Here is a 115,343-nt window from a genome sequence, read left to right on the forward strand (position 1 = left end):
CACCAAGTAGTTAATTCGTTCTACTTCTGGGTCAATCACCTTAAGTAATTGCAGCTTATGTTTATACTCTTGCAAGCAAGCACTTCCGGGACGAACACTGGCAAGGTCTAGGTGAATTAGACTGTCCATAAGCAGGTGTAAGCCATCAATTTCATAGACGACATTAAGCTGACCAATCTTGTGTTCAAGCAGTTTCCGTAAGCTATGGCGCTGACGTGGTAGCACTAATGGAATATCGCCAATTTGCTGCGACTGAATAATGCCGCTTTTAATGCACTCGCTCAGACCGTATTTTTCGAGCACTTCTTTGCGTGCCATTAAATACATTTGCTCACGTACCAAAGGCTGTATAGACCACTGCTTATCAATCTCATTCGTAAAAATAATGGCGATATCAAGCTGACGCGAGTTAATGTACTGAATCAGGTTACCTGACAGGGTTTCCACAATCTCTAAGCGAATGTCTGGATAACGTTCAGACATTAGTTTCATTAAAGGGATACCAATCAAAGCGGTAATGGTCGGCGGAAAACCAAGACTGACATGACCTGAAAGCCGTGCTGAATGCGCAGCATCTATAGCAAAGTTCACCTGACGCAAAATAAGCTGAGAGTGCTTTAAAAAGGCAAGGCCAGCAGGTGTTGGGGTCACGCCAAAAGCATTACGCTGTAATAAGCGAATGCTTAACTCTTGTTCGAGCTTGCTAATTTGCTGACTAATCGCTGAAGCGCCAACATCAAGTTTTTGGGCAGCTTTACCAATACTGCCTGATTCAACCACCGTCAAAAAATACTTTATTTGCTTGATTTCCATAATAAATGTATTCGCTCATCATCCTTGATTTATAGAGATATGAAGGATTGGAAAATCTATCATGCATTTTCATATTAACAGCAATGCATAAAAAAGTTTCTGAAAATTAAAAAGCTCTACTGAAAATTAGTAAAAAGCAGAATCACCCCCAACACACATAAAATAGAACCAATTACCTTATTAATCTGCGTTTGTTTGGCTAACATTTTCTGTCTTAAGAGCATAGATGAAAACAGCACGGCCACCAGTGAAAACCATACAAAATGGGCAAATGACATAAAAAAGCCATAAGCTAAAAGAACGCTTTCAGGCGTGGTTAAACTCACAATTTGCGTATAGGTACTAATCACAAATAGCGTGGTTTTAGGGTTAAGGGCATTGGTAAAAAAGCCGTATTTTATGGCTTGAAAACTACCTATAGCATTTAAAGCAACAGCGTTTAAAACAGGTTTTTGAGTAAAAGTTTTATAGCCAATATAGATCAGGTAAAGCGCGCCAATATACTTAACAATAGTCAAAATTTGCGGCGTATAAGCCATCACAAACGCAACCGCTATTAGTGTATAAGTCACATGTACCAACACACCTAGTGATATTCCGAGTGAAGTGAACACACCTATTTTTCTGCCATACAGATAACTATTTTTAGTCACAATCGCGAAGTCAGCTCCGGGGCTTACCACTGCCAAAATCGTAATAAGAATAACCGCAATAAACTCTGCCATTATCTTGTACTCTCACTAAAAACAAGGGAGCTAATCTGTAGTTTTTGGAATGTATATAAGAAGGCGCAAGAACTACCTATAGTTGCTATTCTTTTTGCGAGAAATGTCGGGGCTTTAGGTTTGTGAAAATAGATATAGATATTCAATATGTTTTTCATCATCTAAAATGGTGTTTAATAAAGATGATTTTTATTTTTGAACAGAAACCTAAAAATAAAAATCGATAAAAACGACTGCACATCTATGAGTTTTTGGAATGATCGAAAGAATATCGCTGAATTCATTAAAATTTTTCTACTTTGTGGCGAAGTATGGCAGCGTCACTTTAGCTGCAAAGAAATTATTTGTGACGCAAAGTGCGGTTAGTAAACAGATTTATAATTTAGAAGAAGCTTTAAATACGGCTTTATTCGAGCGAAAAAATAAAACCCTTGTGATGACTGAGCAGGGCGAAATTTTATTGAGTTGTTGCCATCAGGTGTTTGGTCAACTTGATGAATGTTTAATAGAACTCAGCCACCCTAAAAACGAAAAAAAGCAACTGGTTTTGTCGTGTGAACCGACTCTTTCCATGAAATGGCTTATTCCACGATTATCAAAATTTAAAAAGCTCGGTCATGATTTTGAGGTTGTGTTACTTACCGCAGGCGGCGTGGTCGACTTTGAAAAAGATAATATTGATATCGCAATTCGTAGAAATGACTTTGATTGGGGAGAGCATATTTATAGCGAAAAGATTGCCGATGAATATATCGTTCTAGTTCAACCAACCAAGCTATCGGAAACAAACGACGTACTCATCTCGACCTCTAGACCGAATTTTTTCAAAAATATCACTCGCATTGCTGAGTTAAAGCAGAGCTTAAAAGGCTACACCAAAGTTGAGCTTGAACATTTTTATCTATGTTTAGAAGGCTGCTTGGCGGGACTCGGAGCTACAGTCATCTCAATTTATATGATTGAAAAAGAGCTTGAGTGGAACTTGCTGAAAAAAAATTCACCAATCGTTCAAGATGGCTCAGCCTATTTTTTACTTTCTCATAGTGCTTTTGAGGAAGATTCACGCAAAACTATATTTTTAGAATGGCTAAAAGCAGAGCTGAGCGAGATTCAACATAAATTACTTTAGTTCTAGCGGTAATATTTAGATAAAAATGATTTAATGAATTGAAAATAATAATAAATTTTTAATATTTTAAGGGCGATTGGCAAGCGCCGTATATTGAATTTTTGCCATCTAAAAATTTCTAAGATGAAAAATATTTAACTTCATACTTATTTATTAAACTCTAAACATGAATTTCACTCAGTTTTGAATGAGACTAAATCATTTTTATTCATGTTGTGATTACGGTATAAATCTATTCATGCTCTGAAGCGCTCCAGTAATTCACTTTTGATAAGACCATGAGGCACAAAACTGACAAGGCTGGAAATGTTTAAAAAGAGCTCAAAAATTTTTTAGGTTTATCTCAGAAATTAGGGTACTGATCAAAATGAGTAAAGAATTTACATTTACGATTAAGAGTATTTGTTTCGATGAGAACTATCGTCCAGCAGACAATACGCGTATTACCACCAACTTTGCTAACTTGGCGAGAGGGATGAGCCGCGAAGAAAATTTGCGCAACACCTTAAGGATGATCGACAATCGTTTCAATGCCTTAGCTCATTGGGACAACCCTAAGGGCGACCGCTATGGCGTTGAACTTGAAATCATTTCAGTTGAAATGAATATTGATGCTCAAAATCGTGCAAGCGGGCTGCCTTTAATCGAAATATTGAAAACCAATATTGTTGATAAAAAGACTAATGAACGCATCGAAGGTATTGTAGGTAATAACTTCTCGTCTTATGTACGTGACTATGACTTTAGTGTGCTGTTGTTAGATCACAACAAAAACCAGTCGACTTTTAGCACGCCAGAAAAGTTTGGTGAATTGCACGGCAACTTGTTTAAGAGCTTCATTAACTCTGAAACTTACAGAGCCAACTTTAAAAAAGCGCCTGTGATTTGCTTAAGCGTTTCAACGACGAAAGAGTACCACCGTACTGAAAACGAACATCCAGTTTTGGGCGTGGAATACAAGCAAGAAGACTATTCACTAACCGATGAATATTTCCAAAAAATGGGCTTAAAAGTTCGCTACTTCATGCCGCCAAATAGCGTTGCGCCGTTAGCGTTCTATTTTACTGGTGATTTGCTGAGTGATTACACCAACCTTGAGTTGATCAGTACCATTAGTACGATGGAAACCTTCCAAAAGATTTACCGTCCTGAAATTTACAATGCAAATTCAGTGGCTGGAAAATCTTATCAACCGAGTTTGAAAAACGAAGATTATTCACTTACTCGAATTGTGTATGACCGTGAAGAACGTAGCCGTCTGGCTATAGAGCAGGGGAAGTTTGTTGAAGAGCAATTTATCAAACCATACCAAGCGATTCTTGAGCAGTGGTCTGCGAATTACGCTCCTAATTAATCAACATACGGGTCATTGATCATGAAAAAATTATTACCGACTTCAACTGCTGGCAGCTTACCAAAACCGTCTTGGCTTGCAGAACCTGAAAAGCTTTGGTCGCCTTGGAAACTCGAAAACGAAGGCTTAATCGAAGGTAAAAAAGACGCGTTACGTTTGGCATTGCACGAACAACAACTTGCTGGCATCGACATTGTGAGCGATGGTGAACAAACCCGCCAACACTTTGTGACCACGTTTATTGAACACTTAAATGGCGTAGATTTTGAAAAGCGCGAAACAGTTCGTATTCGTGACCGTTACGATGCAAGCGTACCGTCTGTGGTAGGTGCGGTGTCTCGTCAAAAGCCTGTGTTTGTTGAAGATGCGAAGTTCTTACGTCAGCAAACCAATCAACCAATTAAATGGGCATTACCTGGCCCAATGACCATGATTGATACACTTTATGATGGTCACTACAAGAGCCGTGAAAAACTGGCTTGGGAATTTGCCAAAATCTTGAACCAAGAAGCGCGTGAGTTAGAAGCTGCTGGTGTAGACATCATTCAGTTTGACGAACCTGCATTTAACGTCTTCTTTGACGAAGTAAATGACTGGGGTATTGCGACTTTAGAGCGTGCAATTGAAGGTCTAAAATGCGAAACTGCGGTACACATTTGCTATGGTTACGGCATTAAAGCCAACACTGACTGGAAAAAGACACTCGGTTCAGAATGGCGCCAGTACGAAGAAGCTTTCCCGAAACTTCAAACTTCTAACATTGATATCATCTCGTTAGAATGCCACAACTCACATGTGCCTATCGATTTGCTCGAACTTATTCGTGGTAAAAAAGTGATGGTCGGTGCAATTGATGTCGCATCTAACCAGATTGAAACACCAGAAGAAGTGGCGAACACACTACGTAAAGCGCTTCAGTTTGTAGATGCCGACAAGCTTTACCCTTGCACAAACTGCGGTATGGCACCTCTTTCACGTGAAGTGGCACGTGGCAAGTTAAATGCTTTAAGTGCAGGTGCAGAAATTGTTCGCCGAGAACTGACTGGTTTGGAACTTACTGCTTAATATTTACCAATACAATGGTATAAAGGGTTACTTTTTTGATGGCTATTGATAATCAAAGCAGTAACCCTCATTTCACTTATTACATGTAGTTCTAAACAGGACTCATGTCGATACAGTGCCTTTCTGATGGAGTTGGGCGGTATAGCAAAACACACAGGACAAGGTACGGTTCAATTTAGGAATAATGTCATGGTTCAAGCAACAGACTTTAGAAATGCAATGTCTTTACTCACAAGTGCGGTTAGCGTTGTGACCACGGCAGGCATGTCTGGCCGTTTTGGATTTACTGCCTCTGCTGTTTGTAGTGTGACTGACACACCGCCGACATTATTGGTCTGTATGAACCAAGCTGCGAGTTCACATGCACATTTCCTAGATAATAAAATCTTAACGGTGAATGTGTTAGGCGCGCACCACGAACATATTTCAAAAGCATTTTCATCTAAACTCACACCAGAAGAACGCTTTAAACATGGCGAATGGATTGAGTTAGAAACGGGTTCACCTGTGTTGGATGATGCTTTGGTGAGTTTTGATTGCGAGATTGAACAAATTCAACAAGTCGGCACACATACGATTTTTATATGTCCGATTGTGGCGATTAAACAAAGCCAGCATGACCAAAGTTTGGTTTACTTTAACCGCTCTTATCACCAAGTGGGGCAGACAGAGATTGTCTAAACCCACTTTTATGCGAAATTTTTTATTCTTTGATATGAGTACAAAAATTAAAAGACTGTAATTAAGAGAAATTTGAATGTTAAACTACTGATAAAATTAATTTATATTTTAATAAATAGTTAAATTACACGGGAAATTTAAATATATGATTTTTATTTGGCAAGGACTGGGGTTTTTAGCTATTGTTGTACCATTCCTAGTAGTACTACTAGTGAATATTGTGGTAGATCAAATATATGGTACTGGGTATTATTCATCACATCACATATTTGCAACTGGTGGTTTGATTGTTTCAGCCGTAGTTATTTGGTTTTTAGGCATGAGGTTGAATAATAAAAAACATGATCGAATATTGCTTGATCAAGTAACTGGTGAAACAGTTATCCTTAAAAAGAAACATACTTTTTTTTGGATACCGTTACAATATTTCTCGATAGTTCTTATAGCATTTGCAGTGTTTTTTTTAATAGATAAGTCTTAAATATCCTAGCTTTTATTTTAAAGTTAAAGTTCTGCGCCTGTGAATTATTACTTTCACTAATTAATGTTAGATTACCCAGCTTATGTAAAAGTTTTGATGACTTTCGACATCGCACCTATCTCTAATAAGAACGAGCTGCTTTTCGTGGTAATCTACATCCTATCGTAGATAGTTTTATCTTGGCTGCAATTACGCAAACAAAGATTGTTTGATCTAAAATCATTGTCATGATTATTATCTCAGTAAGTCTATTAAAAATATAATTAAATATAATATCTAAAGTAATAATTAAGTTAATCTAATGAAAAACAATAAGATATTTAATCACTTCTCATAAATGCAACATTGACACATCTAAACTCTCAGATTATGCTTTGCGTGCTGGCCACATTGCCAGCCGGCTTTGACAGGTCGATCTTCAAGTACATTGAAAAAACTTGTTTTTTTTTGATGTAGACCCACTCGTCCCTCTTTTGTAGCGGTAGGACGGAAGGGGGACACCTTCGGGTGTGCTGGGTTCTTGAAGCCGGTCTGTCAACCCCCTTTCGTTCTGCCACCATAAGTCCGAAAAAATGCTCTGGCAGAACTCCAAATAAAAAGGAGTTGGCTATGCACATCCATCATTTCTTGGCACGCCGTGCCAAAAGCTACAACAACACAGCTTAAAAAATTACAGCAGCTTGAACGCCATAAGGTTTTCAGGCTTTACGTCATTTTTACTTAAAACTTAGCAACAAAAAACTTGAGATGTGCCAAGCACCGTCTTGCGGCTTTGCTGTGCCTTTTTTTCTCTCAAAAAGGGCACAGGCTTTTTATCTCATTTAGACACAACAAGAACTTATAACGGTAAAACTATGCCAAATTTAGAAACCTCTTCCAAAAAATTACAGGCTGTTCAAACCACCATACAACTTATTACGACACATGGATTCCACAAAGTAGGCGTAGACCTGATTGCTAAAGAAACCAAAATCGCCAAAGATACGATTTACAACTATTTTCACTCCAAAGAACACCTGATCGAAATGTGCATCGTTTTTCAAAAAAGCCTGCTCAGAGAACAAGTGCTTTCCATCATCTACTCAAGCCGTTACTACACTTCAAAAGATAAACTCAAAGCAATTATTGTTTTACATACCAATCTAAACAGCCATTACAACCTTTTACTTAAAGCCATTTTTGAAATAAAACTCATTCACCCGAAGGCCTACGGTATGGCGGTTGAATACCGAAAGTGGTTGCGCCATGAAATTTTTGACCTGATTTTTAGCGGTGAAACCCGCGAGCCAAAGTTCGATGCCAACATGGTGGTCAACCTGATCGATGGTTTGCTGCTACAGGCTCTAAGCTCTAATAGTTTGGATGAACGGGATGAGGTGTTGGAGAGGTTTTGGGGGAGGGGTATAAATAATAAAATAGTATACGGTGACTATACTTAAGGTTATTCAATAAAATTTTATTTTCATGCTAATATTTAGCCGCTAAGGGTATATGAAATATATTTATATATTAATTTGAGAATCTTTATTTTGGTTGGGATATATTAATAATGAAATTATTTATAAAAATTATTTTATCCTTATTGGCTGTTTTTCTTATTTTGTTGGTTGTAACTTCATCTTTTAATCTGCAATTGAAAATTTTTAAATTACTTCATCCTGATTGGGTTGAATTAAAAGATTATAAAATTTTAGATTACAAGATTTACTGTTCAAGTAAACCTTGGCGACGAGGAATGGATAGGAATGCTCGTGGAGATATAAAGTATCAATATACGTATCGAAATGCCACTTATACATCAGAAAAAGAAGATTTTTTGGTTGTATATAGATTATTTATTTCTGAAAACTGTGATGAGATGAAAGGCCAAAATTTATCTATATTTAATGAGATAAAGAAAAATAATGAAATAAAAGTTTTTATTTCACCAGATACAAAAAAATCAAAAATATTAATAACAAAAAAAGGCTTATCATTTAGAAACTCTTGGATGATAAACCTTGTTTTAGAAATTCAGTTAATATTTTTGGTCTTAATTGGATTAATTATATATTTGATTGTGACTTCTAAAAAATAATAGAGGACTAATTTGTATGTTAATAGTATATAATTATCTAACATTTGCTAAGAATTAATATATTATAGTTTTGAGTTTTGAGTTTTGAGTTTTGAGTTTTGAGTTTTGAGTTTTGAGTTTTGAGTTTTGAGTTTTGAGTTTTGAGTTTTGAGTTATGAGTTATGAGTTATGAATAAATTTTTCTATATTAGTCTCTATCTTGTATTGTTTTTACTTGTTTTAATTTTTTTATGCACAAGCATTCCTACTGCTAAGTTAAAAATTTTTAATTTAACTCATCCAAATTGGATACAGTTAGAAAAATTTCAGATCTTAAATTATGAGATTAAGTGCTCAAGTCCTTGGGGACGAGGCGGGGATAAAATGGCAAATCTAGTAGTTTCATATCAATATAATTATGGAAATAAAAGCTATTTTCAACAAGACCAAGTTTTTTATAGAATATATAAAACATATATTTTTGAACGTTGTGATTCTTTTAAAGAAAAGAATAAACAGCTTTTTAATAAGGCTGTAAAAGATCAAACAATAAAATTATTTATAAATAAGAATTCCCCCAGTACATCTAAGTTATTTCTTTCGAATAAAGAATTTAATTATAGATTATCTTGGTTAAGTATTTTCTTCTCAGAAATACAAGGAATTCTATTGACTTTACTTGCGATTGTTTCTCTTTATAGTATTTATATGTTATTTAACCGTAGATAACCTTTCTAATGCTTGATCAGCCTCAGGGATATGGTTTTTTGAAGCTTCCATATACCAAAATTTAGCCTTTTCCAAATCAGGGAAAATATTTTCATACATATAAGCTAAATTATATTGTGCTTGAGGAAAGCCTTGCTGAGCTGCTTTAGTAAAATACTCTAAAGCTTTCTTATTATCTTGGGTAACCCCTTCACCGTCTGCATACATATTACCTAAATTATAGGATGCTTGAGGAAGATTTTGCTGTGCTGCTTTTGAGAAAAGTTCTAAAGCTTTCGTATTATTTTGTGGGACACCATCTCCATTTGCATAAGCATTACCTAAATTATATTGAGCCTTAGCGTAACCTTGTTCAGTTGATAACTCATAAAGTTCTAGAGCTTTTTTTCTATCTTTTTGAATATAAAAACCTTTATCATACATGAGCCCAAGGTTATATTGCGCTGCTGCTAATTTTTGGTTAGCTGCCTTATCAAAATATTTAAAAGCTTTTTGATAATCTTGAGGTGTGCCTAGACCTTCGAAATACATTCCTCCTAGATCATTTTGCGCTTCAGCTAATCCTTGATCAGAGGCTTTTTGAAATAGCTCTAAAGCTTTTTGATAATTTTGCTTAACATCTTTACCTAAAAAATATTTCTGTCCTTCTTCATATAATCTCAGAGCTTCTGAAGGTTTTTCTTGTACAAGATTTTGTGACGAAGGTTGCTTGGCACATCCAGATAGTAAAAAACTATTAGATAAAATTAAACACCCGGCAATAATCAATAATTTCGATTTCATCTTTAGTCCAGATTAATTGTTAATCAGCTCCGATAATGTGCCATTCTAACATAGGATCTTTTTCAAGCTGTTTTTGTCTTTCCGCTTCTGCATTTGCCTTTTCTTGCGCTTCCAATATATCTGCTGCGTCTGCTAAACCATTAACAACACTCACTACAGCTTGCGAATCTCCAAGCCTTTGTCCTACTTTCGATTCTCCAGCTCCTTTTCCAATTGCATCTCCAGTTTTATTTCCTAAATAAAACAGTGCTCCAAAACATGATGCACCAACAAGTGCAGCTTTTTGTGGTGTACCTTTTGCTAGTTTAGGACATATTTTTCCTGCTAATGCTAATCCGCCTGCTTCTCCATAAGTTGAACCTGTCATTGTTGCCGCTTTTACAACTAAACCTTTGGAATCACGTTCTCTGGTCAATATTCCAATTTCTACAATATCTCCTGCTTTTCCTAATTTACCTCCTATTTTGTCAAACTTTTTTGCTACTTCACCTACATTAGATACACTTGTGTTAGGGTTTCCTCGAAATACCTTATTTCCTACATTATCAGGTTTATGAAAATACATACGTGCATTGGTAGATTTTTTAATACGTTCTAAGCTGAACGGAGGAGTATTTTTTGAATGTAGAAGTCCCCAAGCAAAGTTATTTTTCTCGATCAGTTTAGTTGAGTTAGTTAATACACCAATATATGTTGAAGTATCTTGGGCCGTACTAGCTGCTTCTTTTTGACTTGGCGAGAATAAATAAACAGGCCTGCCATTTTGATTTACTTTTTGATTTCCATCACTCATGATTCAATTTTCCTATATAGCTTATTCTGAATAATTACTTCTCAAATAATCGCCTTTTTCTTCTGTTTCAGGCAATAATTCTATTTCTTTTAGGATTTTGGGGCTAATTAAAATAATTTCTCGAACAAAATTATTTTCAATACGCATCATAGGTTTATATGTTTGGTCTATAAAATTTTTAATAGATAAAAGAGGAAAGTCATCATTAGGGCTACTAAATTTTGCTTCTCCATTTTGGTCAGTTCTACAAGATGCTATTAATTTATTGTTATCATTAGTGATTTGGAATTCTAAATTACTTATTGGATTCCCTAAGAAATCTAAGAATTTTATATATGTTTCATCATTCTTAGTTCCACCTAGTTTGTCGATATAATAATGCCAGTCATCGCCACCAATTAGAACCTTAACTTTTTCTTTTTCATTAGATTTGATGCGGCCAGTCCGACCATATTGATCAAGAAAACCAGTTTTTACTTGCCCATTTGGGTGTAAAACAGAATATTCAATATTGGATGTATTTGGAAATAAATTATAAACATCTAATTTATTACTGAAAGGAAGCTGCACATTAGGAATTTCAGGTAAAGAGTAATTAGCTTTTTCACCGCTTTTAAAAAGATGTTGTCCAGCTTTGGGCTCAAATTTTCCTGGTGTAATCAGGGTAATACCATCTTTATTAATAATAATTTGAGAACCACCAGCCATTAATAACCTCAATTTTTATAAAAATATTCAGAATTTTGCATTGATATAGCCTAAAATAAATGCATATCAAATGTCTCGTTATTTTACGTAAAATATGACTTTCATCCTAGCTATTCAATTAAACGATAGCATTATTGTTGCAGCTGACAATAAACGAGTAACTTTAAATAAAGATTCAGATATAGAATTTTCTACTACGAATTATTCTAAATTGTATGCTTGGGAACAAGGTATTATTACTGGTACTGGGGAATCATATGTTATTAAGCAAGCATTTGATATATTTAAAAATGTAGCTAATTCAAAATTAGTAAGTTTACCTGAGTGTTTGGATATATCGAAGAGATTGCGGCTCTTGGAGATAGGTCAAAATGTTGATCAAGTTCAGAATGGTAAACTGCTTTGTTCTAGTTACACTCAAAGAAGAGCACAGTTATATAAAATTGAATGCTTCGATAAAAAATCTCAGCATACGATGACTAAAATTTCTCCTATGGAAATTATTATTTGGTTATTTCATCCTAATGTAGATGCGATTGCTGATAATTTGAAGAGACTATATTCTGAACTGAAAGATTATTCATACTTCTCAAATCAAGTTGATTGGGTAAATTATTATATCAATCGAATTGCACCTATTTATCAAAAACAGAGCGAATTAGATCTATTTATGAGTCAAAGTTTTGATATTTTTTTTCAAACAAAAGATGAACATTTATTTGGACATATACCTAATACACAGAATATTCCTTTAACTTTCCAGCAGGTTTTAAAAAAGGATGTGTATATTAAATAGATCTTGAAAATTTGATGTAAAGCTGGATTCTTCATAGCTGCTAGTTGAAGCTTAATTATAAAATCAATGACTTAACATATTATTTGTATGATAAAGAGTTCACACATTTTATAAAGAACCTTCATACTCCACATATCCATCTTCAATTGCAGGAATAATCTCTACAAATTCGAAGTAAGGCACTGTACAAAACTCAGAGTCTCGAATCGCATCAATCACAAAATAATAATCTTGCAGAGATGTCGTCTCAAACACAGCAATATCACTCGCTTTAGTGCTAAATGCTTCAACGTCATACCACCGAACTTTTACAGTTGGGTACTTCTCAAAAATAGGCTCAAGTTTCTGTGCACTAAACTCAGCCCGCTTTTCACGAGCTAAAGTCAACCAAGCAGGCAATGCTCTTAAATGAATAAAAAAAGTATAGGTTCTAGACATAACCACTCCATGACTGGGCTGAGTTGTAGTTCAACTGAAAGGCAGCATTTGCTTGTCATATCAACATGACTCAGTCAGTATATGAGTGATTACTCACATTAAATACTCGCATTTCAGCCCATGCCAGAAACTCTCCCAGACCCACGTAAACGCCCGCGTCAAGCACGTTCAGTGGCTACCTTTGAAGCTATTTTAGAAGCGGCTGCTCGCATTTTAGAGTCGTTAGGCTTTGCTGGATTTAACACAAATGCTGTGGCTGACCTTGCTGGTGTAAGCATTGGTAGCCTATATCAGTACTTTCCATCTAAAGATGCTTTAATCGTCGAGTTAATTCGACGTGAGCGCGCCAAGCTTTCAAATCATATTGTTGAAGCCATACAGCAAAATGCTGGCACAGATTTAAAAGAAAAATTAAAACTCATCATACAGGCCGCTGTACAACATCAATTCAACCGTCCACAGTTGGCACGAACTCTTGAATTTGCTTCTGAAATCCTTGGAAAAGACACTGAGGAAAATGAGCTTCAACTCGAGCTTGAAACCATAATTTCTGATCTGTTTACTTGTTCTGGCATTTTACATGCACAAACAGCCGCACAAGATGTAATTGCCTTAAGTAAAGGAATGATTAATGCGGCAGGCATAGCAGGGGAAAGTGATTTAAATTATTTACAACAGCGAGTTGAAAAGGCTGTATTTGGGTATTTGGATTTGAGCTAAAAAACTTTTTTATTTCCTTCCAGAAGCTTGATTGAAAATAAAATAAATTTTACAACATTATTTAGATTTTCTAATTAATTGCATGTGCGATATTCATTTAACTAAAATAAATAATGATTATTTAGCACAAGTAATACAATTGTAGTATTTCGTATTGCCATACCCATTACTATGATTAAGAAATATAACTTTAATTAATATAGATAACATTTAAAAATGCTAGACAAAATTAAATGCGACGCCTTTTCGGCCGTTGTTGAAACAGGAAGTTTCGAAAAAGCTGGTAAAAAATTATGTGTATCTCAGTCAGCGATTTCTCAAAGAGTTAGATTACTAGAGGAGAGATTAGGAAATGTATTATTGGTGAGAGAAAGACCATGTAAACCAACACCATTTGGAGCTGAGTTATTTGCTTATCTTCAGCGAGTGTCTTTATTAGAGAATGTTTTTTTAAAATCGGTCATCGATAATAATAAATTTAAGCCGTTACCGATTGCTGCGAGTATTGGTACATTTGAGTCATTGCTTTTCCCAATATTAGCTAAGTACTGTCTGTCGGAGGCTATTACAATAGACGTAAAGATTGATACGCTTTGTAATACCATCGAACTCTTAAAAAGAGGAGAGGTTCAGGCTTGCATTACTTCAGAATCTGAGATAATCAGAGGGTGTACAAGTGTATATTTAGGCAATATGATTTATTGCCTAGTTGCCTCAGAGAATTTTATTAATAAATGGTTTAAAAATGGAATTAATAGAGAGAATCTGCGTTTAGCTCCTTTAGTTTTATTTAATGAAAATGAAAGAATATATTTCGATTTTTTAGAATCTAACTTCGGACTCAAAAAATCAATGATTCCTTTTCATATTATTCCTTCAACTGACTCTTATATTTCTGGGCTTGCTTGTGATATGGGTTACGGAATAATGCCTATATGCAAGATAAATCAGGATTTATCGAATCAGGGCATAAAGGAAATTTCAAAGGAATATAGGATTAAGATTCCATTATACTGGCATCAGCTTTCTTATCTTTCTCCAGCAGTTTCAATAATGAATGATATTATTATTAAGCATTCAACAACAATCTTGGCTACCGTAGGGAATGAAGATGCTTAAGCATGAGGGTCAAAGTCCACTCGAGATATACAACTCTATGATTGATAATGGCGTTGTTCTTGCAGATCCGTCTCAGCGACAAGCTATTGAAACATTAAATGAGATTTGGAATAAAATTGAAAACCAGTCTAGTCATTTCTTCAGTCCCCAGATTAAAGGTCTGTACATGTGGGGAAGTGTAGGAACAGGCAAGACATGGATTATGGATTTATTCTATAACTCTCTTAATTTTAAAAAGAAAATGAGAGTGCATTTTCATCATTTCCTAAAAGATGTTCACAAGCAACTTATTGCCTATCGGGGAAATAAAGATCCTTTAAAGCTGATTGCTAATGACATAGCAAGCAACTATAAGCTCATTTGCTTTGATGAGTTTTTTGTATCAAATGTTGCCGACGCAATGATACTTTCAAATCTATTTAATCTGCTATTTTCAAAGAAAGTGATATTGGTTGCTACCTCGAATATTGATCCGGAAGATCTTTATAAAGATGGTTTAAATCGCGATAGATTTTTAGAGACCATAGATCATATCAATAAGAATTGCACGGTCTTGAAAATCGGTAATCAACTCGATTACAGAACCATCAAAGAAAGCAACGCCAATGACCATTTCTATAGATTTCCATTAAATGAAGAATCCGAACAATGGCTTCATTCGGTTTACCAGCAGCTTACACATAATCAGAAAGAACTCAAGACGAGCATCATGATCAACCATAGATCAGTCGAGGTTAAATCTTGCTATAAGAATGTAATTTGGTTCGACTTTGAAAACCTTTGCCGAGAAGCCAGAAGCCCAGCTGATTATATAGAGATAGCAACGCAATATGACTATGTGCTCATCAGTGGAATTGGTGATTTAACAGATAGAATTTATGATACCGTGAGACGTTTTATTTATTTGATTGATGAACTTTATGATCAAAAAATCAAACTATACTTTGCTGCTTCACAACCATTAAATCAATTATATAAAGGCGAGAGGCTTAAATTTGAATTTCAAAGAACGTATTCACGATTACAGGAAATGCAAAGCATAAGTTATAACAAGGAACTTCAGGAGCCTGCTTGAATATATGACTATGCTTTGCATGACTAACACGCAGTTGGATTAAGCAAAAAAGTACGATTTCTCTGGAAATTTTGACTTATATCCATTCTGCAAAAATACTTCTAATGCTTGAATAATGTCGGCTTGTTCCTCGGGACTAATTTCCTTTTTTCTATTGTTTTTAAAGTCTTCAATAATATATTGAATGTCAGCGTTATAGTCCTTAATAAAAATATCTGAACTCAGTCGAGTTTTAGGTTCAATATTGGCAAGTAGTGGTTCTATTTCTTCAATATTTTTAAAAAATTCAATACTAAACTCTCCAATTTGAAGAATGATATAACGGCTTTCAATCTTAATATCTTTATTTGCAAATCTGTGTCTAACATTGGGAGGAATTTGAAAAAACTCCCCCCGATTAACAATATATTTCTGCTGCAAATCTGGTAACTCAACCTGAATAGCACCTTTTGAGCAGTACACAAGATCGGGGATATGAGTATGCTTATGAAACGGAAACAGGCTATCTTTTAAGTTGCACAGCACTATCCTAATATCGTGGTCATAACAAAACTGATGCATTTCCATTGATCATTTTCCTTGTCCGATTAACTAATTTTATAAAGTTGTTCTGGAGTAAATATGGGTTCACTAAGATGCTTTTGAAACAATTCAACCCAATCAGTCGAGACAGAATCAGCCGCATCAACAATCGCTTTGGAAAAGTTACGTTCATTCTGCCAGTATCGGGTAAGCACACCGAAAGAGTAAAAATACTCCGAGGGCTTTATAAACCCTCTACGGTTTTCCATCAGTTTGTAGGTCTCGAAACCATCTAGCATCAATCCTCCAGTGTTATATTCATCCTCCATATTCGGGACAATATTCTTTTGCTCTAACAATGATTTAACCAATGCTGAGGGATGTTTATAGATATCAAAGTCTTGACTGATCGTATTAACCACAAGATCAAAATCAAATGAATGCCCTAGATCATCAGTGAGCTGTACATGGCTATCCATTATTTTTAGAGGTTTACTGTTATAGCCAAGTTTGAGTGATTGAAGTAAACCAGCTTCAAATAGGCATTTCAGCTTTTGTGCATTTTCCAGTGGGATTGGTACGGCAAGGCGAATGAATAAGTGATCAAATTCTTGGTCGTAGCGTTCTTTATCATGACTGCTTAAATAACGGTAAAACTTCATTCTTCGTACTTTAAGAATGATCATATTAATTAAGTCATTAAGCTCTTGGTGCTCCAGATCATATTTCAACTTTTCATAAGCATTTGCGAATTTCAAGTTGCACAAATCATTGAATGACACTTCACCGTTAGTTGCATTTTTAAGCTCAAGATCAAGCAGATAAAGAATATCATTTAGTGATAAAACCTGATTTAAGTGCTGCTGCAACTCATGGAAAGATTCATGAGTGAAATACTTAAAGTCATAGTTAGGTTTATTGCCTCGTACCGCTGGGAAGTATCCCGAACGACTAACGATATAGATTTTGAAGTTTTCATCTGTCACGGCCTTCTGATAGCTTGAGAAGGCTCCATTTTCAGTTGCAAACGATCCTTCACTAAAAAGAGTGATGACCGTATCAACACCACTAGGGCCCATACCACGTACAAGAACATTTGGCTTATGATCTTGTCTTATAATGTCATTAAGTCTCATTAAGACTTTTTGAAAAGGGTATGGCTTCACGAATAAACTGTGCTTGGAGTCTAAACTACTTGCAGTCCAGTGCCCGATAGTGAGTAAAAGCTTAGAAAATCCTTTTAATTCAATTTTTTGATTTGAATTTTGATTCTTGATAACTAAATTATAACCGCCTTTAGTTTCATAGCCATCGATAGCTTCATAGCCATTGTAAACTTCAACTTTAATGTGATTTGATTTGGCTAATTCTAAGTATTTTTTAAACCTATCATTGAGATAGATACCAAACAAAGCTCTAGGGTAAAAAGCGTTAGGATCTGGGAAGGCTTGCGATTCACCAGCTAAAGATTTCTTATAAACTAGGTGGGGGTAATGAGTCATCAGGTGATTTTTATTTTCTGCCATCCAATCCACAAAGTCGTTATCCCAAAGCGACATTGAATGGGCAGGGTTATTACACAAATGGCCAGCCAATAATTCGTCTTTGTCGTATGGATTCCCATGTCCCATAGATTCACGCATTTCAACAAGAGTAATCGAGTATGACTTATGATCAATCTCTTGATTCAGTAATTTTTTTACAAAGCTGATGAAGGTACACGTACCTGAGAATCCCATTCCAATGATACAGAACTTTTTCAAAGTAATATCGTCCATAAAAATATAAATTCAGGAAGTTAAAACTTAACTTCCTGAATAATATGAGTTAGTTCAATTTCTGAAGGGCTTCTTTAATACGTGCTGCAGCTGCCTTTAGAGTTACTGGATCACGTCCACAATTCATGCGAATGTAATGTCGGAGGCTATCGATGTTTTCACCAAAATGCATGCCTCCAATAGAAGCAACTTTTGCTGTTTCCAAAAGATATTGATCGGCTGAATCAAATCCTAACTCTTGGATTTTGTCGCCATACTTTGACAAGTCCAAGAATAGGAAAAATCCACCTTCAGGCTCAGTTACTTCTAAACCAGTGCAGTTTTTCAAGTCTTCAATGAATGTTTGCATGTTCTGTCTTGCAACTACCGCACGTTTCTTTGCAACGTCATCCATGTATTCTTGCATTGCTTCATGTGTCGCAATTTGGGCATAAGTCGAAGCAAACGAGTTTAAGTTCACCTGTACCTTTTCCATAACTTTAATCAGTTTGTCCGAAGCACAAATATATCCAGATCGGTCACCATGCATTCCATAGGTTTTACCGGGACCAGTGATATAAATGGTGTAGTCCCACATAGAGTGTGTTTGGTCTTTAAACTGCTGCGTAATATTTGAAATGTTTGCAGGCTTATTATTCAAAATATGTGATTCATACGGACAATCAAAAAGCACATAGATTGGGCTTAAACCTTTTGATAAACGTTCGGCATTGGCAGTCAAAATCACTTTCGAAATCGACTCTAATTCATCACGAGTGTAAATTTTGCCAGAAGGGTTTAGGCAGTCACCAAGAATGATAATTTTGGTCTTATCTGTAATGGTTTTTTCTAATTCAACTACATCAATCGCTTGGTTATAAAAGTCTTTGACATAGATTGGTTTAGCTTTACCTAAGTGCAATTCAATCATGTCTGCGTAATGAGGCCAGTTTGGTACTGGATAAATCACTTCATCGTCTGGATTTAGAAGTGTATGGAATACCACAGTGATAGCACCTTTAATACCGCCAGGAGTGACCATGATTTCAGTATCTGGATTGAAACTGATATCACGTAAACGCTTTACACGCTCAGCAATAGACTTCCGTAAGAAAGGGAAGCCTTTAACTGGTGCAAACTCATGGATAATTGCAGCATTATTTGAAATATAACTCTTAACTGCATCATCAATGCCGCTATTGGTCTTTTCATCTAAAGTACCAATACTTAAATCAATGACTTGATCATCTGCGCCAGACTTTTTATTTAATTCTAAAATTTTTGCCTTAGTTCCGTGTGTAATTGATTCACGTAAATTCAAGGCTGCTTGTGAAATACCTAAGTTTTGCATTGTGAAATCTCAAAATCCGTTTTAGTTAAAGTGATACAGCTTGATCAAACATTGCATTCCACATCTTAAGCTGGGCTTTCAATGTTTCATTTGCACCAAACTTAATCTCATCAAGGTCTTCTTGGTTATTACAGTTGTTATGGACACACTGTTTAGCATCTTGAGCGTGACGATCTTCGACGCCATTTTCGATATGGGCGTTAAAATAGACCTCAACTTTCTTAATGAATTCACTTGGATCAAGGTTTTTGTTATTGAATCTGAACGCTTCACGGAATACGGTAAGCATCTTATCAGCATGATTTTCTAGGGCCATGACTGCTCCCAACATGCGAGGATAACTACCCGTAATCAAACCTTGGATAGTATCTCGATACTGCAATGTCTCTGCGATGATTCGATCACTATTCTTAGCCTGTTGAACCTTCATCTCTGGAAGATTGTATTCTGCGGCACCAAATATATTGAGCGCATTCTCCATAAAGATTTCATGGCACTTGGCTTTTTCACCCATACCAGTTTCTTCACTTAAAATGTGGGTGAATAGGACTAGAGTGTCCATATCGTTTTCAAAAGCAGATCGCGAACATACATGAGCAATCCCTTTTACAGTTAGCTCGGTACGATAGAAGAAATTGTCACGAAATAAGATATATGATTCTGGCGTCCATGAAGTAGAAGTCAAATGCTTGAAATAATTGTTTTGGAAAATTTCATGATCATCCATTTTAGTAATGAATTCATCTAACTCAGCACTAATCGTTTCTTTACAATCAACATTTCCATTGATGATTACTTTAGAGTTCATTCTTGAATTATCCTTTTATAATGAAATTTATTTTTTACAGCGAAATTTTTATAACAAAGAAATAATCAAAAAAAATGAGTATTAAATATTTTAATGTTTGATAAAATTATCTAATATTTATGTGATAATTTATATTTTAGTGTAGTTTGGCTTGGTTAAAAATCAAAAATGGAATTTTAAATGTATCTTTTAGAAGACTTTTCAGTACTGCAACTTTCAATAATGTTAATAACAATAGTGTGCTCTTATATTATTTTTGGAATGGTGGGTTTTGGAACTGCATTAATCGCGAGTCCTGTATTACTTAACTTTTTACCTCTCTCACAAATTATTCCATTATTAGCCTTACTAGATATGTTCGCTGCCATTTCAAATGTCATTAAAGATGGTAAGAAGGCAGACTTTTCTGAATTAAAATTTCTAATACCACTTATGTTTGTCGGTAGTTTTCTTGGCTTTATACTGCTGATGAGAGTTAATGCAAGTTACGCACTTCTAGCATTTGGTATATTTACTCTTTTATATGCGGCTTACTCATTAAGTGGCTTTAAGCCACAGAAAAAACTAGAGAAAAAATTTGTTTTTCCTTTTGGATTATCTGGTGGCTTCTTAGGTGCCATGTTTGGTAGCGGTGGGTTTTTATATGCGATTTACCTCAATGGACGAATCGAAACCCCAGAAAAAATCCGTGTCACTCAAACTACATTAATTGGATGCAGCACGGTTTTTCGAGTCATTCTATTTACTACAGCAGGCGTGTATTTTTCGGATAACTTATTGTCACTTGCACTTCTGTTTATCCCATCGATGTTGATAGGTGCGTTCATTGGCAAGCGAATTACACTCAAATTGTCTAAGCAGCAATTCTTGAAAATTATTAATTTTATTGTACTGCTATCTGGAATATCGATTATTGTTAAATACGCTTTAACAGTATAGGTCCATTATTTTGGGTGCCTAAACTAATTAATTTGGATGTTAATAATTTTACTATTAAATTTATTTTATTTTTTAATAATGAAGGATGAGATATATATACTGCTTTATAGGAAATATTAATCAATACATTGATGCCTGTAGTGAAATAAAATCAATTAATTAATATCTATTTATAAATTTTAATAAATACAAGCCAAGAAAAAACCGCTAATAGATAGCGGTTTTTTCTTAATTAACTAAGTCGAAACTTACCAGCTTAATGCACCACCAGTTTGGTAGTCAGTTAACTGGTTTGCTGAAGTATTGCCATTATTGGTGGAAGTGTTGTCATTAACTATATATGTAGTAGTTTTTTGATCACATCATCACTTATTTAGAACTTAGGTTAATAATCTATTTTGTTTCATAAAAACAGGTAGACACATACCAACTAAAATCAAAAAACCACCAACTATCATATTAAAATGTAATTGTTCTTGAAGTAACCACATTGCAAAAATTGCTGCAAACACTGGTTCTAGGTTATAGATTAATACGGCTCTATTAGGAGTAGTATAAGATTGATAATTGGTTTGAACCCAAAAAGCAATTATGGTTGAGAAAATCGCTGTAATAAATAAAGCAGTAATTAAATTAAAATTCCATGTGGTGGGAATAATATTATGACCTGTAAAATTAATAACACAAGACATCACAACTGCGGTTGTAATAAGCTGCAAAATTGTCAATACCATACTGTTTTGCTGCTGGGATTGAATTTTATCAATGGCAATAATATGTATAGCTGAAAAAATAGAACCTAAAATAACTAGAAGTTCTCCCTTTTGTAATACCCAGTCTTGCATATCGGACATCACATATATCCCGATAAGACCAAGTAGTGTGGCTATAACAATGTCTAATGAGGGGAGTTTATAAGCGATAATGCTTGTTAAAATTAATACCCAAATTACACTTAACCCCGCCAGAAAACCAGTACTTGATGCAGTCGTGAGTTCTAGACCAAATATTAAAAAAATAAAAGAAAGACTTAAAAGAAAACCCAAAAATATACCTGAAAAAAGCGTTTTAGTTTCTATTTTTGAAAGGTCTTTCATTGCAAAAGGAAATAGTAAAATTGCAGCTAAAATAAACCGTAATGCCAAAACTGTAGCAACAGGATATTCATTGATGGCTAATTTCATGACAGGAAAACCAATTCCCCATCCAGCAGCAACAGTTAATAATAAGAGTTCAGCAACAATTTTTTTATTTTTAATCACTTAATACTCTTTTAATCTTTCATATGTGGTGTAAATTAAATCTAAAGCTGTATCTAGATCTTCTAAAGTTGTCCTATTTCCAAAACTTAAACGAATTGCGCTTTGACTAATTTCATCATCAAGCCCCATAGCAGTAAGTACATGACTAGGCTTTTGTTCGGATGAAAGACAGGCAGATGCACTACTTAAAGCAACTTTCATTTTGAGTTTTTTGAGTAATGTACTTGATTTAACCGCTGGCAAAGAAAAATTAATCGTATTAGGAAGGCTCTGTTTTTCACAGCCATTCACAATGGCATGAGGGAAAAACTGTCTCAATTTTTTAAGAAGATATGTTTTGAGCTGTTTTTGTTGTGCAATATTGTCTTCATGCAATGCAATAAAGAGTTCGGCCGCTTTTGCCATACCTGCTATTCCAGGTAAATTGGCTGTTCCACTTCGCATACCCGATTCTTGTCCGCCACCATGAACAAGTGGAGAATTCAAAATGATATCCTGCTGATTACAGTACAACACGCCCACTCCTTTAGGGCCATAAAACTTATGTGCTGAAATACTTACGAAATTAGGTTTAATATCTTTAACAGAAAAGGGGAGTTTTCCAATCCATTGAGCCGCATCGGTATGAAATAAAATATGATGGTCATGTGCAATTTGGCTAATTTCTTGAAGCGGCTGAAGCGTTCCTGTTTCGTTATTTGCAGCCATGATAGAAATGAGGCGTGTATTAGGTTGTAAAGCTGTTTTCAATGATTGAATACAAACTTTTCCAGATTTATCAACAGGTAAATAAGTAACTTCTACATCTTCACGTTGCTTGAGGTGTTCGCAAATATTAATCAGACATTTATGTTCTATGCTACTAGTAATAATATGCACAGTCCCTTGAGGTTTATAATAATCCACAACAGCGCGAATAACAGTATTGTTTGCCTCAGATGCACCTGAGTTAAATATAATGTGATTTGGGTCAGCATCAATCATTTGAGCAACAGTGGCTCTACATTTTTCTAAATGATGATATGCTTTAATTCCCTCGTGATGACTGACAGAAGCAGAGTTTGCAAAGTAGTCATGAAAGCAAGCTGTCATTGTTGACAGAACGTCAGGATCAATCGGCGTTGTTGCATTATAGTCAAGATAAATCATTGTTATACTCAAGCTTTATATATTTTGATTTAGGTATTTTTAGATGAGATGAATTTCGTGATTTACTTCTGCAATTTCCCCCGTATCATCACCAAAAAATATATTAATAATTGAATGATTGATATCTTGATTGGAATCTTTGATTGCAGAAAGTGCAAAGCGTCCTTGGGTCACCTTGGTTTTGTCTGAAAGATCAGACCAATCAATAATGATAATATTGGTCACATCAGCAAATCGTTGTTTAACTTTAGTCAGAACATCTTTGTAGTGTTGAGACATAATGGCAGGACATTTGGCTGTAAATGTATGCCCTTGGCGACGTGCCATAACAAACGAATGATTTTGATCTGTTAATTTAATTTCAGTATGGGTTTCTTCTTCATTGAAAATAAAAGGACTCTTATCTTTTTTAATTATTTTTTTGATACTATCAATTGCTCTATTTTTACTGGTTCGTTCAGAAAAAATAAGTACTTTATCTCGTTTGATCAGTTTGCTATTCGATAAAATAGATTCCAGTTCGCTAGGTAATTCTGATCTTATTGAATCTTGCTTCGTTTCTGTTGATAAGATTGTACAACTCTCTTCTGAACAAGCTAAACCCAGATCATCAATTAAAATGCCATAAGTGAGCTTAATGTCTCTTTGATATTTTTTTATAATCATTGAGCCAAGTGCTATGGCATCATTTAATGTATTAATTGCAAAATCATCTGCACCAAAATTATGACTAAAATGTCCACCTTCAAGATAAATTACAGTTTTATCATTAATTTGTTGATAAATACTATCAACAACAGTCATAACATTACTTAAATAATCTTTATCATATAAATTCATTCTTATTCCTATTCGTTATATGTATATATATATTGTTAGATTAGCATTTTGACCGAAAACCTTTGAGGCAAAAAATGACATTTTTACCGTAATATTTGAATTAGGCTGTGAAATAAAAAAACTAGGTTTTTTCAAATTTAAGAAAAAGATTTTTCCAAAAATACCTGACAGAAACTGAACAAACTTTTCTATGGATATTGTAAGGGGAGCGAAGATAAAACTATAAAGGTGGTGCTGAAGTGTATAAATATTTTGAAACTAACCAACATATGCATAAACGAGTTTATATTTGCAGGAGTGATCAAATAGTTAAAGTAATTAACAAAACTCAATTAAAGAAAAACCGCCAACTTGTGGCGGTTTTTTTATCAATGACAGTTTATGTGTCACTTGATGGTAACTCTTAAACTTACCAGCTTAACGCACCACCAGTTTGGTAGTCAGTTACGCGAGTTTCGAAGAAGTTCTTCTCTTTACGTAAGTCCATCATCTCAGACATCCACGCAAATGGATTCGTTACACCAGCAAATTGCTCTGGTAAACCTAACTGAGATAAACGACGGTTACAGATGAATTTCAAGTATTCTTCCATCATGCTTGCGTTCATACCCAATACACCGCGTGGCATCGTGTCACGTGCATATTCGATTTCAAGCATTGTGCCTTCAAGAATCATTTGAATGACTTCTTGTTGGAACTCGGCAGTCCAAAGGTGAGGGTTCTCAATCTTGATTTGGTTAATCATGTCGATACCAAAGTTCAAGTGCATAGACTCATCACGCAAGATGTATTGGAACTGCTCAGCAACACCGTTCATCTTGTTACGACGACCCATACTTAAAATTTGAGTAAAGCCACAGTAGAAGAAGATCCCTTCGAGTACACAGTAGAATGCGATCAAGTTACGAAGTAAACGTTGGTCGTTTTCAGGAGTACCTGTGTGGAAAGTAGGGTCACTTAAAGATTGAGTGTACTTGAGGCCCCAAGATGCTTTACGCGCAACAGATGGAATCTCGCGGTACATGTTGAAGACTTCGCCTTCATCCATACCTAAAGATTCGATACAGTATTGGTAAGCGTGAGTGTGAATTGCTTCTTCAAACGCTTGACGCAAGATGTACTGACGGCATTCAGGGTTAGTAATGTGACGGTAAATCGCCAATACCAAGTTATTTGCAACCAAAGAGTCCGCAGTAGAGAAGAAACCTAAAGAACGCATAACAATAGTACGCTCATCTTCAGTTAAGCCATTTTCAGACTTCCAAAGTGCGATGTCATGGTTCATGTTAACTTCTTGCGGCATCCAGTGGTTTGCACACCCGTCAAGATATTTCTGCCAAGCCCATTCGTATTTAAACGGTACAAGTTGGTTCAAGTCCGCACGACAGTTAATCATCGCTTTGTCGTCAACTTGAACGCGTTGTGCGCCCATTTCTAGCTCTTCAAGGCCAGGAGCAACGTCTAAGTGTTCTAGGGCTGCAGAGGCTCTAGCCATCGTATCGGAGGCAACTGTTGGTCGCACGGAATGGGTTCCAGCGGATTGTGGAGCTGCCATGCTCGGCGATGATGGCTGCGCAGTAGATACATTCTGCGAATCAGACGTTTTTTCCGGTTGGATGGGCGCAGACTTGTGTTCAGGTGCAGCCGGTTTTTGCGAATCATCTTCAAAATCGTCCCAACTAAGGATAGACATTTTTGTTCTCTCTTCGTTGTATATATCTAAGTTCGACATCTCTAAACGAAGATGTCCCTACTATACGCTTTTAATGTGTAAACAAAATTAAGTTTTATTGATGTATGACCAAATTTTGGGCCTTTGGTCTCTACTCCCTACAACTTATTTTGCTTACGCTGCTGCTTACGTATTGTGATAAATGCGTAAACCATCGGCATATAAAAGAAAATAAAGGCAAAGATTAATACTCCAACACCAAGCATATAGTTATGGCTGAGATGAGAAAGCATAATCTTTACCTCTTTTAAAATTGCTCTTTAGTGAAAAAGAGCAATTTTATTGAATGTTATTGGCAAGCTTCACAATCAGGGTTGTCTATTGAGCAAGCCATTGGTACAGGAGCTGCTTGGGTAAAGCCTTCTTCTTCAACTGCTGCTTCTGGTTTCTTCGCTTCTACAACAGGGGCAGCAACTGGAGCCGCTTCAACGGTCGCAGGTTTAACTGCGTTTAACGCACCTGTGTTGATTGTAGATTTTTCAGCAGAAGTTGCACCTAAAGCTCGGAGGTAATAAGTCGTCTTAAGACCACGTAACCATGCCATCTTATAAGTGATGTCAAGTTTCTTACCATTTGCACCAGCGATGTAAAGGTTAAGTGACTGAGCTTGATCAATCCATTTTTGACGGCGTGATGCAGCATCAACGATCCAACGTGTATCTACTTCAAATGCAGTAGCAAAGATTGCTTTTAATTCTTCAGGAATACGTGCAATTTTTTGTACTGAACCTTCAAAGTGTTTAAGGTCGTTAACCATCACTGTATCCCAAAGACCGCGATCTTTTAATGCGCGAACAAGGTATGGGTTAATTACAGTGAACTCACCAGACAAGTTAGATTTCACATATAAGTTTTGGAATGTTGGCTCAATAGACTGAGAAACACCACAAATGTTCGAGATGGTTGCAGTTGGAGCAATCGCCATCACGTTTGAGTTACGCATACCGTCTTTTTGAACTTTGGCACGTAAAGTGTCCCAGTCTAAACGTTGAGTACGGTCAACTTCGAACATGCGCTCTGGACGAGATTTCGCAACAATTTCTAAAGAATCGATTGGAAGGATACCTTGATCCCACAATGAACCTTTAAATGTTGAGTAAGCACCACGTTCAACAGCCAAGTTGCTTGAAGTTTCAATCGCGTAGTAGCTAATCACTTCCATTGATTCATCTGCAAAATCAACAGCAGCGTCTGAACCGTAAGCAATACCCATTTCGTATAGTGCATCTTGGAAGCCCATGATACCCATACCGACAGGGCGGTGTTTCAAGTTCGAGTTTTTCGCTTGTGGTACAGCGTAGTAGTTAATGTCGATAACGTTATCGAGCATACGTACTGCTGTTTTAATAGTGCGAGCTAATTTCTCACGGTCTAACACACCACCTTGAACGTGTTGTACAAGGTTGATCGAACCCAAGTTACATACTGCAATTTCATCTTGATTTGTGTTCAAGGTAATTTCAGTACATAAGTTAGATGAGTGAACTACGCCAACGTGTTGTTGTGGTGAACGTAAGTTACATACATCTTTGAACGTGATCCAAGGGTGACCAGTTTCAAACAACATAGAAAGCATTTTGCGCCATAAATCTTTAGCACGTACTTTCTTGTGTAGCATGTTAGTTTCTTTCGCTACAGACTCATAGTAAGCATAACGCTCAGCAAATTCAGCACCTGTTAAATCGTGCAAGTCTGGAGTTTCAGAAGGAGTAAACAGTGTCCATTCACCATCTTCAAATACACGTTGCATAAACAAGTCTGGAACCCAGTTCGCAGTGTTCATGTCATGTGTACGGCGGCGGTCATCACCTGTGTTTTTACGAAGTTCTAAAAACTCTTCGATGTCTAAGTGCCAAGTTTCTAAGTACGCACATACCGCACCTTTACGCTTACCACCTTGGTTTACCGCAACTGCTGTATCGTTCGCTACTTTAAGGAACGGAACAACACCCTGAGATTTACCGTTTGTACCTTTAATATAAGAGTTCAAGGCACGTACTGGTGTCCAGTCATTACCTAAACCACCAGCCCATTTAGAGAGCATCGCGTTGTCACGCATTGCACCATAAATGTCATAAAGGTCATCGCCGATTGTTGTTAAATAACAACTTGAAAGCTGTGGACGTAATGTACCTGAGTTAAACAGGGTAGGCGTAGACGCCATGTAGTCGAAGCTAGACAATAAGTTATAGAACTCGATTGCACGTTCTTCTTTATCTTGCTCATTAAGTGCAAGACCCATTGACACACGCATGAAGAATAATTGTGGTAATTCGAAGCGTACGCCGTTTGAGTGAATGAAGTAACGGTCAAATAGAGTCTGTAAACCTAAATAGGTGAACTGATTAGAACGTTCTGGCTGAATTGCTGCTGCTAATTTTTCTAAGTCGAAGTCAAGCAAGTCAGGTGAAAGCAAATCAAGCTCAACACCTTTTTTCAAGAATGCTTCAAGTGCATTGTTTTCAGGTGTGTCTGTTGCTAAACCTAAGAACTCTAAACCTGTGCCCACTAACTCATTACAAAGCAAACGTGCAGTTACGTAAGTGTAGTTTGGTTCTTGTTCAATACGGGTACGTGTTGCCATCATCATGGTTGTGGCAATATCACTTTCTTTTACGCCGTTATATAAGTTCTTAACGGTTTCATCCACAATGGCTTGAACGTCAATACCTTCCAAACCTTCAGCTGCTTTAGAAACAGTTGCTTGCAATGCACTTAAATCAAGTGGCTGAAGCTGACCGTTTTTATCGGTAACTTGTAAAGTAGGGTGGTGGTTTGAGTTTGTTTGCTGACGAGCATTAGCACGTTGTTCACGGTAAATTACATAAGCGCGGGCAACTTTTTGTTCCCCAGTACGCATTAAAGCAAGTTCTACTTGATCTTGAATCTCTTCAATATGGATCGTACCACCCGATGGTAAACGGCGAGTGAAAGTATTTAATACCATTTCCGTCAACTGGGTAATACGGTCGTGAATACGGCTTGAATCCGAACTCTGTTGACCTTCCACAGCAAGAAAAGCTTTACCAATCGCAACTGAAATTTTCTCTGCATCAAATGCAGCAACATCTCCAGTGCGTTTAATCACCTGAATTTGACCGGGAGTCGAAGTAATTACGCTCATGCCAGCATAGCTCCATTGTCACTTTTGTTATGTTTATAGACCGTTTGAACCGAGCAAAAAACATGCCACGATATTTGAGGGATAAACACAAGACTTAGTAGTTAAAGTTTATTTTCAACACAAGATACGGGATTTTTTAAGCTAGATCAATCTTGACTTTTTAGTAATTTTTTATCTGTATGATTTGTCGGGAGATAGCATACCAAAGCTAACAAAAAACACTTATAGATAACTTTGTGGATAACTCAAAAAACAAGCACTTGAATGAATTTAAAATCAAAGAAGAAATAATTTGTTTAATATTCATACATAGGAAATATGAATAGATTATGACTTTTAATAACAATAAACAGATCTTAAAAATACTTGGAAATTCAAAGGCTAATAAAATGCAACAAAACACAGTTGTCATGTATCAGTTTGGTGAACGCCTACTTGTTTACAATGTAAACGTGTGTATATTGCAAATGATAAACGAATGTATCTGCAAGATTTTTAAGATGCATGTAATGAGATTTATAGGGGCAATGATATGAGCCAAGAAGAAAAGTTACCAAAGATTCTGATCGTTGAAGATGATGAGCGCTTAGCGCGATTAACTCAAGAATATCTAATCCGCAACGGTTTGGAAGTTGGTGTAGAAACTGATGGTAACCGTGCAATTCGTCGTATTATTAGTGAACAACCAGATCTAGTGGTCTTGGATGTCATGTTGCCGGGTGCCGATGGCTTAACAGTTTGCCGTGAAGTTCGTCCACACTACCATCAACCGATTCTGATGTTGACTGCACGTACAGAAGACATGGATCAGGTACTTGGTCTAGAAATGGGTGCAGACGATTATGTTGCTAAACCAGTTCAACCACGTGTGCTATTAGCGCGTATTCGTGCACTATTACGTCGCACAGATAAAACTGTTGAAGATGAAGTTGCACAGCGTATTGAATTTGATGACCTTGTGATTGACAATGGCGGCCGTTCAGTGACTTTAAACGGTGAGTTAGTTGACTTTACAAGTGCTGAATATGACTTGTTATGGTTGCTTGCTTCAAATGCTGGTCGTATCTTATCGCGTGAAGATATCTTCGAGCGTTTACGTGGTATCGAATACGATGGTCAAGACCGTTCAATCGATGTACGTATTTCACGTATTCGTCCAAAAATTGGCGATGATCCTGAAAATCCAAAGCGTATTAAAACTGTACGTAGTAAAGGTTACTTGTTTGTTAAAGAAACCAATGGATTGTAAAATCTGATTAAACTTCCTATAAGGTTGGTCGAGTGTTTAAACACAGTATATTCCTGCGAATATATGCGGGATTGGTAATTCTTGTTGTTTTGGTAGCGGTTTTTGGCTATTTACTGGTACAAATTATCAACTATCAACGCGCACAAGAATACCGCGAGTCTTTAACTGATGGTATTTCGTACGTCATTAGTGAAGGAGTTGCTCGACAACCTGGGAAGCAGCAGAAGATAGATTGGATTTCAGATGCATCTGATTTGCTTGAACTTCCAATTTATTACACCGATGCAAATAAGGTTGAATTGTCTCGAACCGAGAAAAAGCGGATCGAAGCACAAAAATCTGTAGTTCGTTACGATGCCAGTAATAGCATTGCGTATGTGATTATTGGCTTACGTGACGACCCTCAACATTATTTATCAATTAAAGTCGACAAAATTAGTGAAAGGCAAATGAAAGCCCTCCCTATTTTTGTGCTCGATTATTTGATGTTTTATCCTGGGCAAGAGCAAGAATATCTTGCCAAGATTCAAAAGCATTTCTCATATCCAATTAATATTCAAAATGTTCAAGATGTAAATCTGGACTCGGAACAGATTGGACGTTTACGCCAAGATCAAAGCGTTATGTTGTACAAAGATAGTGCAACAGTACGTGGCACTACTATTTCGATTGTGTCTCCAATCCCGAATCACCCTGCACAAGTTTTGGTGTTGGGCCCAGTTCCAATGTTTAACTGGATGCCATTACAGCTTTCGGCAGGGATTACCTTATTTAGCCTATTCTTATTAAGTTTGGGTGTTTATGGTTTGATTCTGCCGTTAGAGCGCAAGATCCGACAAGTGCGTTATGCATTAAACCGTATGAAATCGGGTGATTTGTCATTGCGTGTTCCTATTGAAGGAAGTGATGAGATGGCAAATTTGGCTTCAAGTTATAATAATATGTCCGATCATATTCAGCGTTTGATTGAAGCTCAGCGTGAGTTAATGCGTGCTGTGTCTCATGAACTTAGAACTCCTGTTGCGCGTATTCGCTTTGGTACAGAAATGTTAGCCGAAGAAGATGATTACAATCATCGTATGCATCAGGTCGACATGATTGATAAAGATATTGAAGCACTCAATACCTTAATTGACGAAATTATGACCTATGCAAAACTAGAGCAGGGTACACCCTCATTAGATTTTGCGGAAATTGTACTTTTTGAAGTGTTGGATCAGGTTGCTGTTGAAACTGAAGCTTTAAAAACCCAAAAAGAAATTGAACTCATTCCACCTCCTTTATATGTAAAAGTAGATGCAGAGCGCCGTTATCTACACCGTGTTGTACAAAACTTGGTAGGTAATGCTGTTCGCTATTGTGATAACAAAGTACGTATTACAGGTGGTATTCATAGCGATGGCATGGCTTTTGTCTGTGTTGAAGATGATGGGCCGGGTATTCCTGAACAAGACCGCAAGCGTGTATTTGAAGCCTTTGCACGTTTAGATGACAGCCGTACGCGTGCGTCAGGTGGTTATGGTTTGGGTCTTTCAATTGTAAGTCGTATTGCTTACTGGTTTGGCGGCGAAATCAAAGTTGATGAAAGCCCAAGCTTAGGTGGTGCGCGTTTTATCATGACGTGGCCTGCACATCGATTCAAACAACCGCCACTCAAGGCAAATAAAAAAGCACCTGCATAAGGTGCTTTTTTATTGGTTTATTTATAATTGGCTCGCATCGGGTTCTAAAATAGGTTTGCCACTTCTTAAGCTATTGAGCGCATCTGGATTAAAGTCAATTAAGAGCGAATTGTTTTTAGCATCGATTTGATATTTTTGAATAAGAGGTTGGTCTCCATTCAAAGTTTCAACTTTATATGAATCTGCAATATGTAAAATGCCTTCTAGATTTGTTGTGGTTGACGCGAAATCTTGTCTAAAAATCTCATAGACATCTCGCAAGTCAAAAATGGCATTATCTGCATCTGGGTGTTTTTGAATATAGCTTTCTATATGTCGCACGAGTAATTGTGCAAACAAGTAATAGTCTGGTTTATGCGTATATTCTAGATTCATACATTTTTCTCCTTATTATCTGTTCCTAGCATACATGGCAAAAACAGAAGTTATTGTATAAAATTCATTACACTAGATGATGACTTAGGAATATTACAAAGAAATAAAAACTCGATTACGTCCCTCGCGCTTTGCTTGATAGAGTGCGTCGTCTGCTTCTTTAAAAAGACTTTCAATAGAACGATGAGAGCTTGGTGAATATAAGCTAATACCAATACTTACCTGTACAAAAATAGGCAATTTCCCATAAACATAAATAGGCTGCTGGCTAATTTTAATGCGTATTCTTTCGGCAAGTTCAAACGCTGCTTCTTTGGTGGTGTCCGGAATAAAAATTGCAAATTCCTCGCCGCCAAAACGCCCTAACAAATCATGAGGGTGTAAAATATTTTGGATAGTTGTTACGCAGGTTTGTAAGGCTCTATCACCAATTAAATGCCCATAATTGTCATTCACATTTTTAAAATGGTCGACATCCAGCATAAAAAAAGCAGAGGTTTTATTTTCCTTCTGTACTTTTTCTTGGAGCAGTCGAACTGATTGTAAAAATTGACGTCTGGTTAAACTTGAAGTGAGTTCATCGTGTGCAATGGCATGTTGTAGCTTTTGAATTAATTCGGAGTGAAGCGCACTAATACTAGAAACTGTGAGCGGCGCAATGGTCATCATAATTAAACCAATCCGAAATGAAATGGTGTTATTTAAATATTCATTTGGATATAGCAATAAATAATGACTAGACACATGATAAATAATATAAGCGCTAGCAAACGATGTAATCAGGGCAACAATAATCGGTTTATAGCGAATAGCGCACCAGATTAAAGCTGCAATAGGATAAAGCAGGGAACCTGGTCCTGAATCGTAACAACTTACGCCAATTGAAAGTAAAACCGCCAAAAAAGGTAATAAGTCCGCAGTGTTAATGGCGTTACGATTTCTACTTAAATAGTGTTTTATTTTAGGGTAGGGAGGAATATTTAAAATAATCGGTAATAACAGCAACGCATTTTGTAGTTCTGATGTCACCCAATAACCAAACTCAGCCCAAAAATCTCCTATCATAAATTTTGTATTAAACATGGGCACGAAGGTTGCTGTAAAAAAAGCACCGGTTACGCTGCCAATACCGCATAATGCAAATAAGACTAAATAAGAGTAACCCCGATAAGCTGCTTTTATATGGCGACTAAACAACATGGCGAGTGCTAATGTAGTCACCACATATAGGTAATTGGAGATGGTTAAAATAATAGTTAAAAAAAGCGGGGTGCCGTTAATCAAATCGGCAATCATATAACCCGTAAAAGCCCCTATAAAGCTTCCTAGTTGGCGCGTTTGTGGGAAACGGATCAGTAGGCCAAGAAATATGGAGTTGGCGGGCCAGAAAAATGCAAGAAAACTAAGGGGGCGAGATGCAATTCCAATAAAACAGCATATCGAAATAATAATGGTAAATAGGAAGAAAAATTTCAGGGAGGAATAAAATGAAAATTCACGAAGTGAGTATGGCATCAGCTGCCCTTAATGATAAACACTCTTATCCAAGAGTAAAAAATATTAATGCATGATTAAACATTCATCATAATTCAGAGGGGAAGATGAATACAATAAAAAACGGCCTAATATTATAAAAAAGTAAGGTGTTTAAATTGACCGATTGAGCAATTGTGCAAATAATATTAAAAATCAAAAAATGAAAAAAATCATTACAAGTGCTAAAACTATCAAATAAACCGATTATAAGCGGTGAAACCCCCTCTACAAGACATAGATCAATACTTTTGATTGGAAAATCATCCAAAAGACTAAGACGCTTCAACTAGCATGGGAAATTAGAAATCAGGTACAATTGGCGGGATTAATTTTGTGTTTGGTGTATTCAAAGGCCAATACATACATTCTTTGTTAAATAATAGGCCTGCCAGGAGTTATCCCCGCATGAGTGCCATTACTCCATACGACTGGGCGATTATCGCCTTCGTGATCGGCGTTACATTTCTTTGCGTCTTTATGCTCACAGTTCCCTTACTCCTCGGGGGAAAATCGTGGGGACGTGCTAAGCAAGAGCAGTTTGAATCAGGTGTCGTGAGTGCTGGTGGCGCTCGCATTCGCCTGTCTGCAAAGTTCTATCTAGTTGCAATTTTCTTTGTTGTTTTCGACTTAGAGGCACTTTACCTCTATGCATGGTCTACTTCGGTGCGTGAAGTAGGGTGGTTGGGATATACCACTGTCGTGATCTTTGTCGTTGACCTGTTAATTGCGCTTGTTTATGCCTTCTCTGTAGGTGCCTTAAGTTGGTCACCGGCAGATCGTCGTAAATCAGCTGGTGAAAAGATTAAAGTCGGTTCACCATCAATGAACATTGCTGAAATCACACGCTTTAACTCTATTGAAGAGCTCGTAACTGACCCTACAGGCCAGATTCCAGCCCAATCATCAGGTCGTGTTAAGTCAAAAACTACACCTGCATTGTCATCTGAAAAGGAGTAAGTCGGGATGAAATATACTCTGACCCGCGCGAATCCGGATGCTGATCAATACCCATTGCAAGAACGTCAAATCGTGACGGATCCGCTTGAAGAGGAAGTGAATAAAAACGTATTCATGACTCGTTTAGAGGATGTCTTGCATACAGCAGTAAACTGGGGACGTAAAAACTCTTTGTGGCCATTTAACTTTGGTACCTCATGTTGTTACGTTGAATATGCTACGACTTTAACAGGCGTACATGACTTGTCCCGTTTCGGTGCAGAGGTTATTCGTGCTTCACCTCGTCAGGCTGACTTGATGATTGTTGCAGGTACATGCTTTGTAAAAATGGCTCCGGTTATTCAACGTTTGTATGAACAAATGTTAGAGCCTAAATGGGTTATTTCAATGGGTGCTTGTGCAAACTCTGGAGGTATGTACGACATCTATTCAGTAGTTCAAGGTGTAGACAAAATCATTCCTGTTGACGTGTACGTCCCAGGTTGTCCGCCTCGTCCTGAAGCATTAATCCAAGCATTAATGCTTTTACAAGACCAGATTCAATTAGAGCGACGCCCGCTTTCTGCCGTGATCGGTGATGATCTTCAGCCAGTGTATAAGCCAAAGATGATGCCAGAACGTGATCGTAAGAATGCACAGCGTATTGCCGTTAAAAACTTACGCTCTATGGATGAGATTAAATAATTTTTTGACGGTGCTTTGACATATCTAACCGATATGTTCATCGAGAAAATTGACAGAATTTGTATTAAATAGGAAGCCAAGCCAATGGCTGAAACTGACATTGCTATGCCAGAGTCAACACCAGTTGATTCACGCCCAGCATTTGCAATCGTAGAAGAACTCAAAACCAAATTTGGTGAGAACTTCTATGTGCAGGCGACTTTTGAAGAGTTTCCAACAGTCTGGGTTGAGCGCGCACGCGTGCAAGAAGTCCTTATGTTCCTGCGTAAAGTGGAACGTCCTTATGTAATGCTGTTTGACTTATCAGCGATGGATGAGCGTTTACGTCAACATCGTGATGGTTTACCAGCATCTGACTTCACTGTGTTCTATCATTTATTATCGCTTGAGCGTAATAGTGACATTCGTATCAAGGTTGCCTTGAACGAAAATGATCTTAACCTCCCGACAGCGACAAATATCTGGCCAAATGCCAACTGGTATGAACGTGAAGCTTACGATATGTTCGGTATCAATTTCGAAGGGCATCCAATGCTCCGTCGTATCTTGTTGCCAACTTATTGGGAAGGTCATCCGCTTCGTAAAGAATATTCAGCACGTGCGACAGAATATACGCCGTACATGCAAGACAAGGCGAAACAAGATTTCGAACAGGAACACTTACGCTTTGTACCTGAAGATTGGGGGCTTAAGCGTGGTAATGCTGACGAAGACTTCATGTTCTTGAACTTGGGTCCTAACCATCCATCTGCACATGGTGCGTTCCGTGTTGTATTGCAGTTAGATGGCGAAGAAGTGAAGGACTGTGTACCTGATATTGGTTATCACCACCGTGGTGTGGAAAAGATGGCTGAACGTCAAACATGGCATTCTTTCATTCCTTATACTGACCGTGTCGACTACTTAGGTGGTTGTGCTCAGAACATGCCTTATGTCATGGCTGTAGAGCAAATGGCAGGTATTAAAGTTCCTGAACGTGCACAAGTAATTCGTGTCATGTTGAACGAATTGTTCCGTATTAATAACCACTTGTTATTCTGTGGTACGGCAATTCAGGATGCCGGTGGTATGACACCAGTATTCTATATGTTCGCAGACCGTCAAAAAGTTTACGACATTGTTGAAGCAATCACGGGTTACCGTATGCACCCAGCATGGTTCCGTATTGGTGGTACAGCACATGACCTTCCAAACAACTGGCAAAAACTTGTTAAAGATTTGCTAGAGTGGATGCCAAAACGTCTGAACGAATACTACACAGCTGCACTTAAAAACTCTGTGTTTATTGGTCGTACACGTAATGTTGCTCAATACGATGCGAAATCTGCGCTTGCGTGGGGTGTGACTGGTACTGGTTTACGTGCAACAGGTATTGATTTCGACGTACGTAAATACCGTCCATACAGTGGCTATGAAAACTTCGATTTTGATGTGCCAGTTGAGTATGAAGGCGATGCATACGCTCGTGTTCTTGTTCACTTCCGTGAAATTACTGAGTCACTCAAAATTATCAAACAGTGTTTGGATAACATGCCTTCTGGTCCATATAAAGCGGATCATCCATTGGCTGTTCCACCACCTAAAGATAAGACATTACAAGATATTGAAACCTTGATTACGCACTTCTTGAGCGTTTCGTGGGGTCCTGTCATGCCTGCTGGTGAATCATCATTCATGACTGAAGTTGTGAAAGGTGCAAGTACTTATTACTTGACTTCGGATAAGGCAACGATGAGTTATCGTACGCGTATTCGTACACCGACGTTTACTCACTTACAGCAAATGCCTTCAGTGATTAACGGCAGTTTAGTATCTGACTTAATCATTTATCTGGCGACCATTGACGTGGTTATGGCTGACGTGGATCGCTAAGAGGTAACACAATAATGATGATTTTGACTGATAAAAAACCACGTGTGAATGTTGAAGGAATTTTGACTGCGGAAGAAATTCACGACATCGAACATCACATTGGTCACTATCCGTACCCACGTGCAGCTTCTTTGGATGCATTGAAGTGTGTACAGCGCCGTAATGGCTGGGTAGATGATGCTCAAATGAATGCCATCGCACAGTTGTTGTCGATGAGTGTTGCAGATTTAGAGGGTGTTGCAACATTTTACAACCGTATCTATCGTCATCCGGTAGGTCGTCACGTAATTTTGCTTTGTGACTCAATTGCTTGCTTCTTGATGGGTGCAGAAACACTTGCTGAAGCGTTCCAGCGCGAATTAGGAATTCAGTATGGTCAGACGACACCAGATGGTCGTTTTACACTGCTTCCAATTTGCTGCCTAGGCAACTGTGACAAAGGCCCAACGTTAATGATTGATGAAGATACTCACGGTTTAGTGGAAGTGACATCAATCAAACAGTTATTGGAGAAGTATGTATGAATACCGAACCAAAACCAATTTATGGCGACGGTAATCCGGAAACTCATCCACTGACTTGGCGTTTAAGCAAACAAGAAGCAGTACGTAGCGCTGACGATTACGAAGCACTTGAAGGTTATGCAGGCTTTAAAAAAGCATTAGGTATGAAACCTGCTGAAGTGTTAGACGTCATTAAAGCTGCAACTGTAAAAGGTCGTGGTGGTGCAGGCTTCCCAGCAGGGATCAAATGGTCTCTAATGGCGCCAAATGATGGTGGTCCACGTTACTTAATCTGTAACGCCGATGAGATGGAACCGGGTACCTTTAAAGACCGTTTGTTGATGGAAAAACTTCCTCACCAATTGATCGAAGGCATGTTGATTGCAGGTTATACCCTAGAAGCAACTCAAGGTTATATCTTCATTCGTGGCGAATACATCGAAGCTGCACAATACCTAAATGAAGCGCTTGAGCAAATTCGCGCTAAAGGTTACTTAGGTGACAACATTTTAGGTTCTGGCTGGAACTTCGACTTACACGTGCACACAGGCGCAGGTCGTTATATCTGCGGTGAAGAAACTGCACTGATTAACTCACTTGAAGGTCGACGTGCTAACCCGCGTACGAAACCACCATTCCCGCAAGTTGCTGGTGCATGGGGTCGTCCGACGATTGTGAACAACGTTGAGACTTATAACAACTTGCCAGCAATCATGCTTCGTGGTCCAGAATGGTATATCGGTTTATCAGCTGGTAAATCAAAAGATCCAGGCACTAAGATTTATGGTGCGTCAGGTAAAGTTAAATTCCCTGGTCTTTGGGAACTTCCATTTGGTACGACTGCTCGTGAAGTAATTGAAGATCATGCTGGTGGTATGCGTGAAGGCTTGAAGCTTAAAGCATGGTTACCAGGCGGTGCTTCAACTGACTTTTTACCGGCAGATACCATTGATTTACCAATGGATGCGGACACTATTATGAAAGCAGGTTCTCGTTTGGGAACATGTTTGTTGATGGTGGTAGACGAAACTCAATGCATGGTATCGCTCACTCGTAACTTAGAAGAGTTCTTTGCGCGTGAATCATGTGGTTTCTGTACACCATGCCGTGATGGTTTGCCATGGGCTGTGAAAGCGCTTAAAGCACTTGAGACAGGTGAAGGTAAGAAAGAAGATATCGATCATTTACAAGAGTTAACTCGTAAATTGTGGATTGGTAAAACTTTCTGTGCCCACGCACCAGGTGCGATGGAGCCGCTTATGGGCGCACTCAAACATTTCCGTGGTGAGTTTGAAGCGAAAGTGACGAATCGTCCTGTCGTGCAAACCAGCCACGTAGAACAAGCTTAAGGAATTCGACTATGGCTACAATTCATGTCGATGGAAAATCGTATGAAGTCAACGGCTCGGAAAACTTGCTACAAGCATGTTTGAGTCTGGGCATCGACATCCCATATTTTTGTTGGCATCCATCCTTAGGTTCGGTTGGTTCTTGCCGTCAATGTGCCGTAACTCAGTATGCAAATCCTGAAGATACGCGCGGACGTCTTGTAATGTCATGCATGACGCCAGCATCTGACAATACCTATATCTCGATTGAAGACAAAGAAGCAACGGATTTCCGTGCGTCTATTGTTGAATTCTTAATGACGAATCACCCACACGACTGTCCAGTATGTGAAGAGGGTGGTCACTGTCATTTACAAGATATGACTGTAATGACAGGTCATGACCGTCGTCGTTATCGTTTTACAAAACGTACGCACTATAACCAAGAGCTCGGCTCATTCATCGCGCATGAAATGAACCGTTGTATTGCTTGTTATCGTTGTGTTCGTTACTACAAAGACTATGCTGGTGGTACGGACTTTGGTGTATATGCCAATGCATCACGTGTTTACTTTGGTCGTCCAGAATCAGGTACTTTAGAGTCTGAATTCTCTGGTAACTTGACTGAAGTATGTCCAACAGGTGTATTTACCGACAAGACTCATTCAGAGCGCTATAACCGTAAATGGGATATGCAATATGCACCAAGCGTGTGTCATGGCTGTTCTTCAGGTTGTAACATCTCTCCGGGTGAGCGTTATGGCGAAATCCGTCGTGTAGAAAACCGTTTCAATGGTTCGGTTAACCAATACTTCCTTTGTGACAAAGGCCGTTTTGGCACAGGTTATGTAAACCGTGCAGACCGTCCACGTCAGCCACAATTCCGCAATGGTGAAACAGTAGCAACTGTTTCTGTTGATCAAGCATTAGATCAAGCAATTGCGAAACTTGAAGGCAAAAAGGTTTTAGGTATCGGTTCACCACGTGCAAGTTTAGAATCAAACTATGCATTGCGTGAGCTTGTAGGCCAAGCAAACTACTCAACAGGTATTGCACAAAAAGAGCAAAATCTTGTTGAGCTTGCAGCTTCAATTATGCAAACAGAGGGTATTTACAACCCGAACATGCGTGAAATTGAAAGCTACGATGCAGTATTAATTTTGGGTGAAGATTTAACTCAAACTGCACCTCGTATGGCATTGTCAGTTCGTCAAGCTGCGAAAAACAAAGCTCGCGAAATGGCTGCAAAAACACGTACACCAGATTGGTTAGCTGAGCCTGTACAACGTATTGGTCAGGAAGCAAAATCTCCGATCTATATTTTGGCTGCAACTCAAACTCGTCTTGCTGATGTTGCAACTGGTGAAGTTGTTGCATCTCCAAACGACATCGCGCGTTTAGGTTTTGCGGTGGCTGCGGCAGTTAAAGGTGAAGTTGTAAGTGGTTTAGATGACGATGCAAAAGCATTTGCTCAAACTATTGCAGACACTTTAAAAGCAGCAAACAAACCGTTAATTATTGCGGGTACAAGCTTGCAAGATGCTTCAATTATGGAAGCAGCAGCAGAGTTAACGCAAAACCTTGGTTCAAAAGCTGGTTTAAGCCTTGTTGTTCCTGAAGTGAACTCTATGGGCTTGGCATTGTTTGGCGGTTTAAGCCTTGAACAAGCATTTGCTCAAGACTACGACACACTTGTTATTGTTGAAAATGACTTGTTCCGTCGCTTACCAGCTGCTCAAGTTAAAGCAGCACTTGATAAAGCTGAAACAGTTATCGTACTTGATCACAGCGAAACAGAAACTGTGAAACAGGCTGATATCGTTCTTTCAGCAGCAAGCTTTGCTGAAGGTGATGGTACTGTTGTAAGCCAAGAAGGTCGTGCGCAGCGTTTCTACCAAGTTTACGATCCAAGCTATTACAAACCTGAATATGCGATTAAAGAATCTTGGCGTTGGTTGCATGCCATTGAAACTGGTCTTAAAGGTAAGCCAGTTGATTGGACATTGCTTGATGACGTTATCGAAACTATCGTTAAAAATGTTCCGGTACTTGAAGCAATTCAAGATGTTGCACCAGATGCAGGCTATCGTGTACATGGTTTGAAAATTGCGCGTGAACCACGTCGTTATTCTGGTCGTACAGCAATTCGTGCACCTTTATCGGTTCATGAACCTAAACAACCAACAGATCCAGACTCAGCATTAACATTCTCTATGGAAGGTTATGTTGGTCCACAAAAAGCATCTTCACTTGTACCGTTTGCGTGGGCTCCGGGTTGGAACTCTCCACAGTCTTGGAACAAATACCAAGATGAAGTGGGTGGTCACTTAAAAGGTGGTGATTCAGGCGTTCGTTTATTCGATCGTTTAGCAAAACGTCCAGCACGTAGCTATGTTGCTCCAACTGCGGTGGTTGCAAACCCTGAAAGTTTCCGTCTTGTACCAATGCATCATATCTTTGGTTCTGGTGAATTCACGATTAAAACACCTGCAATGGAAACTCGTATTCCTGAGGCTGTATTTGCTGTGGGCGAACAAGATGCAACTCGTTTGAACCTACAAGAAGGCCAACGTATTACAGTGAAAGCAGGCGAAACGACAGTGAGCTTACCTGTACAAGTAATTGAATATTTACCTACAGGTTATATCGGTTACCCAGTTGGTTTAGCGCCGACAGTATCGTTAGCTGAGCCTGTTTCAGTGGCATTAGGAGTGTAATTCATGAATCAAGAAATTATACGTCAAACGCCACTTTGGGCTGAGAACTGGCCAATTGCCTATGCTGTAGTGCAAGCAGTGGTTATTTTGCTTGTAGTTGTTCTTGTTGCTGCGTTGATGTCTTTTATTGAACGCCGTTTACTTGCTTGGTGGCAAGACCGTTATGGTCCAAACCGTGTTGGTCCTGGCGGTATGTTCCAGATCGTTGCCGACATGCTTAAGATCATGTTCAAAGAAGACTGGACTCCAAAATTTGCTGATAAATTAACATTCCGTTTAGCTCCGGCAGTTGCGATGGCAACTGCGGTGCTTTCGTTCATGGTTATTCCAGTAAGCCCTGCATTGGGTGTTGCTGACATGAGCATCGGTCTATTGTTCTTTATGGCAATGGCAGGTATTGCAGTCTATGCCGTGTTATTTGGTGGCTGGGCTTCAAATAACAAATATTCATTACTCGGTGGTTTACGTTCAGCTGCTCAAACAATTTCTTATGAAGTGTTCTTGGGTATCTCATTAATGGGCGTGGTTGCAATCGCTGGTTCATTTAACCTTCGTGAAATTGTTGAAGCACAACGTGATGTTTGGTTCATCGTTCCACAGTTCTTAGGTTTCTTGATTTTTGTGGTTGCTGGTGTTGCGGTAACTCACCGTCACCCATTTGACCAACCTGAAGCAGAACAAGAATTGGCTGAAGGTTACCATGTCGAATATGGCGGTATGAAATGGGGTATGTTCTTCGTTGCTGAATATGTCAACGTTGTACTTATCTCTGCATTGATCGTGACTTTATTCTTTGGTGGCTGGTTAGCGCCATTCAATTTAGAAATTCCATTTATTCCACCAGTATTCTGGTTTGTGATTAAAACAGCATTCTTCGTCATGATGTTTGTATTGGCACGTGGTTCTTTAATGCGTCCACGTTATGACCAAGTCATGAACTTTGGTTGGAAAATTTGTTTGCCATTGGCGTTGGTCAACTTGTTAGTGACTGGTGCTGTGATTCTGATGAATCAGGCCTAGGACAGCAGGGAGTACAAAATGTATAAATTTCTAGCTGGATTCGGATCGATTGTACGTACGTTACTCATGGTATTTAGCCATGCAACACGTAAACGTGACACGATTTTATATCCAGAAGTACCGGCTGAACAGATTGTGCCGCCACGCTTTCGTGGTCGTATCGTATTAACGCGTGACCCAGACGGGGAAGAGCGTTGTGTGGCATGTAACCTTTGTGCGGTTGCGTGTCCGGTTGGCTGTATTTCATTACAAAAAGCTGAAAAAGAAGATGGACGTTGGTATCCGGAGTTTTTCCGTATCAACTTCTCTCGTTGTATTTTCTGCGGTATGTGTGAAGAAGCATGTCCAACAACAGCGATTCAAATGACTCCAGATTTCGAGTTAGGCGAATACGTACGTCAAGACCTTGTATATGAGAAAGAAAACTTACTCATTTCAGGTCCAGGTAAATATCCAGACTACAACTTCTACCGCGTAACCGGTATGGCAATTAACGGTAAAGAGAAAGGTCAAGCACAAAAAGAAAGTGCACCAATCGATGTACGGAGTCTATTACCATGATGTGGCCGTTTTATTTGATGGCGCTCGTGGCCATCGTTTCTACGGTTCGTGTAGTTACTAACACGAACCCTGTACATGCATTGCTGAGTCTGATTGTTTCATTACTTGCTGTTGCTGGTATTTTCATGATCGTAGGTGCGCCGTTTGCCGGCGCCCTCGAAATCATTGTTTATGCTGGTGCAATTATGGTCTTGTTCGTATTCGTTGTGATGATGCTTAACTTAGGGCAACACACGGTTGAACAAGAGCGTAAATGGCTTTCTTCAGATGCTTGGGCATATCCAGCACTTATGAGCTTTTTACTTGGCTTGCTTTTAGTTTGGATGCTTGGTGGTGAATATACAACCATCTCTGCACCACTTGGCGCACAAGTAATTGGACCAAAAGTTGTTGGTCAAGCGCTCTTTACACACTATTTATTATTGGTTGAAGTTGCCGCGATGTTGTTGCTAGCAGCCCTTGTTGCAGCATACCACTTAGGTAAACGTGAACCAGGTGCAGAAGAGGAAAAAGAATAATGGGCCAGATCCCTTTAGAACATGGTTTGATTGTTGCGACCATTCTTTTTGCACTCGGTTTTTACGGTGTAATGGTGCGACGCAACCTACTATTTATGTTAATGAGCCTTGAGATCATGATGAATGCTGCTGCGTTGGCATTCGTTCTTGCGGGTAGCGTATGGGCACAACCAGATGGACAAGTAATGTTCATTCTGATTTTAACCCTTGCTGCGGCAGAGGCGTGTATCGGTCTTGCGATTGTCCTTCAGTTCTATCATCGCTTCCATCATTTGGATGTGGATGCTGCTAGTGAGATGCGCGGATGAGTTATTTATATCTAACAGTATTATTTCCGCTAATCGGTTTTATTTTATTGGCGGCAGGGCGTGATAAGCTCTCTGAAAATGTTGCAGCAATTATTGGTGTAGGTTCTGTAGGTTTATCTGCATTATTTGCATTAATTGCTGGTATGGCATTTACCAACAGCGGCCAGCAGGTTTTTGTTCAAAACCTTTGGACATGGTTCAATGTTGGCGGTTTCGCTCCTGGCATTAGCTTACATTTAGATGGCTTATCTTTACTCATGATGGGCATGATCACTGGTGTTGGTTTCCTAATCCACATCTTTGCATCATGGTACATGCGTGGTGAAGAAGGGTATGCGCGCTTCTTCTCTTACTTCAACCTGTTCGTTGCAAGCATGCTTGTGCTTGTATTAGGTGACAACTTAGCGTTGTTATTCTTAGGTTGGGAAGGCGTAGGTCTTTGCTCTTATTTGCTCATCGGTTTCTATTATGCAAACCCTGCAAATGGTTGGGCAGCGATCAAAGCATTTACAGTTACCCGCGTAGGTGACGTATTCTTACTTATCGCTTTATTCTTGCTTTACCAACAATTTGGTACGCTAAATACTCAGTACATCGTTGAACATGCAGCAGAAGTAATGACGAAGAGTTCGTCACTTACAATCTGGACGGCATTAATGTTGTTCTTGGGTGCGGCTGGTAAATCTGCTCAAATTCCATTGCAAACATGGTTGGCAGATGCGATGGCAGGTCCAACACCTGTTTCTGCATTAATCCACGCAGCAACGATGGTAACGGCTGGTGTGTACTTGTGCTGTCGTCTATTCAGCGTATTTGAGCTTGCGCCTCAGGTGATGCAGTTCATTTCGGTAACAGGTGCTGTAACTTTATTAGTTGCAGGCTTTGCAGCTCTTGTACAAACAGACATCAAACGTATCTTGGCTTACTCAACAATGAGTCAGTTAGGTTATATGTTCATGGCTGTAGGTGCTGAAGCGTATCAAGCTGGCTTGTTCCACATGTTGGCTCACGCATTCTTCAAAGCATTATTATTCTTGTCTTCTGGTGCAGTTATTCTTGCTTACCATCACGAACAAAATATTTTCAAAATGGGCGGTTTGTTCTACAAGAACAAATTCCTGTTTGCATGTTTCGCGATTGGTGGTGGTGCATTAGCAGCTATTCCATTCTTAACAATCGGCTTCTTCTCTAAAGATGCGATTCTTGGTGAAGTTTGGGTACAAGGTCAATCAATTGCTCTATACCACAGCTTATATTGGGCTGGTGTAGCAGGTGCGTTCCTGACTTCAATCTATACGTTCCGTTTAATCTGGGTTGTATTCTTCGGTAAAGAAAATACGCATTACCATGAGATTAAGGGTGCAACGTATTGGGCGCCATTAGGTATCCTGGCTGTATTGTCTACTTTCGTGGGTGCTGTATTAAAAGCTCCAGTAGCAGGCATTTTAAATACTGCAAAAATTCCTGAATTTCATGTAGCTGAACAATTTGTAGAAGGCATGCATAGTGCAGAACACTTAGCAGTTGGTATTGCACTTGTTGGTTTAGCAGTTGGTATTGGTTTGTTTGCATTTGCTTACGGTGCAGTAAAATCGTTTGCAAAAACAAGTCTTGGTGCTGGCTTAGCTCATATTTGTCGTACTGCATTTGGTTTTGACGCGTTGTATGACATCGTTTTTGTTAAACCTTATTTATTCTTCGCCAAACTATTTGGTCGTGATCCAATTGATGGCTTGTGGCTTGTGCTTCCTGCGCTTGTTAAAGGCGGAAACAGTTTTACAAGCTCACGTCAAACAGGTTCATTGCGTGAATACGCATCAAGCATGTCACTCGGTGTAGTGGTGTTATTGATGATCTTGATCGTTATTCAGGTAGTGGGGAAATAAAATGGAAAACAATTTAATTTTACCCGCGCTGATCCTTGTTCCGTTCATTGCAGGTTTTACTTGTTGGTTAGTCGATAAACTCGACAAAACTTTGCCACGCTGGATTGCCTTAATTGGTATGCTCATTACTTTGGGCCTCGGTCTTGCACTTTGGCAAAGTGGAACTTACAGCTACGAGATGGGTTCAAAAGTCCCAACTTGGACTGCTGAGTTCTATTTACCTTGGATTCAATCTCTTGGTATTGGCATTCACTTAGCTGTGGATGGTTTATCTTTACTCATGGTGTTATTAACAGCTTTACTGGGTGTACTTGCTGTTGGTTGTTCATGGGGTGAGATTCAAAAGAATGTCGGTTTCTTCCACTTAAACTTATTATGGAGTTTAGGTGGCGTGATTGGCGTGTTCTTGGCAATCGATTTGTTCCTATTCTTCTTCTTCTGGGAGATGATGCTTGTACCAATCTACTTCTTGATTGCGTTATGGGGTCACAAAGGTTCAAACGGCCGTTCACGTGTTTACGCTGCAACTAAGTTCTTCTTATATACTCAAATCGCTGGTTTAGTAATGTTAATCGGTATCCTTGGCCTTGTGGTCTATGGTTACATGATGACTGGTATGATCGGTTTTGATTACAACTATTTATTAGCTGTAGCGAATCGTTTACCTGCTGGCTTTGCGTATGGTTTCATGATCTGCTTCTTTATTGGTTTTGCAGTGAAGTTACCAGTATTCCCATTACATGGCTGGTTACCAGATGCGCATGCTCAAGCTCCTACAGCAGGTTCTGTAGACTTAGCGGGTATCTTGATTAAAACAGCAGCGTACGGTTTGCTTCGTTTTGTAATTCCATTCTTCCCGGCAGCTTCTGCACAGTTCGCAGATATTGCGATTATTTTCGGTTTGATTGGTATTTTCTACGGCGCTTGGTGTGCTTACCAGCAAACTGATATGAAACGTTTACTTGCGTATACGTCGATTTCACACATGGGTTTCATTTTACTTGCAATCTATGCAGGTAATATTTTGACCTTCCAAGGTCTAATGATCATGATGTTGGCACATGGTTTGTCATCAGCTGCATTGTTCATTATGTCTGGTCAAATCTATGAACGTTTACATACACGTGATTTACGTTTAATGGGTGGTCTTCGTGGCCAGCTTCAGTACTTACCATTTTTCTTAATGTTCTTCGTGGCTGCTCTTGTGGGTGTGCCAGGTTTAGGTAACTTTATTGGTGAATTCCTGATTTTGATGGGTTCATTTAATAAATATCCTGTCTTCACGATTCTTGCTTCTATCAGCCTTGTATTTGCAGGTTTGTATGGCTTGATCTTGATTCACCGTGCTTTATTTGGTGAACCGAACCCTGAACAAAAGCAACACTACGCTAGTCCATTGAAAGACTTATCTGCTCGTGAAGTTGGTATTTTGATGATTTGTGCGATTGGTCTCGTTTGGCTTGGTATCTATCCACAAACATTCTTGGATGTATCTCATTCAAGTATGCAGTGGTTCGTCAATAGTTATGTACCAGTACAAGAAGTCGTTGAAACTGTTCAGCAAACAGCTACTCAACTTGACCATGTGGAGATCCAATAATCATGAACTTCACAGTATCATTCGCTACGCTTATGCCTTTAGCACCAGTGATGATTGTTGCTTTAACAACAGTCGTCGTTATGTTGTTAATCTCAATTAAGCGTAACCATAATTTAATCGCAACAACGTCTGTTGTTGGTTTAAACCTTGCTGCACTTTATATCTTGTTAGAACTATTTGGCGGTAAATTTGTACCGGCAAATGTGATGGGCATGTTTATGGTTGATCCATTTACCATGTTCTATCAGTTCATGATTTTAGTTGCATCTTTGGCGTGTTGTACTTTGTCTCATGCTTACATTGAGACTTATAAAGACAACCGTGAAGAATTATATCTTTTGTTACTTGCTTCTGTAGCAGGTGCAATGTTGATGGTTGCAAGTTCTCACTATGCATCATTCTTCATTAGCCTTGAGTTAATGTCGATTCCTATATATGGCTTACTTGCTTATACATATCAACGTAGTCAGTCGCTCGAAGCTGGTATTAAATACCTTGTACTTTCGGCAACTGCTTCTGCAATGTTGTTGATGGGTATGGCATACATCTATGCTTATACAGGTTCACTTTCATTCTATGATTCTGTTCAAGCTTTATTTGGAGCAATCAGACAGCCAATGGTGTTATTAGGTTTAGCACTCATTATTTTTGCTGTTGCATTCAAATTGTCGCTTGCACCGTTCCATAAGTGGACACCAGATGTATATGCAGGTGCTCCAGCTCCAATGGCAACTTTCTTAGCGACTGCTGCTAAAGTTGCGACGGTTGGTTTGTTTGTTCGTTATTTGCTTGCTTCTGGCGCAATTATGGTGAACTCGTTAGTGACTGTTTTGACAATCATTGCTGTATTGTCAATTTTAGTCGGTAACTTGCTTGCTGTTCGTCAAGTGAACTTAAAACGTATTTTGGGTTATTCATCTATTGCTCACTTTGGTTATTTGTTAATTGCTTTAATTAGCATGACATATGCAAGCTTGGGCAGCGTAACTGTGTATGTGGTGACTTATGTATTAACGACAATCGGTGCCTTTGGTGCGGTAGCGTTAATGTCTAGTCCATATAACAATGTAGATGAAGCTCAAAGTCTTGCAGACTACCGTGGTTTGTTCTGGCGTCGTCCAGTACTTACAGCAACATTAACAGTCATGATGTTATCTTTGGCTGGTATTCCATTAACAGCAGGCTTCATTGGTAAGTTCCTTGTTGTTATGGCTGCTGTAACGACTCAACACTGGTTCTTGGCTGCAGTAATTATTGTAGGTAGTGGTATCGGTTTGTACTATTACTTACGTGTGATGGTTGTGATGTACATGACTCCACCTGAAACTCCTCGTATCGATGCTGATGCTCATTGGGGACAAAAAGTGGGTGGTTTAATGGTATTAGCTGCTGCTGCATTAGTAATCATTTTGGGTGTATATCCTGATCCAATGATTAACTTGGCATTAAAAGCAGAAATTTTATCTCCATTACATTTCATGCTTTCACAGCAACAATAATTCTTGTGTACAAAAAAGCCTCCAAATATGGAGGCTTTTTTTTATTGATAGTTAAAAAAAGATTATAATAAATACGTTTTTATATTTTTAGGTAACATCTGTGGCCATTCAAGAAATTCGTCACCCACTTATTCGTCATAAATTAGGTTTATTACGTCGTGCTGACATTAGTACTAAGAATTTCCGTGAGCTTGCTCAAGAAGTGACTATGTTATTGACATATGAAGCGACCAAAGACCTACCAGTTGTGGATTGTGAGATTGATGGTTGGGCTGGTAATGTTACTACGCAGCGTATTGCTGGTAAAAAAATAACGATTGTGCCGATTTTACGTGCTGGTATCGGTATGCTTGATGGTGTGCTTAACCTGATTCCAAGTGCAAAAGTAAGTGTGTTGGGCCTTGAGCGTGATGAAGCAACCCTAGAAGTTCGTACTTACTATAAAAAGTTAGTACCAGATGTCGCTAATCGTATTGCAATGATCATCGACCCAATGTTAGCAACCGGTAACTCTTTGGTTGCTGCAATCAATGTGCTAAAAGCAAGTGGATGTAAAGATATTCGTGTTATGGTACTAGTTGCGGCTCCTGAAGGAATTGCAAAAGTAGAAGCAGCACATCCAGATATTCAGCTTTATACAGCGTCTATCGATGATGGCTTAAATGAGCAAGGTTATATTGTTCCTGGTTTAGGCGATGCTGGCGACAAGATTTTTGGTAGTGTTCAAAAAGATTAATTTTTGAAATAGTAATAAAAAGAGACTTCATTAAACCGTATAATTTTAAAGACGGAATTGTGAGTCTCTTTTTTATTTACCGCAACGATTGCATTGGAAGAATAGGGGAAAGATCATGAAGCAAGAGTTTTATATTGGACGAGTAAAACAATACAACGCCGATAAAGGGTTTGGTTTTATTTCGACGACTGAAGGAGATATTTTCTTTCATATTTCTGATTTCCCTGCTGAAGAGGGTGAACCGAAAAAAAATGAAAAAGTAAGATTTCTGGCTGCAGATAATCAGGGTAAATTTAAAGCGATCAAAATTGAGCGTGTTGATCCAAACCCAGCAAAAACCAAAAAGAATAAAATTGCGGATCACAATAAAGCGATCACAAGTGAGTTATTGTCGAATTTCCGACGTTAAGTTAATGATGAAGATCAGGCTCTAAGCCTGATCTTCATCACAGAATTTTAAAAATGCTTTAAGCCCTGGACCTTGATATTTTTGGCGATGCACTAGCATATAAAGGGGACGAGTCAGTTGCCAAAATGGCGTATCTAAAATAACAAGCTGACCTTTTTCACTTAAAGGTTCAATTGCTAATTTCGAAATACAAGACATTCCTAAACCGCCAGCCACTATTTTTAAGATTGCTTCATTGTGACCAAGCGTTAAGCGAATGTTGGCATCAGGTAGATCTTGTAATATTGCATTATCGAAGACTTCACGAGTACCTGAACCTTCTTCGCGTAAGATCCATTCCACATCATGAAAATCTTGAGGAGTGAGTGGGCGATTTAAACGTGTTAAAGGATGATCAGGAGAGCAGCATACAGCTAACTCATCATCGCGCCAATGAATACATTGGAGTTGAGGTAAGTGACAAGACCCTTCGATTAAAGCTAAATCTAGTTGGAACTGATTTACGGCTTCAATCATTTGGCGTGTGTTACCCACTTGAAGTTGTAAATGTGCTTTTGGATGACGCTGTAAAAAGTTTGCCATTAAATCAGGCATTAAATAGTCACTGATGGTTAAAGTGGCCCCAATACGTAAATCAATACTCTGTAGCTCACCTTTGGCAGCTTGCTCAAAAGCTTCACAGCGACCTAAAATTTCTAATGCTTGAGGCAGTAAAAAACGTCCAAGATCATTAAGCTGTAGACGCTTACCTAAACGATCAAATAAAGGCGCCCCTAAGCCGTCTTCTAAATCGGCTAAAGCCATACTTGCTGCACTTTGCGTCAGTCTGACTGCATCACTGGCTTTAGTAACGGTTCCTTCTTGGGCGACTGCTACAAAAACAGCCAACTGGCGTAATGTCATCCGCATGTTTAAAAAGCCTTAACGTTTAAAAGTATTCATTATTTCGACTGTCATGCTAACATGAGCGCACTATTTCATGCCACGTTGAAAGTATGTCAATTGAAAAATTTAGCGTAGAAAAAGTTTTATCAGTTCATCGTTGGACCCCAACACTTTTCAGCTTTACCATGACTCGTCCTCCACACTTTAAATTTACCGCAGGTCAGTTTGCGCGTATTGGTTTAAAAGTGGGTGATGAACTGGTTGTCCGTGCTTATTCGGTTGTATCTTCTCCGTTTGATGAAACGCTAGAATTTTTCTCAATTGTTGTGCCCGACGGCGCTTTTACTTCGAATTTACAGCATTTGAAAATTGGTGATGAGCTTTATCTGGAAAAAATTCCATATGGATATCTCACCTTGGCACGTTATCAGCAACCTTTACCGCATGATTTATGGCTCTTGGCAACAGGTACAGGTTTAGCACCATTTTTGTCGATGCTACAAGACTTTGAGACTTGGTCTAATTATCAAAAGATTAATTTGGTCTACAGTGTTCGTACAGCAGATGAATTAGCTTATGTCGATCGTATTCAAGAGATCGCTGAAACTTTTGGGGAAGGGCATACGGGATTTAAATTTATTCCAGTGATTACCCGAGACTCATCTGCGCCATTGCATGAACGTTTACCTGTTTTAATTGCAAATGGTGAACTAGAAAAAGCAGCAGGTTTAGAACTTAAGCCAACAACCAGTCACGTCATGTTATGTGGAAACCCACAAATGGTTGATGATACCAAAGAGGCTTTAAAACGCCGTGGGTTGACAATGAATCGTCGTGGTGAAGGAAATATTGCGGTAGAAAATTATTGGTAATAACTCAAAAATAAAATTTTTATGGATATGTTTATTAATGGACAAACATATCCATAAATTCACGAATCTCTGAAATTGCACTGTCTACATCAGTTGAAAGCCAAGTGGGCTCAAAAAGACCTGCATAATGTTCAAGACGATCTTGTGGAACGACTAAGCGAACAGGGCAATCTTCTTCAAGTAAACGCCACGGTAAAATCGGAACTTCATTGTCCAAGAAAATATTGATATTACGAATATCAACAATCATGGCATTAATGCAGTCAGGAAATGGCATCACTGAAAATTCTTCAGTACGACGACGAAAATACTCGAGATCACCCCATTTAAGTTCATAGCTCGGTTTATTAAATTCAATAATACCAATGAGATGCTCGTCTCTCGTCTGATGTAAGTAACATTGATGCGTGACGTCAGTGTCGAGATCAAGTGTTACGTTTTGCTGACGATACATCATAAAATTGATTAGCTTTAAAACAAGGGGGCTTATTATAGCCTATTTTATAAAAAGTAAGCGCTAAAACATATTGTATTACAAATCGAACTTCGATGAATATTTTGAATAAGCAGATATTATTTTTTTAATAGTCAAAATTAATTTGGCTAAATTTTATACTAATTTAATTATTTTAAAAGTAGAGTTTTGCAAACATAGTCACCTACGCATAATGCTTTTTCACACAATGCAACAAATCAAATTGTTATGATGAATATAAAGTTAATGATAATAGAAGAGGGGAAGAAGATGCATGATTTTTCAAAACCACCTCATGTGACGAGTCCTGAAGAGACTGCAAAAAAAAGAAGATTGCCAGTTTATATTTTAATTATTGTAGGGCTTTTTCTTCTTGCGCTTATTGTTTATATGGTTTCTGAACATAACCAATCACCAAAACAAGAAGCAGCTTTTCAACATGAGACTGCACCACATGTAATAATGGGTACTTCTGATTTGAAAACTTACAAAGGATAGTAAGCCGAACAGTATATCTCGATAGAAAGCCTTTAGGATGTGACCTGAAGGCTTTTTTTGCAATCTTTTGCAATATTTTGTTGTATTTATGCAGAAGAATGTTGATTGAAAAATATTCAAAACATAAGGTGATACAGACCACATTTATTATCATTTTTTACAACGAACAGGTGTTTTTCATTTATTGATAACACTGAAAAGAACATAACAATTGAGGACATAACAATATGAATGAATTTTTAAATGGCCCTCACGGCGCTCAGTTTGATGCGATGTATTACTGGGATCAGTTCCATCCTATTTTAGCTGCTATTGTCATCTTACTGGTTGGCTGGATAATCGCTTTATTGGTTGCGGCAGGTGTAAAAAAACTTCTGCAAAAAGTAAATACAAATGCCAGATTATCTTCAGCTACAGGACGTGCTCCAAATATAGAAGGCCTTATCTCTAAGGTCGTATTTTGGTTTATTTTGATTCTTGCGGTTGTTGCTGCATTAAATGTGCTCAACATCAGTGGAGTCAGTGGTCCGTTCAGTAATATGGTAAATCAGGTACTCGTTTATATACCGAATATTATTGCTGCCGTGGTCGTGGGTTTTATTGGTTGGATTGTTGCTCGACTGGTGCGGGCAGGAGTTACCAATGTTTTATCCAGAACTCAACTTGATGACAAATTAAGTAATGAAGTGGGCGTAGGGGGAATTAGTCAGAATATAGGTGAAATTCTTTACTGGCTTGTACTATTACTTTTCCTTCCAATTGTTTTATCGATATTAGGATTAACAGGCTTACTCATTCCAGTTCAAAATATGGTGAATGAGGCAATTGCTTTCTTACCTAATATTTTCATTGCTGGCGTTATCGTTTTTGTTGGTTATATCTTGGCAAAAATTGTACGCGGTATTGTTGAAGGTCTAATTAATAGCTTGGGTGTTCAAGCGCAAGCGGAAAAAATAGGTCTTTTCAAAAATTCTAATGTAGGCAAATTCTTAGGTTCATTTGTTTTTGCCATTATTATCATTACTACATTGATCGTAGCATTTGAAGCATTAGGTATTCAGACTATTTCTCAGCCAGCAACAGCGATGCTGAATGAAATTTTACAGGCAATTCCAAACATTATTGCTGCTGGTTTAATTTTACTGGTTGCTTATATTGTTTCTCGTTTTGTTGGTCGCCTAGTTGCAGAGCTAATTGCAGGCACAGGTGTTGATGAAATCCCTGCAAAATTAGATGTACAACGCTTTTTAGGTCAAACGAAAGTTTCTAATGCGGTTGGTTGTTTAATCGTATTCTTTACAATGTTGTTTGCCGTTTCTGAAGCTGCTGACCGTCTTGGTTTCGAACAAATCAGTGGTCTGATTGCAATGTTTATCCATTTCGGTGCAAACATTCTGTTAGGCGCTGTAATTTTGGTGATTGGTTTCTGGCTTGCCAATGTTGTGGCAAACGTAGTTCAACGTGGTGAATATAATAGTTCGCGTTGGTTAGGTAGTTTGGTTCGTGTCTTAATTATTGGTTTAGTACTTGCGCTTGGTTTAAGAGCGATGGGTATTGCCGATTCGATTGTGAACCTTGCATTTGGCTTAACTTTAGGTGCAGTTGCTGTCGCTTTTGCTCTTGCATTTGGTTTGGGTGGTCGTCAACCAGCGGAAAGACTTTTATCTGATTTACTAGATAAAGCGAAAAAAGAAGCAAATCAACCAAATCCTTTATATCAGCCACCTTCTAGTACGACTGGTAGTACGACTGGTAGTACAGTTTCATCTACTACTGCGTCAACAACGACCACATCTTCACCAACAACGACAACTTCACCAGTTCCATCTGATTCAAAACCAGCAGATTCTTCACAGGTAAACCCAGCACAACCACCGGTAAATAAACCATTTGGTTCTACGGGCGAAAATGACGAAATTTAGTAGGTGAAACTAATTTTCAGATAAAGCGTACAAAAAATCTTTGATTTTTGTGATAAGTTCGACCACTCTATATGAGTGGTCGTTCTGTCTTTGACAGCTATAAAAACAAATAAGTGAGGAAAATACGATGAAGAAACCTGGTCGTTTTTTAGCACCTGTTGTAATTGCTGGGATTACCGTAGGTTTTTTAGCTAGTGCTTATAAATTTGTATTTAACAAATCTAATTCATCAAAACAGGCAACATCGCATCAGCGTGATTCTGAAAAATCGTCAAATGATGCAAAAGCTAAGAACTAGCTCATCATTTAAACATATTGCGCTGCTGCATAAGCGGAAGACCAAGCCCATTGGAAGTTATAACCTCCTAAATGGCCAGTCACATCAAGTACTTCTCCAATAAAGTATAGTCCTTTCTGCTTTTTGCTCTCGAGTGTTTTAGATGAAACTTCGGTTGTATCAATTCCACCTAAAGTAACTTCGGCAGTACGATAACCTTCTGTACCTGATGGTTTTACTGCAAAACCGTGTAACTGCTCGGCAATATGTTCAAGCTGTGCATCACTGATATTGCCAATTGCTGTTTCACTATGCTCTGCCCAGATGAGTTGTTGTAGCTCTTGTACAATACTCTTGGCAGTAAATTCATTCAGAAGGGTACGCAATAAAACTTTAGGCTGTGCTTTCTTTTTGTCTTTTAAATAAGCTGCTAAATCTTGGCTTGGGAAGAAGTCGATTTTAAAACTCTCCCCAGTATTCCAATAGTTAGATAGTTGGAGGGAACTTGGTCCACTTAAACCGCGATGGGTAAATAATAATGCTTCAGTAAAGCTATTTTTTGAGTTGCTTAACGTGACATCTAAAGCATTACCACTTAAGCGTGTGGTCACTTCTTTAATATGATCTGAAAAAGTAAATGGAACGAGACCTGCACGAGTTGGGAAAACTGTATGTCCAAATTTTTGTGCGAGTTCATAGCCAAATCCAGAACCACCCAAAGTCGGAATAGATAAGCCACCCGTAGCAACGACTAATGACTCACAGCTAAAACGGCCTTGGTTCGTGTGTACAGAAAAACCGCCTTGTTCTAATGGGTCGATCTGTCCAACTTCACAATGGGTTTGAATTTCAACATTGTTGGTTTTATTACACTCACTCACCAACATCTCTAAAATTTCTTTAGCACCGTTTAGCGTAAATAATTGCCCGTGTTTACGTTCTTCATAGGCAATTCCATAATCACATACCAGCCCAATAAAGTCCCAGTTGCTATAGCGTGATAGGGCAGAAATAACAAAGTGCGGATTATGGGAAATATAGTTATCAGGCTCTACATACAGATTGGTAAAGTTACACTTGCCACCACCTGACATTAAAATCTTTTTACCAATTTTATTGGCTTTTTCTAAAATTAAAACCGAGCGCCCTCGTTTAGCAGCATGTGCGGCCAACATGAGTCCAGAAGCACCTGCACCTAAGACAATGACATCGACATGACTGTTAGACATAAGAGATTCTCGATTAATCGTGAAAATTAAAAAGGGGCATATACTACCATGTCAGCACTTACTCGTGCTAAAGACATTTATGAGAGTAGAGAAAACGTTAACTAAAAATGAGTGAACTATTGGTGCGATTTATTTCTTATATCGGCCTGTAAACCACCAGAATGAATTGCCAGAATACGAGTTCCTTCAGAAAAGTAATTATTCTTTATAAGATCAATCAGACCGAACATCATTTTTCCTGTATAGATTGGTTCGAGAGGAACGGCATATTGTGCTTCAAAACTTTCAATAAAGGCTAATAGTTCAGGTGACGTTTTCGCATAACCACCGCAGCAATAAGCATCTGTGAGAGACCAATTTTGTTTTTTTGTCCACTGCCTAATTTCTTGTTGTAAAAAATCACCTTTTAAGGCCGAGAAACCTAAAATTTTTTGATGTGCTGAACTTCTTTCAATAAGACCTGAAATCGTTCCGCCAGTTCCCACTGCACAGCAAATCAGATTATATTGCTCTAAATCATACTCACTAAGAATTTCCTGACAACCTTGTACTGCTAGCTGATTGGTGCCACCTTCAGGAATAATAAAAGTTTCAGGAAATTGATGACCTAGCTTTTGAAGATAATTTGCGTCATCTCGCAAGCGATACTCATTGCGTGAGACAAAATGTAGCTGCATTCCCAGACTTTGAGCTTTAGCTAGTGTTGGGTTCAGAGGCTTACTTGCTAACTCTTCACCGCGAATAATTCCAATACTGTTTAAGCCAAAAAGATGAGCCGCATAGGCCGTTGCAGCAATGTGGTTTGAATAAGCTCCACCAAAGGTCAAAATACGTGATAAATCTTGTTGTTTTGCGGCAAGCAAATTGTATTTTAGTTTGAAAAACTTATTGCCCGAAATTTGAGGGTGAACTAGATCTAACCGTTTAATGTCGAGATGAACAGATGAAGAGAGTTCAATGTGCTGGTAGGAAATAGGTTGGGCAATGTGATCAAACATTAGAAATTGAGAAAAATAATGATTGATCACATTGTAGCGTTTTAAAGAGAACTTTAAAAAGCGGATTAAGAGCTTGTATCGACAGAAGTAATCACTGACATGCCAGGGCGTAAGTGTTCCATTCCTTCCTGATTTGGGTCTATGGTGATGCGTACAGCAATACGTTGAACAACTTTAGTAAAGTTACCTGTTGCATTGTCAGGTTTTAATACACTGAATTCTGAACCTGCAGCAGGTGAGATTTGCTCAACATGTCCTGTAAATTTTTTATGGTTCATTGCATCGACTGTAAACCATGCTTTTTGCCCAATTCGCATATTGGCAATTTGAGTTTCTTTAAAGTTGGCAATTACCCAAGTTTGCTGTGGAATCAGATAGAGCAATTGTGAGCCTGCTGCTACATATTGCCCAATACGTGGGTTTACCTCACCAAGTTGACCGTCCATAGGGGCAACAATAACGCTATAGTCTTTGGTGGTTTGTGCTTGATCTAACTGTGCCTTAGCACTTGAAACTTGTGCTTCTAAGCCTGCTTCAGCAACCTGTGCGGTTTTCAATGCCTCGTTTGCAACTAATACATTTGCTTCTGCCTGTTTGAGGGCTGCAAGGTTATTTTCAGCATCTGCCGCGGCTTTATCTTGCTCAGATTTAGAAGCTGCTCCACTATTTCCTAACTGTTGGTAGCGTCTAAGCTGAGCTAAAGAAAGTTCGTATTGAGCCTTTGCTTGATCTACTTTGGCTTTCGCTGCAACAATATCTGCTTGTTTCTGAGCAATAGATTGAGTTTGATTGGCTAAAGTATTTTTAGCTTGCTCAACCCCAGAAGCTGCCTGAGTTACTTTTTGGTCGTAAGTGGTTGCATCAATATGCATGAGCACTTGACCTTTTTTAACATGGTCAAAGTCTTTCACTAATACATCTTTAACGTAACCGTTAATTTGTGACGATAAAATCGTGGTTTTACCTTTGACATAACTATTGTCAGTTTGCTGAACACTCGTTGCAAACGGTCCAATTCTCCATGCCCATAAAATCACTAAAATACCCACTATAAGCACACCCAGCATCCATAATAGGGTTGAGCGATTTGTAGGAATCAGTTTACTTGCAGGTGCAGGTGCAGGTGTTGGCTCGTTGGCAGGTGCCTGAGCAGGTGTTTGTTCCGGTTTGTTTTGATCATCTGACATATATCAATCTCAATTTCTATTTCATCGATAACGAAAGCCTTTAAGGACGGCTAATTCCTCTGCGTTGTAGATATTTACTACGTGCAATATTAAAACTACCCCATAAAAGGAGTGCGATGGCAAAAATACCGTTTAATGCTATAACATCATTGTAGGCACGAACCTGAGCTTCACGCGTGACCACCTGATTAAGTGATCGCATAGCTTGAGCGGTTTGTAAGCTAGGGTCATTTGTTGTGATGGCTGCGCTGCGTTGATAAGTGGAGAGCCTTTGAGAAACTAATGGATCGGATTGTTCTAAATCTTTAATAATCTCGACTTGATAGTTTTGTGTGCGGTGTTGTTGATAGGTCGAGAAGAAAGAAGACCCGACAAGACCACCAAAGGTTTGTGTTGCAGAGAACAAGACAATAAAAGTCACCACATATGAAGGACCTTTAGCAAGTGTTTGTGCAAAGCCAATAAGCAGTAATGGTCCAATAAATAAACCACCAGCAAAGCCGACTAAGAACTGACTTGCAAAGAAGTTTACAGGTCGAACATCACTGGTTAGGTGATAATCTAGGCCACAGGCCACCAGAATTAAAAACTCAGCAAACAGTAAATGGAAGATAATGCGTTCGCGTGAAAAAGTAAGCGCACTAAATAATGTTCCGCTTAAAATACCAATGAATATCACAACATAAAGCGGTACAAACTGATCAGGGCCCATTCCCATAGCTTTTAAAAAATTAACAGCAGCATAGCTTTGCTCGGACATTAAAAGTCGAATAGCAAAAGCACCAAAAATAAAGCGTAAGGTTGAAGCAGTACCTAACCAGCGTGTCATGATTAATGGATTGGCACGATAGTGTTCATAAAGCAAACCAAGAACAACTAAGCTAAAGCCAGCAATTAAAATGTAAGCAAGCCATACGCTATTAAACCACCATAGAATTGGACCTTGCGTCAGTACAATACATAAACATGCAAAACCTGGGGCTAGTAAAGCAAAGGTAAAGAAATCTTGTTTCTCAAAAACATAAATACGTAAGCTACGTGGTAATTTCAATGAAACCACCATGGCTAAACAACAAATTGCTAAACCAAGCTCAAATGTGTAAAGAACAGACCAACTGTCTGTACTCACAAGAAATGGAGAAATAATCCAAGCGAGGGGAACACCTAGCTGTTGAAAACCAAAAGCGATATATATGCCTTTTGCCATGTCTGCTTTTTTAAAAGCTTGCATGGTGTAATACATACCTAACGAGCTGAGTGGTGCGCCTGCTAAACCCGCAACAACTCGCGCGAATAGCGCCATTTCGTAGGTATGTACAAAAATGTGCAGCACCAGAACCGCAATAAAAATCACGAGTCCTATTTCTGAAAATACTCTTAAGCCATACTGTTGTCGGGCTTTAAACAAAATCAGGTTTGAACTGACATTTGCCATAACATAAGCAGCAGGGAGCCAAGCAGCTTCGGAAGGGGTCAGTCCATATTCACCTTGTATTAAAGGTAAATTTGCCGTGATAAAGCCATTACTTAAGCTTGCTGAAAGAGCAACGAATAGTCCAATAAAAAAATAGATAAAACGTTTAGGTACAGAATGTGCAATCGCTGCTGGAGAGCCAGGCAGAGTCGGTTGTTCTTCTGGTGTCCAGTCGGGTGGTGTTTCTAAATAACGAGGCGTTTTACTCATTCTATCCCTCGAATTTTTTGTACTTGAAAACCATGAAATAATAATTCAAGTGCTCGTTTTGCTAAGCGGGTCTGTTCTTCAGGTTCATGTCCCTGAAATGAAGAACCTAACATTGCAGTGACCATTGCATAGTCATCAGCAGTTAGATCAGCCCGGCACAATTTTTGTTCTATCGCATTTTCTATCAGTGGCTTAAGTGCATTATTCCGCCGTTCATAAATTTTTAACATAATTGGATCTTGTCGATCAATCACTCTCCAAAAATCTTGCAAAATTGCGAGCTTGGGGAGTTGTGCAATATGTCCTTCAATTAAACGAAATAAACCATCTTCGAATTGTTGAAAATGAGCAGCTTTTTGCTCTAGCTGTGTAATCGCGCGCTCCAAAAGAGCACTAATTAAAGCTTTGCGATCACAAAAATTGCGGTAGAACGTAGCTCTGCCGACACCGGCATGGTCAATAACGATTTGTAAGGGCACATTAATGCCATGAATACGAAAACATTCTTCAGCTGCATTGAGTAATTCATCCCGATTGTGGGCAGCAATTTTTTGACGTTTACTCATGTCATCGGTTAGGGAGTTTTAAAGGTGATATATTTAACGGACATTTTTGTCCGTTGTGAAGAGATAAATTGTAAAAACATGAAAATTCAATTTTCATCATTTATATATTTTCCGTTTTTATATCTGCTGTAAAAAGCTGTTAGAATATCGCGCAATTGCATGATGCTAGGCTAATACAATGTTTGAGTCCGTTGTTCCTCTTTTTTCAATTGCGATGGCATTGATGCTGGGAGCGATCAGTCCTGGGCCAAGCTTTATTTACGTCGCGCAAAATTCAATTTCAAAATCACGTAAACATGGCTTATTTACAGCATTAGGGACAGGTACAGGTGCCGCTCTTTTTGGTTTTCTAGCCGTTATGGGATTACAAGCAGTTTTGTTAGCTGTACCTTCTGCTTATTTAATTTTAAAAGTGGGTGGTGGGCTGTATCTGCTTTGGCTTGCTTTTAAAATTATTAAACATGCCAAAGAACCGATTGCTATTGAAAATGATGCCAAGTCGAAAATGACTTATAAACAGGCATATCGTTATGGCTTAATTACTCAGTTAAGTAACCCGAAAATTGCAGTTGTTCTAGCGAGTGTTTTTACTGCTTTACTGCCGAAAGAAATCCCAAGTTATTACTATGTGGCTTTACCAGTAATCTGCTTTATGATTGATGCGGGTTGGTATTCATGTGTTGCGATGCTGCTTTCTTCAGAAAAGCCTCGAAAAATGTATTTAAAAGCAAAAACTGGTGTTGACCGAGTTGCTGGAAGTATTGTTACTTTATTAGGCTTAAAACTAATTTTCTTCAAATGATAAGCCTTTAATTAAAATATCTAAAAAATCCAAAGCCAGCTCTATAGAGGCTGGCTTTATTTTTGCGCAAAATATATACAAATTGAAATATCTTTTTTAGTACTTAACTTCTTTAAAAGTGGTAACTTAATAAATAAAACAAAAAGAAATGAGGATCACGTTATGAAAAAACTAATGGTGAGCATTTCTGTAGTTTTTCTCATCTTAACTACAGGATGTGAGATGAGAACGATGAGCAAGCAACAACCAGCCAATGAACGAACCATGAGTATTGTTGGTACTCCAGTTCATGAAAAAGATTATAAGATTTCTGATTTACAAGCGAATAATCACGAGCATTCCAACTATTAAGTACCGATGGATACATCACTTACTACATTTTAAATGTGGTAAGTGAATATAACCTTAGACCATTCAAACAGAATGGTTTTAGGAAAACTGGTTTTAAACCATCATGTAATGTAGAGCCTAAAAGATTTTTATTTTTATCAAATTACGATATTAGAAATAAAAAAGCTTCCAATTAAGGAAGCTTTTTTATTAAGGCAGATTAAGAAACTTTATCGCCAGGTTTTGCACCGCTATCTGGTGAAATAATGAAAATACCTTCACCATTTCCGGCAGCAAGTACCATTCCGTTTGAAATACCAAAACGCATTTTACGTGGTGCGAGGTTTGCAACCATAACCACTAATTTGCCTTTTAGATCTTCTGGAGCGTATTGGCTACGAATACCGCTGAATACATTACGTGGTTCAGCTTCGCCAACGTTTAAAGTAAGTTGTAGTAATTTATCAGAACCTTCAACTGTACCTGCTTCAACTACTTGAGCAACACGTAAGTCAACTTTTAAGAAATCTTCAATACCAATAATTTCAGCTTCACCAACTGCTGGAATTGGGGCTGCTTTTTTCTCAGCAGATTTATCTTTTTTCGTAGCTGCTTTTGTTGCTTGTGGAGCAGGGGCACCTAAAGACTCTTTAGAAGCATCGACCATTGCAGCTACCGCTTTAGGATCAACACGTTGCATAAGTGGCTGGAACTGCGCAATCTCATGGTTTACAAGAATTTGTTTGCGTGAATCAAAATCAAAACTTTCAAGTTTTAAGAAATCTTGAACTTGCTTCGCCAAAGTTGGAAGAACTGGTGCTAAGTACACTGCTAATTGACGGAATAAGTTGATACCAACTGAGCAAACTTCAAGTACTTGTTGTTCTTGGCCTTCTTGTTTCGCAAGTGCCCAAGGTTTTTTCTCATCAATGTATTGGTTTGCACGGTCAGCAAGCGCCATAATTTCACGAATCGCTGTAGAGAATTCACGTGCTTCATAGGCTTTAGCAATTGAATCGCCTGCATCAATAAAGCTTTGTACCAATTCAGATTCAGCGCATGTAGCTGAGAGTGTATTGTTAAAGCTGCTATTGATGAACTTTGCACAGCGGCTAGCAATATTAACGACTTTACCGACTAAGTCTGAATTTACTTTCTGAACAAAGTCATCAAGGTTCAAGTCAGAGTCTTCAACTTTATCTGAAAGTTTAGAAGCAAAGTAGTAACGCAAATATTCTGGGTTTAAATGTTCTAAGTAAGTCTCGGCTTTAATGAAAGTACCGCGTGACTTAGACATTTTTTGTCCATTTACAGTCAAGAAACCATTTACAAACAAGCCTGTTGGAGTGCGGTAGTTGGCACCTTCAAGCATTGCAGGCCAGAATAAAGCATGGAAATAAACAATATCTTTACCAATAAAATGGTAGACATCATTTTGGCTGTCTTTTTTCCAGAAATCATCAAAGTTTAAGTCTGGACGTTTAGTTTTGATGTAGTTTTCAAAACTAGACATATAACCGATCGGGGCATCTACCCAAACATAGAAATATTTGTTTGGTGCATCTGGAATTTCAAAACCAAAATAAGGAGCATCACGAGAAATATCCCAGTCTGCTAAACCAGCTTCAAACCATTCATCTAACTTGTTAGCAATTGAAACAGGTAAGCGGCCTTCATCACGAGTCCATTTCTGCAAATATTCTGCAAAATTTGGCAGCTTGAAGAAATAATGGTCTGATGATTTTTCAACTGGGGTTGCGCCACTTAAAGTTGAACGAGGGTTAAGTAACTCGGTCGCATTATAAGTTGTGCCGCAGACTTCACATGAGTCTCCGTATTGATCTTCTGATTTACATTTTGGGCATGTACCCTTAATGAAACGGTCAGATAAGAACATCCCTTTTTCTGGGTCAAATAATTGAGTTACAGGACGAACTGCAATATTTCCAGCTTCACGGTTTTTAATGTAAATATCAGTTGAACGTGCTTTATTCGAATCGCTATGCGTTGAATCGTAATGATCGAAATGTACGCCGAAGCCATCAAAATCACGGATATGTTCTTTTTGAACATTCGCAATTTGCTCTTCTGGGCTAATACCATTTGCTTCGGCACGCAGCATAATGGCTGTACCGTGAGCATCATCCGCACATACATAAGTCACGTCATGACCCATTGCCCGCATGGCACGAACCCAGATATCTGCCTGGATATAACCGAGTAAATGACCCATATGAATTGGACCATTAGCATAAGGGAGGGCATTAGTGACTAAAATTTTACGCACGGATTTCATTCTCTCATTCGTATTTATAAGGTGGAAGATTTTAACTGATGCAGGGAGATAAGCAAAGATTAATAATCTTTGGCTCAGCATAAGAGACATCTATAAAAATGGATGTGAAGTCAAATGTTGTTTCTCTTTAGAACAGATAAACAAATCGAAAAATATTTGAATCTTCCTGTATTGTCTTTGTTTCAAATTGCAGTTACGGTCAGAAAATAAATCATAACGATGTATAACTAATAACTTATTCAGGTAATTTTTTAAATTAACTACGAGGATAACAACGATGACTACTGAAAATAAATTAGACGAATTAAAGGCAAAAGCGGCAGATGCAAAAGTACAAGGTGAAAAAGCTTTGGAAGATTTAAAGGATAATGCAAAAGAGAAACAGGCTGCTGGTAAAGAAGCAGTAGAAGAGAAGGTAGACGAGTTAAAGGCAAAAGCGGCAGATGTAAAAGCAAAAGGTGAGAAAGCTTTTGAAGACTTAAAAGAAAATGTGAAAGAGAAACAAGCTGCTGGTAAAGAGGCAGTGGAAGATAAGGTAGATGAATTAAAGACGAAAGCGGCAGATGCAAAAGCAAAAGGTGAAAAAGCTTTTGAAGACTTAAAAGAAAATGTGAAAGAAAAACAAACTTCTGCAAAAGAGGCAGCAGAAGATAAAGCCAATGATTTGAAAGGCAAACTTGAAGATGCTCAGCATAGCTTGCAAGACAAGTTTGATCACTTACGTACTGAAGCCGCTCACAAATTTGATGATGCTAAAGCAAAAGCCGCAGAATTAAAGGATGAGGCTGCTTCAAAACTAGATGAGCTAAAAACTCAAGCAACTGCAAAGTTTGATGAATTGAAGAAAACAGCAACAGATAAACTCAATAAATTAAAAAAACATGATGCTGATGAGTAATGTTATTTGAGTAAAGATCTGCACTGCTCAATCGAATGATGCGGCTTTAAAATTAGCAATTATTCATTTCGAGATGAGCGAGTGTGGATCAATACTGTTACACTAGCTCCAATAAGCTGTAATGATCTGTTTTTGGAGTAAACAATATGTCTTGGCTTTCTTCATTAAAGTCCGTTTTTTCACCCGCCCAAGAAGTGAAAGAAGATGAAATCCAAACCGTACTCCAAAATTATTTGCTCCCACATTCAAAAGATGCCTTAAAAGAGCGTATTAGTCAGCTTCAAGTGCAAGGTCGGGTTTTACAACTTACCATTAATACATTCCCTGATGAAAAAGAGCATTTGCAGCAGATTCATGATGAATTAGCTGATGCCTTAGAAAAGTGTGGTATTGAAGAACTTAACTTACATGTAGTTCAACAAAAGCGCCCTTCACAAGAAAGCACAGGGCAAGGTTGTTCATCTAAAGCACCTAAAGAAAATTCGAACTTACCTCCGGTAGTTGATGCTTCAACTAAACCTGAACCTGATCCAAACAATCCACCGATTCAGAAAGCTGCTCCCCAACAAAGAGATGTTCCACTTCATCCGCGTATTAAGAACGTTATTTTAGTCTCTTCTGGTAAGGGCGGGGTTGGTAAATCGACAACCACTGTTAATTTAGCACTTGCCTTACAAAAAATGGGTTTAAAGGTTGGCGTGTTGGATGCAGATATTTATGGTCCAAGTATTCCGACCATGCTTGGCAATGCTGGAAAAACGCCTCTTATTGAAAGTGAAAACTTTGTACCCTTAGACGCTTATGGTATGGCGGTTCTTTCTATCGGACATTTAACTGGCGATAACAATACACCCGTAGCATGGCGCGGTCCGAAGGCAACAGGCGCTCTAATGCAATTGTTTAATCAGACACTTTGGCCTGATTTAGATGTATTAATGATTGATATGCCACCAGGTACAGGTGATATACAGCTTACTCTTGCGCAGCGTATTCCTGTTACTGGTTCAATTATTGTAACTACCCCACAAAATGTTGCTTTATTAGATGCAACCAAAGGAATTGAGCTATTTAATAAAGTCGGTATTCCTGTATTGGGCGTGGTTGAAAATATGTCTACCCATATTTGTTCAAACTGTGGGCATGAAGAACAGATTTTTGGTATTGGTGGCGGTGATAAGCTCTCGGAGCAATACCATATTCCATTATTAGGCCGTTTACCTCTAAATGCTCAAATACGGGAACATGCAGATCAAGGTAAACCTAGTGTTGTAGCTATGGATGACGCAGCTGATAGTTATATCGATATTGCTAAAGCAGTATGGCAGCAGATTGAAAAAATTCCTCAGCGTACACGTGATGATAAACGCATCTTTTGATTTATATAACCCGACTCAAAGTCGGGTTTTTTATTGGTCGGTTAAAAGAAAAATTTAAACCACTGAATCTAACTAACAAAGCTAAACTTGAATTTGGCATATAGATTGCTACTTTACATTTAAAAAAGTGAGAGATGAAAATGCAATTTAAATATATGGCTGGCGTAATTAGCGTATGTAGTACTTTATTCTTGGTTGGATGCAACGACGACCACTCATCAGTTTCGCAAACATCGACAGCTCAAGAGCAAAAACAGAAATTACAGCCAATTATTATTCAAGGTGCATTACCTGTAGAGTCACAACAGTTGGCAGCCAAATTACAGAATGTGACGGTTGAAACTGTAGGTGGATGGACATTCTGGAAGGGAACTCACAATGGCTATCCAATGATTATCTCTAAAACACGCATGGGCATGAGTAATTCTGCTGCTGCGACGGCTTTGGCAATCGAGCGTTATAAACCGATTGCGATTATTAATCAGGGAACAGCAGGTGGTCATGACCCTGATCTACATGTTTACGATATTGTTTTAGGAAAATATGCAACTAATATAGGTGCTTTTAAAACACCAAAACAACCTATAGGAGGAGGTTCAAATTCACTCAAATGGGTTGAAGCGTTTGATGTGTTGCCAACAGATGAGTCTGATCCTGAACCTATTCAGATCCGTAAATTTGAAGGCGATAAAGAACTATTAATGGCGGCTCATAAAGTCCGTTATGATAAGGGGCAAGTTGTTGAAGGGACCATTGGTTCGGCAGATGTGTGGAACAATGAACTTGATCGTATTCAATTTTTCCATCAACGTTATGGTACTTCTGTTGAAGAAATGGAAGCAGCATCCGTTGCACAAGTCGCTAAACAATTTAAGGTCCCATTTTTAGGAATTCGAATTTTATCTAATAATATTACTAATAAAGGAGCATACGATCCACATACTGGAGAAGCTTGCCAAGACTACGTGCTTAATGTAGCCGAAGAATATATGAAATCAAAACTACCAAAATAATATTTTAATTTTAGGCAAGAAGATGAAGGTTAAAGAGCATCTTCTTGTTTTTTATGGCCCGGTCTGTTTCTCCAGTTTCGGATCACCATCCAACGCCAGAAAACCTCAGTCACTAAATAGAGAATGATTGCAAACACAAGGGCTTCAACAATAAGTCCTGACATTAAAATTTTAGCAAGACTAAAATCAATATGGCCATGCCCTAAGTGAGTAATCCATCGAGAAATCTGGTGTAATACACCTAAGAGCATCTTTTTATTGATCATATGTACATGATAAATATGGGCACCAAACCAGAAGCCAACATATAAAATAGGAACTAATGTAAGTGGGTTACTAAGCCAAGCAAGCATTAAACTGATAGGCAGATTAACTTCAAATAACAATACCGCCATCACAATAAATACACTGTGAAATGGTATAGGTAATAAACCGAAAAAAGTTCCTACGAAAACGGCTCTAGTAATAGACTTACGATTGACATACCAAAGCACAGGATTAAGGGTTTTTTGCCCAAAAATCCTTAAAAATTTCATATTTGAAACTTTCTCTGGAGAAGGAAGCCAAGACTGAAAAAATTGCTTTGCCATAATCATAGGATAGTAGAGTGCGATGACTCATATAAAGACACAAAAAACAATATATTAATTGAAACTTATTAAAAGCTTAAAAATTAAACTTACTGCGTAACTATTTATTATAGAGGCTTTTGATGAGAAAACAGATTTTAAATAAAAATACTTATATTACTTAATACAATTTGGCACTCAAAGCCTCATAACTGACTCTAAAGTTTTTTAGTCTGTTTTTAAGAGGAAGTTCATATATTTTTGTTTTTTAATAAAATTTAAATATTTAAAATTAATTTTTTAAAAATAAGTCTTACAATTAGATTTTGCCTTCTAAAAAAATATCTATTAATCTGAAATGACTACATTGTGAGGTCATTCAATGATTTCATGGCTTTTTATAGGCTTAGTTGCCACGATTTTACTTACCCCTGGCCCAACAAATACTTTACTTGCATCTTCAGGTGTACAAGTGGGGCTTAAAAAATCTGCGAGACTCATTCCAGCAGAAGTTCTTGGGTACGTGATTTCAATTTCAGCTTGGGGAATGTTAATCGGGAAAGTTTCCGCAACGCTTCCTTTTTTACCTCCTATGCTTAAGTTGCTGAGTGCTTGTTATATTATTTTTTTAGCAATTAAGTTATGGCATACAGCCAATCAACACTTTGAACTAGAACAGCCCACAATTCGACCACGTGAACTATTTTGTGCAACTTTACTAAATCCGAAAGCATTACTTTTTGCTTCAGCGATTTTTCCTGTTACAGCTTGGTCTGATTTTCATATTTATTTAATTCATATGCTGACTTATTTAGCTTTGATTACACCGATTGCTTTATTCTGGATTTTCTTAGGATCAGTTTTGGCTGCTAATAAAGTGAGTTGGTTAAATCAATCGAATCTACAAAGAACAGCTTCACTAATTTTAGTCAGCTTTTCAATTCCGATTAGCTATTCTGCGTTATTAAACCTTTAAAACCATTTCCGAGCTATTCTTATCAAGCAGAGTAGCTCACGTCTTGTTTTCATAATTGCTTTTTTACGTTAAAGTACGTCGCAATCAATGAAATTACCTTTTGGATAGAAAATACATGGCTATTAAGTCTGATCGTTGGATTCGCGAAATGAGCGAAAAACACGGCATGATTGAACCTTATGCAGAGAATCAAGTCCGTTTTGATAAGAATGGCGAAAAATTGATTTCCTATGGGGTCTCTAGCTATGGTTATGACGTACGCTGTGCCCGTGAATTTAAAGTTTTCACTAACGTACATTCTGCAATTGTTGATCCGAAAAATTTTGACGATAAGAGTTTTATCGACATTGAGTCTGATGTCTGTATTATTCCGCCAAACTCATTTGCGCTAGCGCGTACAATTGAATATTTCCGTATTCCACGTAATGTTTTGACTGTATGTCTTGGTAAATCAACTTATGCGCGCTGCGGTATTATTGTAAATGTGACTCCTTTAGAGCCAGAATGGGAAGGCCACGTTACTTTAGAGTTTTCAAATACTACTAACTTGCCTGCGCGTATTTATGCGGGTGAAGGTGTAGCGCAAATGTTGTTCTTTGAAAGTGATGAGGTTTGTGAAACTTCTTATAAAGACCGTGGTGGTAAGTACCAAGGCCAAACTGGCGTTACACTTCCTAAGACCTAAGTTGTATAAGTTAGATTAAATTTTTAAAAATCGGGTCACTTTAAGTGGCCCAATTTTATTGAAAAATAAAGAAAGTGGCGTTCATCGGAATATTCATAAATGAACGTTTTCTTTTGTAAAAAATGATATAAAATGATCAATAATTGATTTGTTTCTTTGAGATGTATCACACAAATGAAAAGAAACGAATCATAAATATCGGCATCTTCTTTAATCTATTTGATTTAAGAATACACTAAAGAAAGAAAAGCCAAATAAAAAGAAATTAGATTATGCCCCCAAGGATACGGAGGTCGGTCATGCGACATTTTAAGTCTCTTCATACAGCTATTCTAGCACTTGGAAGTCTATGCTTTTCTTCAGCATATGCTGGTTCTACCTTAGTCCCAATGTCTGATGCTGAGTTATCAGCTACTCGTGGCCAAGCCTTGATGAGTATGTCTTATATCGCACCTACCGATGCTGCAAGTAACTCCAGCACTAACGGGAATATGGGGTTCTATCGACTTGCCCTAGATGCTCAACTAGAAATTAATGCCAATATTAAAAAATTACAGTTAGGTTGTGGTGGTGTCAACGGAGCCGGGGCTTGTGATATTGATATCGATTATTTGAGTCTAAGTGGCGGTACTGTGGATAGTACCAGTGCGGAACGAGCTGCATCTTCAGCTGTTATTACCAACCCATTTTTAGAGTTTGCAGTTAAAAACCCAAATTCAGCCTCTACACGTGAAATACAAGGGTTCCGATTAAGTGCAAAGTCGCTTTCTGGCTTACTTACTTTTGGTTTACAAAATGGTGATGCTGCAAGTGGTATTAACTCTTTGAGTGGATACTTAGTGACTAAACCGACAGGGGGCACGGTAACTACGAATCCTTACTACGGTATTGCCCAAGATGAAACAAATACAGCAATTACTGGGCGAGCAACTGTTATTGGACAAGGCGCGACAGTTCCATTTACCTCTACTGCTTATAATTTAAATTTAGGTGTAGGTACGGGGACGTTGTCCATGGGCCAGCAAATTATTACGGGTAAACGTATAAATACCGCCAATTTAAATGCGACTGCAAAAGTCGGGGGACTTGCTATTACTGGCACGTTAAATGCCACAGCTTCTGTACTAGGAATCCCTATCCCAATTTCGGGTAATGTAACAGGCTCTGTAGATAATCTGGATGTTAACGTAGCAATCAAACAAAGTTTAGGTTATTTCCATGCTGCGCAATTAAATGGCTCCGCTGGTTATTTATCTGTACAGGGTGTGAATATTCTATGGCCAGAGGCTGCCTCTACAGCACAAACAGGATGGTGGTTAGAGCTTACAAATCCGATTGATATTGGTCAAATTACCCCAACAGGTAGCGTTGATATTGCACTTTCTACTATCGTTGATGCTTTAGGGCAAGTTAGTGCTTATTTGAATAGTCCAGGTCATGCAGTAGATTGTGGAGCTTTGGCAACTAACTGCTTAATTGCAGGAAATCTTCCTGTAGGAACAGTGGACTTGACTGGTAAAACCCCAGCTTCCATGGCTTTGACTAATGTAGTGCTACAAAAACAAAATTTCTCAGCTAACTGTTATGGTTCTTTAAAATTCTGTTGATTGAGTTAAGTGTTTTTACAATTTTTTCATTCATCGGAAAAATGCATTTTTGCTGATTTAATTTTGCATTTGAGTAAATATTCAGCATAATGGAAATGTGGAAAGGTTGGCAATTTTAAAAGTTTGCCCCTTGTGAGATGGAAAAGGAAATCATTTTATCTCACATCAAGGACTGTTAAAGAAAAAGAAATATGGTGCACAGCATCGTATAAAACAGGAAGGTCACGATGACTACACTTAATTATACGGTCAGTTTTCAAAAAACCGTTTTAGCAAGCTTAATTGGCCTTTGTTTAAGTCAATCGTGCTTTGCTCTTGAAGAACTTTCTGATGCCGGTTTAAGTGAAATGACGGGCGAAGGTATTGCAATATTACCCCAAAATGCATTTATGGTATTTCGTGGTGCTGGCCCCAATGAATCTGTAAATCAAATTATTACCGATCGTAGTAAAGATACTGGTTATATTAACTATGTCCCTGTGGGTCCTTTAAGTGTTGCCGCTGCTGATACCAGTGGGAATGGCACTGTAGGGCCTGAAGATAAAGCAGTAGGTAAGGCTGATATTTTTCTTTATGGCTTAGCACTTTCTAAATCAGACGGTGATGCAAACTCACGTCTAGCCAATACAGCAACAGCAGCAGCCATTTCAAGCTGGGGAACAGGTGCAAACCCTTGGGTATTTAAAGTAAAAACTGCGAACAATGTTCCTAACTTTAGTACCACAGATAGTGGTGTTTATCCTGTTACATATCTATCTTTAGAAGCGCCTTTATATCAACCCACAATTGATGGTGCAGCGGGAGCAGACGCATATAATTTAAAGTTAGGATTTTGGGCTGATGCATTTGTAAGAAATCCTAATATTGTGGCAACTGCAGATGGTTCTTTAGCACAATTCCAATATGGCGATAGTAATGGATTAATTGGCACCAGTATCGATACAAGTCGTGCCAATCGGTTGCGTTTACAAGGCGTTCTTAATGGCTTTAGTTTAAATGGCAGCCAGATTAGTATGTTCCAAACGCTAGGCGGCGCAACTACTGCGGGTGGAATGAGTCCTTTTTATAATAATACTTTAGGCATGTCTGGCTTAGTCCGCTTAAATACCGGTGATAGTAAAAATACAAGTATTGTGAACGAGAATGTTACTAGCCAAACTCAAACCTATGCAACGAGCGCCAATAATGGTTGGCAAACAGTACATGCGGGTGCAAATTCAACTTTAAGTACGAGTAGCAGTGGAGATTGTGGTAATAGTGGTACAGGAAGCTTTAGTACATCACGTGGCTGTCGCTACTATGTAGAAAACCGTACCAGAACAGATACAAAAACATCAAGTAAGACACGAAGTGATTTTAATGATACTAGTAAAGTCTTAAGATTTAGTACTCGTGAAACTTCAGATTCACCAAATGCATCAAATAATTTATATACACCAGCATTAGACGCAACTGGTGCTATCGCACCGAAGTTTGCCGATAGTGAAGGTTTATATTTATACAATCCAAATATTAACCTAGTATTAGGTAATTTATATCAACCACTTATTTTAGGATCTGATGGTAAAAATTTTAGTATAGAAATTGCGCGAATTGCAAATAAGCCAGAAATATATAAGCAGATTTATACGGATTACACCGGAGCGGACGCCACCTATAAAGGTTCAACTTGTAATGTTTATTCGTGTGCTAACCCAACACACAGTAGTATTGCAATCGGGACGGTTTACAGCCCTGATAATGGAAAAACCTTGCTAGCAGACACAAGTGAAGGCGCAATAGGCGTTTCATTTGGCCGTTTAATTTCAGCAGGTACACAAGTTTCCGGAACCTCTGCTGGTAGTCTAGTGTCATTGACTAACTCTGTGTCTGGAACAACATCTGCCACCATGACTGAAGTCCGCTACAAACAAAGACAACAAAATACTCAAGTATGGAATCAAACCTATAGTTGTGGTCTGTTTAATACAAATTGTGGTTATAGTGCTGTTGGGTATTTATATCAATGGGAATACAACCAAGGTACAGGTACTTGGGCCATAACAAATCCAACAGCAAAACCAGCCGATGCTGCGAAGTGTTCTGGTGCATTAGGTTGTACGAGTACTTCCGGTTCAACTCCAATGTATGGAACTACTTCAAACCGTGACTGGAGTAACGCTTCTATTCCATGGCTGACTTCACGAAATGCAGTCGTCAACGATTTAATTGGTAGTAGTAACGGCACCACAGGTTATGTTATTCCAACTGCTAATCAGGCTCCAGCATTAACGAATATCAGTCCACTAAACAATTTAGGTTCTGCTGTGGTGGATGGTTTGCTTATCCAGCATTTAAAACTAACAACGAAAGGTCTATAAGAGGAGGATAATGCAATGAAAAAAATAACTGCTTTACTCCTTACCCTGTGTGTTGCAACTGCGACTCATGCGGAGCTACAAACCTTAGATAATGATGCACTACAGGCGATTAATGGCCAAGCAGGTGCCGATTTATCACTCGTGCTTAATTTAAACCAAACCAATAACAGCATATTTGATAATGGCAGTGGCGGTGTTTGTGAAAATGTAGAGTTCTGCCATATTGGTTTAGCTATTAACAAGCGTTTTGTGCAAGCAGATGCGACGAAACCAAGTGGTTGGGCAGAAAATAGTGATAGTGGTAATAAGCTTTGGTTGGTGTTTAAAGGCGTACAAGGAACTTTAAACATTCAAAAAATGGGTTTGGATGGTGCTGATTTAAAGTATCTTGATAAAACCAATACAGAAATTATTAAGCCCGCAATTCAACTGAGTTTTAGTGCTGCACAGCCAATTTTAATACGTAACTTTGGTTTTAATGCTTTATCGATTGAGCAAGATAACTTTAGCAGCTCAACAACGGCACAAGGCTCAAGTGCCAATATGTATGATTATGCATATTTTAAAAAGCCAACCTACGCAGCGACTGCAAACAGTGCAACTCAACAAGTTGCAACGGCAACACCTTCTGCTTATGACTATGGGCGTGAAACAGGTTTTATGGGCCTCATGATGAATGGGAATTTGGCAATTCAAGGAAAAGTCATGGTGTTTAGCTGTGATGGTAGCCATCCCCGTTGTTAATGGTTAATGTAGATTTCAAAGGAACTGAAGTGATGAACAAAAATAAAGAAAGTCACGGCTCAAAGTTTATTTTAAATACATTAGCAGCCAGCATGTTGTTAGTGAGTGGACAAGTTTTTGCTTTAGAAGCTTTAACGGATGCCGATTTGAGCGCAGTCAATGGTCAAGATGGAATCTCGATTCAAACTACGTTTAATGAAATTAATATTGATAATGCTTACTGGGACGACCATGCAGGCACGCCAACAAGTGCTGATCAGGTTTTAAGAGCTCAAGCGAGCGGTGTAAAAATACAAAAAAGTAATGCTTCTACACAAGCTTTAGGAACGAACTATCGTTTAGATGTGGGAAGTAATACAACTACAGGTAAAGCTGGCATTGATTTTTCTATGCAAAGCAGTCCCTCCCTTATAACTGTAAATAGCGTTAAAGTGTGTAATAGCTCTGCTACCTGTTCACCAACAATGGGGCAGATGGCGATACAAACAACTTCTCCTTTAAATTTAGCATTGACTACTCAAGATGGTTTATTTAGCCCCAATAGTCAGTCCAATATGACGCTGGGTATAAATAACGCAAATATTTATTTGGGGCAATTAGACGCACGTAGTCAGCTAAACCAACTGATATTAAAGAACTTTAATTTTAATTTTGTGGGTAAAGGGGTCATGTTTATTGATCCTATTCGTGGCGTAGTTTTACAAACGAATACCGGAACAAATGTGGCTGCTGTTGGACAAACCCCAAATAGTACTTATGGCTATGTCGATTTTAATCGCGTTGCTGATTCAGCTTCCGGATTAACAGCAGGTACTTATGTTGATAGTAATGGCAAAGTGACTAATTCGGGTTTGAACATTGAAGTAATGCTCAGCTCCAATGTTGATAAAACTAATCCCTATGGATTGGATGCGACCAATACACCGCAAAATTCAAAAGGTTTAATTCGATTGGGCGCAAGCGGACGTATGGTAAATAGTTATTTACAAGTCCGTGGTATGGATGGTTCTTCAGATACAACCACTCTAGGTACTGCGAATACGGCTTCGGGTACGACTTCAAGTAATAGTATTTTAGGTAATACGGGAATTGCCTTCCGTATGAAAGGTGAATTCACCAAAGATAATGATTCAATGCTGGGTTCAGATGGTAAAGCCACGACTTTAGAAATTGGTGGGGCAGGTTTAAATGCCTACGGTTTCGAGTTTGGTAATTTAACTGGACTGAATTCAGCTACACGTGGTTACTTTGATAGCGGAAATATTTATTTAAATCTTGCCGATACAAAAACCTTATTAATGCCAAATAACGCAACCTTAAATAGTATTCGTTTAGGTTCTGGTACTTTAACAACCGCTGCCGATTATCAACATAATATTCATCGTGATACGGTGACTAATCCATTTAGTTTAATTCTTGCGATGCGTGGAGCCGAGTTTCAGGCATTTTCAAGACGTGGCCGTTTTACCACAAGTGCGAATGTCGCTGCTGCCAATCAATTTGCAGACAATGGCTTAAGTAACCAATGGGGCTTGGCGTTACCTTTTTATAATTTAAATGCCAATGCTGCTGTTTATGGTGTAGATGCACCTGCAAATAGTGCTTATTACTATACAAAAGATGCTAATGGTAAACCGATTCAAAATGCTGTGGGTACTTCGGGAACAACTTCGCGTTTAGGTTTTGGTGTCGCTGTTGGAACAACAGGACGCGATGCAGGTGGAACTAAAACGACTTCAATTTTATTAATTGATGGTTCTCCAAACGCCAATAATGCGGGTAATCCTACCGACTATTACATGGGTTTACGTAATATTGATATGTTCCTAAAAGGTAATGGCACTATCGGTTTGGAAAATGGCAGTCTCAATATTAGTTTAAGAGAAATGCTACTTGCTTTATCTACCGAAATTGCAGCGGGTTATTTACCGGGAGCTAAATATAAAACTTGTCCAGCAACAGGATCTTGTACTTCACCGATCGATAACTTTGCCAGAAATAATGATGTCTTATTTGGCTTAAAACTACGCTTAGGCGGCGATTTAAATTTATCGATTGTGCCAAATAGTTCGATTGCCGATGGTAGTGCTTTAACTGTTTTAGGTGATTTTACAATGCCTGCTACAGCAACTGGAAACTCAGTTCAGATTAGTGACCCAATTGATGGCTCTGCAATTGGTTTTGAGAATATGACTGGTAAGCTTGCGTTTAACACGGCGTTAGTTGTTGGAAAAGACAGCGCGAGTGGTTTGGGTAAGGTGGGTGTAAATACCGCAGTGTATTTTAATCCCGATAAAAATATTGATGGTGCTTTACGCGTTAAAGATATTAACTTCTATCCACCTTCAACAGGGGCAGGCGCACGTTTAGGTGAACTTGCAATTACTGGTGGACGTTTAAATAGTAGCTTTAGCATTGTGCCGAGAAATGGTGCTTTTAACTAATAAAGTGGTGATCTCACCACTTTATATAAAAAAATTATTTTAAATGTGATTGGATTTGCATTCGTCGGGTTATAGGGATAATTGTTTTGTAGTTGCATTTTATTCTGATAGTCTGAACAAATAATAAGCGTTTGTCTCTTAAGGATTAGAGCGACATGAAAAATAAAAATATAGGGTGCTGGCTATTACTTGCCACTAGTTCAAGTGTTTTTGCGATGCAGCCTTTGGATGATCAAAGTCTTTCAGCAACGACGGGTCAAAATGGTTTAACGCTAGGTATTCAGGCCGATAAAGTTAAATTTAATCAAGTCGCACTCATCGATACTAACGGTATTGCCTCTACCGCTTACAATAGTAAAGCTGGTCTTGTTATTGCTGGAAATGCGGCCAATCCGGTTCCCGGTATTGAGTTTATTAAAGCAGCTGCCTCAACTAATCCTTCTTTTAATATTGCTATAGATACCGATGCAGGCGCGGGTAAACCTTTCGTAAATTTAGCTATCACCATGGGAAGTGATGTAAACGGTATTCAACTTTTACCATTTTCAGTTTATTTAGCACCTAATACTTCGCTTTCTAGCCCCTCTGATTATGCAGTGACCAGTTATGCCCCAAAATCAATTTTTAGTTCGGGAACCACGGTAAATACAGGAGTGAAAGAACTTATTCGCTCTACTGGAAATTTGGATATTAACTTTGTACAGACCAATAAACCTCGTTTAAACATTCAATTGGGGCATGCTGCTCAGTCTGTGATGGTCAAATTTGGTGGAGCAATTCAATCGATTTGTTCTGCTGCATCTGGTTGCCCAATTACTCTGGTGTCCGATTATACAGGTGCTTCATTTGGGTTTAAATTTGCAGGGACAAATCCATCTACAGGTTTTGTTCTTGATGGTTTCTATGCAGGAGTTGATCCGACTGGACTTACTTTTGGCAATACGGGGGCATCTAGTAAATTTGATGCATCGCTTAACAATGTAACTTTAGGAAATGCAGGCCTACAAAGTCCAACAACGTTTAATAATTTACCTAATGGGTCTATGGGGAGTTTTGGAGTTACGGGTGCTTCGGTAACCGACTTTAAAATGAAAGTAAGCGGGTTTTAGAACTACTTACTTAACCTGAAATATAAAAAGAGGGGGTATAAACAGCCATCCTCTTTTATAAATCTTAAGTGATTAATGATGTGATGAACTGGTTTGTTCTAACTTTTGAACAATTTCATCTAAAGCTTTAATTCGTTTAACTTGGTCCCATAATTCTTTCGCTTGAGGATAGGCTTTAGTCATCATGCCTAACCATTGCTTATAACGACCCACCATTCCAATTTCTGTTTTGGCTTGACCATTTAAAAAACGGATTTGCAAGTCAACGAGTTGTTCCCAAGTAAATAATGCGTCATCCATATTATTACGAATGCATTGGGTTAAATCAGGCGTCGTCACAGCACCACGACCAATCATTAAATCTTCACAACCAGATTGCTGTTGGCAGGCTTTAGCATCGGCATTGGTCCAGATTTCGCCGTTAGCAATTACATTAATTTTTAAAGCTTCTTTAATCGGTAGAATTTTTTCCCAGTAGGCAGGAGGTGTATAGCCATCTGCTTTTGTTCGGGCATGAACGGTTAACCAGCTTGCACCAGCATCTTCAACTGCATGGGCATTTTCCATAGTGTGGTTTTCATCAAGATAACCCAAACGCATTTTTGCTGAAACAGGAATGTGTGCAGGTACTGCATCGCGGACTGCTTTAATAAGCAGATGTACCACGTCAGGTTCATCAAGAAGTACGGAACCACCTCGGTGTCGATTAACTGTTTTTGCAGGGCAACCAAAATTAAGGTCGATTGCAGGAGCACCTAGCTCAACCACTTTTGCAGCATTTGCTGCCAGCATATCTGGATTGTTCCCTAAGAACTGGACGTGAACTGGCGTACCTGCGGCTGTTTTACCGTCGTTCTTTAACTCAGGACAAAAACTATAATAGATATGGTCTGGCAAAATGCTGTCTGTAACGCGAATAAACTCGGTTACACACCAGTCGAAGTGACCAACAGATGTGAGTGTATCCCGCATGATCGGGTCAGTTAAACCTTCCATTGGAGCGAGTATGAGTTTCACAGTCTGAGTCACCTGATTAAAACAAAAACAGCGTTATACGGGATATGTATAACGCTGTCTAGTAGTGCTGAAATTTTAATTGTTTTATCGGCCTAATATCATTTCGAGTACAAATTTACTGCCAATAAAACCGATCGCTAATAGAGCAAAACCAATTAGAGTAAAACGAATCGCTTTTTGACCGCGCCATCCGAGTTTGTAATGGCCAATGAGTAATGATCCATAAATAATCCATGAAATAATACTAAATACGGTTTTATGAGCGAGATGTTGGGCAAAGAAGCTATCAACTGTTAAGAAGCCAAACGCCAGAGCAATCGTTAATAAAATAAAACCGGTAATGATTAAGTCAAATAATAAAGATTCCATTGCCTGAATTGGCGGAAGTAAATTGACCCAAAAACGTTTTTTTTGTTTCTTTTTGAGTTCACGATTTTGGAACCATATTAAAATTGCGTGTATGGTTGCCATCAGTAAAACTGCATAGGCAGAAAGTGAAAGAATAATATGTGTATCAAGACCTAGTGAATGCTGCTCGATAAACTGATTTGATTTACTAAATGCAAAACCTAAAATAAGACCAATTGCAGCGACAGGAATGCCAAGTAAGTTTAAAGGCACAATCGGGCGAAATGTACTAAAAATTAAACTTAACAACAACATAAGCCATGATGTAAAAGAAACTAAATTAAAAACATCATAGTTAATTCCTAAAGGCGTCAGCATGGCATGGCATAAAACTGTACCGTGCAGTAGCAGTGCCAAGGTCGTAACAAGAGCAAATAACCATGGGTTTGGTTCACGTTTTGACATTAAACGTATGAACAGATACCAGAAAGAAGTGGTATATGCGATGAGTGCCAAAATTGTATAAACCAAGGGGAGGCTAATCATGTCAAACCTTTTTCAGGATTAATTCATCTAGATAAGATATAAATTCGCTGCGAACTAAAGTATCCTATAGCATTCTATGCATAAATTTTCTATTTCGAGAAAGATTTTTTTGCAACTAGCCATTTTAAGCGGATTTTGCAATGTTTGATACCTTAACAGAACGACTCACGCAGAGTTTAAGAAATGTTACTGGCTCAGGGCAGCTGACCGAAGACAATATTAAAGATACCTTACGTGAAGTACGTATGGCTCTTCTTGAAGCCGATGTCGCGTTACCTGTAACTCGTGAATTTATCGCGAAAGTTAAGGAAGAGGCATTGGGCCAAGAAGTGATGACCCAGTTATCTCCAGGCCAGGCATTTGTAAAAATTGTCTATGACGAACTCACCAAGATGATGGGTGAGGCAAATGAAACACTGGATTTAAGTGCTAAGCCTCCAGTTGTTGTATTGCTTGCCGGTTTACAAGGTGCAGGTAAAACAACCACAGCAGCAAAGCTGGCACGTTTCTTAAAAGAACGTCAAAAGAAAAAAGTAATGACGGTTTCTGCCGACGTTTATCGTCCGGCAGCGATCAAACAGTTAGAAACTGTTTCCAATGAAGTTGGTGCAGGGTTTATTCCATCAGATCCTTCTGAAAAGCCAATTGATATCGTTAATCGTGCAATTGAACAGGCGAAAATCCAGTTTGCTGATGTATTGATTGTCGATACGGCAGGTCGTTTGCATGTCGATGAAGACATGATGGACGAAATTAAAGAATTGCACGCAGCAGTTAAGCCAACTGAAACTTTGTTCGTGGTTGATGCCATGACAGGTCAGGATGCTGCAAATACAGCCAAAGCATTCAATGATGCTTTGGCTCTTACAGGTGTGATTCTTACTAAAACTGATGGTGATGCGCGTGGTGGTGCGGCACTTTCTGTGCGTGCCATTACAGGTAAGCCAATCAAGTTCTTAGGTATGGGTGAAAAGCTTGATGCTTTAGAACCATTCCATCCGGACCGTGTTGCTCAACGTATTTTAGGTATGGGTGACGTACTTTCTTTAGTCGAGGAAGTTGAACGTAAAATCGACAAAGAAAAAGCCGAAAAAATGGCTAAAAAATTGCAAAAAGGCGGTAGCTTCAACTTTGAAGATATGCTGATGCAATTTGAGCAAATGAAAAAGATGGGCGGTATGATGGGCTTCTTAGATAAGTTGCCTGGCATGAGCGGTGCGGGAATTCAGCAAGCGATTGAGCAAGCGAACCCTGAAAAACAAGTCAAAAAGATGGAAGCAATTATCCAGTCAATGACTGTTAAAGAACGCCGTAATCCAGACCTGATGAACCCAAGTCGTAAAAAACGTATTGCGGCAGGTTGTGGTATGGATGTTGCTGAAGTGAATAAACTCATTAAGCAACAAGCACAAATGGCTAAAATGATGAAGAAGTTTGCGAATCCATCTGGTATGAGCAAAATGATGCGTTCATTAGGCAATATGCAAAAACAATTTGGCGGTGGCGGTGGTATGGGACCACTCTTTGGTAACAACGACCAAAAGAAATAAAACCACAAAATAAAAGGCGCTATAAGCGCCTTTTATTTTGTTGCATATTTTAGTCTTTCGGATAATGAGCAATATATTGCTGTAATCCTTTTAGCAAAAGATCTGTTTCAACAGTGGGTTGATATTTCTGTAGAAATTTAGCAAAAAGAGGAGCATCTCCACCCGTAAGTAGGAGTTTTTTCGGGTATTGCTGCATAATACTTTCAATCGTACTAATCAGGCCTAGCAAAATACCATGGTGTACTGCATCAACTGTGTTGTTGCCCGGGTTTAGATTATCAAAAGCCGAATCAGGTATTTTAATACCTTTGGTATTTTGAATCAGTGCATCACGCTGCAAATAAAGATTAGGTAAAATATACCCGCCTAAATGCTGTTTACCCTTGGTTAAATCAATCGTGAGTGCGGTTCCACATCCAATAATACAATAATTTTCATCTGCTTGAGCTACAGCTAACACTTGCAACCAACGGTCAATCCCGAGTTGGCTTGGTACTTCATAACCACATTGTAAGCCTGCATATTCCGAGTGAACTTTGGCAAAAACCACAGGAATTTCAAGCCATTTTAAAATCTGCTGAATACGTTGATTGTTTTCAGTATCAAGTACAGAAGAAATCCCAATACGATGTAGACCTTGATGTTTAAAGTGTTGAATCAGACCCAGCAATAAATCAGCAGGCGACTGTAAATGTAGCTCGGCTGCATGCTCAATAATGTGCTGATCTTCAGTAATCCAGTATTTTAAACGGGTGTTTCCGATATCAAGCCATAAACTTTTCATGGGAAATACCTATTTACTGAGTGGTCTGTGGTCTTAGGCGACCTTGATAAAACTGCTGTGGCTCTGGCGTTTCAAGAATTACTGCACCTTCGTTGGAAATCCCAACAAAACGGCCGTGTACCAACCCCTGACTATGTTCAAACTGAACGAGTTGATTAATCCATGCCGCGTGATGGTTAAAACGTCCTGCCAAGTTATAGCAACCATGATCAAACCAGCGAGCTGCATTTTGAATTGCAATATAAAGCTCAGAAATGAGTTCAAGACGACTCATTTGCTCTAAACCTAAATCCTCTAGAGACGTAATTGGTTGATCACTATCAGTCACTGGAGGTGTTTTTAAATTAATACCGACACCCACAATAGCCTGATGTTGAGAAAGCGGTTCGACCAATATTCCACCCCATTTCCCCTGAGTACTATACAAATCATTGGGCCATTTTACTTGTAAGTTCAAAGCTTGTAACTGCGGGATCTGGAGAATATTTAGAGCAACTTCAAGTGCTAAGCGACCATCTAAGGGTGTTCGAGTTTGCACCAATGTGCTTAAATAAATGTTTCCTTCAGGTGAAATCCATTGCCGTTGATGTTGACCTCGCCCTTGAGTTTGTTGAGCACTGCAAACCAAGCCTGTTGTGATGCCTTTTTGGGCAATTTCACGAATATCATCATTGGTCGAAGTTGTGGTTGCTTTTAATAAAACCACTTCTGGAAGCTGGTTTTTTGCGCTTAAAAGTTGTTGTAGTTGGCGAGTCTCTAAATCCATGTTGAATATGAGCAGAGTGGTAAAACATTTATGGAGTTAATCATATATTTACTCATTGGCGCAATTGCTGGTTTTACTGCCGGATTGTTTGGGGTTGGTGGTGGACTAATTATTGTACCAATCCTCTATGTCGTGTTTACTCAGTTGCACTATGACCCAACTGTAATCATGCATATTGCAGTTGGAACATCGCTTGCAACCATTATTGTGACGTCATTTAGTTCTGTTTCGGCTCATCATAAAAAAGGAGCAGTTCTCTGGCCTGTTTTTCGTAATTTAGCACCGGGGCTAGTGATTGGTTCATTCTTAGGGGCAGGCATTGCCGATCTCATGTCGGGTCAACATTTACAGCTTCTTATTGGTGTCTTTGCAGTTGTGATGGCCTATCGCATGTTTAAAGGCGCAAATGTAGTCGTTGACCCAACACGTCAGCTTCCTTCGACACCTATGCAATTTATGGCGGGTGGTGGTATTGGTATTGCCTCTGCAATTTTTGGCATTGGGGGCGGTAGCTTAACCGTTCCGTATTTAAACCGTCATGGTGTAGTCATGCAAAAAGCAGTCGCGACTTCTGCCGCTTGTGGTTTACCTATTGCTGTAGCGGGTGCAATTGGTTTTATGTGGTTCGGTGCTAAAGAACACATCTCTGTACCCAACACGATTGGTTATGTGCACATCTATGCGTTTATTGGTATTAGTGTCATGAGTTTTATTACGGCCAAATTTGGAGCCAAGGTTGCTCATGCATTGTCACCACAAATGCTCAAAAAATGCTTTGCTTGTTTGTTAGTGGTGGTAGGCAGTTACTTTATTTATAAAGGTTTTACGCATTAAAGCTATTTTTATTTAGAAAATTTTGCAAAAGAAAAGCTTAGACTGTTTGGTTTAAGCTTTTTTTATTTGAGCATTTAAAAAGATTAAAGATAACTTTTTCATCCGATTCCAGTATGGATTTCGCGTGGGTTGGCTTAAAATGCAATAAAATTGTCAGACAATGACATAGTTTTTAATGGATGGGATCAGTTAAAAACAAGGATGCGAAAGAAAAGCATGGATTAATGCATATAAAAAGTAGCGGGTGATTTATGAATCTCGAAGAGACAGAAAGTCTTTCTGAGCAAATTGTCAAATATATTAGCGAACAGATTATTAGCGGCGAATTGGTCGAAGGCGAACGTATACAAGAACTTCGTATTGCTAAAGAGCTTGACGTGAGTAGGGGGTCAGTTCGTGAGGCGCTATTATTACTTGAACGTACGCATTTAATTGAAATTTTTCCGCGTCGTGGTGCAATTGTCTCAGAAATGTCAGCGCAACAGGTTAAAGCACTGTTTGACACAAACGTAATGCTATTAGGGCATATTGTACAACGCATCAGTGAAACATGGCGTGCGCATGAAGCAGACCAATTACAGCTATTATTAGAGCAACTACTTGAGCATGTAAAAGCAGGCGATATCGAAAAATTTTACGATGGTATCTTTCAATATCTGGCTGAACAGCAAGATATGGTAGGTAATCCTTACTTAATGAAGTTTTATAAAGAACTACTACCATCACTACGTCGTAGTTATTTTTTGACCCTAAATACTTCTAAACGAGAGCTGCAAGAAGCATTTGCATTATTTAAACTCGTGACTGATGCAATTTTAATCCGAAAATCACAACAAGCCGCTTTATTTATGGAAGATTTTTGTCGACACTTACGTAACCTTGTGTTGGAATCGCTGACACGAATGAAACAGATTGAATTGGCTTGGGCAAGACGCTCACGCCGCTAGTTAGGGCATTATGCGTTTAAGCAGTTTAAAACTTTCCGGCTTTAAATCTTTTGCAGATAGTACAACTTTAAATTTCAAGGCTAACCGCACAGCAGTGGTTGGTCCAAATGGTTGTGGCAAATCCAATGTTATTGATGCAATCCGCTGGGTGATGGGGGAATCAAATGCCCGTCAGCTTCGTGGTGGTAGCATGCAAGATGTTATTTTTACCGGAACATCCAAGCGTAAACCAGTTGGTGTAGCCAGCGTAGAACTACGTTTTGACAATACCTATGGCAAATTGGGCGGAGCTTATAATGCTTATAATGAGCTCGCTGTTCGCCGTCAGGTCACTCGTGAAGGTAAGTCGGAATATTTTTTAAATGGTACGCGATGCCGCCGTCGTGATATTACTGACATTTTCTTGGGAACTGGTTTAGGGCCGCGCTCTTACGCAGTGATTGAGCAAGGCATGATTAACCGTTTGGTTGATGCCAAGCCTGAAGAAATGCGTATTTTTATTGAAGAAGCAGCAGGTGTCTCTCGTTATCAGGCGCGTCGCCGTGAAACTCTGCAGCATCTTGAACATACCGAGCAGAACCTTTCACGTTTAGAAGATATTGCGCTTGAATTAAAATCTCAGCTTAAAACGCTAAAACGTCAGTCAGAAGCAGCGGTTCAATATAAAACCTTAGAAGGCCAGATTCGTACTCTAAAAATTGAAATTTTGTCTTTTCAGGCAGATAAAAGTGTACGCCTACAAGAAGAATATACCGTTCAAATGAATGAACTGGGCGAAACTTTTAAGTTGGTGCGTTCTGAGTTAAGTACAATTGAACATGATTTAGAATCTACCAGTGCATTGTTTCAGCGACTCATTCAGCAATCTTCACCATTACAACAAGAGTGGCAACAAGCTGAAAAGAAACTGTCTGAACTTAAAATGACTCTAGAACAAAAACAGAGTTTATTTCAGCAAAATAGTACAACACTGGTTCAATTAGAACAGCAAAAAGCTCAGACGAAAGAGCGTTTACAACTTTCCGAACTACAGCTTGAAACACTGAATAATCAGCTAGAAGAACAAACTGAAGCTTTAACAACGGTTGAACATACCGCAGCCGAAGCAGAACAAAACTTTGCTGGTTTACAAGCACAGCAGCGTCAAGCACAGCAACAGTTTGAACAAGTAAAAGCTCAGGTTGAAAAACAACAGCAGCAAAAAATGCAAATGTCTGCGCAAATTGAACAGCTAGGCAAAAATGTTCAGCGCATTGAGCAGCAAAAAGAAACGCTGCAACATCAGGCAAGCCAGATTCAATCGCATGTTCACGAAGATGAACAAGGCGAGTTTGAACAACTACAGCAGCAGTTACGTAATCAAATCTCGGTGCTAGAAGCTGAAATTGAAAAGTGTGTGCAACAGATTGAACAGTCTCAGCAAGCGCATCAGGCAAGTAAAAATAATCAGCAAGCTCTAAAAACAGAAATACAGGTTTTATTATCCGAGCAGAAAAATTTAAGTCAGCTCGTTGCAAAGCAAAGTCCAAAGCAAAACCAAGATGCGTTACGTTTAATGCAAGCACTAGAGTTAACAGAGCAAGGCAAGCCCCATGCGCAGATTGTTGAAAAGTTTTTAGCAAAATGGTTGCAGGCACATATTGTTGAAACTGAAAAAGCCTTTCAGGAAGGAATTGCTCGCCAGTTAAAACCTTCAGCACAAACAAGCAAGTTTAAAGAAAACTTGGCGTGTTTGAACGAATGGATTGCATCACCACAACTCTCAATATTTTCCAATGTGGCGATTGCACAAGATTTATCTCATGCTTTAAATGAGCAAAAGCACCTACAACATGGTCAATCTATTTTGACCTTAGATGGTTATCATGTGGGTGAAGATTGGGTGATTGCTCTTATGTACGATGACGAAAGTCAAAGTGCGCAAGGTATGTTGAGCCATCGTATTCGTCTAGATGAAATTGAACAGGCGCTTGAAAAGCAGCAACCTGAACTACATGCATTAGATCAAATTGTAGTTCAGCAAAAAGATGAGTTGGGACAGTTACAAGCTGACTTACAGCAGAAACAACAAGTTATTAAACAAAAACAAAAAGACTTGCAACAGCTTGATGTCCAAATTGCAAAGCAACAAACCGCAGCTCAAGCATTTTTACTGCAAAAACAGCAATTGAAAGATCAGCTAGCGCAGCTAGACACGCAGCTGGAAGAAGATGCGATGCAAAAAGATGATCTGGAAATTGATTTGCATGCATTGGCAATCAAACTTGAAACTATTTTACCTGATTATAAAACTCTGCAATTTCGGGTAGAAGAGTTAACAGAGCAGCTTGAAGAACAGCAACAAGCTCTACAGCATCAGCAGCAAGAACGCGAGATTTTACGTCGGAACAGTACTCAAACGACACAACAGATCGAGTTGCTTGAGAAAGATATTTCGTTCTTACAGAGCCAATATCAACAAATTAATGCACAAATGGAGCAAGCGAAAAAGTTTGTTGACCCTATTCAGTTAGAGTTACCAAACCTAGAGTCGGAGTTTCAACAACAATTTGCTCAAACTGAAAAGTTGCAAAAGAACTGGAATGAATGGCAGCTTGAACTCAATAGTGTGCAGGAAAAACAACAAACTCTGACGGACCAGCGTCATCAATATCAGCAAAAAGATGAGCAACTCAGAGAACAACTTGAAGCGAAACGGTTAGCATGGCAAGCAGCTAAATCTGACCGTGAGCATTATCAAGAACAGCTTAAAGAGCTAAATGCTGAAATTCAAACGGGCTTAAAAATAGATTTAACCGAGCACCAGCAAAAACTGGAAAAGATACAAAAGCAGTTTGAAAAAATCGGTGCAGTTAACTTGGCGGCCTCACAAGAGTTTGAAGAGGTTTCACAGCGTTTTGATGAGTTGAGCCACCAAATTCAAGATTTGGAAAATACCGTCACTCAACTCAAAGACGCGATGAAAAGCATTGACCAAGAAACCCGTAAGCTGTTTATGACGACTTTTGATCAGATTAATCAAGAGTTGCAAAACCTGTTTCCAAAAGTTTTTAATGGTGGTGAAGCGAGTTTAAGTCTTGAGGATGACTGGCAGTCTGGGGTTAAGCTTATGGCAAGACCACCTGGGAAGAAAAATAGTTCTCTCGCTTTACTTTCAGGTGGAGAAAAAGCGTTAACGGCGTTAGCATTAGTATTTGCTATTTTTAGGTTAAATCCGGCCCCGTTTTGTGTACTCGATGAAGTGGATGCACCACTCGACGATGCGAATGTACAGAGATATTGTAATTTGGTAAAAGAGCTTTCTGAACATGTACAATTCATTTACATTACACATAATAAGCTGGCGATGACCATGGCAACTGATTTGTTGGGTGTAACCATGCCTGAACCGGGTACATCAAAATTAGTCACTGTCAATTTAGAACAGGCAAAAGAATACGGGTTAGTTTCGGAGTCATAGAATGGAAATCAATACGATTATTGGCATCGTTGTTGCCATTATTATCATGCTAGTTGGCTTAAGAATGATTTTAAAAAAGCCAAACCATGCTGAACCCTCGCTAGACAGTGATTTACATATTAATCCTGAAAGTAATCAACCGGTTATCCCTCGTCATGTGCGAGATCAACTTGATCAGTCAGAAGCAGCAGTAGCATCAGCAACTGTGAATGAACGAGTAGAACCAACTTTAAGCGAGCCAGTACAGCCAAAAGAAAAGGAAACAAAAGAAGTAGAACAGGCTTCACAAGCTCAATCAGACCAGACACAAGTACCCGTTGAAAATACTCCAGCAAAAGTAGAAGCAGTTGAAACTGAAGAAAAGACTGTTAGCCCGAGGGTAAATGAAAGTAGTTCAGTTGAGGTAGTGGACCCAGTTTCTACCGAGCCGGAAGTTGTAAGTTCATCAGAAGAAAAAGCTGTAGAAGAACTTGCAAAAACTGAACCGGAATTAAGCTTAAATCCAAATATTGAAACGGCTGAAATTGCTGAGTTTGAAGGTGAAAGCAATATTCTGGATGTACATTTGCATGAACAACAGCGTTATGACGACGAAAGTGCATTAGCGGTCGCTGAGCAAATTATTGCACTCAATGTTTATCCAAATCCGCGCCGTGCGTTATCTGGTGATAAAGCGCTAAAAGTACTTTTAAAATATGGCCTACGTTACGGTGAAATGTCTTGTTTCCATCGTTATGAAAATACCGATGAACCAAGTGCACTTATGTTCTCTGTACTTCGTATGACAGACAATGGTCCAGCTGGTTTTGACCTAGAAACTTTATCTGCTGAACAAGTTCAAGGCCTAGCATTTTTCCTTGCACTTCCAAACAGTAAAGCAGTGACAGGGTTTGATATGATGACCAGTATTGCAGGCCTGATTGCACGTGAAATTGATGGCAAAGTGTATGATGAAAATAATCTTGAATTTACACCACAGTTAAAAGAACATTGGCGTCATCATGTGATTGATTATCGTCCGGCACAGGCAACAGCCTAGTTTAAATTTTTTGTATACGTTGCGATAATTGCAACCTATCTAGTCGCAGCTCAGGGTGGAGAAATTTCCACCCTTTTTTATGGTGAATAACATAATGGCAATAACTTCCGTGATCGAACAGATGCGTCAGCTTATTCAACTGATTGCAAAGCATAACCATGCCTACTATGTCATGGATCAGCCGACAATCTCGGACAGTGAATATGATCATTTATTTCATCAGTTAAAAGCTTTAGAAGAGCAATATCCTGACCTTGTTCAATCAGATTCACCAACGACCAAAGTAGGCGGGCAAGCGCTTTCAAAATTTGAGAGTGTGACTCATGTGGTGCCAATGCTTTCTCTTGGTAATGTATTTAACCAAGAAGATTTATTTGCATTTGCACGCCGTGTAGAAGAACGCTTACCAAATCAAAAAGTACAATATGAAGTTGAGTTAAAACTTGATGGTCTTGCGATTTCACTCTGGTATGAAAATGGGGTGCTTATTCGTGGTGTAACCCGTGGTGATGGTGAAACGGGCGAAGATATTACTCAAAATGTTAAAACTATTCGTAACTTGCCTAAATTTTTACATTCAGAGAAGTACGAAATTCCACGCTTGCTCGAAGTCCGTGGTGAAGTGCTCATGCCGAAATCTGGTTTTGAGAAACTTAATGCTGACCAAGAAGCAAAAGGCGATAAAACATTTGCAAACCCGCGTAATGCAGCAGCAGGTAGTTTAAGACAGCTTGATCCAAATATTGCTGCTAGCCGACCTTTAGCATTTTATGCGTATGGTATTGCGCAGTGTGAGCCAAACCATAACTTAACAACCATGCACGATAGTCTGCAATGGTTAACAGAGCTTGGTTTCCAAATTGCTGAGCGTCAGTACTTGTGTAACTCGATTCAAGAAGTACAGCAGCGCTATGAACAAATTCAGCAAGAGCGTCCAAGTCTACAAGTTGAAATTGATGGCATGGTAGTTAAGGTCGATGACCTAAAACAGCAACAGCAGCTCGGATTTTTAAGCCGTGAGCCGCGTTGGGCAACTGCCTATAAATTCCCTGCGCAAGCTGCGCTCACCACGGTTGAACAGATTGATTGGCAAGTAGGGCGTACTGGTACTTTAACCCCTGTAGCACGCTTAAACCCTGTTTTTGTGGGGGGTGTAACTGTTTCTAACGTGACTTTGCATAATATTGGTGAAATTCACCGTCTGGATGTGCGCGTTGGAGATACGGTAAGTGTATACCGTACGGGTGACGTTATTCCTAAGGTAGAAAAAGTTTGGCCAGAGTTCCGTCCTGCCGAAGCAGAAGTTGTTCATTTACCTGAAAACTGCCCAGTATGTGCATCACCTGTGGTCATGCCTGAAGGTGAGGCTCTCGCGCGTTGTTCTGGTGGTTTATATTGTGCCGCGCAGCGTATTGAAGCCATTCGTCACTTCGTATCGCGTAAAGCGATGGATATTGAAGGTTTAGGAGATCGTTGGGTCGAGTCGTTATTACATCTCGATTTACTCAAAGATGTTGCAGATATTTACCATTTGCACGAGCACAGAGAAAAGCTCTTAAGCATTGAAAAAATGGGAGAGAAGTCTGTACAAAATTTGATTGATGCGATTGAAAACAGTAAGAAAACGACTTTAGCGCGTTTTATTTATGCATTAGGTATTCGTGGGGTCGGTGAAACAACAGCTAGAATGTTGGCAAATACCTTCCAGACACTAGAAGCACTTAAAGCTGCTGATGTTGAAGCTTTGAAGAAAACCCCAGACGTAGGTGATATTACGGCAGAATGGATTGCTGATTTCTTCTTGGCACCACATAACATTGAAGTACTTGATCGTTTAATTGCCGCGGGTATTCATTGGGATGCGCCAACAGCTCCAACACGCCAACCGTTAAATGGTGAGAGCTGGGTGCTTACAGGTACATTAGAGCAAATGACGCGTGATCAGGCGACTCAAATGCTACAAGCATTAGGTGCGCGTGTAAGTGGTAGTGTTTCTAGTAAAACCAAATGTGTGGTTGCAGGTGAAAAAGCTGGCTCAAAATTAGAAAAGGCAGCAAAACTTGGTATTGTAGTTATGAATGAAACTGACTTTTTATCACTTATGGAAAGTTACGGGCAGACTTTGAGCTAAAAGACTAGCGAAATAAGAACCATTGATTTTAGTTACAAATTTATAAATTGATGGTTTAAGTCGTATTTGAACGCTTGTCTGAGCTTGTAAATCGGACAAGCGTTTCTTTTTGCAGAGGAAATTTAAATAACTTAAACTGCAAATGCGTATGTTTCTCATTTTAATTTGATAAAAATCATAAACTTAACTATTTTTTATTTTGCAATCATTTTTAAGTTTGCCCATAATAGACTCATACGATAGGAGATTTATTATGCGTGGCAATCCAGAAGTCATAGATTATTTAAATATGCTCATTGGCGGAGAGTTGGCTGCCCGTGATCAATATTTAATCCATTCTCGTATGTATGAAGATTGGGGTCTAAATAAGATTTATGAGCGTATCGATCATGAGATGCAAGAAGAAGCTTCTCATGCTGATGCAATCATTCGTCGTGTATTATTTTTAGGTGCTAAACCAAATATGCACCGTGAAGATATCAATGTCGGTACAGACGTTGTATCTTGTTTAAAAGCTGATTTAGCACTTGAATACCATGTGCGTGAAAAATTAGCGACAGGTATTAAACTTTGTGAAGAAAAAGGCGACTACATTAGTCGTGACATGTTACGTCAACAATTATCAGATACCGAAGAAGACCACACGTATTGGCTTGAAAAACAATTGCGTTTAATTGAACTGATTGGCCTGCAAAATTATATTCAGTCTCAAATTTAATGATTTGAAAAACCCAGCTTAAGCTGGGTTTTTTATTCGCTTTTTTTCTTGAAATCTACTTATAAATTAAAAGTTAATTTTGTCAAATTGAACATATTCAAAGCCTTACTCTATAAGGCTTTGGTGGTTACAAAAAAGTCAGAAAAATTGTATCAGACCCCATGTTTTTTTTGTGGAATTGGATATAATTTCGCCAACAAAAACCCTTGCCTGGAACTTAATAAGGCAGGGGTTTTTCTATGGGGAATCGGTTGGTATGGATCGCCAATGGTTTTATGGTGAGCTTCGCGTATATGTTATTTTCCAAATCTGCTGTTTTAGATACAGCTACTCTCTTAAGCACACAACGTCTTGCAACTCGTCTCAGCTTTTTTAGCTTGGGCTTTGCGATATCTGCTTGGGCGCCACTTATTCCTTATGCACAGCAACGTTTAAACCTGAATCATGCAAATTTTGGCTTATTGCTGCTTTGTATGGGAATCGGCTCAATGATTGCTATGCCTGCGACTGGGGCTTTAGTTAAGCGCTGGGGATGTCGCCCATTAATTGCTTTAGCAACCATGCTATTAATCGTTTTATTACCAAGCTTAACGCTCTGGCATAGCATTGTCTCAATGGCAGTGGCGCTATTCATTTTTGGCTCAGCAGCAGGTAGCTTGGGTGTTACTATGAATTTGCAGGCAGTTGTGGTTGAAAAACACAGCTTGCGCTCGCTCATGTCTAGTTTTCATGGAATGTGTAGTCTTGGCGGTTTAACAGGTGCCATGTTAGTCACTGCATTACTGGCAATTGGCCTTTCTCCGCTCATGAGTACTTTGTCTGTTGTAATGATTTTATTGGTGGTTAGCTTTGTGGCTATCCCATCTGCTTTGACAAGTTTTGAGCAAGATGAATCAGAAATAACCGATACCCCTAAAAAACGTTCTCGACCAAATGGCATTATCATTCTTATTGGTATGATGTGTTTTATTGCCTTTTTATCTGAAGGTGCGGCAATGGATTGGGGTGGAATTTATTTAACGAGTAAATATCATCTTAATCCTGCTTTTGCAGGTTTGGCTTATACCTTTTTTGCTTTGAGTATGACTACTGGCCGTTTTACAGGACATATCTTGCTTAAACAATGGGGTGAGAAAAGTATCGTAACTTATAGTGCAATGATTGCAGCACTTGGCATGCTCACTATTGTGATGGCACCAATCTGGCAAGTCGTAGTATTGGGTTATGCACTTTTAGGTTTAGGTTGTTCCAATATTGTTCCGGTGATGTTTTCTCGTGTAGGACGACAAAACGATATGCCTAAAGCAGCAGCACTTTCTTTAGTATCAACAATTGCCTATACAGGTTCATTAAGTGGTCCTCCTTTAATTGGTCTAATTGGACAATGGACCGGCTTAACGACTGTGCTTTCAGGTGTAGCAGTTTTACTTATTCTAATTGCTGTGCTTAATCGCTTTACTGTAGTGAAGGTAAAATAAATTACGGTCAGCTTGCCAACCTCAAGAACATCGAGAAAAGACTTCTCGATGTTCTATTAATAAATGTTTTTTAGACTGGATAAGTTGGCTGATACTTCTCTGGTAACGTCAGTTTAGACTTCGTGAAAGTCGGAGCATTTTCTAGATCCTTTAAGAAGGTGTTACGCCAATCGGTAAGATCACTGGCTGCTAATCCTTCAATTAGCTGTTCATAACGATTGATTCGTTCAGCTTTAGACATTTCTAAAGCATTTTTTAACGTATCCATCATCGCTGCTCTATCTCGTGGATCAACAATCAAGGCTTGAGTCATCTGTTCAGCAGCACCTGCATATTTAGATAAAATCAGTACACCTGGATTCTCTGGATCTTGAGCTGCAATATATTCTTTCGCCACCAAGTTCATACCATCGCGTAATGAACTAATCCAACAAATGTCAGAACGACGATAAATATGCATTAAACTGTCATGTTGAACTGTGTCATAGCAACAATCAATTGGTCGCCAGTCTTCATGGGCAAACTCTTCATTAATGAGTTCTAATTTAGTCTTAAAGCGTTGATATAAACGTTGATAAGCGGGAATATCTGTACGCGAAGGTGTGGCAATTTGAAGATGACGTACAAGCCCATGATATTCAGGGTTAGTTTCCAGAAAAGTTCCAAAAGCGTTAAGACGTTCAATTAAGCCTTTTGAATAATCAATCCGATCAACCCCAATAATGGTTTTTTGGCGCGGTATATCTTCAAAATTAAATACGTATGGGGTGTGGAACGCCTGTTGTGCCTGATGTTGAATAAGCTCTGGCTGAACGCCAATAGGATAGGACTTAATCAGTACTTGACGTTTTTTATAGCTAATTCTATCGCTTAGAATTTTTTGAGCTTCGAGTAAGCCCATGCAGGTTTGCATACAGGTGTTTTGATCAGTTTGTGTCTGTAAGCCAATCACATCATATTGGCACAGGTCTTGAACGAGTGGTAAAGCCACAGGAATTTTGCGCCAGATATTTAAACTTGCAAAAGGGATATGCAAAAAGAAACCGATTTTATTTTGCATGCCTAATTCTCGGCAATGGCGAGCCACGCTAAAGAAATGATAATCATGAACCCAAATAACATCATCCGGCTGAGCAATCTGTTTTAATTTTTCAGCAAATAACTGATTCACTCGCTGATAGGTTTTATATTCTTCTTCATTGTATTCAATCAGATCATCTCGATCATGCATAGCAGGCCATAACACCTTATTGGCAAAGCCACAGTAGTACTGTGCATATTGTTGATGCGTAAGAGGGCAGGTAATGTAGTCAATTCCATGAGAATATGCCTCATCGAATTCAGGTGCTTCAGTATTGGTAATTTGCTGCCCATTCCAACCCAACCAAATGCCGTTACTGTCATTCAACGCATCTTGTACGGCTACTGCAAGGCCGCCAGCAGAAGCTTGACCTGATGGCATACTTATTCGATTTGATAACACGATTAATTTAGACATATTTGTTCTCCATTCTGATTTTGACTATTTTTGACATATAAGTTTTTTATATTTTCTAGTAAGAAAAAAAGAAAATTAGAAACACTATTAATATCTTTTAATCTATATTGGGCTTCTGTTTTACCAGAACCCACTTTAATTGATGTGCCAAACTGTTGATTAATACAAATAAAACCGGATTCATCTGTTAAATCATCACCTATAAAAATTGGATGAACTAACGGTAAATCAAGATGATCTAATATGGTTTGAATTGCTTGGCCTTTATCTGCTTGCTTAGGAACTAATTCAACTACAAATTTTCCTCTATTTAATTTTAATTGAGGATAAAAATAATTGATCTGCTGCATAATATAAATTGCATTATTTTCTAGTTCTGGCTTTTTTCGATAATGTAAGGCAATAGAATATCCTTTATCCTCAATTAATAATTCAGGATATTTTTCACAAGAATTTATAATGTCTTGTTTTAATTTTTTAAAATTAATATGACTTAAATCAGGTCGAATATAATGATCCGAACTTAAGTGGATGTCTAAACCATGTAAGCCAGCAATAGGCATTTCAATAGACTGAAGCAGTTTGCTGGCTGTCTTAACATCACGCCCTGTAATCGCAATAACGGGGATATTTAATTCAATAATTTTTTTTATAATTTCTAATGTTGTTTCGGGTATAAAACTCTGCTCAGGATTTATTTGAAATGGAGCAAGAGTTCCATCAATATCCAGAAATAAACAGTAATTTTTATTTGAAGGTAAGAGATCTATAATATCATTAGGTGTAACGAAATATGTATTTTTTTCTCTCCCATCAGATATTATACTTTGACTTTGCATATTAGCCTGCCCAATATTTTTTGATCAATAATTAATCTTCTAACATTAAAATGAATTGATGAGTCATTTTTTTTAATAAAAAAACATAAGTATTAACATTAATTACATTGCATACTGGATTTATAGGCGAAGTGTGGAGTATGTTGTTTTTTGATTTGCTTCAATGTTTAGATAATTAAATTTTTGTATATTTCATATAAATATTTGAGTACTTGCTTATCAATATATTTCAAAATATTGAATGTCTATAAATAGCTAATTTTACCTTTTATAATCTAATTTTTATGTTGATTTTAAAGGGTATTTTAAATTGATACTCATATATAATCTTCATAAAATCAGCTTTGGACAGGCATATGAAGTTACAAAATAAAATTTTATTGATTACAGGTTGGGGAGTAGGAACAGAGCCTTTGCAATCTCTCAAATTGTATTTAGAAAAAGAGGGTTTTAAGACTCAACTCATTAATATTTTTAATGTTTTAGAAAGTGATTTTCAGGCGCAGCTTGATTTGATGGCTGATGTAGATGTCGTAATAGGCTGGTCCTTAGGCGGACAATTAGCAACTCAACTGGTTGACTTTTTCTATATACAAACAGGCCAAACTAAAACGTTAATTACGCTTGCTTCAAATCCTTGTTTTGTTGCTCATGCTACTTGGCAAACCGCCATGCCTACTGATGTGTTTAGTCAATTTAAAGCATCCTTTTTACAAAACCCGCAAGCCACCTTAAAACGTTTTTATTATTTAATTACGCTTGGTTCATCTCAGGCTAAACAAGATTGGATAAGCGTACAAAAAATAGCGAATCCGCCTTCAAGCGAACAATTAGAAGATGGTTTACAAATGCTTGAGCAGCTAAATTTGGTAAATAACTTGAAAAACTATCCGGGTCTACAGCTTCATCTGTTTGCTGAGCAAGATAATGTTGTTCCTTGCAAGATTATGGAAAATTTTAAGGATATCGCGACAGGAAACATGACATATAAGCTATTAAAAGATGCTACACATGCTTTTCCCTACTTACAGGTAGAAAGAACAATTGAAGAAATCTGCCAATTTTTAACAATTCATCAGCAAAGTTCATAAGCTTTGGTTGATCTCGCAATTTTCTTTCATTCCTAACAGGTTTAACATGTGTTAAATGAAAGATTTGATTGCTGTAAAAGGGTATAGAGGATGACCGATAATTTTGATTTGGAACATATTTGGCATCCATATACTTCAATGACCCAACCTTTACCAACATTTAAAGTTAAGCGTGCTTATGGTGCCACCATTGAACTCGATGATGGCAGAACTTTAATTGATGGCATGTCATCTTGGTGGTGTGCAATCCACGGTTATAACCATCCTGAACTCAACCAAGCCGTGACAGATCAATTACCAAACATGTCTCATATCATGTTTGGTGGGTTCACTCATGATCCTGCTATTGAGCTTGGAAAAATTCTTTTAAAAATTACACCGCCAAGCCTCGATAAAATTTTCTATGCTGATTCAGGTTCGGTTGCTGTTGAGGTTGCTCTGAAAATGGCTGTGCAGTTCTGGACAGCACAAGGCCAACCACAAAAAACAAATTTTATTACAACACGTTCTGGTTATCACGGTGATACATGGAATGCGATGTCTGTCTGTGATCCAGTAACCGGCATGCATCAGATTTTTGGTACAAGTTTACCCAACCGTTTTTTTGTGGCGGCACCAAAAACCAAATTCCATCAAGAATGGAATCCAGAAGATATTGCCGAGCTAGAACAAGCTATTCAGCAACACCATGAACACCTTGCGGCACTGATTATTGAGCCAATTGTACAAGGTGCAGGGGGGATGCGGTTTTATCATCCTGAATATTTACGCAAGGCCAAGGCACTTTGTGAACAATATAATCTGTTATTAATTTTCGATGAAATTGCTACAGGTTTTGGCCGTACAGGAAAGCTTTTTGCTTGGGAACATGCTCAAGTTGAACCTGACATTATGTGTATAGGCAAAGGTTTAACAGGTGGTTATATGACTTTATCTGCAACCTTAACGACAAAGCATGTAGCAGAAACCATCAGTCGTGGCGAAGCTGGCGTCTTTATGCATGGCCCAACCTTTATGGCCAATCCTCTTGCTTGCGCGGTTGCTTTAAAAAGTACCAAGTTATTAATTGAACAAGATTGGCAAGCTAATATTAAGCGAATTGAGCAACAGCTGAGTCAATATTTAACTCCACTCAATCAGCTTGATTATGTTGCGGATGTGCGAGTGCTCGGTGCAATTGGTGTAGTAGAACTCACTTTTAATGTCGATATGAAGACCTTACAGCAACAATTTGTAGAGCGCGGAATCTGGATTCGTCCTTTTGGCAAACTGGTGTATGTGATGCCTCCTTATGTCATTACTCATCAAGAGTTAAACGATTTGCTTGAACAATTGGTTGAGGTTGTTAAAACGATGCAGGGAGCGCGTTAAGATGTCATTGCTTGATCATTTTGCTTCCGAGTTAGATGAGTTAAAACAACAAGGTAACTTCAGACAATTTACCCAAAATGTGCAGCATGGCCGTTTTATTACGATTCAAAATAAAACGATGCTCAACTTAGCTTCAAATGATTATCTTGGATTAGCTGCTGATATAAGCCTTCGTCAAGAATTTTTAGATAGCTTTCCATTAGAACGGAGCTATTTTAGTTCTTCATCATCACGTTTATTAACGGGTAACTTTGAAGAATATGAACAGTTGGAAAATAGCCTAAGCTTAGCATTTGGTGGTCGGTCGGCTTTACTATTTAATAGTGGCTATCACATGAATATTGGTATTCTGCCTGCACTCGCTGATGGAAAAACTTTAATTTTGGCAGATAAATTGGTTCATGCCAGCATGATTGACGGGATCCGTTTATCTGGTGCGCAGTATGTGCGTTATCGACATAATGATTTACAGCATTTAGAGCAACTTCTACAAAAGTATCATGATGATGACAAGATTGAACGAATCATTGTGGTGACAGAAAGTATTTTTAGTATGGACGGTGATGAAACGGATTTAACAGCATTAGTTCAGCTTAAAAAACGTTTTGCTAAAACCATGCTGTATGTCGATGAAGCACATTCAATAGGGGTGCGTGGTCAACAAGGTTTGGGGTGTGCTGAACAATATAATGTGATTCAGGAAATTGATTTTCTAGTGGGTACATTAGGTAAAGCATTAGCAGCAGTCGGTGGTTACATTATTTGCCACCCTATTATTAAAGATTATCTCATTAATAAAATGCGCCCACTTATTTTTAGTACGGCTCAACCGCCGATTGTTATGGCATGGGCAAACTTTGTTTTTCAAAAAGTGTTACAGGCCCAAACTCAGCGTGAACACTTAAAAAAAATTAGCCAATATCTTCAAAACGCCGTGGTAGAAAAAGGTTATATCAGTCCATCGACCAGCCATATCATTCCAATTATTGTAGGGGACAGTCAGGCTGCAATCGAAAAAGCAAAACAGGTTCAAGAAAATGGTTTTTATGCCATGCCTGTTCGACCACCTACAGTTCCTCAAAATAGTTCACGTTTACGTATTTCTTTAACTTCAATGGTTGAGCAACAAGAACTTGAAGCACTGGTGAGTTTCCTGTGAGTGTGAATAAAAACTTAGTTGCTGAGCGGTTTGCTAAAGCAGGACAAAGTTATTCAGAGCATGCGATTGTTCAAAAACAAATTTGCCAAAATTTAATGGGCTTATTGGAACAATTTTGCCCAAGCACGATGTCACGTGTTTTTGAAATTGGCTGTGGTTCGGGCAATTTAACGCGTTTGCTTGTTGAATCTTTTCAAATTGAAGATTTAATTTTGAATGATCTGTATGCACAGGTGCAGCAGCACTTTAACCATCAAAAACATTTGAAATGGTTAATTGGAGATGTTGAAACGTTAGAGCTTCCTCAGCAACTCGATATGATTATTTCAGGTTCTGCTTTGCAATGGATGCAAGATTTACCACGTTTGCTTAAGCGTTGTAATGAGGCTTTAAATGACAGTGGCTGGTTATGCTTTTCAACATTTGGAGCTAAGAACTTAATTGAAATTAAAGAACTAACCGGACAAGGTTTAAGTTACTGGTCTCTGGAAAATTGGAACAGTGCCTTAACTCAGGCTGGGTTTGAAGTTTTACATTTGTCCGAGTCAGAAGCTCAGCTCTATTTTGATTCGCCTAAAGCTGTATTACATCATTTGAAAGCAACAGGTGTAACAGCAACGGCGCAGCATCGTTGGACGAAGCAAACTTTACAGCAGTTTTATCAAGATTATGATCGGTTTAAGCAGGCCGAGGGATATTCCCTAACCTACCATCCGATTTATTGTATTGCCCGGAGAATGAAGTAAATGAGTGGTCAGATCTATTTTGTGAGTGGGATTGATACCGAAATTGGTAAAACCTATGCGACAGGTTTTTTAGCAAAATTATGGATTGAACAGGGTAAAAAAGTCATTACCCAAAAACTCATTCAAACAGGCAATACTGATATTTCTGAAGATATCGAGAAACATCGTGAAATTATGGGGCAGGGCTGGTTTCAAGAAGATCATGACAAGCTGACTATGCCTGAAATATTCAGTTATCCAGCTTCGCCTCATTTGGCAACACGTCTTGATAACCGAGAAATCGACTTTCAAAAAATTGAAAATGCGACTCAAACATTGGCTGAGCATTTTGAAATTGTATTGCTAGAAGGTGCAGGGGGCTTAATGGTGCCATTAACCACTAGTTTACTCACTATTGATTATATTGCTCAGCATCAGTTTCCTGTAATTTTGGTTACATCGGGACGCTTGGGAAGTATTAACCATACTTTGCTTAGTCTTGAGGCACTTAAGTCACGCGGTCTGAAATTAAAAGCTTTGGTTTATAACCTAAAAGATGAATCAAAAGATCCATTAATTTCTAAAGATACTTCAAACTACTTGAAAGATTATTTAGCTACTCATTTTCCTGAGGCTGAGTGGATTGAATTAGCAAAAATGAATTAATTGAAAATAGGCTGTAAAAAAACCGCTCTAATGTGAGCGGTTTTTTTATCTAAAAGCTTTGTTTAGAACTTTTTAAATCCACGGTTAAAACCAGTCGATTTGCGCTGATTACCTGAGTTAGCTGGTGCTTCTTTTTCATCATCACGGCGCTGTTGACGTAAGTAACCACCACGACGTGCAGCCATTGGTTTTTCAGTCATACGATCAGTACGACGTTTTGCCATACCAAATAAACCTGTACCCTGACGTGGCTTTAACTCAACAGATTTTGCCAAGTTGTCGATGTCAGATTTGTCGAGTTCCATCCAACGACCAGTACGTAATTCACGTGGTAAAATCACGGTACCGTAGCGAGTACGTAACAAGCGGCTTACTTTAAGACCTTGTGATTCAAAAATACGGCGTACCTCACGGTTACGGCCTTCTTTTACTACCACTTGGTACCAACGGTTAATACCTTCGCCACCAATTTCAGAGAAAGACTCGAATTTAGCTGGGCCATCTTCAAGCTCTACACCGTTTACCATGTTTTGACGTAGTTTCGGAGTGACTTCACCCATAACTCGAACAGCGTATTCACGTTCAATTTCATTAGATGGATGCATTAAGCGGTTTGCAAGTTCACCATCATTTGTAAACAGTAATAGACCTGTACTGTTAATATCTAAACGACCTACCATTACCCAGCGGTCATTTGCAATTTGTGGCAAATGATCAAATACAGTTGGGCGTTTTTCAGGGTCATTACGTGAACAGATTTCACCCTCAGGTTTATAATAAATCAGTACACGACGACGAATTTCGTCCTCGATTTGAAACTGAACTTTACGGCCATCAATGCGTAATTCATCGCCTGGTTCAATGCGCTCGCCAACTTGGGCAACGCTGCCGTTTACACTCACGCGTCCTGCGGCAATAACCTCTTCCATATAGCGACGGGAACCTAATCCGATTCGCGCTAATACTTTTTGCAATTTTTCACTCATGACAGCACAACCTTAGACATAATGATCAACAGTCCACCTCTTTATGATTTCGGTGCATTCGCATCGAGAGCCATAAATGCTTCCTTGGCGTTCTGTAGGGGAGGCAATTGGCCTAAAGAGGCTAGACCAAAAGCATTCAGAAATTGAGGCGTTGTAATTAGCAACGCAGGTCTTCCGGGTAAATCTCTAAAACCGGCTTCTTTAATCCAGTTCCAGTCAAATAGCGTTCTGAGAATCTGACTATTATTAGATACACCACGAATTTGTTCAATATCAGCACGTGTGACCGGTTGATGATACGCAATGACAGCCAACGTTTCTAGTAATGATGGCGACAGTTTTGTTGGTCGCTCTGGCCAAATTTGCGCAATAATATTGCGATATTTGGATCTTACCTGAAAACGAAAGCCCTGTGCAGTTTCAATCAACTCAATGGAGCGGCCATGTTGCAATAAAGCAAGCTGTTGTAAAAGCTGACGAAGCTGTTGTTTGTTATATTGATTATTAAATGCTTCTTTTAAACGGGCAATTGAAACAGGTGCTTCACTGGCAAAAATAATCGCTTCTAGTTGCAATAAAACTTCATGATGAATGTCAGCTAATGACAAATCGGTATTATTTTGTTCGAAACTCATGCCGCAGATCCTTGAATAGCTAACGGAGCTTCAACACCTGTGGCAATAATTTTAATCTTTTGTTGTCGGGTTAACTCTAATACAGCCATAAAAGTTACAACCATGCCCATACGGCCTTGTTGCGGATTCAGTAATTCTTTGAAACTTAACACGTCGCCTGACTCTAATTTCTCTTCAATATAAGCAATACGTTCTTCTAATAATACAGGCTCTTGTGCAATTGTATGTGTTACAGGTTCAGGGCGGTTAAATACGCAGAACAAGGCGTCATGTAACGCCGAAACATCATAACCTTCATAAACAGGTGCGATATGGCCTAAGCTTACATTGGCACTAAATGTATCACGATCAAGAACCGGCATTTGACCTAAACGTTCAGCTGCTTGCTTGATGCGTAAATAAGTCTCAAGTCGATCAATCAGGTCTTGTTTAGGATCTTTTTCAATACTAATAACAGTCGGTTTAGGTAAGAGTAACCTAGATTTCAAATCAGCCAATAAAGCAGCCATGACCATGTAGTCAGCAGTCAGCTCAATATTTAAAGACTTCATGCTATCCATGTAAGCTAAATATTGAGTCGCAATAGGGGCAATGTCGAGTTGAACTAAATCAAAACCGTTTTTCTGAATCAGATAAATTAAAAAGTCGAGTGGTCCTTCAAACTGTTCGAGCAAAATCTCAAATGCAGCAGGAGGAATGTACAGATCTTCAGGAATCGTGTCGTGCCACTCATCTAAAACACGGATGTGTGGAACGTCTTCCATGGATTGATGAAGTGATTGATTCATTACGATTATAAGCCACGCGAATTTTCAAAAGCATGAGACTTGTTTTTCAAGTCAATAAGAGCTGTATTAGAAGAACAGCAGATAGTGAAAAACATTCTAAAGGAATTAAGACTTTTAATAAATTACTTAACGACTAAAGTGTAAAAAAAATCCAAACTAAATAAAGAGTATTTTTTTTCTTGATAATGCTTTTTTTTAAACTGTTGGTAAAAAAATTGAAAAGTAAGTGCCTATTCAAAAGCACTTACATCTCCTGCACCATGACGGATCACTTCAGGATGCTCACCCGATAAATCAACAATACTAGTTGTTGTTAACGTACCGAAACCACCATCAATAAAGACATCAATACGTTTTGCTAGTTGATTTTCAATATCGTAAGGATCATCAAGTGGATCTTCTTGACCTGGTAAAATCAATGTACTTGTCAGTAAAGGTTCACCAAGTTCTTTTAATAAAGCCTGACAAATTGGGTTGCTTGGAATACGTAAACCAATTGTTTTCTTTTTAGGGTGCATTAACCTACGTGGAACTTCGCTCGTTGCAGGTAAAATGAAAGTAGTGATAGCAGGCGTATTTGCTTTTAATAAACGGTAAGTCGCATTATCAACTTTTGCATAAGTGGCGATATCTGATAAATCGCAGCACATAATCGCATATTGATGTTTAGGACCTAAATCACGAATTTGGGCAATACGTTCCATCGCATTTTTATTACCAATTTGGCATCCGATTGCATAGGCAGCATCGGTCGGATAGACCACAACATCACCGGCACGAATACGCTCAACCGCTTGGTCAATGAGGCGTTGCTGTGGATTTTCAGGATGTACATGTAAATGCAGCATATTTTAGAGACTCCAACGCGCCAATATTAAAAATAGTATTAGACTTTTCAAACTCTTGAAGCAAGTAAATTGCGTAGTTTTTTTGTCATTTAATCAAGGAGTTCACGTTTAAATTCATTTAATTGTAATGCTGTACCTGATCGAGTACATTGGCAAATACATTCAATGAATCGCGCCGCATCAACAGGTAATTTAGCTTCACCAGAAAAGTAGCGTTGTACTTGGGCATAAACATTATCTTTAAATTTTTTGCCGTCTCCACCGTCACCTGTAAGGTTATCTAGCGAGACTCTAAACTTTCTGCCAAAAGACTGGGAAAATAACCATTCAATAGCCTGAGGCTTGATTTCTACTTGTTCAAATAAATCTTGCTGTTCTTTAGTTCGACCATCTGGTGCGTACCAATACCCTAAATCAGGCAACAGGCGACGTTTTGCGCCTGCAATTGTCCAATGGCTAATTTCATGCAGGGCACTATTGAAAAAACCATGGGCAAATTGAATTTTAGCTGGCTCATGTTCGTTTGCTGGGAAATATTCTGGTTCAAATTCTCCACGAACTAATGTCACATTATGGTGGGAAAACCAGTGATTAAAGTGTAAAATAAGCCAATCAACTTGCTCAGACTCTAATTTTGAGCTTGGCCATGGTGAGAGTTGCACCATGTCAGGTAAAAAAGTGTTCTGGTGAGTTGAATGGGTGCAAACGAGTAATGAAGTGTTAACTTCAGGTTGCGGCTGCAACAGGTGCATTGCTTAATTTACCCCGAGTTCTGTCTAAAGAAGTACAAAATTGTATCTTAATCTTTGACAGAGTACCGATGAATTTGTAGAATTGCCGCCTTAATTATGTCAGCAAATACCTTTCCGGCACAGATTGAGCCGTTTAAATGGGCTGAGCAAGGCTTTACATGGTCAGGTCAACTGCCATTGTCTCGTCTTACTCGTATTGCTCGTGAAGCTGTTGGATCAATTGATAACCAATTGATCAACATAGACTGTAAGCTATCAATGGATGCCTATCATCGCATTGTGTGGTTAGATGGTCATATGGAAACAAAAGTTCCGATGGAGTGCCAACGTTGTTTGGAATCTGTTGAAATGCCAATTGTTTCTGACTTTCATATTGCACTTGTAGATGATGAGTCACTGATAGAGCGCTTGGATGAGGATGCTGATTTCATCGTTTTAGGTGAAAGTGAGTCTTCGACAAAAGGTGATTTTGATACACCCGCTTCGATTAACTTACTCGCATTACTAGAAGATGAACTGTTATTGTTGATGCCTTTATCTCCCAAGCATGATGCTTGTGAACATAAACATCAACCTACCATTCAGAACGTTGTCGAAGAGAAACGGGATAATCCGTTTGATGTTTTGGCAGGTTTGAAGGGTAAACTTAACTCATAATTTGTGTTATGATTATGGGATAAGACAACTGAATTTGTTCTGATCCATTTTTTCGATCTTTGTAAGGAGCCATCATGGCCGTTCAGCAAAACCGTAAAAGTCGCTCTCGCCGTGACATGCGCCGTTCACATGACGCTTTAACCGAGAATGCATTAACAGTAGACCAAGCAACTGGTGAAACTCATCGTCGTCACCACGTGACTAAAGACGGTTTCTACCGTGGTCGTCAATTATTCGCTAAAGCAGCTGATGCTGAATAATTGCATGATATGCATTAAGCGTGATGCTTAAGTATAGAAAAAATGGGAGCGAAAGCTCCCTTTTTTTGTTGTTTTTCGCAATTATAAATATACAAATTAAATGTTAAATTTCCGGTCCAGAGAAATGAGTGAAAACCCAAAAAGGATTTCTTATGTCTGCTAAACGTCTTGAACAAGTAGCTTTAGCCACAAAAACTGCATTTGTGTTTCCTGGTCAAGGTTCACAAAAAGTTGGTATGCTCGCTGAACTCGCAGAACAGTTTAGTGGAGTTGGGCAAACTTTTGCTGAAGCTTCAGACGCGCTAGGATTTGATCTTTGGCACATTGCACAAAGTGGTGAAGGGCTAGACCAAACACAAAACACCCAACCTGTATTATTAACTGCCAGCATCGCTTTATGGCGTGTATGGTTAGATTTAGGTGGTTTAGCACCTAAATACCTTGCAGGGCACTCTCTAGGTGAGTACAGCGCTTTAGTTGCAGCAGGTTCAATGAATTTGGCAGATGCAGTTAAATTAGTTAATTTGCGTGGAAAACTCATGCAAAGCGCTGTTCCTCAAGGGGAAGGTGCGATGGCTGCAATTCTTGGTTTAGCCGATGATAAAGTAGTTGAGTTATGTCAGACCGTATCTGCGTCTGGTCAAGGTTCAGTTGAAGCTGCAAACTATAATTCACAAGGTCAGGTTGTGATTGCAGGTAGTACTGCCTCTGTACAACAAGTTATGGCGTTGGCAAAAGAACAATCTGCTAAAGCAATTGCTTTACCTGTTTCTGTACCTTCGCATTGTTCGTTAATGAAGCCTGCCGCAGAAAAATTTGCAGAAGCTTTGGAACAAACTGCCATTGAGCTACCTACCATTCCTGTAATACAAAATGTCAACGCGGGAATTGCTACCGATGTTGCTCAATTACGTCAGGCTTTAACAGCACAATTGTACCAGTCTGTACAATGGACACGTACCATGCAGTCCCTACAGGACCAAGGTATTCAGTACATTGTTGAATGTGGCCCCGGTACAGTATTGAGTAATCTCGCAAAGCGTTTACCAAATATTGAAAAAGCTTTTTCTATTGATAGTAAGAGCAAAATGGAAGATGCCCTAAATGCTGTTTTAGTGGCAGAAGGAAAAATTGCATGACACAAGAACGCAAAGTTGCATTAGTAACGGGCGCGAGTCGGGGCATTGGCGCTGCAATTGCCCAGCAACTTATTCAAGACGGTTATTTTGTTGTAGGTACTGCGACTTCTGAATCTGGTGCACAAAAGCTAACTGATAGCTTTGGTGAAAACGGTGCAGGCTTGGCTCTCGATGTGCGTAATCTCGATGAGATTGAAGCCGTTGTATCTCATATTGAACAGAACTATGGTCCTGTGCTTGTTCTAGTTAACAATGCAGGTATTACCAAAGACAATTTGTTGCTTCGTATGTCTGAAGATGATTGGGATGATATTCTCAATATTCACCTTAAAGCAGTTTATCGTTTATCTAAACGTGTGCTTAAAGGTATGACGAAAGCACGTTTTGGACGAATTATTAATATCAGTTCTGTTGTAGCTCATTTTGCAAACCCAGGCCAAGCGAACTATTCTGCTGCTAAAGCGGGTATTGAAGCATTTAGCCGTAGCCTTGCAAAAGAGATGGGTAGCCGCCAAATCACTGTGAATAGTGTGGCACCTGGTTTTATTGCAACAGAAATGACAGATGCACTTAGTGAAGACATTCGCAAAAAAATGAGTGATCAAGTGGCTTTAAATCGTTTAGGTGAGCCACAAGATATCGCAAATGCGGTGAGTTTCCTTGCAAGTGATAAAGCAGGTTACATTACCGGTACGGTATTACATGTAAATGGTGGTTTATACATGGCCTAACGCCGATGTATAAACTTTTAAAAATTTTTATATTCAATTAAACTAGTGGCAAATCAAACGCCACAAGCAATGAGGAGAATTCCTGTGAGCGATATCGAACAACGCGTTAAACAAGCGGTTGCAGAACAACTTGGTCTTAAAGCTGAAGAGATTAAAAACGAAGCATCTTTTATGGATGACTTAGGTGCTGACTCTTTAGATTTAGTTGAACTTGTAATGTCTTTCGAAAATGACTTCGACATCACTATCCCTGATGAAGATTCAAACGAAATCACTACAGTTCAATCTGCAATTGACTATGTAACTAAAAAACTTGGTTAATTCGCATATTGCTGATTAAAAAGAAGGCCACCGCAAGGTGGCTTTTTTTATTTGACTAAAATAATTAATAGAGATACATATTTTTACAAGATCAACCCTAATTGATAGCAGAGGTGTCTCTTTTTTCAAGTATAACAATAAGGGTCAGTTTAATGACTTTACTATAAACAATAAGATGAGGACTAAAAATGGGTCTTTTTGATTTTGTAAAAGGTATTGGTAAGAAAAATACCGCACCAGCAGAACCACAAGCAGCTCCAGCTACACCAGCAGAACCTTCTGCACAAGAAATTGCAAACAAATTGTTAGGGTTAATTAAAAGTTTAGGCCTAGGGGTGGAAGGCTTATCTGTAACTTATAACGGTTCAACTGATACTGCGACTATTAATGGGCAAGTACAAAGCCAAGCGGATAAAGAAAAAATTATTCTTATTGTTGGTAACGTAGATCATGTTGCTCAAGTAGATGATCAGATGACTGTTGCGACTCCGGAACCGGAAAGCAAATTTTATACAGTAAAATCTGGTGATAATCTTTCAAAAATTGCGAAAGAATTTTATGGTGATGCAAATCAATATCCTAAAATCTTTGAGGCAAACAAGCCAATGCTGAAAGATCCAGATGAGATCTTCCCTGGACAAGTTTTACGTATTCCACAGTAAGTGGAATAAATAAAAAAGGCGCTTTAAGCGCCTTTTTTAAAAATTGTTAAAACCGTTTTGGAATCTTTTGTCCATTTGGTACAGGTGTTTCAGCATTTTTTAAAACACCAAAAAGCCATGTTTCCGCATGTTGTACTGCAATTTTTAAAGAATCACCCAAAGCTAAACGTCCTGCAATAAAGCTCGCTAACGAACAACCTGAGCCGTGATATTCACCTTCAAGGCGAGGGCAGCTACTACTCGCCGCAAGCTCACCATTAATATATAGATTATTTTTGATGAAGTCTGGGGTGTCTTCATGACCACCTTTGACTAAAACAGCTTTAGCACCCATTTCGAAAAGTTTTTTGGTTGCTTGTTCTAAGTCATCAAGGCCGGTTAAGGCACGTAATTCGACTGTATTTGGAGTAATAAGAGTAGCTAGAGGTATAAGTTCAACAAACGCTTTAACTAAAGTTGCCTGATCCCCTAAAGAACCGCCGCTATTTGCGACTAAAACAGGATCAAGTACATATTGATAGTCGGGATGTGCACGTAAAAATTCGGCTAGGGCTGCAATATTATCTGTGGTGCCAAGCATACCTGACTTAACGCATTTAATAGGTAAGTCACCTACCACAGCATTAGCTTGGGCTAATAATAGTTCTTTTGAGGTTGCTTCAAAGCCAAAGACTTGTTGTGAATTTTGAATGGTGAGGGCTGTACATGCAATTGCTGCATGCGCACCACTTTGTCCAATTGCTTCAATATCGGCTTGTAAACCTGCACCACCTGAAGGGTCTAAACCCGAGAAACAAAGTACGGTTGGACGCACGGTTATTTCCTTTTCAATTTAAATTTACGTTAGTATAAGAGAGTTTAATTAAACTCTCGACCAATTGAATTAAATACTTTACTGGGTTAGTGATTGAATGGCTATAAAACATATTTTGATTGATTTAGATGGAACCTTAACAGACCCAAAAGTTGGTATCCATACTTCAATTCGCTATGCAATGGATAAGTTAGGTTATCCGTTAGCTGCCGATTTAAATATTGATTGGACCATTGGACCACCGTTAAAGCCATCACTAGCAAAATTATTAGCTACTCAAGATGAGGATTTAGCTGAACAAGCTTTACTGGCTTATCGTGAGCGTTTTTCGGTAATTGGTTTATTTGAAAATGAAGTATATCCATCTGTTATAGAAACACTTAGCGCGTTAAAAGAAGAAGGATATCGTTTATTTGTTGCTACTGCTAAGCCAACGATTTATGCAAAACGGATTTTAGATCATTTTGAATTAAGCCAATATTTTGTACATATTTATGGCAGTGAATTGACGGGTGAACGGACCAATAAAGCTGAACTCATTCATTATATTCTTGAGCATGAGCAATTAAACCCAGAAGAGTGTTTAATGGTAGGTGACCGTCAATATGATATTTTAGGTGCTCGTCACAATGGTATTGAGGCTGTAGCTGTGACTTATGGTTACGGAACACCAGAGGAATTTGCTCAAGCACAGCCCAAAGCAATGATTAAGAACTTCTCTGAACTTTTGGACTATGTCGAAGAACAGGCGGCACAAAAGAAAGTTTCTTAAATTTCAAAATGAATAATTTGGAGGTTTGACTTGTGAGTAAGCAAGTCAAACCTTTTTATTTATTTTAAACACCATGTTGTTGGCGATATTGCACCAGCTCTTCAATGGTAATCACAGTTAAGTGATGAGTTTGAGCATATGCTAAAACTTGAATGCCTGATGCCATCGTACCATCTGGATTAGTTAATTCACATAACACACCAGCAGGCTTTAGTCCTGCTAATCTTGCTAGATCAATTGTTCCCTCAGTATGACCACGACGAGTAAGCACACCACCATGACATGCACGTAATGGGAAAACATGGCCTGGACGGTTTAGGTCACTTGCGACAGCACCATCTTTAATTGCAGTTTTAATGGTTGTTACACGGTCTTTAGCTGAAACACCAGTAGTAACGCCTTGAGCTGCTTCAATGGTCACTGTAAAAGCAGTATGAAACTGACTTGAGTTTTGAGAAACCATTGGAGGAAGTTCTAGGTGATCTGCTAGCTCTTCTGTTAGGCATAAACATACAATCCCTGAACCATCACGGATCATGCGTGCCATTGTTTCCACTGTTAAAGTTTCGGCTGCAACAATTAAATCTGCTTCATTTTCGCGGTCAAAGTCATCCATAACCAAGACAGGTTTGCCTTGACGGATATCTTCTAGTGCTTGTTGAATACGTTGTTCAGCAGGAGAGAGGGCTGAGAAAAAAATTTCTGGTTGAATTAAGCTAGACATAATGAAACGCTCTCGTAAAAATACGGTTGAACATTTCAGGACTGATGCAAAAACAGGCTGTCACTGAAATAAAACGGATTTATCCCAGTTCGTCGTCTTCTTTCATCCGGACTATACCGTCGGCTTTGGAGTTTCACCAAATCTGCTCAAATTACACAATTTAAGCTCGTGGGCTTGTTGATTTATTTATAAAAATTAACTTTACCACCGGTGGGGAATTACACCCCGCCCTGAAGCGATGAGTTTTATTATAGCGCGCTTGATAAAATTGGCTAGATGCATTTATAGAATGCTAAGTTTCTTTATGAATAAGTATTTTCATAAATAGAAATAGGCTTTGTAACAAGAGCTTACTTGTTGATATGAAAATGGAATGCTATGTTTTTTATAGAAAATTATAAATAAAAACAGGTTTTTTATGCAGATTAGAGACTATTATCCCTTTAGGAATACTTTATTTATTCAGCATCTCCATATTTTCAGTTATCTATTTATGGCGGTAAGTATTCTGTATTTGATTGCTGCTAACTGGTTAATGCTCCCAGATAGCGTTCAGATACTCATTCCACCTACCATATTACTTGTTACAGCTTGGCTGAGCGTAAAAGATACCTTAAATCAGGGAGTCCGACAGACTTTACATGGTGTTTGCGGTCTTATGATTGGTTTGAGTTTGGCCGTAATTGGGCAAGTTTATCAAACTGGCGCAGACAGTTATTTACTTTTCTTGATTTGGACATTACTTTTACTGCCGTGGCTGTATCGGCCGAATATTGGAATCTTTGCTTTAGTTTGTATTACTAGCCAACTCACATTATTTTTATTTTTTAAACAGACTTTCTGGGCAGAAAAATTTCCTTATTTATACTTATTCACTCTAAATTTATTAAGTCTCATAGAGTTTTGGATCTGTATAAAGAAGTATCGTGCATTACGTTTTGTTTTTATTGCTTGGTTTGCTGTCATTTCAATCATTGGAATGATTCAATACTTATCGAATGCAAACATTCCTTATCTGATCTCGGCTTCCTTTTCAGGAATAATCGCTTTTTATTATTTCTTCAAAAAAGATGATCAATTATGTGCCAGTTTAATGGCTGCTGTTCTTGGTGTAACGGCCACCATATGGCTTGTAGATGGGATTAATCATCTATTTAAAGATTCTAATGAATTCATCTTTTTATTGATTGCGGGCATTATTTTTACTTGGTTTGCGCTGATTAGTTATTTTTTAATAAAAATTTTTCGTCAAAGCCGTTTTTATGTCATTCCTTTAGCAATTGGTGCTTGGCTTGCAGGCTTAGCTCTTGCAGCTTTTACTTTAGTATTTTGGAAGGCTATTTCTTTAGTTATCGGGGTTATGTATGTCGTATTAGCTACTATTCTTTTAAGAAAATCCCAGAGTAATTTCTTTCGACAATTTGCCTATTGCTTATTTGTGAGTGGGCAGACTGCTTTTTTGTTTCATCTTGGTTCAGAAACGGATCAAATCTTATGGGTGTTAATTGCACAAATTTTTATCTTATGTATTAGCTATTTTATTAAACCACACTGGTTTTTTATTCTCATTCAAATATTCGCTACTTATGGCATAGCATTCATCTATTTACTACAGATGGACCATTCATTGTGGTCACTAAATTCTACCGAGACTTATTTTAATTTAACCTTGCTTAACTATTTAATTTTTAGCTTAGTACTCTTGATGGGAACTAAGAAGATGGCACTTTATGAGCGCAGCCTTTTCTTAAGTGTACTTGTGGTCATTTTGGTGAGTTCTTTCTTTAATACTTTTATGGGATTAGCACTTGTTGATTTAACCGATCGACCTTTATGGTTTATTTATATATTACCGAGCGTGTGGCTACTGTGTTTTAGTTTTTTCTATTTATATAGACAACTCCAACCTTTTGCTTTTGGTGCCTTTTTAATTTTTGGCATATTGCTTATTGTGCTTGGCTATTTCGAAGTTTTTATTCTATTCACTATTTTGATATGGTCTTTGAAAAATAAGGATCGCATCGTTTATGGTATTACTCTCATTGTATTTGCATTTGTATTTTGGCAACTTTATTACAACTTACAATTAAGTTTTTTAGCTAAAAGTGCATCTATCTTGATATCGGGAGTTGTATTGTTAGCGTTATACGGATTACTCCAGCAAGAAACTAAATATAATTTTATTCAAGGAGAAAAATAATGAAAAAATATTTTTCTCTTATTCTTGCAATGGTCACCCTATTATTTTTTGCAGGATTAGTAGCGAAAAATGAATGGCATCTACATCAGAGTAAAAGTATTTTTATTAAGCTTAAGCCAGTTGATCCGCGTTCAATTTTACAAGGAGACTATATGGCACTGGCTTATGAGTTAAATTTACAATCTCTCAAAGCGCTTTCGGGAAGTGAAAGCGAGGCTCTAGATCTGGTAATTTTTAATCATGCTTCCGTTCCAGTAAAAGTTATTTTGGATTCAAAAAATCGTGTAGTTCGTACAATTTTAGATACTCATAACTCATTTGCGGGACAAAGTTTAATTTTAAAAAATCCGGAAAATCGCTTACAGGCTTTGTATCCAGCGTCTCAAAGCTTTTTATTTGCCGAAGGGCTAGCTCATTGTTATGAGAAAGCAAGATATGCAGAATTTAAGGTGAATGCAAAAGGAGAGGCGACTTTATTTGAATTGCGGGGAGAAGAGCTTCAGCCTTTAAACTGTAAACAGCAACAAAGTTGGTGGAAGGGCGCGGCTAGAAGTTTATAAAGTGCATAAAAAAGCCCGTAAATACGGGCTTTTCTTTTTTAATCTTTATTATGCAACTTGTACAGGAATACAGTTCGCTGTGTGGTTGACTGTATTATCTGGATTTGCATAAACCAAACGTGGTTTATGAGCATTTGCTTCAACTTCTGTGAAATCACCAAAAGTTGCGATAATGACTAAATCACCAACATCTGCTTGATGGGCAGCACCGCCATTTACAGAAATAATGCCAGAGTTGTCTTCACCACGAATCGCATAAGTTGTGAAGCGCTTGCCGTTAGTTACGTTCCAAACGTGGATTTCTTCGTATTCGCGAATACCAGCTAAATCCATCAATACGCCATCAATTGCACAAGAACCTTCATAGTGAAGTTCAGCATGGGTTACAACTGCACGGTGAATTTTGCATTTTAATAAACGAGATAGCATGGCTAGCGTCTCCTGAGTAGACCTAAGAAGATCTTATAGTGAAATCTTTTGCCTTTGCCGCTCTGCTGGCAAGGTGGCTGATGCGCATTTTGCTCCTAAAAAAGCAAGATAGCAAGCTTGATTGTTCAACAATTTAAGCTGGTTTATACGCATTAATTTGGTTCATGGCCTGTGATACTTGTCCTTGAACAAGTAACTTTACTTTTGATAGAGCATGATCAATTGCTCCATCCATCAGGCTTTGTTCACTACTTGGCGCTTTTCCGAGCACATGTCCAGAAACTCTTTCTTTTGAACCTGGATGTCCAATACCAATACGTAAACGATGAAAATTTGGACCAATGTGTGGGACAATGTCACGTAAACCGTTATGACCGCCGTGTCCACCGCCTGTTTTAAGACGAATTACACCAGGGTTCATATCTAGTTCATCATGAGCAATCAGAATTGCTTCAGGAGCAATTTGATAAAACTTTGAGAAAGGAACAACACTTTGCCCGGAACGATTCATGAAAGTCGTTGGTAGAAGTAAGCGAACATCGTGTCCTTCTATATTACCACGACCACTGATTCCGTGAAATTTTGGATCATTTTTTAATATAATGCCATATTTAACTGCAAGCTGTTCAACGAACCAAAAGCCTGCATTATGGCGGGTTTGGGCATATTCTGAACCAGGATTGCCCAAACCAACAATTAGCGAAATATTTGACACTAATCTACGCCTTTAAACACTTATGCGCGTTTGAAGTCAGCGTGCATAGGAGTGTTTTTAGATGGGTGACGTTGTAACGCTTGGATTTTAACGTTTTCAACTTTGTCGCCCACTTTAATTTCTACAACTTCTTCAAAGAAAGCATTGCTTTCTAATGCTTTTACAAGCTCACGAAGTTCTAAAGTAACAGTT

Annotated in this window: 113 protein-coding genes and 1 riboswitch (2 of these 114 only partly in view); of the genes, 69 read left to right on the forward strand and 44 right to left on the reverse strand. The window is 38.5% G+C overall.

Going from position 1 to position 115,343, the window contains the following annotated elements; genetic code table 11:
- Together ABLB96_RS06125 and ABLB96_RS06130 are read right to left on the reverse strand one after the other, a co-directional pair.
- Positions 1-813: the 5' portion of a LysR family transcriptional regulator gene (locus tag ABLB96_RS06125; protein ID WP_348895982.1), read on the reverse strand. Its footprint begins 117 nt before the window's first position; 813 of the gene's 930 nt are visible here — the first part of the coding sequence; it begins with the start codon at positions 811-813; its stop codon lies off the left edge, out of view.
- Positions 814-929: 116 nt separating this feature from the next.
- Entirely contained in the window at positions 930-1,538 is a 609-nt protein-coding gene (locus ABLB96_RS06130) for a LysE family translocator (protein ID WP_348895981.1), read from the reverse strand.
- A gap of 256 nt (positions 1,539-1,794) precedes the next feature.
- Between ABLB96_RS06130 and ABLB96_RS06135 the strand changes: the two genes are divergently transcribed.
- From ABLB96_RS06135 to ABLB96_RS06155, 5 genes are all read left to right on the forward strand, one after another.
- Entirely contained in the window at positions 1,795-2,667 is an 873-nt protein-coding gene (locus ABLB96_RS06135) for a LysR family transcriptional regulator (protein WP_348895980.1), read from the forward strand.
- Between the two features lie 367 nt (positions 2,668-3,034).
- Positions 3,035-4,021 carry a DUF1852 domain-containing protein gene (locus ABLB96_RS06140; RefSeq protein ID WP_348895979.1) on the forward strand — a complete coding sequence of 329 codons (987 nt, stop codon included), beginning with the start codon at positions 3,035-3,037 and terminating at the stop codon, positions 4,019-4,021.
- Between the two features lie 21 nt (positions 4,022-4,042).
- Positions 4,043-5,086 (forward strand): methionine synthase, encoded by a 1,044-nt coding sequence (locus ABLB96_RS06145; protein WP_348895978.1) that lies wholly within the window; start codon positions 4,043-4,045, stop codon positions 5,084-5,086.
- 189 nt (positions 5,087-5,275) lie between these two features.
- Positions 5,276-5,767, forward strand: coding sequence for a flavin reductase (locus ABLB96_RS06150; RefSeq protein WP_216985810.1), 492 nt, complete (start codon positions 5,276-5,278; stop codon positions 5,765-5,767).
- A gap of 145 nt (positions 5,768-5,912) precedes the next feature.
- On the forward strand, positions 5,913-6,248 hold the full coding sequence (locus ABLB96_RS06155; RefSeq protein ID WP_348895977.1) for a hypothetical protein: 336 nt from the start codon (positions 5,913-5,915) through the stop codon (positions 6,246-6,248).
- Here ABLB96_RS06155 and ABLB96_RS06160 read toward each other — a convergent pair.
- Positions 6,208-6,363 carry a DUF1524 domain-containing protein gene (locus ABLB96_RS06160; RefSeq protein WP_369030018.1) on the reverse strand — a complete coding sequence of 52 codons (156 nt, stop codon included), beginning with the start codon at positions 6,361-6,363 and terminating at the stop codon, positions 6,208-6,210. The genes ABLB96_RS06155 and ABLB96_RS06160 overlap by 41 nt on opposite strands.
- Before the next feature lie 739 nt (positions 6,364-7,102).
- On the opposite strand from ABLB96_RS06160, the gene ABLB96_RS06165 reads away from it, so the two are divergent.
- The 3 genes from ABLB96_RS06165 to ABLB96_RS06175 all read left to right on the forward strand — a co-directional run bounded on the left by ABLB96_RS06165 (position 7,103) and on the right by ABLB96_RS06175 (position 9,033).
- A complete protein-coding gene (locus ABLB96_RS06165; RefSeq protein WP_348895976.1) occupies positions 7,103-7,687 on the forward strand; it encodes a TetR/AcrR family transcriptional regulator in 585 nt (194 codons plus the stop codon).
- A gap of 110 nt (positions 7,688-7,797) precedes the next feature.
- Positions 7,798-8,325 (forward strand): hypothetical protein, encoded by a 528-nt coding sequence (locus tag ABLB96_RS06170; protein ID WP_348895975.1) that lies wholly within the window; start codon positions 7,798-7,800, stop codon positions 8,323-8,325.
- Between the two features lie 168 nt (positions 8,326-8,493).
- Positions 8,494-9,033: a hypothetical protein gene (locus ABLB96_RS06175; RefSeq protein WP_348895974.1), complete on the forward strand. Its 540-nt coding sequence runs from the start codon at positions 8,494-8,496 to the stop codon at positions 9,031-9,033.
- Here the strand turns inward: ABLB96_RS06175 and ABLB96_RS06180 are convergent.
- The 3 genes from ABLB96_RS06180 to ABLB96_RS06190 are packed head-to-tail and all read right to left on the reverse strand — an operon-like array spanning position 9,016 to position 11,317.
- Entirely contained in the window at positions 9,016-9,816 is an 801-nt protein-coding gene (locus ABLB96_RS06180) for a tetratricopeptide repeat protein (protein WP_174731780.1), read from the reverse strand. The two genes, ABLB96_RS06175 and ABLB96_RS06180, sit on opposite strands and share 18 nt — an antisense overlap.
- A gap of 19 nt (positions 9,817-9,835) precedes the next feature.
- Positions 9,836-10,609: a hypothetical protein gene (locus tag ABLB96_RS06185; protein WP_348895973.1), complete on the reverse strand. Its 774-nt coding sequence runs from the start codon at positions 10,607-10,609 to the stop codon at positions 9,836-9,838.
- A 21-nt stretch (positions 10,610-10,630) separates the two neighbouring features.
- The gene (locus ABLB96_RS06190; protein WP_348895972.1) at positions 10,631-11,317 is read right to left on the reverse strand and encodes a type IV secretion protein Rhs; all 687 of its coding nucleotides are present in this window, start codon (positions 11,315-11,317) and stop codon (positions 10,631-10,633) included.
- A gap of 94 nt (positions 11,318-11,411) precedes the next feature.
- On the opposite strand from ABLB96_RS06190, the gene ABLB96_RS06195 reads away from it, so the two are divergent.
- Positions 11,412-12,113, forward strand: coding sequence for a hypothetical protein (locus ABLB96_RS06195; RefSeq protein ID WP_348895971.1), 702 nt, complete (start codon positions 11,412-11,414; stop codon positions 12,111-12,113).
- Positions 12,114-12,221: 108 nt separating this feature from the next.
- Here the strand turns inward: ABLB96_RS06195 and ABLB96_RS06200 are convergent, their stop codons facing one another.
- A complete protein-coding gene (locus ABLB96_RS06200; RefSeq protein ID WP_348895970.1) occupies positions 12,222-12,551 on the reverse strand; it encodes a darcynin family protein in 330 nt (109 codons plus the stop codon).
- Between the two features lie 120 nt (positions 12,552-12,671).
- Between ABLB96_RS06200 and ABLB96_RS06205 the strand changes: the two genes are divergently transcribed.
- From ABLB96_RS06205 to zapE, 3 genes are all read left to right on the forward strand, one after another.
- A complete protein-coding gene (locus tag ABLB96_RS06205; RefSeq protein WP_348895969.1) occupies positions 12,672-13,271 on the forward strand; it encodes a TetR/AcrR family transcriptional regulator in 600 nt (199 codons plus the stop codon).
- A 216-nt stretch (positions 13,272-13,487) separates the two neighbouring features.
- Positions 13,488-14,390: an ArgP/LysG family DNA-binding transcriptional regulator gene (locus ABLB96_RS06210; protein WP_348895968.1), complete on the forward strand. Its 903-nt coding sequence runs from the start codon at positions 13,488-13,490 to the stop codon at positions 14,388-14,390.
- Positions 14,383-15,465, forward strand: coding sequence for a cell division protein ZapE (gene zapE, locus ABLB96_RS06215; protein ID WP_077169971.1), 1,083 nt, complete (start codon positions 14,383-14,385; stop codon positions 15,463-15,465). Before ABLB96_RS06210 ends, zapE begins: the two co-directional genes overlap by 8 nt.
- Before the next feature lie 39 nt (positions 15,466-15,504).
- On the opposite strand, the gene ABLB96_RS06220 is transcribed toward zapE, so the two are convergent.
- From ABLB96_RS06220 to ABLB96_RS06235, 4 genes are read right to left on the reverse strand one after another with little or no spacing between them, the layout of a single operon-like run.
- A complete protein-coding gene (locus ABLB96_RS06220) occupies positions 15,505-16,032 on the reverse strand; it encodes a cupin domain-containing protein (RefSeq protein WP_348895967.1) in 528 nt (175 codons plus the stop codon).
- A 20-nt stretch (positions 16,033-16,052) separates the two neighbouring features.
- A complete protein-coding gene (locus ABLB96_RS06225) occupies positions 16,053-17,765 on the reverse strand; it encodes an FAD/NAD(P)-binding protein (RefSeq protein WP_348895966.1) in 1,713 nt (570 codons plus the stop codon).
- Positions 17,766-17,814: 49 nt separating this feature from the next.
- Positions 17,815-19,095, reverse strand: coding sequence for a pyridoxal phosphate-dependent aminotransferase (locus tag ABLB96_RS06230; protein ID WP_348895965.1), 1,281 nt, complete (start codon positions 19,093-19,095; stop codon positions 17,815-17,817).
- Between the two features lie 25 nt (positions 19,096-19,120).
- Positions 19,121-19,903 carry an iron-containing redox enzyme family protein gene (locus ABLB96_RS06235; RefSeq protein ID WP_348895964.1) on the reverse strand — a complete coding sequence of 261 codons (783 nt, stop codon included), beginning with the start codon at positions 19,901-19,903 and terminating at the stop codon, positions 19,121-19,123.
- Between the two features lie 180 nt (positions 19,904-20,083).
- Between ABLB96_RS06235 and ABLB96_RS06240 the strand changes: the two genes are divergently transcribed.
- Positions 20,084-20,842: a sulfite exporter TauE/SafE family protein gene (locus tag ABLB96_RS06240; protein WP_348895963.1), complete on the forward strand. Its 759-nt coding sequence runs from the start codon at positions 20,084-20,086 to the stop codon at positions 20,840-20,842.
- Between the two features lie 380 nt (positions 20,843-21,222).
- On the opposite strand, the gene ABLB96_RS06245 is transcribed toward ABLB96_RS06240, so the two are convergent.
- The 6 genes from ABLB96_RS06245 to ABLB96_RS06270 form a co-directional block, all read right to left on the reverse strand.
- Positions 21,223-22,104, reverse strand: a complete 882-nt coding sequence (locus ABLB96_RS06245; protein WP_348895962.1) for a DMT family transporter — start codon at positions 22,102-22,104, stop codon at positions 21,223-21,225.
- Positions 22,105-23,253: a cysteine desulfurase family protein gene (locus ABLB96_RS06250; RefSeq protein ID WP_348895961.1), complete on the reverse strand. Its 1,149-nt coding sequence runs from the start codon at positions 23,251-23,253 to the stop codon at positions 22,105-22,107.
- A 39-nt stretch (positions 23,254-23,292) separates the two neighbouring features.
- Positions 23,293-24,093: a hypothetical protein gene (locus ABLB96_RS06255; RefSeq protein ID WP_348895960.1), complete on the reverse strand. Its 801-nt coding sequence runs from the start codon at positions 24,091-24,093 to the stop codon at positions 23,293-23,295.
- Between the two features lie 409 nt (positions 24,094-24,502).
- Positions 24,503-25,786, reverse strand: a complete 1,284-nt coding sequence (locus ABLB96_RS06260) for a ribonucleotide-diphosphate reductase subunit beta (protein WP_348895959.1) — start codon at positions 25,784-25,786, stop codon at positions 24,503-24,505.
- Between the two features lie 137 nt (positions 25,787-25,923).
- Entirely contained in the window at positions 25,924-26,058 is a 135-nt protein-coding gene (locus ABLB96_RS06265; protein ID WP_002120013.1) for a hypothetical protein, read from the reverse strand.
- A gap of 56 nt (positions 26,059-26,114) precedes the next feature.
- The gene (locus tag ABLB96_RS06270) at positions 26,115-28,949 is read right to left on the reverse strand and encodes a ribonucleoside-diphosphate reductase subunit alpha (RefSeq protein WP_348895958.1); all 2,835 of its coding nucleotides are present in this window, start codon (positions 28,947-28,949) and stop codon (positions 26,115-26,117) included.
- 329 nt (positions 28,950-29,278) lie between these two features.
- On the opposite strand from ABLB96_RS06270, the gene ABLB96_RS06275 reads away from it, so the two are divergent.
- The 3 genes from ABLB96_RS06275 to bfmS are packed head-to-tail and all read left to right on the forward strand — an operon-like array spanning position 29,279 to position 31,880.
- Complete coding sequence (locus ABLB96_RS06275; protein WP_348895957.1) at positions 29,279-29,485, forward strand: hypothetical protein; 207 nt, start codon at positions 29,279-29,281, stop codon at positions 29,483-29,485.
- A complete protein-coding gene (gene bfmR, locus ABLB96_RS06280) occupies positions 29,482-30,198 on the forward strand; it encodes a response regulator transcription factor BfmR (protein ID WP_000076440.1) in 717 nt (238 codons plus the stop codon). Before ABLB96_RS06275 ends, bfmR begins: the two co-directional genes overlap by 4 nt.
- 32 nt (positions 30,199-30,230) lie before the next feature.
- A complete protein-coding gene (gene bfmS / locus ABLB96_RS06285; protein WP_348895956.1) occupies positions 30,231-31,880 on the forward strand; it encodes a sensor histidine kinase BfmS in 1,650 nt (549 codons plus the stop codon).
- 21 nt (positions 31,881-31,901) lie between these two features.
- Here bfmS and ABLB96_RS06290 read toward each other — a convergent pair whose 3' ends face one another.
- Together ABLB96_RS06290 and ABLB96_RS06295 are read right to left on the reverse strand one after the other, a co-directional pair.
- Complete coding sequence (locus tag ABLB96_RS06290) at positions 31,902-32,255, reverse strand: hypothetical protein (RefSeq protein WP_348895954.1); 354 nt, start codon at positions 32,253-32,255, stop codon at positions 31,902-31,904.
- A gap of 93 nt (positions 32,256-32,348) precedes the next feature.
- Positions 32,349-33,770: a GGDEF domain-containing protein gene (locus tag ABLB96_RS06295; RefSeq protein WP_348895952.1), complete on the reverse strand. Its 1,422-nt coding sequence runs from the start codon at positions 33,768-33,770 to the stop codon at positions 32,349-32,351.
- Positions 33,771-34,196: 426 nt separating this feature from the next.
- Here ABLB96_RS06295 and ndhC point away from each other — a divergent pair, with 426 nt between their 5' ends.
- From ndhC to ABLB96_RS06370, 15 genes are all read left to right on the forward strand, one after another.
- Positions 34,197-34,748, forward strand: coding sequence for an NADH-quinone oxidoreductase subunit A (gene ndhC / locus ABLB96_RS06300; protein ID WP_263613015.1), 552 nt, complete (start codon positions 34,197-34,199; stop codon positions 34,746-34,748).
- A gap of 6 nt (positions 34,749-34,754) precedes the next feature.
- Complete coding sequence (locus tag ABLB96_RS06305) at positions 34,755-35,432, forward strand: NADH-quinone oxidoreductase subunit B family protein (RefSeq protein WP_002050353.1); 678 nt, start codon at positions 34,755-34,757, stop codon at positions 35,430-35,432.
- 84 nt (positions 35,433-35,516) lie between these two features.
- Entirely contained in the window at positions 35,517-37,304 is a 1,788-nt protein-coding gene (nuoC, locus tag ABLB96_RS06310) for an NADH-quinone oxidoreductase subunit C/D (protein ID WP_284119193.1), read from the forward strand.
- A gap of 14 nt (positions 37,305-37,318) precedes the next feature.
- Positions 37,319-37,828, forward strand: coding sequence for an NADH-quinone oxidoreductase subunit NuoE (gene nuoE / locus ABLB96_RS06315; protein ID WP_003653477.1), 510 nt, complete (start codon positions 37,319-37,321; stop codon positions 37,826-37,828).
- A complete protein-coding gene (nuoF, locus tag ABLB96_RS06320) occupies positions 37,825-39,156 on the forward strand; it encodes an NADH-quinone oxidoreductase subunit NuoF (RefSeq protein ID WP_348895951.1) in 1,332 nt (443 codons plus the stop codon). Before nuoE ends, nuoF begins: the two co-directional genes overlap by 4 nt.
- 11 nt (positions 39,157-39,167) lie before the next feature.
- Positions 39,168-41,852 carry an NADH-quinone oxidoreductase subunit NuoG gene (nuoG, locus tag ABLB96_RS06325; protein WP_348895950.1) on the forward strand — a complete coding sequence of 895 codons (2,685 nt, stop codon included), beginning with the start codon at positions 39,168-39,170 and terminating at the stop codon, positions 41,850-41,852.
- A gap of 3 nt (positions 41,853-41,855) precedes the next feature.
- Positions 41,856-42,872 (forward strand): NADH-quinone oxidoreductase subunit NuoH, encoded by a 1,017-nt coding sequence (gene nuoH, locus ABLB96_RS06330; RefSeq protein ID WP_348895949.1) that lies wholly within the window; start codon positions 41,856-41,858, stop codon positions 42,870-42,872.
- A gap of 18 nt (positions 42,873-42,890) precedes the next feature.
- Positions 42,891-43,433 (forward strand): NADH-quinone oxidoreductase subunit NuoI, encoded by a 543-nt coding sequence (gene nuoI / locus ABLB96_RS06335; protein WP_348895948.1) that lies wholly within the window; start codon positions 42,891-42,893, stop codon positions 43,431-43,433.
- Complete coding sequence (gene nuoJ / locus ABLB96_RS06340; protein WP_014205902.1) at positions 43,433-43,951, forward strand: NADH-quinone oxidoreductase subunit J; 519 nt, start codon at positions 43,433-43,435, stop codon at positions 43,949-43,951. The genes nuoI and nuoJ overlap by 1 nt, the downstream gene beginning before the upstream one ends.
- Positions 43,951-44,259: an NADH-quinone oxidoreductase subunit NuoK gene (gene nuoK, locus ABLB96_RS06345; RefSeq protein WP_000529822.1), complete on the forward strand. Its 309-nt coding sequence runs from the start codon at positions 43,951-43,953 to the stop codon at positions 44,257-44,259. The genes nuoJ and nuoK overlap by 1 nt, the downstream gene beginning before the upstream one ends.
- Positions 44,256-46,145, forward strand: coding sequence for an NADH-quinone oxidoreductase subunit L (gene nuoL / locus ABLB96_RS06350; protein ID WP_348895947.1), 1,890 nt, complete (start codon positions 44,256-44,258; stop codon positions 46,143-46,145). Before nuoK ends, nuoL begins: the two co-directional genes overlap by 4 nt.
- A 1-nt stretch (position 46,146) precedes the next feature.
- Positions 46,147-47,745, forward strand: coding sequence for an NADH-quinone oxidoreductase subunit M (gene nuoM / locus ABLB96_RS06355; protein WP_348895946.1), 1,599 nt, complete (start codon positions 46,147-46,149; stop codon positions 47,743-47,745).
- 2 nt (positions 47,746-47,747) lie between these two features.
- Positions 47,748-49,244, forward strand: coding sequence for an NADH-quinone oxidoreductase subunit NuoN (gene nuoN / locus ABLB96_RS06360; protein WP_348895945.1), 1,497 nt, complete (start codon positions 47,748-47,750; stop codon positions 49,242-49,244).
- 100 nt (positions 49,245-49,344) lie between these two features.
- The gene (upp, locus tag ABLB96_RS06365; RefSeq protein ID WP_348895944.1) at positions 49,345-49,980 is read left to right on the forward strand and encodes a uracil phosphoribosyltransferase; all 636 of its coding nucleotides are present in this window, start codon (positions 49,345-49,347) and stop codon (positions 49,978-49,980) included.
- A 115-nt stretch (positions 49,981-50,095) separates the two neighbouring features.
- Positions 50,096-50,389 carry a cold shock domain-containing protein gene (locus ABLB96_RS06370; RefSeq protein WP_348895943.1) on the forward strand — a complete coding sequence of 98 codons (294 nt, stop codon included), beginning with the start codon at positions 50,096-50,098 and terminating at the stop codon, positions 50,387-50,389.
- Between the two features lie 21 nt (positions 50,390-50,410).
- Here ABLB96_RS06370 and gigC read toward each other — a convergent pair whose 3' ends face one another.
- Positions 50,411-51,298 (reverse strand): LysR family transcriptional regulator GigC, encoded by an 888-nt coding sequence (gene gigC / locus ABLB96_RS06375; protein WP_272268386.1) that lies wholly within the window; start codon positions 51,296-51,298, stop codon positions 50,411-50,413.
- Between the two features lie 86 nt (positions 51,299-51,384).
- On the opposite strand from gigC, the gene ABLB96_RS06380 reads away from it, so the two are divergent.
- Positions 51,385-52,146, forward strand: a complete 762-nt coding sequence (locus ABLB96_RS06380) for a ferredoxin--NADP reductase (RefSeq protein WP_348895942.1) — start codon at positions 51,385-51,387, stop codon at positions 52,144-52,146.
- Positions 52,147-52,180: 34 nt separating this feature from the next.
- Here the strand turns inward: ABLB96_RS06380 and ABLB96_RS06385 are convergent, their stop codons facing one another.
- The gene (locus tag ABLB96_RS06385; protein ID WP_171073847.1) at positions 52,181-52,600 is read right to left on the reverse strand and encodes a hypothetical protein; all 420 of its coding nucleotides are present in this window, start codon (positions 52,598-52,600) and stop codon (positions 52,181-52,183) included.
- 291 nt (positions 52,601-52,891) lie between these two features.
- Here ABLB96_RS06385 and ABLB96_RS06390 point away from each other — a divergent pair, with 291 nt between their 5' ends.
- The 3 genes from ABLB96_RS06390 (at position 52,892) to ABLB96_RS06400 (ending at position 55,339) form a co-directional block, all read left to right on the forward strand.
- On the forward strand, positions 52,892-53,119 hold the full coding sequence (locus tag ABLB96_RS06390; protein WP_348895941.1) for a hypothetical protein: 228 nt from the start codon (positions 52,892-52,894) through the stop codon (positions 53,117-53,119).
- Between the two features lie 227 nt (positions 53,120-53,346).
- Complete coding sequence (locus tag ABLB96_RS06395) at positions 53,347-55,041, forward strand: mechanosensitive ion channel (RefSeq protein WP_348895940.1); 1,695 nt, start codon at positions 53,347-53,349, stop codon at positions 55,039-55,041.
- A 127-nt stretch (positions 55,042-55,168) separates the two neighbouring features.
- Positions 55,169-55,339, forward strand: coding sequence for a hypothetical protein (locus ABLB96_RS06400; protein ID WP_348895939.1), 171 nt, complete (start codon positions 55,169-55,171; stop codon positions 55,337-55,339).
- Positions 55,340-55,347: 8 nt separating this feature from the next.
- Here the strand turns inward: ABLB96_RS06400 and ABLB96_RS06405 are convergent, their stop codons facing one another.
- The 5 genes from ABLB96_RS06405 to ABLB96_RS06425 form a co-directional block, all read right to left on the reverse strand.
- The gene (locus tag ABLB96_RS06405) at positions 55,348-56,547 is read right to left on the reverse strand and encodes an NAD(P)/FAD-dependent oxidoreductase (RefSeq protein ID WP_348895938.1); all 1,200 of its coding nucleotides are present in this window, start codon (positions 56,545-56,547) and stop codon (positions 55,348-55,350) included.
- 116 nt (positions 56,548-56,663) lie between these two features.
- Entirely contained in the window at positions 56,664-57,545 is an 882-nt protein-coding gene (locus ABLB96_RS06410) for a pyridoxal-phosphate dependent enzyme (RefSeq protein WP_348895997.1), read from the reverse strand.
- 65 nt (positions 57,546-57,610) lie between these two features.
- Positions 57,611-58,732: an HlyD family secretion protein gene (locus ABLB96_RS06415; RefSeq protein ID WP_348895937.1), complete on the reverse strand. Its 1,122-nt coding sequence runs from the start codon at positions 58,730-58,732 to the stop codon at positions 57,611-57,613.
- A 40-nt stretch (positions 58,733-58,772) separates the two neighbouring features.
- Positions 58,773-60,416 (reverse strand): MFS transporter, encoded by a 1,644-nt coding sequence (locus ABLB96_RS06420; RefSeq protein WP_348895936.1) that lies wholly within the window; start codon positions 60,414-60,416, stop codon positions 58,773-58,775.
- Positions 60,413-60,982 carry a TetR/AcrR family transcriptional regulator gene (locus ABLB96_RS06425; protein ID WP_348895935.1) on the reverse strand — a complete coding sequence of 190 codons (570 nt, stop codon included), beginning with the start codon at positions 60,980-60,982 and terminating at the stop codon, positions 60,413-60,415. Before ABLB96_RS06425 ends, ABLB96_RS06420 begins: the two co-directional genes overlap by 4 nt.
- Positions 60,983-61,160: 178 nt before the next feature.
- Between ABLB96_RS06425 and ABLB96_RS06430 the strand changes: the two genes are divergently transcribed.
- Together ABLB96_RS06430 and ABLB96_RS06435 are read left to right on the forward strand one after the other, a co-directional pair.
- The gene (locus tag ABLB96_RS06430) at positions 61,161-61,784 is read left to right on the forward strand and encodes a LysE family translocator (protein ID WP_348895934.1); all 624 of its coding nucleotides are present in this window, start codon (positions 61,161-61,163) and stop codon (positions 61,782-61,784) included.
- A 162-nt stretch (positions 61,785-61,946) separates the two neighbouring features.
- The gene (locus ABLB96_RS06435; protein WP_348895933.1) at positions 61,947-62,135 is read left to right on the forward strand and encodes an NF038215 family lipoprotein; all 189 of its coding nucleotides are present in this window, start codon (positions 61,947-61,949) and stop codon (positions 62,133-62,135) included.
- Positions 62,136-62,334: 199 nt separating this feature from the next.
- Here the strand turns inward: ABLB96_RS06435 and metG are convergent, their stop codons facing one another.
- On the reverse strand, positions 62,335-64,401 hold the full coding sequence (gene metG, locus ABLB96_RS06440; RefSeq protein WP_348895996.1) for a methionine--tRNA ligase: 2,067 nt from the start codon (positions 64,399-64,401) through the stop codon (positions 62,335-62,337).
- 286 nt (positions 64,402-64,687) lie between these two features.
- On the opposite strand from metG, the gene ABLB96_RS06445 reads away from it, so the two are divergent.
- The 3 genes from ABLB96_RS06445 to ABLB96_RS06455 all read left to right on the forward strand — a co-directional run bounded on the left by ABLB96_RS06445 (position 64,688) and on the right by ABLB96_RS06455 (position 67,697).
- Positions 64,688-65,308: a hypothetical protein gene (locus ABLB96_RS06445; RefSeq protein WP_348895932.1), complete on the forward strand. Its 621-nt coding sequence runs from the start codon at positions 64,688-64,690 to the stop codon at positions 65,306-65,308.
- Positions 65,309-65,454: 146 nt separating this feature from the next.
- Positions 65,455-66,684 (forward strand): iron-sulfur cluster carrier protein ApbC, encoded by a 1,230-nt coding sequence (gene apbC / locus ABLB96_RS06450; RefSeq protein ID WP_348895931.1) that lies wholly within the window; start codon positions 65,455-65,457, stop codon positions 66,682-66,684.
- A 140-nt stretch (positions 66,685-66,824) separates the two neighbouring features.
- Positions 66,825-67,697 (forward strand): 5'-methylthioadenosine/S-adenosylhomocysteine nucleosidase, encoded by an 873-nt coding sequence (locus ABLB96_RS06455; protein ID WP_348895930.1) that lies wholly within the window; start codon positions 66,825-66,827, stop codon positions 67,695-67,697.
- A gap of 29 nt (positions 67,698-67,726) precedes the next feature.
- Here the strand turns inward: ABLB96_RS06455 and ABLB96_RS06460 are convergent, their stop codons facing one another.
- Positions 67,727-68,293: a DUF2062 domain-containing protein gene (locus ABLB96_RS06460; protein WP_348895929.1), complete on the reverse strand. Its 567-nt coding sequence runs from the start codon at positions 68,291-68,293 to the stop codon at positions 67,727-67,729.
- Between the two features lie 355 nt (positions 68,294-68,648).
- Between ABLB96_RS06460 and ABLB96_RS06465 the strand changes: the two genes are divergently transcribed.
- From ABLB96_RS06465 to ABLB96_RS06495, 7 genes are all read left to right on the forward strand, one after another.
- The gene (locus ABLB96_RS06465; RefSeq protein WP_348895928.1) at positions 68,649-69,242 is read left to right on the forward strand and encodes a LysE family transporter; all 594 of its coding nucleotides are present in this window, start codon (positions 68,649-68,651) and stop codon (positions 69,240-69,242) included.
- Positions 69,243-69,357: 115 nt separating this feature from the next.
- Complete coding sequence (gene dcd / locus ABLB96_RS06470; RefSeq protein WP_002120290.1) at positions 69,358-69,927, forward strand: dCTP deaminase; 570 nt, start codon at positions 69,358-69,360, stop codon at positions 69,925-69,927.
- A 299-nt stretch (positions 69,928-70,226) separates the two neighbouring features.
- Positions 70,227-71,534: a hypothetical protein gene (locus tag ABLB96_RS06475; RefSeq protein WP_348895927.1), complete on the forward strand. Its 1,308-nt coding sequence runs from the start codon at positions 70,227-70,229 to the stop codon at positions 71,532-71,534.
- A gap of 227 nt (positions 71,535-71,761) precedes the next feature.
- On the forward strand, positions 71,762-73,894 hold the full coding sequence (locus ABLB96_RS06480) for a hypothetical protein (protein ID WP_348895926.1): 2,133 nt from the start codon (positions 71,762-71,764) through the stop codon (positions 73,892-73,894).
- Between the two features lie 15 nt (positions 73,895-73,909).
- Positions 73,910-74,638 carry a DUF6160 family protein gene (locus ABLB96_RS06485; RefSeq protein ID WP_348895925.1) on the forward strand — a complete coding sequence of 243 codons (729 nt, stop codon included), beginning with the start codon at positions 73,910-73,912 and terminating at the stop codon, positions 74,636-74,638.
- 32 nt (positions 74,639-74,670) lie between these two features.
- Positions 74,671-77,082: a DUF6160 family protein gene (locus ABLB96_RS06490; protein WP_348895923.1), complete on the forward strand. Its 2,412-nt coding sequence runs from the start codon at positions 74,671-74,673 to the stop codon at positions 77,080-77,082.
- Between the two features lie 155 nt (positions 77,083-77,237).
- Positions 77,238-78,191, forward strand: a complete 954-nt coding sequence (locus ABLB96_RS06495; protein WP_348895922.1) for a DUF6160 family protein — start codon at positions 77,238-77,240, stop codon at positions 78,189-78,191.
- 72 nt (positions 78,192-78,263) lie between these two features.
- Here ABLB96_RS06495 and ABLB96_RS06500 read toward each other — a convergent pair whose 3' ends face one another.
- Positions 78,264-79,208 carry a tRNA-dihydrouridine synthase gene (locus ABLB96_RS06500; protein WP_348895921.1) on the reverse strand — a complete coding sequence of 315 codons (945 nt, stop codon included), beginning with the start codon at positions 79,206-79,208 and terminating at the stop codon, positions 78,264-78,266.
- Positions 79,209-79,292: 84 nt separating this feature from the next.
- Positions 79,293-80,102 carry a cytochrome c biogenesis protein CcsA gene (locus tag ABLB96_RS06505; protein WP_348895920.1) on the reverse strand — a complete coding sequence of 270 codons (810 nt, stop codon included), beginning with the start codon at positions 80,100-80,102 and terminating at the stop codon, positions 79,293-79,295.
- A gap of 140 nt (positions 80,103-80,242) precedes the next feature.
- On the opposite strand from ABLB96_RS06505, the gene ffh reads away from it, so the two are divergent.
- Positions 80,243-81,652 (forward strand): signal recognition particle protein, encoded by a 1,410-nt coding sequence (gene ffh / locus ABLB96_RS06510; protein ID WP_348895919.1) that lies wholly within the window; start codon positions 80,243-80,245, stop codon positions 81,650-81,652.
- Between the two features lie 49 nt (positions 81,653-81,701).
- Here ffh and ABLB96_RS06515 read toward each other — a convergent pair whose 3' ends face one another.
- Both ABLB96_RS06515 and ABLB96_RS06520 read right to left on the reverse strand, forming a co-directional pair.
- Positions 81,702-82,436, reverse strand: a complete 735-nt coding sequence (locus ABLB96_RS06515; protein WP_348895918.1) for a pantothenate kinase — start codon at positions 82,434-82,436, stop codon at positions 81,702-81,704.
- A gap of 13 nt (positions 82,437-82,449) precedes the next feature.
- On the reverse strand, positions 82,450-83,202 hold the full coding sequence (locus ABLB96_RS06520) for a biotin--[acetyl-CoA-carboxylase] ligase (RefSeq protein WP_348895917.1): 753 nt from the start codon (positions 83,200-83,202) through the stop codon (positions 82,450-82,452).
- Between the two features lie 30 nt (positions 83,203-83,232).
- Here ABLB96_RS06520 and ABLB96_RS06525 point away from each other — a divergent pair, with 30 nt between their 5' ends.
- From ABLB96_RS06525 to ABLB96_RS06555, 7 genes are all read left to right on the forward strand, one after another.
- Complete coding sequence (locus tag ABLB96_RS06525) at positions 83,233-84,036, forward strand: sulfite exporter TauE/SafE family protein (RefSeq protein ID WP_348895916.1); 804 nt, start codon at positions 83,233-83,235, stop codon at positions 84,034-84,036.
- A 251-nt stretch (positions 84,037-84,287) separates the two neighbouring features.
- On the forward strand, positions 84,288-84,983 hold the full coding sequence (locus tag ABLB96_RS06530) for a GntR family transcriptional regulator (protein ID WP_348895915.1): 696 nt from the start codon (positions 84,288-84,290) through the stop codon (positions 84,981-84,983).
- Positions 84,984-84,993: 10 nt separating this feature from the next.
- Positions 84,994-88,443, forward strand: coding sequence for a chromosome segregation protein SMC (smc, locus tag ABLB96_RS06535; protein WP_348895914.1), 3,450 nt, complete (start codon positions 84,994-84,996; stop codon positions 88,441-88,443).
- A 1-nt stretch (position 88,444) separates the two neighbouring features.
- Positions 88,445-89,482: a cell division protein ZipA C-terminal FtsZ-binding domain-containing protein gene (locus ABLB96_RS06540; RefSeq protein WP_348895913.1), complete on the forward strand. Its 1,038-nt coding sequence runs from the start codon at positions 88,445-88,447 to the stop codon at positions 89,480-89,482.
- Between the two features lie 94 nt (positions 89,483-89,576).
- Positions 89,577-91,613: an NAD-dependent DNA ligase LigA gene (gene ligA, locus ABLB96_RS06545; RefSeq protein ID WP_348895912.1), complete on the forward strand. Its 2,037-nt coding sequence runs from the start codon at positions 89,577-89,579 to the stop codon at positions 91,611-91,613.
- A 253-nt stretch (positions 91,614-91,866) separates the two neighbouring features.
- Positions 91,867-92,331, forward strand: coding sequence for a bacterioferritin (bfr, locus tag ABLB96_RS06550; protein WP_001214863.1), 465 nt, complete (start codon positions 91,867-91,869; stop codon positions 92,329-92,331).
- Positions 92,332-92,624: 293 nt separating this feature from the next.
- The gene (locus ABLB96_RS06555) at positions 92,625-93,809 is read left to right on the forward strand and encodes an MFS transporter (RefSeq protein WP_348895995.1); all 1,185 of its coding nucleotides are present in this window, start codon (positions 92,625-92,627) and stop codon (positions 93,807-93,809) included.
- Between the two features lie 70 nt (positions 93,810-93,879).
- On the opposite strand, the gene ABLB96_RS06560 is transcribed toward ABLB96_RS06555, so the two are convergent.
- Both ABLB96_RS06560 and otsB read right to left on the reverse strand, forming a co-directional pair.
- Positions 93,880-95,307 carry a trehalose-6-phosphate synthase gene (locus tag ABLB96_RS06560; protein WP_348895911.1) on the reverse strand — a complete coding sequence of 476 codons (1,428 nt, stop codon included), beginning with the start codon at positions 95,305-95,307 and terminating at the stop codon, positions 93,880-93,882.
- Positions 95,295-96,146 carry a trehalose-phosphatase gene (gene otsB, locus ABLB96_RS06565; protein ID WP_348895910.1) on the reverse strand — a complete coding sequence of 284 codons (852 nt, stop codon included), beginning with the start codon at positions 96,144-96,146 and terminating at the stop codon, positions 95,295-95,297. The genes ABLB96_RS06560 and otsB overlap by 13 nt, the downstream gene beginning before the upstream one ends.
- A gap of 356 nt (positions 96,147-96,502) precedes the next feature.
- Between otsB and ABLB96_RS06570 the strand changes: the two genes are divergently transcribed.
- From ABLB96_RS06570 to bioD, 5 genes are all read left to right on the forward strand, one after another.
- Positions 96,503-97,237, forward strand: a complete 735-nt coding sequence (locus ABLB96_RS06570) for a hydrolase (protein WP_348895909.1) — start codon at positions 96,503-96,505, stop codon at positions 97,235-97,237.
- 90 nt (positions 97,238-97,327) lie between these two features.
- Positions 97,328-98,608 carry an adenosylmethionine--8-amino-7-oxononanoate transaminase gene (gene bioA / locus ABLB96_RS06575; RefSeq protein ID WP_348895908.1) on the forward strand — a complete coding sequence of 427 codons (1,281 nt, stop codon included), beginning with the start codon at positions 97,328-97,330 and terminating at the stop codon, positions 98,606-98,608.
- 1 nt (position 98,609) lies between these two features.
- On the forward strand, positions 98,610-99,767 hold the full coding sequence (locus ABLB96_RS06580) for an 8-amino-7-oxononanoate synthase (RefSeq protein WP_348895907.1): 1,158 nt from the start codon (positions 98,610-98,612) through the stop codon (positions 99,765-99,767).
- Positions 99,764-100,513, forward strand: coding sequence for a malonyl-ACP O-methyltransferase BioC (gene bioC / locus ABLB96_RS06585; RefSeq protein ID WP_348895906.1), 750 nt, complete (start codon positions 99,764-99,766; stop codon positions 100,511-100,513). The genes ABLB96_RS06580 and bioC overlap by 4 nt, the downstream gene beginning before the upstream one ends.
- Positions 100,514-101,158 carry a dethiobiotin synthase gene (gene bioD, locus ABLB96_RS06590; protein ID WP_348895905.1) on the forward strand — a complete coding sequence of 215 codons (645 nt, stop codon included), beginning with the start codon at positions 100,514-100,516 and terminating at the stop codon, positions 101,156-101,158.
- A gap of 62 nt (positions 101,159-101,220) precedes the next feature.
- On the opposite strand, the gene rluB is transcribed toward bioD, so the two are convergent.
- From rluB to ABLB96_RS06615, 5 genes are all read right to left on the reverse strand, one after another.
- Positions 101,221-102,144, reverse strand: coding sequence for a 23S rRNA pseudouridine(2605) synthase RluB (gene rluB / locus ABLB96_RS06595; RefSeq protein ID WP_348895904.1), 924 nt, complete (start codon positions 102,142-102,144; stop codon positions 101,221-101,223).
- Positions 102,145-102,185: 41 nt separating this feature from the next.
- Positions 102,186-102,779 (reverse strand): SMC-Scp complex subunit ScpB, encoded by a 594-nt coding sequence (gene scpB, locus ABLB96_RS06600; RefSeq protein WP_004703403.1) that lies wholly within the window; start codon positions 102,777-102,779, stop codon positions 102,186-102,188.
- Entirely contained in the window at positions 102,776-103,567 is a 792-nt protein-coding gene (locus tag ABLB96_RS06605; protein ID WP_031944538.1) for a ScpA family protein, read from the reverse strand. The genes scpB and ABLB96_RS06605 overlap by 4 nt, the downstream gene beginning before the upstream one ends.
- Positions 103,568-103,797: 230 nt before the next feature.
- Complete coding sequence (locus tag ABLB96_RS06610; protein ID WP_263613052.1) at positions 103,798-104,415, reverse strand: L-threonylcarbamoyladenylate synthase; 618 nt, start codon at positions 104,413-104,415, stop codon at positions 103,798-103,800.
- Between the two features lie 89 nt (positions 104,416-104,504).
- Positions 104,505-105,167: an elongation factor P hydroxylase gene (locus tag ABLB96_RS06615; RefSeq protein WP_348895903.1), complete on the reverse strand. Its 663-nt coding sequence runs from the start codon at positions 105,165-105,167 to the stop codon at positions 104,505-104,507.
- A 96-nt stretch (positions 105,168-105,263) separates the two neighbouring features.
- Between ABLB96_RS06615 and ABLB96_RS06620 the strand changes: the two genes are divergently transcribed.
- The 6 genes from ABLB96_RS06620 to lysM all read left to right on the forward strand — a co-directional run bounded on the left by ABLB96_RS06620 (position 105,264) and on the right by lysM (position 108,937).
- The gene (locus tag ABLB96_RS06620) at positions 105,264-105,824 is read left to right on the forward strand and encodes a YceD family protein (protein WP_348895902.1); all 561 of its coding nucleotides are present in this window, start codon (positions 105,264-105,266) and stop codon (positions 105,822-105,824) included.
- 74 nt (positions 105,825-105,898) lie between these two features.
- Positions 105,899-106,084, forward strand: a complete 186-nt coding sequence (gene rpmF, locus ABLB96_RS06625) for a 50S ribosomal protein L32 (protein ID WP_000290730.1) — start codon at positions 105,899-105,901, stop codon at positions 106,082-106,084.
- 152 nt (positions 106,085-106,236) lie between these two features.
- Positions 106,237-107,223, forward strand: coding sequence for an ACP S-malonyltransferase (gene fabD, locus ABLB96_RS06630; RefSeq protein WP_348895901.1), 987 nt, complete (start codon positions 106,237-106,239; stop codon positions 107,221-107,223).
- A complete protein-coding gene (fabG, locus tag ABLB96_RS06635; RefSeq protein WP_348895899.1) occupies positions 107,220-107,954 on the forward strand; it encodes a 3-oxoacyl-ACP reductase FabG in 735 nt (244 codons plus the stop codon). The genes fabD and fabG overlap by 4 nt, the downstream gene beginning before the upstream one ends.
- A gap of 84 nt (positions 107,955-108,038) precedes the next feature.
- A complete protein-coding gene (gene acpP / locus ABLB96_RS06640; protein ID WP_001279871.1) occupies positions 108,039-108,275 on the forward strand; it encodes an acyl carrier protein in 237 nt (78 codons plus the stop codon).
- A gap of 188 nt (positions 108,276-108,463) precedes the next feature.
- Complete coding sequence (lysM, locus tag ABLB96_RS06645; RefSeq protein WP_199968220.1) at positions 108,464-108,937, forward strand: peptidoglycan-binding protein LysM; 474 nt, start codon at positions 108,464-108,466, stop codon at positions 108,935-108,937.
- A gap of 46 nt (positions 108,938-108,983) precedes the next feature.
- Here the strand turns inward: lysM and ABLB96_RS06650 are convergent, their stop codons facing one another.
- On the reverse strand, positions 108,984-109,751 hold the full coding sequence (locus ABLB96_RS06650) for a hydroxymethylpyrimidine/phosphomethylpyrimidine kinase (protein WP_348895898.1): 768 nt from the start codon (positions 109,749-109,751) through the stop codon (positions 108,984-108,986).
- Positions 109,752-109,848: 97 nt separating this feature from the next.
- Between ABLB96_RS06650 and ABLB96_RS06655 the strand changes: the two genes are divergently transcribed.
- The gene (locus ABLB96_RS06655) at positions 109,849-110,523 is read left to right on the forward strand and encodes an HAD-IA family hydrolase (RefSeq protein WP_348895897.1); all 675 of its coding nucleotides are present in this window, start codon (positions 109,849-109,851) and stop codon (positions 110,521-110,523) included.
- 64 nt (positions 110,524-110,587) lie between these two features.
- Here ABLB96_RS06655 and ribB read toward each other — a convergent pair whose 3' ends face one another.
- Complete coding sequence (gene ribB / locus ABLB96_RS06660; RefSeq protein ID WP_348895896.1) at positions 110,588-111,247, reverse strand: 3,4-dihydroxy-2-butanone-4-phosphate synthase; 660 nt, start codon at positions 111,245-111,247, stop codon at positions 110,588-110,590.
- Positions 111,248-111,337: 90 nt separating this feature from the next.
- Positions 111,338-111,488: riboswitch (FMN riboswitch) on the reverse strand.
- 177 nt (positions 111,489-111,665) lie between these two features.
- On the opposite strand from ribB, the gene ABLB96_RS06665 reads away from it, so the two are divergent.
- A complete protein-coding gene (locus ABLB96_RS06665) occupies positions 111,666-113,447 on the forward strand; it encodes a DUF2157 domain-containing protein (protein WP_348895895.1) in 1,782 nt (593 codons plus the stop codon).
- Complete coding sequence (locus ABLB96_RS06670; RefSeq protein WP_348895894.1) at positions 113,447-114,007, forward strand: GDYXXLXY domain-containing protein; 561 nt, start codon at positions 113,447-113,449, stop codon at positions 114,005-114,007. Before ABLB96_RS06665 ends, ABLB96_RS06670 begins: the two co-directional genes overlap by 1 nt.
- Positions 114,008-114,055: 48 nt before the next feature.
- On the opposite strand, the gene panD is transcribed toward ABLB96_RS06670, so the two are convergent.
- The 3 genes from panD to rplY form a co-directional block, all read right to left on the reverse strand.
- A complete protein-coding gene (gene panD / locus ABLB96_RS06675; RefSeq protein ID WP_016142035.1) occupies positions 114,056-114,436 on the reverse strand; it encodes an aspartate 1-decarboxylase in 381 nt (126 codons plus the stop codon).
- A gap of 133 nt (positions 114,437-114,569) precedes the next feature.
- Positions 114,570-115,151 (reverse strand): aminoacyl-tRNA hydrolase, encoded by a 582-nt coding sequence (pth, locus tag ABLB96_RS06680; RefSeq protein WP_348895893.1) that lies wholly within the window; start codon positions 115,149-115,151, stop codon positions 114,570-114,572.
- Positions 115,152-115,171: 20 nt separating this feature from the next.
- Positions 115,172-115,343, reverse strand: the 3' portion of a protein-coding gene (gene rplY, locus ABLB96_RS06685; protein ID WP_348895892.1) for a 50S ribosomal protein L25. 125 nt of this gene lie beyond the right edge of the window; only the last 172 of its 297 coding nucleotides appear in the window; the start codon falls outside the window, past its right edge; the stop codon is at positions 115,172-115,174.

The sequence above is a fragment of the Acinetobacter sp. XH1741 genome, assembly GCF_041021895.1.
Lineage (GTDB): Bacteria > Pseudomonadota > Gammaproteobacteria > Pseudomonadales > Moraxellaceae > Acinetobacter.

Bases quoted from the DNA above. Each gene is read 5' to 3' on its own strand.
- ABLB96_RS06670 (WP_348895894.1), top strand. From the start codon at position 113,447: ATGAAAAAATATTTTTCTCTTATTCTTGCAATGGTCACCCTATTATTT.
- ABLB96_RS06225 (WP_348895966.1), bottom strand. From the start codon at position 17,765: ATGGACGATATTACTTTGAAAAAGTTCTGTATCATTGGAATGGGATTC.
- ABLB96_RS06540 (WP_348895913.1), top strand. From the start codon at position 88,445: ATGGAAATCAATACGATTATTGGCATCGTTGTTGCCATTATTATCATG.
- ABLB96_RS06270 (WP_348895958.1), bottom strand. From the start codon at position 28,949: ATGAGCGTAATTACTTCGACTCCCGGTCAAATTCAGGTGATTAAACGC.
- ABLB96_RS06185 (WP_348895973.1), bottom strand. From the start codon at position 10,609: ATGAGTGATGGAAATCAAAAAGTAAATCAAAATGGCAGGCCTGTTTAT.
- ABLB96_RS06665 (WP_348895895.1), top strand. From the start codon at position 111,666: ATGCAGATTAGAGACTATTATCCCTTTAGGAATACTTTATTTATTCAG.
- ffh (WP_348895919.1), top strand. From the start codon at position 80,243: ATGTTTGATACCTTAACAGAACGACTCACGCAGAGTTTAAGAAATGTT.
- ABLB96_RS06425 (WP_348895935.1), bottom strand. From the start codon at position 60,982: ATGAGTAAACGTCAAAAAATTGCTGCCCACAATCGGGATGAATTACTC.
- ABLB96_RS06135 (WP_348895980.1), top strand. From the start codon at position 1,795: ATGATCGAAAGAATATCGCTGAATTCATTAAAATTTTTCTACTTTGTG.
- ABLB96_RS06175 (WP_348895974.1), top strand. From the start codon at position 8,494: ATGAATAAATTTTTCTATATTAGTCTCTATCTTGTATTGTTTTTACTT.
- ABLB96_RS06480 (WP_348895926.1), top strand. From the start codon at position 71,762: ATGACTACACTTAATTATACGGTCAGTTTTCAAAAAACCGTTTTAGCA.
- ABLB96_RS06485 (WP_348895925.1), top strand. From the start codon at position 73,910: ATGAAAAAAATAACTGCTTTACTCCTTACCCTGTGTGTTGCAACTGCG.
- ABLB96_RS06570 (WP_348895909.1), top strand. From the start codon at position 96,503: ATGAAGTTACAAAATAAAATTTTATTGATTACAGGTTGGGGAGTAGGA.
- nuoG (WP_348895950.1), top strand. From the start codon at position 39,168: ATGGCTACAATTCATGTCGATGGAAAATCGTATGAAGTCAACGGCTCG.
- ABLB96_RS06240 (WP_348895963.1), top strand. From the start codon at position 20,084: ATGTATCTTTTAGAAGACTTTTCAGTACTGCAACTTTCAATAATGTTA.
- ABLB96_RS06620 (WP_348895902.1), top strand. From the start codon at position 105,264: ATGTCAGCAAATACCTTTCCGGCACAGATTGAGCCGTTTAAATGGGCT.
- ABLB96_RS06410 (WP_348895997.1), bottom strand. From the start codon at position 57,545: ATGTTTGATCACATTGCCCAACCTATTTCCTACCAGCACATTGAACTC.
- nuoJ (WP_014205902.1), top strand. From the start codon at position 43,433: ATGTGGCCGTTTTATTTGATGGCGCTCGTGGCCATCGTTTCTACGGTT.
- ABLB96_RS06555 (WP_348895995.1), top strand. From the start codon at position 92,625: ATGTTATTTTCCAAATCTGCTGTTTTAGATACAGCTACTCTCTTAAGC.
- ABLB96_RS06155 (WP_348895977.1), top strand. From the start codon at position 5,913: ATGATTTTTATTTGGCAAGGACTGGGGTTTTTAGCTATTGTTGTACCA.
- ABLB96_RS06250 (WP_348895961.1), bottom strand. From the start codon at position 23,253: ATGATTTATCTTGACTATAATGCAACAACGCCGATTGATCCTGACGTT.
- fabD (WP_348895901.1), top strand. From the start codon at position 106,237: ATGTCTGCTAAACGTCTTGAACAAGTAGCTTTAGCCACAAAAACTGCA.
- dcd (WP_002120290.1), top strand. From the start codon at position 69,358: ATGGCTATTAAGTCTGATCGTTGGATTCGCGAAATGAGCGAAAAACAC.
- ABLB96_RS06220 (WP_348895967.1), bottom strand. From the start codon at position 16,032: ATGGAAATGCATCAGTTTTGTTATGACCACGATATTAGGATAGTGCTG.
- ABLB96_RS06415 (WP_348895937.1), bottom strand. From the start codon at position 58,732: ATGTCAGATGATCAAAACAAACCGGAACAAACACCTGCTCAGGCACCT.
- ndhC (WP_263613015.1), top strand. From the start codon at position 34,197: ATGAGTGCCATTACTCCATACGACTGGGCGATTATCGCCTTCGTGATC.
- ABLB96_RS06370 (WP_348895943.1), top strand. From the start codon at position 50,096: ATGAAGCAAGAGTTTTATATTGGACGAGTAAAACAATACAACGCCGAT.
- ABLB96_RS06165 (WP_348895976.1), top strand. From the start codon at position 7,103: ATGCCAAATTTAGAAACCTCTTCCAAAAAATTACAGGCTGTTCAAACC.
- ABLB96_RS06305 (WP_002050353.1), top strand. From the start codon at position 34,755: ATGAAATATACTCTGACCCGCGCGAATCCGGATGCTGATCAATACCCA.
- rpmF (WP_000290730.1), top strand. From the start codon at position 105,899: ATGGCCGTTCAGCAAAACCGTAAAAGTCGCTCTCGCCGTGACATGCGC.
- ABLB96_RS06390 (WP_348895941.1), top strand. From the start codon at position 52,892: ATGCATGATTTTTCAAAACCACCTCATGTGACGAGTCCTGAAGAGACT.
- ABLB96_RS06435 (WP_348895933.1), top strand. From the start codon at position 61,947: ATGAAAAAACTAATGGTGAGCATTTCTGTAGTTTTTCTCATCTTAACT.
- ABLB96_RS06180 (WP_174731780.1), bottom strand. From the start codon at position 9,816: ATGAAATCGAAATTATTGATTATTGCCGGGTGTTTAATTTTATCTAAT.
- ABLB96_RS06260 (WP_348895959.1), bottom strand. From the start codon at position 25,786: ATGTCTATCCTTAGTTGGGACGATTTTGAAGATGATTCGCAAAAACCG.
- apbC (WP_348895931.1), top strand. From the start codon at position 65,455: ATGTCTTGGCTTTCTTCATTAAAGTCCGTTTTTTCACCCGCCCAAGAA.
- otsB (WP_348895910.1), bottom strand. From the start codon at position 96,146: ATGCAAAGTCAAAGTATAATATCTGATGGGAGAGAAAAAAATACATAT.
- gigC (WP_272268386.1), bottom strand. From the start codon at position 51,298: ATGCGGATGACATTACGCCAGTTGGCTGTTTTTGTAGCAGTCGCCCAA.
- ABLB96_RS06170 (WP_348895975.1), top strand. From the start codon at position 7,798: ATGAAATTATTTATAAAAATTATTTTATCCTTATTGGCTGTTTTTCTT.
- ABLB96_RS06255 (WP_348895960.1), bottom strand. From the start codon at position 24,093: ATGAATTTATATGATAAAGATTATTTAAGTAATGTTATGACTGTTGTT.
- rluB (WP_348895904.1), bottom strand. From the start codon at position 102,144: ATGAGTGAAAAATTGCAAAAAGTATTAGCGCGAATCGGATTAGGTTCC.
- ABLB96_RS06475 (WP_348895927.1), top strand. From the start codon at position 70,227: ATGCGACATTTTAAGTCTCTTCATACAGCTATTCTAGCACTTGGAAGT.
- nuoL (WP_348895947.1), top strand. From the start codon at position 44,256: ATGAGTTATTTATATCTAACAGTATTATTTCCGCTAATCGGTTTTATT.
- scpB (WP_004703403.1), bottom strand. From the start codon at position 102,779: ATGAGTTTCGAACAAAATAATACCGATTTGTCATTAGCTGACATTCAT.
- ABLB96_RS06295 (WP_348895952.1), bottom strand. From the start codon at position 33,770: ATGCCATACTCACTTCGTGAATTTTCATTTTATTCCTCCCTGAAATTT.
- ABLB96_RS06275 (WP_348895957.1), top strand. From the start codon at position 29,279: ATGACTTTTAATAACAATAAACAGATCTTAAAAATACTTGGAAATTCA.
- bioD (WP_348895905.1), top strand. From the start codon at position 100,514: ATGAGTGGTCAGATCTATTTTGTGAGTGGGATTGATACCGAAATTGGT.
- bioA (WP_348895908.1), top strand. From the start codon at position 97,328: ATGACCGATAATTTTGATTTGGAACATATTTGGCATCCATATACTTCA.
- panD (WP_016142035.1), bottom strand. From the start codon at position 114,436: ATGCTATCTCGTTTATTAAAATGCAAAATTCACCGTGCAGTTGTAACC.
- ABLB96_RS06505 (WP_348895920.1), bottom strand. From the start codon at position 80,102: ATGATTAGCCTCCCCTTGGTTTATACAATTTTGGCACTCATCGCATAT.
- ABLB96_RS06520 (WP_348895917.1), bottom strand. From the start codon at position 83,202: ATGGATTTAGAGACTCGCCAACTACAACAACTTTTAAGCGCAAAAAAC.
- ABLB96_RS06190 (WP_348895972.1), bottom strand. From the start codon at position 11,317: ATGGCTGGTGGTTCTCAAATTATTATTAATAAAGATGGTATTACCCTG.
- ABLB96_RS06420 (WP_348895936.1), bottom strand. From the start codon at position 60,416: ATGAGTAAAACGCCTCGTTATTTAGAAACACCACCCGACTGGACACCA.
- ABLB96_RS06455 (WP_348895930.1), top strand. From the start codon at position 66,825: ATGCAATTTAAATATATGGCTGGCGTAATTAGCGTATGTAGTACTTTA.
- smc (WP_348895914.1), top strand. From the start codon at position 84,994: ATGCGTTTAAGCAGTTTAAAACTTTCCGGCTTTAAATCTTTTGCAGAT.
- fabG (WP_348895899.1), top strand. From the start codon at position 107,220: ATGACACAAGAACGCAAAGTTGCATTAGTAACGGGCGCGAGTCGGGGC.
- ABLB96_RS06525 (WP_348895916.1), top strand. From the start codon at position 83,233: ATGGAGTTAATCATATATTTACTCATTGGCGCAATTGCTGGTTTTACT.
- nuoH (WP_348895949.1), top strand. From the start codon at position 41,856: ATGAATCAAGAAATTATACGTCAAACGCCACTTTGGGCTGAGAACTGG.
- nuoK (WP_000529822.1), top strand. From the start codon at position 43,951: ATGGGCCAGATCCCTTTAGAACATGGTTTGATTGTTGCGACCATTCTT.
- ribB (WP_348895896.1), bottom strand. From the start codon at position 111,247: ATGTCTAGCTTAATTCAACCAGAAATTTTTTTCTCAGCCCTCTCTCCT.
- nuoN (WP_348895945.1), top strand. From the start codon at position 47,748: ATGAACTTCACAGTATCATTCGCTACGCTTATGCCTTTAGCACCAGTG.
- ABLB96_RS06610 (WP_263613052.1), bottom strand. From the start codon at position 104,415: ATGCTGCATTTACATGTACATCCTGAAAATCCACAGCAACGCCTCATT.
- nuoM (WP_348895946.1), top strand. From the start codon at position 46,147: ATGGAAAACAATTTAATTTTACCCGCGCTGATCCTTGTTCCGTTCATT.
- ABLB96_RS06205 (WP_348895969.1), top strand. From the start codon at position 12,672: ATGCCAGAAACTCTCCCAGACCCACGTAAACGCCCGCGTCAAGCACGT.
- ABLB96_RS06405 (WP_348895938.1), bottom strand. From the start codon at position 56,547: ATGTCTAACAGTCATGTCGATGTCATTGTCTTAGGTGCAGGTGCTTCT.
- ABLB96_RS06210 (WP_348895968.1), top strand. From the start codon at position 13,488: ATGCTAGACAAAATTAAATGCGACGCCTTTTCGGCCGTTGTTGAAACA.
- ABLB96_RS06230 (WP_348895965.1), bottom strand. From the start codon at position 19,095: ATGCAAAACTTAGGTATTTCACAAGCAGCCTTGAATTTACGTGAATCA.
- nuoE (WP_003653477.1), top strand. From the start codon at position 37,319: ATGATGATTTTGACTGATAAAAAACCACGTGTGAATGTTGAAGGAATT.
- ABLB96_RS06560 (WP_348895911.1), bottom strand. From the start codon at position 95,307: ATGTCTAAATTAATCGTGTTATCAAATCGAATAAGTATGCCATCAGGT.
- ABLB96_RS06495 (WP_348895922.1), top strand. From the start codon at position 77,238: ATGAAAAATAAAAATATAGGGTGCTGGCTATTACTTGCCACTAGTTCA.
- ABLB96_RS06460 (WP_348895929.1), bottom strand. From the start codon at position 68,293: ATGATTATGGCAAAGCAATTTTTTCAGTCTTGGCTTCCTTCTCCAGAG.
- ABLB96_RS06515 (WP_348895918.1), bottom strand. From the start codon at position 82,436: ATGAAAAGTTTATGGCTTGATATCGGAAACACCCGTTTAAAATACTGG.
- ABLB96_RS06235 (WP_348895964.1), bottom strand. From the start codon at position 19,903: ATGAACTCTAAAGTAATCATCAATGGAAATGTTGATTGTAAAGAAACG.
- ABLB96_RS06580 (WP_348895907.1), top strand. From the start codon at position 98,610: ATGTCATTGCTTGATCATTTTGCTTCCGAGTTAGATGAGTTAAAACAA.
- ABLB96_RS06145 (WP_348895978.1), top strand. From the start codon at position 4,043: ATGAAAAAATTATTACCGACTTCAACTGCTGGCAGCTTACCAAAACCG.
- lysM (WP_199968220.1), top strand. From the start codon at position 108,464: ATGGGTCTTTTTGATTTTGTAAAAGGTATTGGTAAGAAAAATACCGCA.
- ABLB96_RS06465 (WP_348895928.1), top strand. From the start codon at position 68,649: ATGATTTCATGGCTTTTTATAGGCTTAGTTGCCACGATTTTACTTACC.
- nuoF (WP_348895951.1), top strand. From the start codon at position 37,825: ATGAATACCGAACCAAAACCAATTTATGGCGACGGTAATCCGGAAACT.
- ABLB96_RS06490 (WP_348895923.1), top strand. From the start codon at position 74,671: ATGAACAAAAATAAAGAAAGTCACGGCTCAAAGTTTATTTTAAATACA.
- nuoC (WP_284119193.1), top strand. From the start codon at position 35,517: ATGGCTGAAACTGACATTGCTATGCCAGAGTCAACACCAGTTGATTCA.
- ABLB96_RS06380 (WP_348895942.1), top strand. From the start codon at position 51,385: ATGTCAATTGAAAAATTTAGCGTAGAAAAAGTTTTATCAGTTCATCGT.
- ABLB96_RS06400 (WP_348895939.1), top strand. From the start codon at position 55,169: ATGAAGAAACCTGGTCGTTTTTTAGCACCTGTTGTAATTGCTGGGATT.
- ABLB96_RS06605 (WP_031944538.1), bottom strand. From the start codon at position 103,567: ATGAATCAATCACTTCATCAATCCATGGAAGACGTTCCACACATCCGT.
- ABLB96_RS06200 (WP_348895970.1), bottom strand. From the start codon at position 12,551: ATGTCTAGAACCTATACTTTTTTTATTCATTTAAGAGCATTGCCTGCT.
- ABLB96_RS06195 (WP_348895971.1), top strand. From the start codon at position 11,412: ATGACTTTCATCCTAGCTATTCAATTAAACGATAGCATTATTGTTGCA.
- ABLB96_RS06395 (WP_348895940.1), top strand. From the start codon at position 53,347: ATGAATGAATTTTTAAATGGCCCTCACGGCGCTCAGTTTGATGCGATG.
- ABLB96_RS06150 (WP_216985810.1), top strand. From the start codon at position 5,276: ATGGTTCAAGCAACAGACTTTAGAAATGCAATGTCTTTACTCACAAGT.
- bfmR (WP_000076440.1), top strand. From the start codon at position 29,482: ATGAGCCAAGAAGAAAAGTTACCAAAGATTCTGATCGTTGAAGATGAT.
- ABLB96_RS06615 (WP_348895903.1), bottom strand. From the start codon at position 105,167: ATGCACCTGTTGCAGCCGCAACCTGAAGTTAACACTTCATTACTCGTT.
- ABLB96_RS06130 (WP_348895981.1), bottom strand. From the start codon at position 1,538: ATGGCAGAGTTTATTGCGGTTATTCTTATTACGATTTTGGCAGTGGTA.
- ABLB96_RS06445 (WP_348895932.1), top strand. From the start codon at position 64,688: ATGACTACTGAAAATAAATTAGACGAATTAAAGGCAAAAGCGGCAGAT.
- zapE (WP_077169971.1), top strand. From the start codon at position 14,383: ATGCTTAAGCATGAGGGTCAAAGTCCACTCGAGATATACAACTCTATG.
- ABLB96_RS06655 (WP_348895897.1), top strand. From the start codon at position 109,849: ATGGCTATAAAACATATTTTGATTGATTTAGATGGAACCTTAACAGAC.
- ABLB96_RS06430 (WP_348895934.1), top strand. From the start codon at position 61,161: ATGTTTGAGTCCGTTGTTCCTCTTTTTTCAATTGCGATGGCATTGATG.
- ABLB96_RS06140 (WP_348895979.1), top strand. From the start codon at position 3,035: ATGAGTAAAGAATTTACATTTACGATTAAGAGTATTTGTTTCGATGAG.
- ABLB96_RS06385 (WP_171073847.1), bottom strand. From the start codon at position 52,600: ATGTATCGTCAGCAAAACGTAACACTTGATCTCGACACTGACGTCACG.
- ABLB96_RS06530 (WP_348895915.1), top strand. From the start codon at position 84,288: ATGAATCTCGAAGAGACAGAAAGTCTTTCTGAGCAAATTGTCAAATAT.
- ligA (WP_348895912.1), top strand. From the start codon at position 89,577: ATGGCAATAACTTCCGTGATCGAACAGATGCGTCAGCTTATTCAACTG.
- bfr (WP_001214863.1), top strand. From the start codon at position 91,867: ATGCGTGGCAATCCAGAAGTCATAGATTATTTAAATATGCTCATTGGC.
- nuoI (WP_348895948.1), top strand. From the start codon at position 42,891: ATGTATAAATTTCTAGCTGGATTCGGATCGATTGTACGTACGTTACTC.
- ABLB96_RS06290 (WP_348895954.1), bottom strand. From the start codon at position 32,255: ATGAATCTAGAATATACGCATAAACCAGACTATTACTTGTTTGCACAA.
- ABLB96_RS06265 (WP_002120013.1), bottom strand. From the start codon at position 26,058: ATGCTTTCTCATCTCAGCCATAACTATATGCTTGGTGTTGGAGTATTA.